Origin of the sequence: Janthinobacterium agaricidamnosum NBRC 102515 = DSM 9628, from assembly GCF_000723165.1 — a bacterium.
In the GTDB taxonomy this organism is placed as follows: domain Bacteria; phylum Pseudomonadota; class Gammaproteobacteria; order Burkholderiales; family Burkholderiaceae_D; genus Janthinobacterium; species Janthinobacterium agaricidamnosum.
Genome location: NZ_HG322949.1, coordinates 326543 through 424084 on the forward strand (window position 1 = coordinate 326543; position 97542 = coordinate 424084).

Here is a 97542-nt window from a genome sequence, read left to right on the forward strand (position 1 = left end):
TCCAGCAGGAGACAAGTGTCAGTACAAGTTATGCCTGATGACCATAGCAAGTTGGTCCCACCCCTTCCCATCCCGAACAGGACCGTGAAACAACTCTGCGCCGATGATAGTGCTGCAACCAGTGTGAAAGTAGGTTATTGTCAGGCTAGTTATAAAGAAGAACCCCCTTCCGGTGATCCGGTTGGGGGTTTTTTTACGTCTGCCGGTTTTGCGCTTGGCGTGACAAAAAAAGAGGAAGCAGGCTTGCGGCCTGCTTCCTCTTTTTTGTTTGAGCCTGGATCGATCAGAAGTGGTAAGCCGCTTTGACGTTCAGGAAGTTTACGCCGCTGTTCGGCTTTTTGTAGCCGCCGTTCGAGAAATGCTGGATCTTCATGCCCACTTCCCATTTGTTGTCGAACACGTAGCCGATGCCGATATGGTCGCCGAACTGGAAGTGGGTCGATAAACGGTAGCTGGCATTGTCATACAGCTTGGATAGCATGTGTACGCCGATGCCGCCTTCAGCATAGAAACCTTTTTTGTCGTCGCGTTCAAACCGGAAGACCGGGGTGAAACCGATATCGTACAGGTGCTGTTTTGCGCCTTCGACGTCTTGATAGCGGTTGGCGCGCCAGGCACCGGCGCTTGCATCCCAGTAGCCGCTCAGGTGCGTGCCGTTCGATTGGAACCAGCGCTGGCTCCAGTCTGAAGTTACGCCGGCGCGTACCATCTGGGTCTGGGTGCCGGTGGCGAATTCGCCGTAGACCGAATCGATCAGCTTGTCGTCGGCGGCGAAGGCCGCGTGGCTGGCCAGCAAGGTAGCGGCCAGCGCCAGGGATTTTAATGCTTGATTCTGGAAGGACATATATTCTTTCATCGTAAAATTAGCCATCGGTGTTGTGCGGCTGATTGTAGTGGAATTGCCAAATTCAGTACCTATTTTACAATTACTTAATATTAGGAAACAGGAACCACAGTGACATACTCTACAAAGATCGCTTTCCTCGGTACAGGTTTGATGGGCGAACCGATGGCAGGCCGTTTGCTGCAAGCTGGCTATTCTGTCACAGTTTGGAATCGCACGCTGAGCAAGGCTGAAGTGTTGTTATCTTTGGATGCAACGGTTGCACGATCCATTCCTGAGGCTGTATCCGATGCCGATATCGTGATCTCGATGCTGGAGGCCGGCCCGGTTGTCGGGCAGGTGATCGCCAGCGCCTTGCCGGCGCTGGCGCCCGATGCCCTATGGGTCGACATGAGTTCGACCAAGCAGGCTGAAGCGCAGCAATTCCATGCCCGGTTGACAGCGTGTGGCCGCGGTTTCATCGATGCGCCGGTGTCGGGCGGCGTCGGCGGTGCACAAGCGGGCAGCCTGGCGATCATGGCCGGCGGCAGCGCCGTGCATTACGCGCGCGTCGAAGCGATCTTGACGGCGATGGGACGGCCAACGCTGGTCGGTCCGGCCGGCAGCGGCCAGGTCGCCAAACTGTGCAATCAGTTGATTGTCGGTGCAACACTGAATATCGTCGCCGAAGCCTTGCTGCTGGCACAGGCGGCGGGCGCCGATCCAGCGGCCGTGCGCGGCGCGATACGCGGCGGTTTTGCCGACAGCCGGATACTCGAAGTCCATGGACAGCGCATGCTTGAGCGTAATTTTGTCGCCGGCGGCCAGGTTAAAAGCCAGCTCAAGGACATGCATAACATCCTGGCCGCCGCCGATGCCGCCGGTCTGCATTTGCCGGTGACGCAACTGGTCACCGAACGTTATGCGTCGATCGCCGAAAGGCATGCAACCGCCGATCATTCGGCCGCGCTGTTGGCGTTGGAAGCATTAAATCCGGGCCAGCGCCTGGGTGGCCGCCCGGATCAATTGTCGTAGCGAGTTACTGAGGCGCCAACGCGGTTTCCGCCAGCCGGACCCAGAAACTGGCGCCGATCGGCAGCAAGTTATCGTTGAAGTCGTAGCTGCCATTGTGCAACACGCACGGGCCGAGGCCATGGCCGCCATCGCGGTGAGCGCCGTCGCCATTGCCGATGAAAATGTAGCAGCCTGGCTTTTCTTGCAGGAAAAAGGCAAAGTCTTCAGCGCCCATCGTCGGTTCGACGTGGTCGTCGACATTTTCCGCGCCCACTACCGCTTTCATGACTTCCACCGCGAACGCGGTTTCCCTGGCATGATTGACCAGCGGCGGATAGTTGCGCTTGAACGCGAATTCGACTTCCGCATCGAAGGCGGCAGCCGTATGCTCTGCGATCGTCCGCATGCGTTGTTCGATCAAGTCCAGCACCGGACCGGTAAAGGTGCGCACCGTGCCGATCAGCGTCGCTTCATCAGGAATCACGTTGGTCGCGCTGCCGGAATGGATTTGGGTGATCGACAGCACCGCGGTATCGAGCGGGCTTTTGTTGCGCGTGATTACGGTTTGCCAGCTTTGCGCGATTTGCACCGCGACCATGACGGGGTCGATACTGTTGTGCGGCTGTGCCGCGTGGGCGCCCTTGCCTTTGATCACGACGTGGAATTCATTGCTGGACGCCATCATCGGCCCTTCGACCACGCTCATGGTGCCGGCTGCCGCGCCTGGCCAGTTATGCATGCCGTAAATCGCATCCATCGGGAATTGCGTAAACAAGCCATCTCGTATCATTTCGCGCGCGCCGGCGCCGCCTTCTTCGGCCGGCTGGAACACCAGGTAGACGGTGCCGTCGAAGTTGCGCTGGGTGGCCAGGTGATGCGCCGCGCCGAGCAGCATGGCGGTGTGGCCGTCGTGGCCGCAGGCGTGCATCTTGCCCGGATGGCGCGATGCATGCGCGAAAGTATTAATTTCCTGCATGGGCAGCGCATCCATGTCGGCGCGCAAGCCGATGGCGCGTGGCGAGCTGCCATTCTTGATGATGCCGACCACGCCGGTGCGGCCCAGGCCGCGTACCACCGGAATGCCCCATTCCGTCAGCTTGGCGGCCACCAGGTCGGAAGTACGCTGTTCCTCGTAACACAGTTCGGGATGCGCATGCAGGTCGCGGCGTATTTGCTGCAGCTCTGATTGAAACGCAATGATGGGATCAACTAGTTTCATCTGACTCTCCTGTATAGGCTAGCGCTGTTATCCGTTATGCCGCGCTGATCGTCAGGCATCTTCGATCGGAAAAATGCCCGCATAATCATGCATTGTAGCCGCTGTTCAGCTTGAAAATCCAGCACAGGGACCAGCGGCGCCAGATCCATCCCGTCAATGTGGAAATGGTTTACAGTATTATCTTCACTATACGCTTGATTGGATGACCCAGATGACCTCGACCGTAGTTCGCGCCACCTGCCCCCACGATTGCCCCGATACCTGCGCCTTGCTGGTGACGGTGGACAATGGTGTGGCCACCGAAGTCAAGGGTGATCCCGACCATCCGACTACCGCCGGCGTGCTGTGCACCAAGGTGGCACGCTATACCGAACGCACGTATCACGCCGAGCGCCTGCTGTATCCGCTGCGCCGCATCGGCAAGAAAGGCGAGGGCAAGTTCGAACGCATCAGCTGGGACGAGGCGCTCGACACCATCGCCGCGCGGCTCAAAGCAGTGGCGGCCAGGTCGCCGCAAGCGATTTTGCCGTACAGCTATTGCGGCACGATGGGACTGGTGCAGGGCGAATCGATGTCGTCGCGCTTTTTTAACCAGTTGGGCGCATCCTTGCTGGACCGCACCATTTGCGCGACGGCCGGCGCCACCGGCTACCGCTACACCATCGGCGCGTCGATCGGCACCGACCTGGAACAATTCCAGAATGCCAAATTGATCTTGATCTGGGGCGGCAATCCAATCGCCTCCAATCTGCATTTCTGGACCCGCGCGCAAGAAGCCAAGCGGCACGGCGCCAAGCTGATCGCCATCGATCCCTACCGCTCGCTGACGGCCGACAAATGCCACCAGCATATCGCCTTGCTGCCTGGCACCGATGCGGCGCTGGCCTTGGGCATGATGCATGTGCTGATCGCCGAAGACTGGATCGACCACGCGTATGTCGCCGATTACACGCTCGGTTTCGAGCAATTAAGCCAGCGCGCCGGCGAATGGCCGCCGCAGCGCGTGGCCGAAGTGTGCGGCATCACGGCGCAGGAGGTGGTCGGGCTGGCGCGGCTGTACGGTCAAACCGTCAAGGATGGCGAAGGCGCGGCGATCCGCGCCAATTACGGCCTGCAGCGGGTGCGCGGCGGTGGAATGTCGGTGCGCAACATCGCCTGCCTGCCGGCATTAGTCGGCGCGTGGCGCCATCCGGCTGGCGGCATCCAGCTGTCGACCAGCGGCTCGTTTCCCGTCAACCGGGCCGCGCTGCAACGCCCCGACTTGCTGAAAAATAAGCCGCGTACCATCAATATGAGCACCATCGGCGATGATTTGCTGCGCGAGTCGTCCAGCGCATTCGGGCCGAAGGTTGAGGCGGTGATTGTCTACAATTCCAATCCGCTGGCGGTGGCGCCGGACTCTTCGAAGGTCGAGCAGGGTTTTGCGCGCGAGGATTTATTTACCGTGGTGATGGAGCATTTCCAGACCGATACCGTCGATTACGCCGACATCGTGTTGCCGGCCACCACGCAGCTGGAACATGTCGATGCACACTTGGCGTATGGCCACTTGTACATGATGGCGAATAACGCGGCGGTAACGCCAATGGGCGAAGCCAAGCCGAATACCGAAGTGTTCCGTTTGCTGGCCGAGCGCATGGGTTTTGACGATCCGTGTTTCAAGGAAAGCGACGATGCGCTGGCGGCCCAGGCATTCGATGCCGGTCATCCGCGCGCCGTGCATTTCGACTGGGAATCATTGAAGCGCAGCGGCTGGCAAAAGCTGGCCATGCCGGATGCGCCATTCGCCCGCGGCGGTTTTGCAACGCCATCGGGCAAATGCGAGTTTTATTCGGCGGCGATGGCGGCCGATGGCCTCGATCCCTTGCCGGCTTATATACCCCCGTACGAATCGTCGGCCAGCAACCCGGTGTTGGCCGCCAAATATCCGCTGGCGATGATTTCTCCACCAGCCCGCAATTTCATGAATTCAACCTTCGTCAATGTCAAAAGCCTGCGTTCGGCCGAAGGCGAACCGCATTTGGACATGCACCCGGAAGACAGCGCCGCGCGCGGCATCGGGCCGGGCGACATGGTGCGCATCTTCAATGACCGGGGTTCTTTCGTGGCCAAGGCCAGGGTCACCGACAAGGCGCGGCGCGGCCTGGTGGTCGGCTTGTCGGTGTGGTGGAAAAAGCTGGCCAGCGACGGCAAGAACGCCAATCAGGTGACCAGCCAGCGCCTGACCGACATGGGCCGCGCGCCGACGTTCTACGACACGCTGGTGCAGGTCGAAAAGGCCACCTGACTATCATGGCGGCCACGATGCGAGCTGCTCCCCGGTTGGCGCGCGGCGTCGCGCTGACGCTGCTGACGATGTTGCTGGGCGGTTGCACGCAACTGAGTTATTACGCGCAAGCTGCCAAAGGGCAATATTCGCTGTGGTCCGACGCGCGTCCGATCGAAGAATGGCTGGGCGATCCGGCCACCGATGCGCGCCTCAAGGAACGGCTGGAAAAAGCCCGCCAGATCCGCGCCTTCGCGGTGCAGGAACTGGATTTGCCGGACAATGGCAGCTACAAGAACTATGCCGCGCTGAAACGGCCTTATGTGTTGTGGAATGTGGTGGCGACGCCGGAATTATCGCTGAAACCGTTGCAATGGTGTTTCCCGATCGCCGGCTGCGTCAGTTACCGTGGCTATTACAGCAAGGACGATGCCCAGGCTTATGCGCGGCAATTGCGTTCCCAACATTACGATGTGCAAATCGGCGGCGTGCCAGCGTATTCCACGCTGGGCTGGTTCAACGATCCGCTGTTATCGACCTTCATCCATTACAGCGACGCCGAACTGGCGCGCATGATTTTCCATGAACTGGCGCACCAGGTGGTATATATACCGGGCGACTCTTCGTTTAATGAATCGTTTGCGATGTCGGTCGAACAGGCTGGCGTGCAGCTGTGGCTGGAGCATTATGGCAGCGACCTGATGCGCCGTAATTATGAGCAATACATGGCCAGGCGCCAGGATTTCCTGGCGCTGCTGCTGAAATACCGGCATGCGCTGGAAGTCAATTACGACAGCGCAGCGCCGGTGCCGCGCAAGCTGGCGGAAAAGGCGCGCATCTTTACTGCTTTGAAAGATGAATACCTTGTTTTGAAGCAAAACTGGGGCGGTTATGCCGGTTATGACCGCTGGTTTGCTGAACCGCTGAGCAATGCACACCTGGTCTCGGTCGCCACCTACAATGATTTCTTGCCGGCCTTCAAAAAATTACTTGTCGAAAAAAAGACCTTTCGTGCTTTTTATGCTGCGGTGCACACAATGGCACAACGCGATCTGGCTGAGCGCCGTCGCGTCCTGGAGCAATTGAACCGCCCCTGACTGTAAAAGTTTCACTACAGTGATGACGCCAAGGAAAGTAAAACATCGTATTTTTTGTGCTGCTATGCAGCACAAAATGCCCCTGAAAAGCTTGTTCAAATACTAGCAAAAGCGCTTGCATCGAAGGGCGCTGCCCGATAGCATCACATTAGTAGCGTAATAGAGCGCTCGCTCGCCAGAAGCATTCGTTAGTCTGCCTGCCCCCGGAATTCGACGCCTGAGCCACTGCAAGTCGATACCCAATTGGCCGGTTGCATGTTTTCCGACCGGCATTTGTGCGCCGGATCCCATAACGATAATTCGAGACATGAGGCACAGGATGGAAAAAATTTGGCTGAAGTCGTATCCCCCCGGCGTTCCCACTGACATCGATCCCGATCAATATCGTTCCTTGGTGCATTTGCTGGAAGAATCCTTTCAAAAATATGCCGACCGTCCTGCCTATGTTTGCATGGGTAAATTCCTGAGCTACGCCGAACTCGACACTTATTCCAGGCAACTGGGGGCCTTCCTGCAAAGCCGCGGCTTGAAAAAGGACGCGCGGGTGGCGATCATGATGCCCAATGTGCTGCAATATCCGGTCGCCATCGCCGCCATCTTGCGCGCAGGCTATACGGTGGTGAATGTGAACCCGCTGTACACGGCGCGCGAACTGGAACACCAGTTGAACGATTCGGGCAGTTCGGCGATCATCATCCTGGAAAACTTTGCGACCACGCTGGAGCAAGTGTTACCTAACACGACGGTAAAACACATCATCGTCGCCAATATGGGGGAAATGCTGGGCGGCTTGAAAGGCGCGATCGTCAATCTCGTGGTGCGCAACATCAAGAAAATGGTGCCGCCGTTTTCTTTGCCGAACGCCATGCGTTTTAACAAGGCATTGTCGCTGGGTAGCGGCATGAAGTTGACGCCGGTCGAGCTGGCGCTGACCGACCCCGCGTTCCTGCAATACACCGGCGGCACCACCGGCGTCGCCAAGGGCGCCACGCTGACGCACCGCAATGTGATCGCCAACGTGCTGCAAAGCGAGGCGTGGGCGATGCCGGCGCTGGTCAGGGCGCCGGTGGTCGATGAATTGACGATCGTCTGTGCCTTGCCGCTGTACCATATCTTTGCGTTGACGGCGTGTGCAATGTGGGGCATGCGTGTCGGCGCCCTGAATATCCTGATCCCGAATCCGCGCGATATCGGCGGTTTTATCAAGGAATTGCGCAAATATAGGTTTAATATCCTGCCCGCGGTAAATACCTTGTATAACGCGCTACTGAATCACCCCAATTTTGCCAGCCTGGATTTTTCCGGCTTGAAAACCGCCAATGGCGGCGGCATGGCGGTGCAGCAAGCCGTCAATGACCGCTGGCTGGAAACTACCGGCGTGGCCATCATCGAGGGTTACGGCTTGTCCGAAACGTCGCCGGTGGCCACCTGCAACCGCTCCGACAGCAGCGAGTTTTCCGGCACCATCGGCTTGCCGCTGCCATCGACCGACATCGCCATCCTGGACGATCACGGCCAGCCGGTGGCGCTGGGGCAGGCGGGAGAAATCGCGATCCGCGGCCCGCAAGTGATGGCCGGTTACTGGAACCGGCCGGATGAAACCGCCAAGTCGATGACAGCCGACGGCTTCTTCAAGTCGGGCGACATCGGCATCATGAATCAGGACGGTTACGTGAAGATCGTCGACCGCAAGAAAGACATGATACTGGTGTCCGGTTTTAATGTGTATCCGAACGAACTGGAAGGGGTGATCGCAAGCCATCCCGGGGTGCTGGAATGCGCGTGCATCGGCGTGGCGGATGAACACTCCGGCGAAGCGGTCAAGGTGTTTGTGGTGCGCCGGGACCCGAACCTGAGCGCGGATGAACTGATGGCTTATTGCAAGGAGCAATTCACCGGCTATAAAAAGCCGAAACACATCGAGTTCCGCGAGGAGTTGCCGAAGTCTAATGTCGGCAAGATTTTGCGGCGCGTGCTGCGCGATGAAAAACAGGCGGCATGAAAGTAGCAAGAAACGATAGCGACAAGAACGTTGAGACAGGGGGCGTGCAGCGGCGCGTCCTCTTTAATAAATATAGAAAATAGATGAGGCAATAGATGGACAAGATTTGGTTAAAGTCATACCCCGACAACGTCCCTGCGGAAATCGATATTACCCAGTTCCGTTCGGTCACCCATTTGCTGGAAGAATCGTTCCACAAATATGCCGACAGCACAGCTTTTTCTTGCATGGATAAATCCATGACCTACCGTGAAGTGGATCAGTTGTCGCAACGGATGGCGGCCTGGCTGCAAAGCCGTGGTTTGCAACCGGGCGCGCGGGTCGCGATCATGTTGCCGAACGTATTGCAATATCCCGTCGCGATGGCGGCGATCTTGCGTGCCGGCTACACCGTGGTGAACGTCAATCCGCTCTACACGCCGCGCGAATTGCGCCATCAATTGATCGATTCGGGCGCCGAAATCATCATCGTGCTGGAAAACTTCGCCACCACCGTGGAGCAGGTGCTGGCCGACACCCAGATCAAGCAGGTGATTGTCGCCACGATGGGCGATTTGATGGGCGGCCTGAAAGGCATGATCGTCAATTTAGTGGTGCGCAAGATCAAGAAAATGGTGCCTGCGTATTCCTTGCCGGGCGCGATAGCATTCAATACCGTGCTGTCCGAAGGGGCGCGGCTGACGTTGAAACCGGTCACGCTGGGCCATGACGATATCGCCTTCCTGCAATACACCGGCGGCACCACCGGGATCGCCAAGGGCGCCGTGCTGCTGCACCGTAATGTGATCGCCAATGTGCTGCAAAACGAAGCGTGGCTGGACATGAAGCCACAAGCGGAACAGGTCGTCTTCGTGTCGGCCTTGCCGCTGTACCATATTTATTCGCTGACCGTCGGCGCTTTCATGGGCATGCGCATGGGCGGCTTGAATGTGCTGATCCCGAATCCGCGCGACATTCCCGGTTTCGTCAAGCAATTGGCTAAATTCAAGGTCACCGTATTCCCGGCGGTGAATACGCTGTACAACGCGCTGCTCAATAATGCCGATTTCGCCAAGCTCGATTTTTCCAGCTACAAGGTGTGCAACAGCGGCGGCATGGCGGTGCAGCAAGTGGTGGCGGACCGTTGGCTGAAGCTGACCGGCACGCCGATCATCGAAGGTTATGGTTTGTCGGAAACTTCGCCGGTGGCGACCGCCAACCGGGTCGACATCAAGGAATTCACCGGTACCATCGGTTTCCCGCTGCCATCGACCGAAGTGGTGATCCTGGACGACGATGGCCAGCCGGTACCGTTTGGCCAACCGGGCGAAATTGCCATCCGCGGCCCGCAAGTGATGGCCGGTTACTGGAACCGGCCGGATGAAACCGCCAAGTCGATGACGCCTGACGGTTTCTTCAAGACGGGCGACGTCGGCATCATGGATGAGCGCGGTTGTACCCGTATCGTCGACCGCAAGAAAGACATGATCATCGTGTCCGGCTTCAATGTGTATCCGAATGAAGTCGAGGGCGTGGTGGCGGCCCATCCGGGCGTGCTGGAAGTGGCGTGCATCGGCGTGCCGGACAAGAATGCCGGCGAAGCGGTGAAACTGTTCGTGGTGCGCAAGGACCCGAATTTGACGGCGGAACAGTTGCTCGATTTCTGCAAGCATGAATTGACGGCTTACAAGAAACCGAAATACATCGAGTTCCGCGATGAATTACCGAAGACCAACGTCGGCAAGATCTTGCGCCGCCAATTGCGCGATGAAAAGGCAGCGGCTTGATGCGAAGATAGCTCCGAAGGCAGCAACTGATGTTTGTGCACATCGAATATCGGGCCATGCCTCAGGATGTGTTCAAGATCTTCTGAGCAATACCGCGCTGAATGAACTGCAAGCTGGCATGGAGCCATCGCTCGCAGTTCTTCCACAGTCGTCTGTTTCAGTGCCGGGCACGGCAATGGCGTGGGTAATCCTTGTGAGTCCACGCCCATATGACACGGGTACCTGAAACCCGTCTGCCCACGCCGTAATCTCTGCTACCGGCCGTATCCTTGTTTTTCACGCTTCGCGCGCCCAGGATCAGCAGCGCCGGCTTGCTGCGCTTCCCCACGTTTCGCGGCAGCGGCAGGATTGCTTCAAACTTTACTCTTTTCCACGGCCTATCTGGAGCCTGTCCCGGTCGCGAATACATCGCCTGCCGAGCACCCTTGGGCAGCGTGGATCTTCGTGCTCCGTCGTCGCCTGGCTGGCCATGCGTCCTGCGCGCGCCTGGCCCACGCCAACGATGAGCAGCCAGCCGGCGACGCTTCCTAATGGATAGATTCTTGGCGACTGTCGCAAGCTTGCCATCCTACTTTCTTGACAATCGCTGATTGGAGTCATACTATCGGCGTATGTTCGATTGTCAATCTATAGTTCGATAATCGAACAATAAAATATAATAACAGGAGACAGTAATGAAACAAACTATGCGCGGTGTCATCGCGCTGCTGGCTGGGGCAGGTTCATGCGGGGCGATCGCACAAGGCAATGTGACCATGTACGGTCTGCTTGATACGGGATTGGCCTATGTCACCAACGTCAATCCGAACGGCGGTACGTTAGTGAAAATGCCTTCGCTGACGGGTTCCTTGCCGTCGCGTATCGGCGTGCGTGGCACGGAAGCTCTGGATGGCGGCCTGTCTGCGATGTTTACGCTGGAGGCTGGCTTGACCATGGACACCGGCGGCATGAGCCAGGGCAATCGTTTGTTCGGTCGCCAGGCCAGCGTTGGCCTCAAGGGCGACTTTGGCGCCGTCACCCTGGGGCGTCAGATCAATATGACGTATATCTCCAACCTGAAGTCGGACGTCATGGGGCCAAACCTGTTCTCCATCGGCAGTATTGACCCGTATCTGCCCAATGCGCGCAGCGACAATGCGATTGGCTACCTGGGCGACTTCAATGGCTGGATCGTTGGCGCCACCTATAGTACCGGCCGTGATGCTTCATCGGCTGGCGGCCCTGCAGCGACTGCCTGCGCCGGTGAAGTGGCCGGCAACTCCAGGGCATGCCGCCAGGTGACTGGTCTGTTGGGTTATGAAGTGCCGGCCTACGGCTTCAACGTCTCTTACGACATCATGTACGGTAATACCGGCGCCGCCAACGGCCTGACCGGCAGTAATAACAGCGACAAGCGCGTCACAGCCAATGGGTATTTCAAAGTCGGCAAAGGCAAGATCGGCGCCGGCATTATCGACCGCAGCACGCGCGCCGCCACCGGCCTGACCGAGTCAGACCTTTATTTTATTGGCCTGAACTATCCAGTCAACCGGTTCACCACGCTCGATACCCAGGTCGCGAAGAAGGATGTGAAAAACAGCGCTGACGACGCTACGCTGCTGGTGGCGCGCCTGACCTACCATCTGTCGAAACGCACTGCGCTCTATGGCGGCGTTGCGCGCATGAAGAATGCGGCGCAGTCGGCGGTGGCGCTGGATGCGGGCGGTACCGTCGGCACCGGCAAGAACCAGAATGGCGTCATGGCCGGCCTGCGCCACGCGTTTTAAGAACCTGTTTAATATTTTGGTGTCAAACGCTCCATGAGTTGAACTATGGAGCGGTAACGAAATGTCCAGAAAGATTTACCCGAGCGATATTAGCAGGGAACAATTTGAAGCGGTAAGAGGCATACTGGAAGGGGCAAGGCAGCATAAGCGGGTTCTAAGGCAGCAGTATCGAGAGTTCCTGCGCGCCGCGTTGCAGCACGGGCAGGAATTCCTTTTCCAGTTGCTCGATGCTGACGCGCGCTGCCTGCACGCCGACGTTGAGTGCCGCCAGTACGGCGCCTGAAGTGCCGCGTACTGGTACCGCGATCGAACGCAGACCCAGCTCCAGTTCCTCGTCGTTGATCGCATAACCGTCGCGCTGCACGTCAGCCAGAATGGTGCGCAGGCGCTTCTGGCTGACCACGGTCTTGTCGGTCATCGGACGCAGCTTGGTTTTCTGCAAGTAGGCGTCGAGTTCGAAGGGCGGCAGGTGCGCCAGCATCACGCGGCCCAGCGCAGTACAGTATGCGGGCAGACGGCTGCCGGTATTCAGGGCTACCGACATGACGCGCGAGGTCGCAGCGCGCGCCACGTACAGCACTTCGCCATCTTCCAGTACCGCCAGCGAGCTCGATTCATTGAGCGCGCGGCTGATGTTGTTCAGGTAGGGCTGGGCCGACACCGTCAGCGGCGTCGAGGACAGATAGGAATAGCCCAGGGTCAGGACTTTAGGCCGCAGCGAGAAGTTGTTCAGTTCCGCGCCCACGTAGCCGAGCTCGCGCAGCGTATGCAGACAACGGCGCACGGCGGCGCGCGGAATGCCGGTTTTTTGGCTGATGCCGGCAATGGTTTGCGGCTTGCGCGAATCGCTGAAAGCCTGCAGCACAGCGAGACCGCGCGCAAGCGAAGTCATAAAGCTGGGGTCGGTCAATGCATCGATCTGTTCGGCGATAGACTGTTCCCGGCCGTCGTCAATCTCTGCTGCTTCTGATGGTGTGTGAATGGCTGTAGACATAGCGTGATTTTAATACAGACAAAGAATCAATAGACGTTTTTCTGCTTGACCTTAGCTATCTCAAAGTCATACACTAGATGTGCGATAATCAATTAATAGTTCGATTATCGCACAATGTGTATTACTAAGGTTAACTATGATTGATAAAATTTTTGAATCGCTGGAGCGCGCCGTGGCGGATATCCACGACGGCGCCACGGTGATGATCGGCGGCTTCGGCAACGCCGGCATGCCGTCCGCCCTGATCGACGCCCTGATCGTCCAGGGAGCGCGTGACCTCACCATCGTCAACAACAATGCCGGCAACGGCGAGACCGGCCTGGCCGCGCTGCTGAAGGCCAAGCGCGTGCGCAAAATCATCTGCTCGTTCCCGCGCCAGGCCGATTCGCATCACTTCGATGCGCTGTACCGCGCCGGCGAAATCGAACTGGAACTGACCCCGCAGGGCAACCTGGCGGAACGCATCCGTGCCGCCGGCGCCGGCATTGGCGGCTTCTTCACGCCGACCGGCTACGGCACCCAACTGGCCGAAGGCAAGGAAACGCGCCTGATCAACGGCCGTCATTACGTGCTGGAGTCGCCGATACACGCTGACTTCGCGCTGATCAAGGCGTTGCGTGGCGACCGCTGGGGCAACCTGGTGTATCGCAAGACCGCGCGCAATTTCGGCCCCATCATGGCGATGGCCGCCAAGACCGCCATCGCGCAAGTACAGCAGGTGGTGGCATTGGGTGAACTGGATCCTGAAGTGATCGTCACCCCTGGCATCTTTGTCCAGCGCATAGTGAGGGAGGCAGCATGACGAACCGTTACACCCGCGACCAGATGGCCGCACGCGTGGCGCAGGATATCCAGGAGGGCGCATACGTCAACCTGGGCATCGGCCTGCCAACCAGGGTTGCCAACTATCTGCCGGCCGAGCGCGAAGTTTTCCTGCACAGCGAGAACGGTCTGCTGGGCATGGGCCCGGCACCAGCGCCGGGCGAAGAGGACGATGACCTGATCAACGCCGGCAAGCAGCCGGTGACGCTGCTGACCGGCGGGGCCTTCTTCCACCATGCCGACTCGTTCGCGATGATGCGCGGCGGCCACCTTGACATCTGCGTGCTGGGCGCGTTCCAGGTATCGGCCAACGGCGACCTGGCCAACTGGCACACCGGCGCGCCGGATGCGATTCCGGCGGTGGGCGGCGCGATGGACCTGGCGCTGGGCGCCAGGCAGGTGTTCGTGATGATGGAACAGCAGACCAAAACCGGCGCAAGCAAAATCGTTGAAGCGTGCAGCTATCCGCTGACTGCGATGGCTTGCGTGAGCCGCATCTATACCGACATGGCGGTGCTGGACGTGACCGCTGATGGCCTGGTTGTACGCGAAATGGCGCCTGGCCTGAGCTTTGACGAACTGCAGGCCGCGACTGCCGCGCCACTGACGAAAGGATAATCCATGACTGATGCATTTATCTGCGACGCCATCCGCACGCCGATTGGCCGCTATGGCGGTTCCCTGAAAGACGTGCGTGCCGATGACCTGGGCGCGATTCCGCTGCGCGCGTTGGTGGAGCGTAATCCGGGAGTGAAGTGGGATCAGGTGGATGACTTGATCTACGGCTGCGCCAACCAGGCCGGCGAAGATAACCGCAATGTGGCGCGCATGTCGCTGCTGCTGGCCGGTCTGCCGCAGGAATTGCCCGGCACCACCGTCAACCGTCTGTGCGGTTCCGGCATGGACGCGATCGGCATTGCCGCGCGCGCCATCCAGTCCGGCCAGGCCAGCCTGATGATTGCCGGCGGCGTCGAGTCGATGACCCGTGCGCCTTATGTCATGGGCAAGGCCGACAGCGCGTTCTCGCGTGGCGCCAGGATCGAAGACACCACCATGGGCTGGCGCTTCGTCAACCGGGCGCTGAAGGAAGCCTACGGCACCGAAACCATGCCGGAGACCGCTGAGAACGTCGCCGCCGATTACAAGATCAGCCGCGAAGACCAGGACAGGTTTGCACTGGCCAGCCAGAACAAGACTGCCGCCGCCATCGCGGCAGGCGTGTTCAGGCAGGAAATCGTGCCGGTGACGATTCATCAGAAAAAAGGCGATCCGCTCGTGTTCGCCCAGGATGAGCATCCACGCGCCACCACCCCGGAAGCGCTGGCCAAGCTGAAAGGCGTGGTCCGTGCCGATGGCTCGGTCACCGCGGGCAATGCCTCCGGCATCAACGACGGCGCCTGTGCGCTGCTGATCGCCAGCGCGCAAGCTGCCAAGGAAAATGGACTGCAACCGCTGGCGCGCATCGTCGGCATGGCCAGCGCCGGCGTGGCGCCGCGCGTGATGGGCATTGGCCCGGTGCCGGCGGTGCGGAAGTTGCTGCGCCAGACCGGCTTGACGCTGGAGCAGATGGATGTGATCGAGCTGAACGAAGCATTTGCCGCACAGGGCCTGGCCGTTCTGCGCGAGCTGGGTCTGCGTGACGACGATACGCGCGTCAACCCGAACGGCGGCGCGATTGCGCTGGGCCACCCGCTGGGCATGAGCGGCGCGCGGCTGGTGACGAGCGCGACTTATCAGCTGCATCGAACAGGTGGACGCTACGCATTGTGTACTATGTGTATCGGCGTCGGACAAGGCATAGCGCTGATCATCGAGAGGGTATAAATCCCGCGCGAGGTGATGCAACTGCTGGCCAGGCTGAAGCTGGCCGGACAGGCCAGCGACATCACCCGCGGCATGCCTTACGGCAAACATCATGTGATCATGCAGGCACATCTTGGTGATGAACCGGGCGGCCGGTACCGGCCGCATCGCTGCTGGATCCCAGGTTCCTCAGTGGCCGTTAGCGTTCGTAACCATCACCGGATCTGGTTTGTGACGGTCTGCCGCTTGTTTGATCAGCAGGGCCACCATGGAAACCAGCGCTGCCAGCGCAACCACGGTAAACACCTGGGCGAAGCCCACCTGGCGGCGAGAAAGTTCCGCGACCAGGAAGGAGCCGGCAATACCGCCGAAGCGGCCCAGACCCAGCATCCAGGCAACGCCGGTGGCCCGGCCGCGGGTAGGGTAGTAGGCCGCGGCCAGCGCTGGCAACGACGATTGCGCGGTGTTCATCAGGGCGCCGGCAACAAATACCACTAGCGTCAGCAAGCCGACATTGTCCGCCACCTGGCCGATTCCGTAAATCGCGACTGCCGTCAGTGCATAGCCGCTGGCAATCACGCGATTGGCGTTATAGCGGTCCATTAACCAGCCGAATAATACGGCGCCAACGCCGCCCAGCGGGAACAGGGCCGAAATCAGCGTCGCGGTCTTGGGCGTCAGGCCGGCATCCTTGAATAGCACCGGCATCCAGTTGACCAGAGCGTAGAAGATCATCAGACCCATGAAGTAGGCCAGCCACAGCATGCAAGTACCGACCAGGTAGCGCGGCTGGAACAGCATGGCGATACCGCTCTCGCCGTCAGCACTGTCGCTTTGACGGCCAGCTTCTTTCATGGTGAACGAGGTGGCCATGGCCGCGGTGGCGGAAATGCGGCTCAGCACCGCGCGAATGCGCCCGGCAGGATAGGCCTTGGCGACCATGTGGCGCACCGACTCCGGCAGCGTGAATAACATGACCAGCATGAGTACCAGCGGCGCAGCACCGCCGATTATCAGCACACTGCGCCAGCCCCAGATGGGGATCATCCATGCTACCAGGAACCCCCCCAGCGCAGCGCCCAGCGGGAAGCCGCAAAACATCGCGTTGGTCAGCGTTGCACGGCGTGCATCCGGGCTGAACTCGCTGGTCAGCGTGACTGCGTTCGGCATCGCCGCGCCCAGGCCCAGGCCGGTAATGAAGCGCAGTACAGTCAGTTCCTGCAGGCTGCTGGAAAATGCGGAGGCGCCGCAAGCGCTGCCAAAAATGAAGATCGACACCAGCAGGATGACGCGGCGGCCGTAACGGTCCGCCAGCGGGCCGGAGGTCAGGGCGCCGGCTGCCAGGCCAAACAGCGCCGCGCTCAGCACGGGAGCAAGATCAGGCTTTGCGATGCCCCAATCCTTCATCAGCGATGGTGCGATGAAGCCGATTGCCGCGGTATCGAAGCCATCCAGTAATACGATGAAAAAGCACAGCGCGAAAATCATCCACTGATAGCGGGAAAAGCGTTCGCGGTTAATAAAATCCAGGACGTCCAGAGCTTGCGTTTGCATGAGTGTCTCCCGAGTTAACTCTTTATTTTTTTTGGTAAATGCCGACGCCTACCCAGTACTGATTGGTGGCTTTGCGTACATAAGAGGATTTTTCCTCCAGCGCCTTTGTGACGGGATTGAGCCAGATGTAGTTGATCCAGGCGCTTTCGCCCGCCATGGCGCGATCACGCATTTCCTTGACGAAGAACTTGCCGTCGGCGTCCTTCAACTCGACCATGGCCCGGCCATTCAGCTTGGGGTTGGTCGCGTGGCAGATCATGCTGGCGCTGTCATTGTGTACAAAAACATAAAGATCGCCTTTGATATAGCCTGATTTGGCATCAGCAAAATCCTTGCAGGCATCTTCGATGCCTTTTTTCTGAATGTTCGCAACGGCTTTATCAACGAGCGCGATCGCATCGGATCTGTTGTTTTGTGCGTCCGATGGCGCCGCCACGGCGAGCGTGGCAGTTGCCAGCACGGGCAGAATGTAGCGTTTCATATTGTCTCTCGTTATTGTAGATTTGGATTCCGGTCGGAATCCGATTTTCAGCATAGTATAGATCTACAATGTACGATTAAGGGACATAAGTGCGATAATCGAACAATATTTTTTATTTCAGGATCATAAATATCCTCTTCATCGTGAGCCGGACACACGAGGGAAACAGCGTAGCGCAGGTGTGGTTTTACGCGAGATTGATCGAGCTGCCGGCAACTCGGGTGAGCTTCGGATAGGTGTTGTAAGGGCGCATCGGGCGCGTGCGCTGGTGGTTGGCCACTGTTGCGTCGGCCACGATAGGCGACACGGGCGCCAGCTTGTTTTCCTGCCAGTTTTTCAGCGTCTTCAGGCCGCTATGGCGCGCACTGAACGGACCGTCAGCGCGGCCAGACCGGCCAGCCGGCTCGACGTCTGCAGCAAGATGCAAGGTCCGCCCTCCATGCCGGGAGCGGCTCAGGAGAGCAGGGTTTCGATCGGTGGTACTTTGCGCGGCTTGCGGTTGGAATCGGTGGCGACATAGGTCAGCGTCGCTTCGGTCACTTTGACGATGCATGCCTGCAGGCGGTTACGCTCGGCATAGACTTCCACGTTGACGGTGATCGAAGTATTGCCGACCTTGACGATATCGGCGTAGAAGGTGAGCAGATCGCCGATGAAGACGGGGTTTTTGAAGACGAAGGAATTGACGGCGATGGTCGCGACGCGGCCGTTGGCGCGCCGCGTGGCCGGCAGCGAACCGGCGATATCGACCTGGGCCATGATCCAGCCGCCGAACACGTCGCCATAGACATTGGCGTCGGCCGGTCCCGGCATCATGCGCAATTCAGGCATTTTTCCTGTTGGAAGGCCGGCTGGCAGGCAGTTTTCGGACGGGATCGTGGGGGCGGTCATCGTGAATTCTCATGAAAGGCTACAATTGTCCAGATTGAACCATAAAAAGTCCCACTCTGCCATGCGCCGTCATCCAACTCCCCTCCCTCCGAATGCAGGCAACAGCGCCAAAGCGGCGCCGACGCGCAGCGATTTTGCCACCTTGAAAACCTTGCTGCCCTATTTATGGGTCTATAAATGGCGCGTGCTGGTAGCGCTGCTGTGTCTGGTCGGCGCCAAGCTGGCCAACGTCGGCGTGCCGCTGGTCCTGAAAAAACTGGTCGATGCGATGAGCATCACGGCCGCCCATCCGCAAGCGATGCTGGTATTGCCGCTGGGTATATTGGCGGCCTACGGTTTGCTGCGCGTGTCGACCACGATCTTTACCGAGCTGCGCGAATTCCTGTTCGCCCGCGTCACGCAGCGCGCCGTGCGCATCATTGCGCTGAAGGTGTTCCGCCATTTGCATGCGCTGTCGCTGCGTTTCCACCTGAACCGCCAGACCGGCGGCATGACGCGCGATATCGAGCGCGGCACGCGCGGCGTCGGTTCGCTGATTTCGTACACGCTGTTCAACATCCTGCCGACGCTGGTCGAGATCACGCTGGTGCTGGGCTACCTGGTGACCCATTACGATATCTGGTTCAGCGTGATCACCTTGGTCGCGCTGGTGCTGTACATCGGTTTTACCGTGTTCGTCACCGATTGGCGCACGCATTTCCGCCGTACCATGAACGACCTGGATTCGAAAGCCAATACCAAGGCCATCGATTCGCTGATCAACTATGAAACGGTGAAATACTTCGGCAATGAGGATTACGAGGCGCAGCGCTACGACGAAGGCTTGCAGCGGTTTGAAACGGCGGCCGTGAAATCGCAGACGTCTTTATCGCTGCTCAATACCGGCCAGTCCTTGATCATTGCCACTGCCGTCACGCTGATCCTGTGGCGCGCGACCCAGGGCGTGATCGACGGCAAGATGACGCTGGGCGACCTGGTGCTGGTGAACGCCTTCATGATCCAGCTGTATATTCCGCTCAATTTCCTCGGCGTGATTTACCGCGAAATCAAGCAAAGCCTGGCCGACATGGAACGGCTGTTTTCACTGCTCGATCAAAACCGCGAAATCGCCGATGCGCCGCAAGCGCTACCTCTGGTCACGCATGGCGCGCAACTGCAGTTTTCACATGTCGATTTCAGTTACGAGGCGAACCGGCAAATCCTGTTCGACGTCGATTTCACGATCGCCGCCGGCACCACCACGGCGGTGGTCGGCCATAGCGGTTCCGGCAAGTCGACCTTGTCGCGGCTGCTGTTCCGTTTTTACGAAGTCAACGGCGGCGCGATCACCATCGATGGCCAGGACTTGCGCAATATGACCCAGGATTCCTTGCGCGGCGCAATCGGCATCGTGCCGCAAGATACGGTGCTGTTCAACGACACCATCGAATACAACATCGCCTACGGCAAGACCGGCGCCAGCAAGGCCGATATCATTGCCGCGGCGAAGGCGGCGTCGATCCACGATTTTATCGAGAGCTTGCCGGACGGTTATGCCTCGATGGTTGGCGAACGGGGCTTGAAATTGTCGGGCGGCGAAAAACAGCGGGTGGCGATTGCCCGCACCCTGTTGAAAAATCCGGCCATCCTGATTTTCGACGAAGCGACGTCGGCGCTCGACTCGAAGGCCGAGCAGGCGATCCAGGCGCAACTGAAAGAGATCGCCAGGAACCGCACCACGCTGGTGATCGCGCACCGCTTGTCGACGGTGGCCGACGCCCAGCAAATCCTGGTGCTCGACCATGGCCGCATCGTCGAGCGCGGCACCCATCCATCCTTGTTGGCGGCCAACGGTTTATATGCGCAAATGTGGCAACGCCAGCAGGCACGCCAGGATGAAGACGAGGCCAGTGGCGACAAGCAGGAGGCGCTGGTATAAAACGTTTTCCTGGGCGGCGTGCAAAAAAAGCCACATTCAACGGTCGATTGCATATTTAGCCATGTTTATTTGGCGATATGGACGTGAATCGCTGATTCCAGAGCTAAAAATGCAATAAAATCCGGTTGAATTGGTGGCAGCCTCACCTCCGTCTCTTAACCGCGGCGTCATGACGCCGCTTGGTCCGCTCAGGAGAATCTATGAAATCAGGCAAAACTGTCGCTGCCTTGCTCGGCGCCGGTATCATCAGCAGCATGTCCTTCGTCGCCGGCCAGGCCCAGGCCCAGGAATTGACGGGTACCTTGGCAAAAATCAAGAAGACCGGTGTCATCACGCTCGGCGTACGCGATGGCTCCGTGCCATTTTCCTACCTCGACGACAAGCAGCAATACCAGGGTTATTCGATCGACTTGTGCATGAAGGCGGTCACCGCCGTGCAAAAGAGCCTCGGCCTGACCGAATTGAAAGTGGTGATGAGCCCGGTGACCTCGGCCAACCGCATCCCGCTGATGGCGAACGGCACCATCGACCTCGAATGCGGCTCGACCACCAATAACCTGGAGCGCCAGCAGCAAGTCGCGTTCGCGCCGACGATGTTTGTGATCGGCAACCGCATCCTGTCCAAAAAATCGTCGAACATCAAGAGCATCGCCGACCTGCGCGGCAAGACGCTGGTCGCCACCGCCGGCACGTCGACCGTCAAGCAGATGACGATCTTGAACAAGGAACAAAACCTGGGCTTGAATATCGCCATCGGCAAGGACCATCCGGAATCGTTCCTGATGCTGGAAACCGGCCGCGCGGTGGCCGAGGCGAATGACGATATCTTGCTGGCGTCGCAAGTGGCGAATGCGAAAAATCCGGGCGATTACGAAATCAGCAAGGATGCGCTGTCGGTCGAACCGTACGGCATCATGTTGCGCAAGAATGATCCTGCGTTCAAGAAAGTAGTCGACGATGCGCTGGTCCGTTTGTACAAATCCGACGAAATCCAGCGCATCTACGCCAAGTGGTTCACCTCGCCGATTCCACCGAAAAACATCAACCTGAACTTCCCGATGCCGCCGCAATTAAAAGCGGTGATCGCCAAGCCGACCGACTCCGGCGATCCGGCGGCTTACGCGGCCGTGCCGGAAGCGCAAAAGACGTCGGATAAAAAGAAAAAATAAGAACGTTGTGTGACAAGACGGGGGGCGTGGGCCTCCCTTTTTCATTGCACACGCTCACCATGGCCGCAGCGGAAGGATGAATATGAACTACCACTGGAATTGGCGCATTTACTGGGAAATGTCTCCCGATGGCGTCGGCACGTATATGGACACATTGTGGTCCGGCTTGACGTGGACGCTGGCCACGGCGGGTGTGGCGTGGATCATGGCGCTGGGCCTGGGCCTGGTGATCGGCACCCTGCGCACCTTGCCGAATAAATGGCTGGTGGCGCTGGCGAATGCCTACATCGAATTGTTTCGCAACATACCATTGCTGGTGCAAATGTTCTTGTGGTATTTCGTGATGCCGGAACTGTTGCCGCAAGCGGCGGGCGACTGGGTCAAGTCGCTGCCGAACGCACCGTTTGTCACCGCCGTCTTGTGCCTCGGCACGTTCACCTCGTCGCGGGTGGCGATCCAGGTGGCGACCGGCATCCAGTCCTTGCCGCGCGGCCAGAAACTGGCGGGCACCGCGCTGGGGCTGACTTTGCCGCAAACCTACCGTTACATTTTATTGCCGATGGCCACGCGGGTGATCTTGCCGCCGCTGAGCAGTGAATTTCTCAACATCATCAAGAACAGTTCGGTGGCGCTGACCATCGGCCTGATCGAATTGACCGCCAGCGCGCGCGCGATCCAGGAATTCTCGTTCCAGGTATTCGAAGCGTTTTCGGCGGCGACCATCATTTATATCGCCGTCAATTTGCTGGTGGTGCTGCTGATGTCCTTGATCGAGAAAAAAGTCGCGATTCCCGGTTTTGCCGTGGCCGGTTCCACAGCGGGAGGCCACTGATATGTTCGGCAATTTCGACTTCGATGTGATTGCCCGTTCCTGGGTGTACCTGTTCAAGACCGGCATGCTGTTCACGCTGGAATTGACGGCGCTGGCGATGGTCGGCGGCATCTTGCTGGGTACGGTGCTGGCGCTGATGCGGCTGTCTGGCATCCGTGTGCTGTCGCTGGCTGCCGGCGGCTACGTCAACCTGGTCCGCTCGATTCCGCTGGTGCTGGTGATCTTCTGGTTTTATTTCCTGGTGCCGTATATCGCGGCCTGGATCATCGGTTCGGATGAACCGGTCAAGGTCGGCGCATTTTCATCGGCGCTGATCACCTTCATCATGTTCGAGGCGGCGTATTACTGTGAAATCATGCGCGGCGGCATACAGTCGGTAGCGCGTGGCCAGGCCTGGGCCGGCCAGGCGCTGGGCATGAATTACTGGCAGACGATGGCGAACATCGTACTGCCGCAAGCGTTCCGTAATATGATTCCAGTCTTGCTGACACAAACCATCGTGCTGTTCCAGGATGTGTCGCTGGTGTATGTGCTGTCGATTCCAGACTTTGTCGGCGCAGCATCGAAAATTGCCCAGCGCGATGGCCGGCTGGTCGAAATGTATGTGTTTGTGGCCGTGGTGTATTTCGTCCTGTGCTTTGGCTTGTCGCTGGTGGTGCGGCGTTTGCAGCGCCGCGTCGCCATCATTCGTTAGGGAAGCACGGGCTTGTGCCGAATAAGAGAGAAAAAGATGAGCGAATTAGAGAAGAAGATGATCGAACTGAAGAACGTCAATAAATGGTATGGCGAGTTCCAGGTATTGACCGATTGCAGCACCAAGGTTGCCAAGGGCGACGTGATGGTGATTTGCGGTCCGTCCGGTTCCGGCAAGTCGACGCTGATCAAGACCGTCAACGGACTGGAGCCGATACAAAAGGGCGACATCCTGGTCGACGGCATCACCGTCAACGATCCGAAAACCAATTTGTCGAAGTTGCGCGCGCGCATAGGCATGGTGTTCCAGAACTTCGAACTGTTTCCGCACCTGACTATCCGTGAAAACCTGACCATCGCCCAGATCAAGGTATTGGGCCGCAGCGCCGACGAAGCCAATGCCAAGGGCTTGAAATACCTGGACCGGGTCGGTTTGCTGGCGCAACAAGATAAATTCCCCGGCCAACTATCGGGCGGCCAGCAACAGCGCGTGGCGATCGCGCGCGCCTTGTCGATGGACCCGATCGCGATGCTGTTCGACGAGCCGACGTCGGCGCTCGATCCCGAAATGATCAATGAAGTGCTGGACGTGATGGTGGGCCTGGCGCAGGAAGGCATGACGATGATGGTGGTGACCCATGAAATGGGATTCGCCAGGCGCGTGGCGAACCGCATCGTGTTCATGGACCAGGGCAAGATCATCGAGGATTGCAGCAAGGAAGAATTCTTTGAAACCACGCGCTCCGACCGGGCGCGCGATTTCCTGGCCAAGATCATCCACTAAGAGCCTATCCCAGTAGTGAGCGTCTTGTTCTGGCCGCGCATCGGGAGCGCGGACCAGGCGTGAGGAGGACGCGTGGCGGGCCACGCGACGACAATCAACGCAGTCCCCGCTACTGAGGAACGCCAGAAGAGGGCGTATTCATCTACTGGGATAGGCTCTAAGCTTGCCGGCCGGGCGCGCCATGCGCCCGGCTGCTTATCTCTTGCTTATCTCTTGCTTATTTCCCGGCCGTCTTTTCGTAACGGATATCGCCATCGACGATAGCGCCGGCCTGCCGCCATCCCAGCCTTTGATAAAAACCGTTGGCGCGGATCTCGCTCGCCGCATCGGTGACCAGCCAGATCAGCTCCTTGCGGGCGAACAGGAACGCTTCCGCTTCCTGCATCAATAGCCGGCCCAGGCCGCGTCCTTCGTATTGCGGCCGGACGAACATCGCGAACACCGTGCCTTCGTCGGCGTCGGCCATGGCAAATGCGGCGGCCGCGCCGTCCATTTCGGCGATCCAGATGCGCGCATCGCCGCCGTCTATGGCGTCAAGCAACGCTTCCGGGGTGATGCCCATTTCCGCCAATTGCTCGCGCGATAGATGGTTTTGCCGCACGCTGGTGCGGATCTCGAACACGGTATCGATATCGTGTCCGGTGGCGATTCTGACAGTAATCGTCATGCCTGTGCCTCCTTCTTGTTTTGATTTTCATAATTTTAACAAAAATGAAATTTCACCCCGATATTGGTCTGTTGGCCCGTTTTTTGCTGAGGCTTCGGAGTCTTGTTATTTTTAGCAATATTATCGATTTAAGCTTGAAAAAATATTGCGCAAGCGGTTGCGCAACCGCTTGCGCACGTAAAAACAATCTGCCATGATGGTAAAAAAACAGACAGCGCCCAGTTATTTTGTGGCAGCATCATAAAAGCAGCAGGAGACCGGCATGAACCGTATCGCAGACCTTTATCTACAACGCATCGAGGCATTGCTGGCCTCGGGTTCGCGCCGCTTGCTCGGCATCGTCGGGCCGCCTGGCGCCGGCAAATCGACGCTGGCGCAACAACTGGCCGAAGCGCTGGGCGACAAGGCTGTGGTGGTGCCGATGGATGGTTACCACCTGGCCAATGCCGAGTTGAACCGCTTGCAACGCCGTCACCGCAAAGGCGCCCAGGATACCTTCGACAGCGCCGGTTATGTGGCGCTGCTGCGCCGCCTGCGCGACAACACGCCTGGCGAAACCGTCTATGCCCCTGAATTCGACCGCAACCTGGAAGAGCCGGTCGCCGGCGCCATTGCGATCGATAGCAAGACGCCGCTGGTGATCACCGAAGGCAACTACCTGTTGCTGGAACAAGGCCCGTGGGTTCACGTCAAACCTTTGCTCGATGAAGTCTGGTACGTCGATATCGACAGTGCGCTGCGCCAGTCGCGGCTGGTCGAACGGCATGTGCGTTTCGGCCGCGCGCAAGGCGACGCGCTGAACTGGGTCGCCAATACCGATGAACCGAACGCGCGGCTGATCGAAGCGACCGCGCCGCGCGCCGACCTGGTTTTCCAGTGGTAATCGTTGCCCGCAACTGAATACGACCCACTTGTTTTGAGCCAAGAATTGGCCCGCACATCCGGCTTCATCTGGATCGTGCCGGATACCGTCTTTCCATATATTTCATTAGAAAGGACAAGAACCGGCAAGATGACAAGAGCAATCCAAGGCAGTACGGCAGCACCCTCAGGCAGCACCCTCACTTAGTGAATATAAAAAAACGGAGACCCCCATGAAATTCCAGACACTCATCGCAGCAAGCATCATGACCGGCCTGGCCGGCATGGCAGTGGCGGCCGACCAGCCTATCGTCGGCCTGATCACCAAGACGGAAACCAATCCTTTCTTCGTCAAGATGAAAGAGGGCGCGCAACAAGCCGCCAACGCCAACGGCGCCAAGCTGCTGACCGGCGCCGGCAAGGCCGACGGCGATAACGCCGGCCAGGTGACGGCGCTGGAAAACATGGTCGCGGCCGGCGCCAAGACCATCCTGATCACGCCGAGCGATTCGAAAGCAATTGTTCCTTCGCTGAAAAAAGCCATGGCCAAGGGCGTCATGGTGATCGCGCTGGATAGCCCGACCGAACCGACCGAAGCCGTCGATGCGCTGTTTGCGACCGATAACTTCAAGGCCGGCGTGCTGATCGGCCAATACGCCAAAGTCGCGATGGCCGGCAAGCCGATCAAGCTGGCGATGATGGACTTGTTCCCAGGTAACTCGGTCGGCTTGCTGCGCCACAACGGCTTCCTGTCCGGTTTCGGCGCGCCTGGCATCGACGCCAAGCGCACCACCCAGGCCAAGACCGCCGACGTGGTCTGCATGGCCGACAGTTATGGCGACCAGGCCAAGGCCCAGACCGCGATGGAAAACTGCATCCAGAAAAATCCGGACATCAACCTGGTGTACACCATCAACGAACCCGCCGCGGCCGGCGCGTATAAGGCATTGCAAGCGGCCGGCAAGGAAAAAGGCGTGATGATCGTGTCGATCGACGGCGGCTGCAACGGCATCCGCGACGTGCAGCGCGGCGTGATCGCCGCCACCTCCCAGCAATATCCGCTGAAGATGGCGGCGATGGGCGTCGGCGCCGGCATCGCCTATGCGAAGCAAGGCAAGAAAGTGTCCGGCTACTACGATACCGGCGTGACCCTGATCACCGGCACGCCGCTCAAAGGCATCGACAGCAAGGATATCAAGACCGGCATGGATGAGTGCTGGGGCAAGAAATCCTGATCAAGCGAAGCATTGCGCCGGGCCTTTACGATGTCGTCGGCCCGGCACGTTGAATTGATTCGCCGGCAAGGTCCGCGAACCTTGCCGAGTCTTTGTTGAAAGCACCATCATGAAACCCTATCTTGACCGTTTGCCGCCGCTCGCTTCGCTCGGGCCTTTTTTCGCGCTGCTGATCGCCTGCATTTTCTTTTCCTTCCAATCCGACCGCTTCATGAGCGGACAGAATTTTTCGCTGATCCTGCAACAAGTCATGGTGATCGGCATCCTGGCGATCGGCCAGACCCTGATCATCCTGATCGCCGGCATTGACTTGTCGTGCGGCATGGCGATGGCGCTGGGTTCGGTCATCGTCACCAAATTCGCCGTGGTGCACGGCGTCGATCCGGTCGTCGCGATGTTGTGCGCCATCGGCGTGTGCACGCTGATCGGCTATGTCAATGGCGCGCTGGTCACGCTGATCAAATTGCCGGCTTTCATCGTCACACTGGGCACGATGAATATCCTGTTTGCGATTACCCAGTTGTATTCCGAAGCCCAGACCGTGACCGATTTGCCGAACGTCATGGTGGCGTTGGGTAACACCTTCCAGATCGGCCAAACCAGCATCGCCTACGGCACCGTGCTGATGCTGCTGATGTATGCCGTGACCTGGTTGTTCTTGCGCGAAACGGCGCCGGGGCGCCACATCTATGCAGTCGGCAATAATCCGGAAGCGGCGCGCCTGACCGGCATCGCCACCAAACGCGTGATGATCACCGTCTATACCGTCGCCGGTTTGATCTATGGCATCGGCGCGCTGGTGTCGGTGGCCCGACTCGGCGTCGGCGACCCGCAATCGGGCGGAACCGACAACCTCGACAGCATCACTGCCGTAGTGCTGGGCGGCACCAGCCTGTTCGGCGGCCGCGGCAATATCGTCGGCACGCTGATCGGCGTGATGATCGTCGGCGTGTTCCGCAATGGCTTGACGCTGATGGGCGTGTCGTCCGTGTTCCAGATCCTGGTCACCGGCGTGCTGGTCATCCTGGCGGTCGCCGCCGATCAACTGACCCACAAGAAAGGTTGAGCCATGAACACTACTGTTAAACCAACGGCGCGCACCATTTTCGAAGCGCGCGGCCTGGTCAAGCGCTACGGCCAGGTGACGGCGCTGGACGGCGTCGACTTCGACTTGCGGGCCGGTGAAATCCTGGCGGTAATCGGCGATAACGGCGCCGGTAAATCGTCGCTGATCAAGGCGCTGTCCGGCGCGCTGGTGCCGGATGAAGGCACGCTGAAACTCGATGGCAAGGAAGTCCGTTTCCAGTCGCCGATCGATGCGCGCAAGCACGGTATCGAAACCGTGTATCAGGATTTGGCGGTGGCGCCGGCGATGACGATTGCCGAAAACCTGTTCATGGGCCGTGAAATCTTGCGTCCTGGCATACTCGGTAAATGGCTGCGCCTGATCGACAAGAAAGCCATGTTGTCGGAAGCGACCCGTCATATGCAGGATTTGAAGATCGGCATCCGCTCGATGAACCAGGCGGTGGAAACCTTGTCCGGCGGCCAGCGCCAGGGCGTCGCGGTGGCGCGCAGCACGGCGTTCGCGCGCCATGTGGTGATCCTCGATGAACCGACCGCGGCCTTGGGTGTGAAGGAGGGCAATATGGTGCTGGAATTGATACGCCGGGTGCGCGACAAGGGCTTGCCGGTGATACTCATCAGCCACAACATGCCGCACGTGTTCGAAATCGCCGACCGCATCCACATCCAGCGCCTGGGCCGCCGCGCCGCGGTGGTCAATCCGAAAACCATCAGCATGTCGGATACGGTGGCGATCATGACCGGCGCCAAGAATCCGCAAGACTTGCCGGCCGACGCCTTGGCGTAACGATAGGCTTAAAAGTATTGAAAGTTGCCTTAAATGGAAGAGGCCGCTTGACGTAAAATGCTGGTTTTACTGTGCTGGAGATGAATGTGGCAACGATGGGTGATGTGGCTAGGCGCGCGGGGGTATCGGTCACCACCGTCTCGCACGTACTGAACGGCACCCGCAAGGTGCAGCCGGAAACCGAAAAGGCCGTCAAGGCGGCCATGCAGGAAGCCGGCTACACCCCCAACATCCTGGCGCGGGCGTTGGCGCAATCGCGCACCAACACCATCGGCGTGGCGATTTCGGCGGTGTCGAACCATTACTTCAACGATATCGTGCGCGCCATCGAGAACGAGTCGGAGCGGCATGGTTTGATGATTTTCCTGTCCGACACGCGCGACGATGCCGAGCATGAATTGCGCATCGTCAAGGCGCTGCACCAGCGCCGCGTCGACGGCATCATCCTGGCGCCGGCCGCCGATCCGGAGCGCCGGGTGTTCCGCTACCTGGAAGAAAACAAATTGCCGGTGGTCTTGATCGACCGCCTGGTGCCGGAGAATTTCGACCAGGTCGGCGTCGAAAATGCCAAGCCGATGGCCGATATCGTGCGTCACCTGGCCAGCCATGGCCACCGGCGCATCGGTTTTATCGCCGGCAAACCAGGCTTGAGCACCAGCGACGAGCGCCAGGCCGGTTATCTGCAAGGCTTGCAGCAAGCCGGCTTGCCGTTCGACCCGGCCTTGGTGCTGTGCGGTCAATCGCAGATCGAACCGGCGCGCGCCTCGGTGCACCGCTTGCTGGCGCTGGAGCAGGCGCCGACCGCGATTATTTCCAGTAATAACTTGATGACCATCGGCGTGATGCGCGGTTTCCGCGACTTGCGCCTGGAAGTGCCGAAAGATATCGCGCTGGTCGGTTTCGACGATTTCGACTGGGCCGATTCCTTCAGCCCGCGCCTGACCGTGATGGACCAGCCCTGCGAAGCGATCGGCGCCATGGCGGTGCAATTGATGATGGCGCGCATCAACGACCCCGACAGCGCCCGCCAAACCGTGCGGCTGGCCCCGGAACTGCGGATACGCAATTCCTGCGGCTGCCATGACGGCGCTGAATAGGCAACTGAATAAGCGGCGGCCGGACTGGTAAAATGACGGCAGCTGTTATTTGCCATCATCCGTACCAGAAAGCCGCCATGTCCAATATTGTCACTCCACAAAGCCTGACCATCACCCGCCCAGACGACTGGCACCTGCATTTGCGCGACGGCGCCACCATGGCCAGCGTGTTGCCGCACAGCGCGCGCCAGTTCGGCCGCGCCATCGTGATGCCGAATCTGAAACCGCCGGTCACCACCACCGCCGATGCCGCCGCCTACCGCGAGCGTATCCTGGCGGCGATACCGGAAGGCGTCGATTTCGAGCCATTGATGACTTTGTACCTGACCAACAATACCGTGCCGGATGAAATCCGCCGCGCGCGCGACAGCGGTTTTGTGCATGCCGTCAAGTTGTACCCGGCCGGCGCGACCACCAATTCCGACGCCGGTGTGACCGACTTGAAGAATTGCTACAAGGTGCTGGAAGTGATGCAGGAAGTCGGCATGCCGTTCCTGGTGCATGGCGAAGTGACCGATCCCGACATCGACATCTTCGACCGCGAAGCCGTGTTCATCGAACGCGTGATGCGTCCATTGCGCAGCAGCTTCCCAGCATTAGGCGTGGTGTTCGAACACATCACCACCAAGGACGCCGCGCAATACGTGGCGGAAGCGGATGGCCCGATCGCCGCCACCATCACCGCCCACCATTTGCTGTACAACCGCAATGAAATCTTCAAGGGCGGCATCCGCCCGCATTATTACTGCCTGCCGATCCTGAAGCGCGAAGAACACCGTTTGGCGCTGATGACGGCCGCCGCCAGCGGCGACGAGCGTTTCTTCCTCGGCACCGATTCGGCGCCGCACGCGCAAGGCGCGAAAGAAATGGCTTGCGGCTGCGCCGGCTGCTACACCGCGCTGCACGCGATGGAAATGTATGCCGAAGCGTTCGAACGCGCCGGCGCGCTGGACAAACTGGAAGCGTTCGCCAGCTTCAACGGTCCGGCCTTCTACGGTTTGCCGCGCAATAGCGGCAGCGTCACGCTGCGCCGCGAATCATGGACCATGCCGGACTCGCTGCCGCTGGCCGACCTGAAAGTGATCCCGCTGAACGCCGGCGAGCAAATCAACTGGAAGCTGGTGTAAGCGGGCCATGCTGGACGTCATCGACTGGAACCAGCCCTGGTATGCGACGGTGCGGCCGGCGTTCGGCCGGCTCGACCTGCAACGGCACAGCCTGATCGAGGCGTTCAATGTGCAGGCGCGCAGCATGAAGCTGTGCAATCCGACCGGTTTGCCGCTGTCGTTCGTGCCGCAAAGTTCGCTGCCGGACGGTATCGCCTATGAAGAATTCATCGGCGCCACCGGCGGCGTGCCGACCCGCGACAACCTGCACGACTTTTTCAATACCCTGGTATGGCTGACCTTCCCGCGCATCAAGCGGCAATTGAACGCCTTGCAGGCGGCGCAGATCGCGCTGTCGGGCGTCGGCAAGTCGCGCGGTCCGGCGCGTGACGGGGCGACCATCTTCGATGAAAATTCCGCGCTGCTGATCGTCCGCGACAGCGCCGCCGGCCTGGTCCTGGTCGATGCGCTGCGCGAGCATGACTGGGGCAACGCCTTCATCGGCCAGCGCGCTACATTCGGCCGCGACGCCGAGCTGTGGCTGTTCGGCCACGCGCTGATGGAAAAGCTGGTCACGCCCTACAAGGCGATCACCGCGCATACCCGCGTGGTATTGGCCGGCGATGAATTTTTTAGCCTCGATTTCGACGCTCGCCGCGCCTGGATCGATGGACGTGTCTCGCAAGACCTGGCGGAACAGGGGTTGACGACCGTCGACTTCACGCCGCTGCAAGTGCTGGGCATACCCGGCTGGTGGCCCGGCCAGGATGAGGCTTTTTACAGTGACACCGGAGTGTTCCGCCCAAAGCGGAAAACGGCCGACAAATAAGAGTGGAGAGCATGGATAACGTCATACGCTGGGGCATACTGGGCACGGGAAAAATCGCGCACGCATTGGCGCAGGCATTGGCCGATGTGCCGGACGCCAGACTGGTGGCCGTCGCCTCGCGCAGCAGTGCCGGCGCCGAGCGCTTCGGCGCCGAATTCGGCGTCGCGCGCCGCCATGCATCCTACCAGGCGCTGGCCGACGATCCCGAAGTGGACGTGATCTACATCGCCACGCCGCACACGCTGCATGCCGAAAATACGCTGATGTGCCTGAACGCCGGCAAGCATGTGCTGTGCGAAAAAGCCTTTACGATGAACCGCCGCGAAGCGCAGCAGGTGGTGGCGCTGGCGCGTCAAAAAAACCTGTTCTTGATGGAAGCGATGTGGAGCCGTTTCCTGCCTGGCGCGCTGGAAGCGCGGCGCATCATCGCCAGCGGTGAAATCGGCGCCGTGCGGCAGTTGCAGGCCGACCTCGGTTTTGTCAGCACCTTCGGGCCGCAACACCGCTTGCTCAATCCCGGGCTGGGCGGCGGTGCGCTGCTCGACATCGGCATTTATCCATTGTCGATGGCGGCGTACTTCCTCGGCCCGGTCGTGCAAGTGCAGGCGCTGGGCGAATTGGGCGATACCGGCGTCGACGAGCACGCCGTGTTTTCGCTGCGCCACGCCAGCGGCGCCCTGTCGTCGTGCGCGTGCACCATCCGCGCCCAGACCCCGTCCGAATTGACGATCACCGGCACGCTGGGCCGTATCCGCATCCACAACCGTTTTTACCAGGCGCAGAGCCTCAGCGTGGATATCCCCGGCATCGCCACGCGCAGCATCGCCACGCCATATATCGGCAACGGCTATGCCCATGAAGTCATCGAAACGATGCGCTGCATCCGCGCCGGCCTGATCGAAAGCCCGCTGATGCCGCACGCCGAAAGCGTCGAATTGATGGGCGTGCTCGATACCATGCGCGGCCAGATTGGCCTGACTTACCAGGCTGACTTGATGTAACTACACCTTCAAAAACTCTTCCTTGCCGCCCAGCCAGCGCGCCAGGTGCGCTTCGACGACGGCGGTGCTGGCCGCCGATTTGTCGTGCAGTAGCTTGTGCGCCACGTCGCGCGCCTGTTCCACCAGCCATTGGTCGGTTTCCAGGTCGGCGAAGCGCAGCATCGCCTGGCCGGACTGGCGCGCGCCGAGGAATTCGCCGGGGCCGCGGATTTCCAGGTCGCGCCGGGCGATTTCAAAGCCGTCGGTGGTTTCGCGCATGGTCATCAGGCGTTGCCGCGCCACGCCGCCCAGCGGGCCCTGGTACAGCAGCAGGCAGGCGCTGGCCGCCGAGCCGCGGCCGACCCGGCCGCGCAACTGGTGCAGCTGCGACAGGCCGAAGCGCTCGGCGTGTTCGATCACCATCAGCGACGCGTTCGGCACGTCGACCCCGACCTCGATCACGGTGGTGGCGACCAGCACGTGGCTCTGGCCGGCGATGAAGGCGTCCATCACTTCCTGCTTTTCGGCCGGTTTCAAGCGCCCGTGCACCAGCCCGACGTGCAGCGCCGGCAGCGCTTCGGCCAGCATCATGTGGGTTTCGGTGGCGGTTTGCAGTTGCAGCGCTTCCGACTCTTCGATCAATGGGCAGACCCAGTACACTTGCCGGCCTTCCAGCGCGGCCGCATGGACCCGCGCGATGACTTCTTCGCGCCGGTTCTGGTCGATCGCGCGCGTGACGATCGGCGTGCGTCCCGGCGGCAATTCATCGATCACCGACACTTCCAGGTCGGCGTAATAGGTCATCGCCAGCGTGCGCGGGATCGGCGTGGCCGACATCATCAACTGGTGCGGCACGGCCGCCGCATCGCCCTTGTTGCGCAGCGTCAGGCGCTGGCCGACGCCGAAGCGGTGCTGTTCGTCGACGATCACCAGTTCCAGTCTGGAAAACTGCACGTTGTCCTGGATCAGCGCATGGGTGCCGATCACCAGTTGCGCCTGTCCCGATTCGATCAGGGCCAGCGCCGCCAGCTTTTCTTTCTTTTTCAGGCTGCCGGTCAGCCACGCGACGGTGACGCCGAGCGGCTCCATCCACGCGGCGATCTTGCGGAAGTGCTGTTCGGCCAGGATTTCGGTCGGCGCCATCAATGCTGCCTGGAAGCCGCTGTCGATCGCCTGGGTGGCGGCCAGCGCCGCGACCACCGTCTTGCCGCTGCCGACGTCGCCTTGCAGCAAGCGCTGCATCGGATACGGGTGCAGCAGGTCGGCGCGGATTTCGCCCAGCACGCGCGCTTGCGCGCCGGTCAGCTTGAACGGCAAGGCGGCCTGGAAGGCGTTCGACAGCGCACCGATCACCGGCAGCGAGGCGGCGCCCTTGGAGCGGCGCGCGAACTGGGCCCGCTTCAGCGACAGTTGCTGGGCCAGCAATTCGTCGAACTTCATCCGTATCCAGGCCGGATGGGAACGGTCGGCCAGCTGGTGTTCATCGATTTCCTGCGGCGGATAATGCAGCAGGCGCACGGCCGGCTCAAAATCCGCCAGTTGCATTTCCTGGCGCAAGGCGGGCGGCAAGGTGTCTTGCCAGTCGATCCGTTTCATCGCTTCGGCAATCGAGCGGCGCAAAATCGCTTGCGACAAGCCTTCGCCGGATGGATACACTGGCGTCAGTTCGGTCGGCAGCGGCGCGCCCTGGTTGACGACTTTGTAGCCAGGGTGCACCATTTCAGCGCCGAAGAAGCCGTGTTTCAATTCGCCGCGGGCCCGCACGCGGGTGCCCTCGGCCAATTGCTTGACCTGGCTGCCATAGAAATTCATGAAGCGAAGCAACAGGTCGCCGGTTTCGTCGGCAATCGTGACCAGCAGCTGGCGGCGCGGCTTGTAGCCGACTTCGCACTTGGTGACGAGGCCTTCGACTTGCCACGATTCGCCGCCGCGCAGGCAGGCGTCGCGGATGGTGCAGACCTTGGTTTCGTCTTCGTAGCGCATCGGCAGATGCAGCACCAGGTCCATGTCGGAGCGCAAGCCGAGCTTGGCCAGCTTGCTTTCGTTGCTGACGGCTTTCTTGGCGATTTTCGGCTTGCTTTCTGGCATAGCGGCTAAATTAAGGACGGTTAGCGTAAAATAGAGGGTTGGCCGTCAACTTTCATTGGCGTACCGCGATGGGCCAGTGCGGCTCGATATTGTAATACCTGTATAGGCGCACAGTATAGGGCTACCCGTGCAATTGCGCATTTCTAATCATTTTTGAAGTAAACGCATGTATTCGCTTTCCGATTTCGATTTCAATTTACCGCAAGAAAATATTGCGCAAATCCCTTTGCCGCAGCGCAGCGCGTCGCGCTTGCTGCATCTGGACGGCGACACGCTGGCCGACCGCAGTTTCGCCGACATCGTCGGGCTGCTGCAGGCCGGCGATTTGCTGGTCATGAACGATACCCGCGTCTTGAAGGCGCGGTTTTTTGGCGTCAAGGAAAGCGGCGGCAAGATCGAGGCGCTGGTTGAGCGCGTGCTCGACAACCGCACCGTGCTGGCCCAGGTGCGCGCGTCCAAATCGCCGCCGCCGGGTTGCCGCATCCGCCTGGCCGATGCGTTCGACGTCACCGTCGGCCAGCGCGCCGGCGAATTCTTTACGCTGCATTTCGACGCCGACGTGTTCGACCTGATCGAGGCGCACGGCCGCTTGCCGCTGCCGCCGTATATCGAGCACGATGCCGACGAGTTCGATGAAACCCGCTATCAAACCGTGTTCAACAAGGTGCCGGGCGCAGTGGCCGCGCCGACCGCGGGTTTGCATTTCGACCAGGCCTTACTCGATCAATTAAAAGCCAAGGGCGTCAATTTCGCCTATGTGACGCTGCATGTGGGCGCCGGCACCTTCCAGCCGGTGCGCACCGAAGTGCTGGCGGAACACAAGATGCATACCGAGTGGTACACCATGCCGCAAGAAACCGTCGACGCGGTGCGGACCGCCAAGGCCGCCGGGCGCGATGTGGTGGCGGTCGGCACCACCAGCTTGCGCGCGCTGGAGTCCGCTTCGCAAAGCGGCGAATTGCTGGCCGGCAGCGCCGATACGGCCTTGTTCATTACGCCGGGTTACCAATTCAAGACCGTGACGCGCTTGATCACCAATTTCCATTTGCCAAAATCGACCTTGCTGATGCTGGTGTCGGCTTTTGCCGGTTATCAGCCGATCCGCGACGCCTACGCCCACGCGATTGCCCGGAATTACCGCTTTTTCAGCTATGGCGATGCGATGCTGCTGACTACGCAATCGCGCGCCGCACCGCTTGGCAACCCAGAATCATGATACGAAAGATGAATAAGAATGCTGGATTTTAAATTACTGAAAACCGATACGAGCGGCTTGACCAAGGCTCGCCGCGGTACGTTGACGCTGAACCATGGCGTGGTGCAAACGCCGATTTTCATGCCGGTCGGTACTTACGGCTCGGTCAAGGCGATGTCGCCGCTGGAATTGAATGAAATTAACGCCCAAATCATCCTGGGCAATACCTTCCATTTGTGGCTGCGTCCAGGCAATACCGTGATGGAAAAATTCGGCGGCTTGCACGATTTCATGGGCTGGAACAAGCCAATTTTGACCGATTCCGGCGGTTTCCAGGTGTTTTCGCTGGGCGCGATGCGCAAGATCACCGAAGAGGGCGTGCATTTCAATTCGCCGATCAATGGCGACAAGCTGTTCCTGTCGCCGGAAGTGTCGATGCAGATCCAGCGCGTGCTGAACTCCGACATCGTCATGCAATTCGACGAATGCACGCCGTATGAAATCGACGGCCGTCCGGCCACCATCGAAGAAGCGGCCAAGTCGATGCGCATGTCGCTGCGCTGGGCGCAGCGCTCGAAAAACGAATTCCACGACGGCGGCAACCCGAATGCGCTGTTCGGCATCGTACAGGGCGGCATGTTCGAAGACTTGCGCGACGAATCGCTGGCGCGCCTGGAAGAAATCGATTTCCCCGGCATCGCCATCGGCGGCCTGTCGGTCGGAGAACCGAAGGAAGACATGATGCGCATGCTGGCCCACGTCGGCCCGCGCTTGCCGGCCAACAAGCCGCACTATCTGATGGGCGTCGGCACGCCGGAAGACCTGGTCGCGGGCGTGTCGAACGGCATCGACATGTTCGATTGCGTGATGCCTACCCGTAACGCCCGCAATGGCTGGCTGTTCACCCGTTTCGGCGACATCAAGATCAAGAACGCCAAGTACAAGGATGACAAGGCGCCGCTGGACGAGACGTGCGGCTGCTACGCCTGCCGCAATTTCTCGCGTGCTTATTTGCATCATTTGCACCGTTCCAAGGAAATCCTCGGCGCGCGCCTGAATACCATCCATAATCTGCACTATTACCTGGACTTGATGCGCCAGATGCGGGTAGCGCTGGATGAAGACCGTTTCCACGCCTTCACCCTGCAATTCCATGCGGAGCGCGCGCGCGGCGCGTAAAAGATATAAGCAGTGGACAAGTCATTGCAAAATGATTTATAAGCCCTATATGCGCGCTTGCGTCTATCGCCGCCGGCCAGTGCTAGAATACAGCGCTATTTTTAAACTGATTAGAATTATTGGAGTCACCGTGTCCCTCATTTCCAACGCTTACGCTCAAACCCCTACCGACGCGCTCGGCTTGGGCGGCAACCTGACCAGCTTCTTGCCGCTGGTACTGATGTTTGTCGTGATGTATTTCTTGATGATACGTCCACAGCAAAAACGCGCCAAAGAGCAAAAAGCGATGATGGACGCACTGGCCAAGGGCGATGAAGTCGTCACCGCCGGTGGCCTGCTGGGCACGGTTGCCAAAGTTAAAGACGCTTACGTCACGATCGAAGTGGCAAGCGGCACCGAAGTTGTGGTGCAAAAGAGCTCCGTCACGGTGTTGCTGCCAAAAGGCACCCTGAAAGCTCTGTAAGACCGTCCCTGCCGGCGCTGGTTTGCACAACAAACCGGCGCCGTTTGTCATGATGCCTCCGACGCTCAACACTGAACGCTGAAACAATATGAATCGCTATCCTGTCTGGAAATACATCCTCATCGCCGTCGCCTTATTGCTGGGCGCACTGTACACGGCGCCCAATTACTTCGGCGAATCGCCGGCGCTGCAAGTTACCAGCGGAAAATCGACCGTCAAAATGACGAGCGACATGGTGGCGCAAGTCGAACAGATATTGGTGAAAGAAAACATCAAGTCGGATGGCGTCGCGTTCGACGGCGTCGGCAGCAGCGCGTCGGTGCGCGTGCGCTTCAACGATCCCGACACCCAGTTCAAGGCCAAGCTGGTGCTGGAAAAGGATTTGAATCCCGATCATGACGACCCGACCTATCTGGTCTCGGTCAATTTGCAGCCGAATACCCCGAAATGGATGCAAAGCCTGCACGCGTTGCCGATGTACCTCGGCCTCGACTTGCGCGGCGGCGTGCATTTCCTGATGCAAGTGGACGTCAAGGCCGCGCTGACCAAGAAAATCCAGGGCATCCAGGCCAGCGCGCGCAGCAGCTTGCGCGACAAAAATATTCGCCATGCCGGTATTGAGCGTGTCGGCGACACGGTGGAAATCAAGTTCCGCGATGCGGCCACCCGCAGCCAGGCGAAAAACCTGCTGTCCGACCAGAGCGCCGACCTGGCCTTCGCCGATGCGGCCGATGGCGACGACTTGAAATTGATCGTCAGCCTGAAACCGGCGGCGCTGAAGAAAACCATCGACGATGGCGTGAAACAAAATATCTCGACCCTGTCCAAGCGCGTCAACGAGCTGGGCGTGGCCGAACCTATCATCCAGCAGCAAGGTCCTGACCGCATCGTCGTGGAGTTGCCTGGTGTGCAAGACGTGGCGCGCGCCAAGGCCATCATCGGCCGCACCGCGACGCTGGAAGTGCGCCTGGTCGATGAAACCGTGACCCCGGGCACTGAATTGTCGGCATCGATTCCCTTCAACTCGGAACTGTTCACCGTCGGTAAAAATGTACCGGTGGTGTTGTCGAAAGACGTGATCCTGACCGGCGACTATATTTCCAGCGCCACGTCGAGCTTCGACCAGAACCAGCAAGCCGCCGTATCGATCGACCTGAACGGCGACGGCGGCCGCAAGATGCGCGAAGCGACCCGCGAGCGGGTCGGCAAGCGGATGGCCATCGTGCTGTTCGAAAAAGGCAAGCCGGAAGTGCTGTCGGTGGCGACCATCCAGAGCGAACTGGGTTCGCGCTTCCAGATCACCGGCATGGGTTCGGCTGAAAACTCGATCGAACTGGCCTTGCTGCTGCGTTCCGGCGCGCTGTACGCACCGATGGACGTGATCGAAGAGCGCACCATCGGACCGCAACTGGGTGTCGAAAACATCAAGAAAGGTTTGCATTCGACGATGTACGGCTTTGCTGCGATCGCGATCTTCATGATCCTGTACTACATGATGTTCGGTTTCTTCAGTGTGCTGGCGCTGGCTTGCAACCTGTTGTTCCTGATCGCCTTGCTGTCGATGCTGCAAGCGACGCTGACCTTGCCGGGCATCGCGGCGATTGCGCTTGCGCTCGGTATGGCGATTGACGCCAACGTGCTGATCAATGAGCGGATCCGCGAGGAACTGCGTGGCGGCGCCTCGCCGCAAGCGGCCATCTCGGCCGGTTTCGAGCGCGCCTGGGCGACCATTCTCGACTCCAACGTGACCACCCTGATCGTCGGCCTGGCCTTGCTGGTGTTCGGTTCCGGCGCGGTGCGCGGTTTCGCGGTCGTGCATTGCCTGGGTATCCTGACGTCGATGTTCTCGGCCGTGTTCGTTTCGCGCGGCGTGGTCAACCTGTGGTACGGCCGCAAGAAAAAGCTGACCTCGGTTTCCATCGGCACCGTCTGGACGCCAGGCTTGTCCAAATAAGCGGCGCCTACCCAATAGCGACAGCACAGCGTCCGGCCAGGCCGGGCGCCTTACCAGAACTCAGAGGATTTCATGGAATTTTTCCGGATCAAAAAAGATATTCCCTTCATGCGCCATGCGTTGATTTTCAACGTCGTGTCGGCGCTGACTTTCGTGGCGGCGGTATTCTTCCTGCTGCACCGCGGCTTGCACCTGTCGGTCGAATTCAAGGGCGGCACCGTGATGGAGGTGAAATACCCCAAGGCGGCCAACCTGGAGGGCATCCGCCACACGCTGACCGCGATGGGCTACGATGAACCGAGCGTGACCAGCTTCGACACCGCGCGCGACGTGATGATACGCCTGCCGGTGGTCAAGACCGCCAGCGGCGCGAACAGCTCGCAACTGGCGTTCGATGCGCTGTGCAAAGCCGAGCAAGGCACCAGCAAGGAAATGGACACGATTACCGACAAGGGCGAGCACGTGGTCAAGACCGGCTGCGTGGATGCGACCGGGACCGAATCGGTGATGCTGCAAAAAGTCGAATTCGTCGGCCCGCAAGTGGGCGACGAGCTGGCGCAGAACGGTTTGAACGCGCTGATCATGGTGATCATCGGCGTGATGATTTACCTGGCCATCCGCTTCGAATGGAAATACGCGGTCGCGGCGATTTTCGCGAACTTGCATGACGTGGTCATCATTCTCGGCTTCTTCGCCTACTTCCAGTGGGAATTCTCGCTGACGGTGCTGGCGGCGATCCTGGCGGTGCTGGGCTACTCGGTCAACGAATCGGTGGTGATCTTCGACCGGATTCGCGAGAACTTCCGCAAGCAGCGCAAGGCGAGCGTTACCGAAGTGATCGACAGCGCGATCACCGGCACCATCTCGCGTACCATCATCACCCACGGCTGCACCCAGATGATGGTGTTGTCGATGCTGTTCCTGGGCGGCCCGACGCTGCACTATTTCGCCGTCGCGCTGACCATCGGTATCTGCTTCGGCATTTACTCGTCGGTGTTCGTGGCCGCGGCGATCGCCATGTGGCTGGGCGTGAAACGCGAAGACTTGATCAAGCCGATCAAGGAAAAAGACGAAACCGACGGCGCGGTGGTGTAAGTTTCGCTGCCGTTCGTGTGAGTGAAATGCCGCCCCGTGCAAGCCGGGCGGCATTTTTACTTTGTAAGTATTCACTATTTGCTGAGAGGTTGTCATGAGCCGTGCCGGCCGCCTGTTTTTATTGATGGATGCATTGCGCGGCAACCGCCGCCCGGTGACCGCGGCCTGTCTGGCGCGCCAGCTGGGCGTATCCGAGCGCACCATTTACCGCGACATCCAGACCTTGTCCGAACTGGGCGCGCCGGTCGAAGGCGAGGCCGGTATCGGTTATCTGCTGCGCACGGGTTTCTTCCTGCCGCCGCTGATGTTCGGCGCCGACGAGATCGAGGCGCTGGTGCTGGGCGCGCGCTGGGTGCGCCGCCAGGGCGACGCCGGGCTGGCGCAGGCGGCGTCGAACGCGCTGGCCAAGATCGCCGCCGCATCGCCCAAGGATTTGCGCGACAACATGGCCGAAACCAGCTTGTGGGTGCCGCTGTGCATGAGCGGCGAAGACAGCCACGATGTCTTCGTGCAGCCGACGCGCGAGGCGATACGCTACCAGCACAAGCTGCGCATCGCTTATCGCGATGAAAAGGGCGACAGTTCGGAGCGCATCGTGTGGCCGTTCGCGCTGGCTTTTTTCGATGGCAAGCGCTTGCTGGCGGCCTGGTGTGAAATGCGCGCCGCGATCCGCCATTTCCGGGTCGACCGCATCGCCGCCGCCGCATCGACCGGCGAGCGTTATCCGACCCGGCGCCACGACCTGCTCAAAGTCTGGCGCGCGGAGAATGGCATCCACGAAGACTCCTGACAGGAATTGACGCGGCAGCGCCGTACGATGGTGGCTTGATTCATTCACCGGAGTAAATAGCATGCGCCTGTTTCACAATCCTGTCTCTTCGAATGCACGCCGCGTCATGATGACCGCGATCCAGTTGAACCTGCCGCTCGACTTGACCGAAGTCGACCTGATGAGCGAGGACCAGCGGCGCCAGTTGCAGGAAATTAATCCCAACGGCATGGTGCCGGTGCTGCAGGACGGCGACTTCCTGCTGCCGGAATCCTGCGCCATCATGCAATACCTGACCGAGCAGACGCCGGGCCAGACGCTGTACCCGCAAGCGCCGCGTACGCGCGCCGAAATCAACCGTTGGATGTTCTGGGGCAACCAGCATTTCGCGCCGGCGATCAGTGTGCTGACCTGGGAAAAAATCTGGAAAGGCATGGTGGGTTTCGGCGCCGCCGACAGCAAGGAAGTGGCGCGCGGAGAACGCGACCTGGCGCAATTTGCGACCGTACTCGACAATCACCTGGCCGGCCGTGAGTGGGTGGTGGGCAACAGCTTGAGCCTGGCCGATTTTGCGCTGGCCGCGCCGCTGATGTACACCGTGGCGGCGAAATTGCCGGTGAGCGGCTATCCCAACCTGATGGCGTGGTACGGCCGGGTCCAGGCGCTGGATGCCTGGAAGCAGACCGATCCGGTGTATTAATTTCACCCTAATCTTTTTATTAATTTTATCCTTATGTTAGTTTGGTGACAGACGGATATATTGCCTGAAAGCTATTCTTGCCCAGTCCGTTTCAGGACATCCCCAGCTTTGGATTTCGGCCCGCCTCATGGCGGGCCTTTTTTATGCTGCCCCGGCCTGCTCTCGCCTAGCGCGACAGCTCGAAAAAATCCTTGCCCAGGCTGAGGCCATTGACGACGACTTCGACGTCATGGCGGCCCGGGTGATGGATGCGGGTGGTGAAATCGCGGATGCTCTGGGCCCGGCTCAGCGTGACCGCCTGGCCGGGCGGCAGCGTCACTTCCTTCAGCTTGAACACCTTGGCCGACACCGCGCCGGATTTCTTGACGTAGTGGACGATGTAATCGACCACCAGCCGTTGTTCTTCCGCGGCGGTCGATTGCAGCTGGAACGACAAGGTGACCTTGTCGCCCAGGCGGATCTGGCGCGGCTCCACCGCCAGTGCCGACAGCGCCACTTGCGGCGCGGCGCCGGCGCCGATGATGGACAGCGCGCGCTGCTCGCCTTGCTTGATCAGCGTGCGCAAGGCGTGCTTGACGATCCACCTGGTGTGCGGCTGTTCCAGCGGCCACTTGCCGATCTGCGCGAACAGCCAGTCCGGATGATCCTTGCTGATGTCGTTCAAATGGTTGGCGACCGATTTACGGACGTACAGGCTGCTGTCATTGTGCAGGTTGTCGAGGATGGACGCGACGGGCGACGGGTCCTTGACCAGCGCGTCGAGGCGGAACGACCAGGGCAGGCGCGGCCGGCAGCCTTCGCTGGCCAGGCGGCGCACCGCGTCGCTGTCGTCGCGCGACCAGCCTTCCATGATGGCCAGCGCGCGCGCCTGGTCGGCCAGCAGGAAGGCGCGTACCGCGAATTCGGAGGTGCCGAAACCGGTGAAGAATTTCAGCGCCGCCATCGACAGCTCGAAATGCTCCAGGCCGTACAGACTGACAAAGTCGGGCGGCACCATGCTGGTAAAACCGCCGCGGATGCGCGGTATCAGCCGCCGCAGCACGTCCAGCGCGGCCGGATAATCCTGGGGCAGGGTGGCCCGCAGGCTTTGCGACATGCGCCGTACCCGTTGCAGCAGCGATAGTTCAGCCAGGCCGGGCAACGCCAGTTGCAGGAAAAGTGGTGCATCGAATGCGGGATACACCGCCTGGACATCGACGGCGACTTGTTCGAAGCGGCTGTGATTGAGCGCGTCTTTTAATGCCGGGGCTGCGGTGCTGGTCATGATGGCCGTAATGGATGGAAACGGCTGTCATTGTAATTGCATCAGGGCAACGCTGTCTTATGTGGGTGAACGCACAGAGTACTTGCCCTTTGCCGCATATAGTGGGGTTGTCTCTTTCAGGACATCCCTAGCTTTGGACTTTGGCCCGCTACCCAGCGGGCTTTTTTTACGCCTCGGTCCGCCGGCAGCTTGCTGTGCCTGGAATATTGCCGGATCTATCGAATGGAACTTTATGGCGTCGCTTATTACTTATTCTCATGAGTAGCTGCAGCTATCATTATTTTTCATATAAGAATATGGCGCACGATTTGGCGCTGTTTCTCCGATTGTGAAAAAATTATTTAATTATTTAATTATTTAATTATTAATAAAAAGAAAAATGCCTACAACAAACGCTGGAAATCCGACTCCTATAAATTATGCAACGCACATGCCGCCGGCTTACACGCCCCAAGCTTCTGCCACACCTCAAACCCAGTCTCAAACCAAGCCTTCGGCCAAACCCAGAGGCACGGCGCCCCGTAGTTCGACGCTAGACAAGGCCTGGGCTGCATTGCAGGGAAATGCTGCCGCAGACACAAAGAAAGCAAGTACCTCCAAATTCCCAAGAGGTCCAGAAGGCAACTTGTTACCCAATGCTATTCACTCGTTAAAAACGACAAAGCACAGCGAGGTCGCCAATATGTCCCTGGTAAGCAGGGATAGTGTATTACGGCAACATGAGCAATCCCGGAAACAGAATGAGCCCCAGTATCCAGTGCCCTTGGTCAGCCGGGAGCAGGCAATGCAGGCCCAGAAAGATGCCCGGAAACAAAGCGAGCGGCAAAAAATGGATGCGCAGGCAAACGCTTTCAAAATACCCTTGGTAAGCTTGGATGAGGCAAAACGGCGTGAACAGGCGAAGCGGAATCAGTCGTTGCGCAGCCAGTTTGATTTTGATTGAGATTGCTTTGTAAAGTATCTTGATCGCGGCGTCGTTGCTGTGTGACGGCGTATGTCGCGGATGTTGCTGCTGATCTGTACTGTACGCTTCAAGATGTGCAATCGGAGCGGTGAGTTGAGCAAGTGCTTGTTGCTGGCTCAAGCAGTTGGCTCAAGCAGTTGGCTCAAGCAGTCTGACTCTTTCTCACCGTTTTTCATCCTGATTGTTTAATGCCAATCCGTGAAAAACTTTGTTACAGCATCAGCACCGCCAGCAGCGACTTCACTTCATCGCTCGCTTCGGTCAGGATATGGTTCAGCGTATCGTCGCCGATCTCGCAATCGATGCTGCGCGCGGCGCGGTTTTCGACGGCGATGCGCAATTCGTGCAGCGGCGAGGCCACCGGCGCCAGGTCGTTCGCCAGCAGCAGCGTGTCGCCCAGCGATTCCGGCGGCAGCGCGCGCAAGCCTTCCCACAGCGCGCCGATGGCGACCATGACCGGATCCGGCACGGCCAGCTTGTTCAGCACGCCGAGGCCGATTTGCTGTTCGCCGTGATCGACCCAGTCTTCCGGTTCGCCATCCAGGATGCCGGGGAATTCGGCGGCCCGCGACAGCATGTAGAAACCGCCGACTTCATGCATGATGCCGGCGAACAGCGCGGTTTCCGGATCGACCCTGGTGACGCGCCGCGCGATCACTTGCGACAGCGCGGCGACGTGGGCCGTGTGTTCCCACAGCTGGTCGGCCTTGGCCTTCAACAGCGGATCGGTGATGGCGCTGCCGAGCTGGCGCACGATCAGCGCCGCCACCAGCGATTGCAAGGTGCGCACGCCGACCCGCTGCACCGCCACGCGCACGCTGGTGATCTCATTGCCGGAACGGTTGTAGGCCGCTGAATTGGCGATCGCCACCGCACGCGCCGCCAGCAGCGGATTGGCTTGCACCAGCCTGGCCGCCGTATCGGTATGACAGTCCGGGTCGCTCAGGGTTTCCTGCAGCTTCAGCGACACCGCCACATTGCTGGGAAAGGTCAGTTCGCCCCGGCTGGCTTGGGCGGCAATGCTCTGGAAGGCGGCTAGTCTGTTCATTGAAAAAATTATACTCGCAATATTGCTTGATGGAACTTTTGTGAGACTTCGTTGAACAATATCATTAAACCAGGCCAGCCAGACGAAAAAACGGCCGGTACCGGGGAAAAATCGGTAGCGGCCGTTGTTGTTCGGTGGTGTAACAAGCCAGCGTTAGTCGGTTTCGCTGAAGATGGCGTCGCAGCCTTGGACGGTTTCGTCGCTGTCCTGCAACTCATCGACCAGGCCCAGGTCGAACAATTCCTCGACCGCGTTCATGAAACTGTTGTGTTTGGTCGCGCCTATCAGGCGGTAGATTTCGCCAGCCTCATTGCGCACGCCGATGATCAGTTTTTCCTGGCGCACCAGTTCCGGCGTGCTGGCGTTGAGCAGCAGGTTGCCGATGATGTGTTTGTCGAAGTGTGCCGGCTTTTTGCCGTCGAGCAGAGTCGTTTTCAATCTTTTTCCTTGGTTTTTGCTTGTTTGCTTATTTTTTATCGGTGCCCGGCGCATCCCGCTTGCAGGCCTTCTTGCAGCAGCCGCCAGCGTCGATGACATCTTTTAAATCAGACAGCGTTTGCTCCAGCTTGCTGAAATCGTCATCGCTGAATTGCGAAAACATCCGCTTGCCCTTGCTCGTCACGGCTGGAAATACTTCGCCAAACACCTGATCGCCTTCATCGGTCAGGCGGACGAAGTAAGAACGTTTGTCGCGCGTGCAGCGTTGACGGCTGATCAGCCCCTTTTGTTCCAGCCGCTCGACCACCCCGGTCAGGGTGCCCTTGGTAATCAGGGTTTTCTGGCCCAGTTCCTTGAATGTCATGCCGGGTGTATTGCCCAGCGTGGCAATGATGTCGAATTGCGCGTGCGTCAAGCCGAACTTTCGTACATACTCGCCCGCGAAGCGCTCGAAGCCTTGCATGCACTCCGCCAGCAGCCGGATACTTTTTAGATATCGTTCACCCATAGGACGTGATTATATCCCCAGCGCCCTTATTTTTCTGCCGCGCCCGCTGGTGCGCCGGGTAACATGGCGACTGTTGCCGTATGTGCATGATTGTATCGGCACGATCCCTCCAGCCCATTCCTGAGACCCTGAAATGAAACATCAGTTCCGCGGTATTGTTGCCCTGCTTGTCGTCACCTTGGTGTGGGGCACCACTTTCCCGACCATGAAAGGCTTGACCGCACACTTTTCGCCCGTCGTCATCATCATGCTGCGCTTCGGCGTGGCGGCGCTGGTGCTGCTGCCGTTCCTGTGGCGCGCCACCCGCGCCGATTGCCGCTCCGGCGCACTGCTGGGGCTGGTGTTGTTTATCAGCTACGTTTTTCAGGTCGAGGGCTTGGCGCTGACCAGTTCCAACCGCAACGCCTTCATCACCGGCCTGAATGTGCTGGTGGTGCCGCTGCTCGGTTACCTGGCCGGCCACAAGCCGGGCCGCCACATGGTGGTCGCGTTGCTGCTGGCCGTCGGCGGCCTGTTCGCGCTGTGCGCCGACGGCGACGCCAGCTGGGGCAATGGCGAAACGCTGGCCTTGCTGGGCGCGTTTTTCTGCGGCCTGTATGTGCGCATGATGGAGACCGCGACCCGCCAGGCCAGCCGGCTGATGACGCTGACCGTGATGCAGATCGCCACTGTGGCGGTGTGCGCCGCGCTGTGGCTGGTCCTGGGCGGCGCCGGCTTCGGCGAATCCGGCGTTGGCGCAGCCGCGGTGCGCGAACATGCCGACAAATTCATCTACCTGGGCGTGGTCTGCACGGCGGCCATCATTTCACTGCAAACCTGGGGCCAGCGCCACAGCAGCGCCAACGAGGCGGCGGTGATTTACGCCTTCGAACCGGGCGCGGCGGCGTTTTTCGCCTATTTCTGGCTGGGCGAGGTGATGACCTGGCAAGGCTGGCTCGGCGCGGCACTGCTGATCTCCGGTATGATAATGAGCCAATGGAATGCGTCGCGTCCGGCCGGCGCGCTGGTGCCGGAGTGATGCGCGCTTTCTTTTCCGACCCCTCATGTTGATAACCAGACAGATGCCCGTGCGCGCTTTCGATGTCATTCGCTAATCTCTCCCGCATCGGGCTGGACAAGCCCTTGCGTTTCTTGCTGATCAATGCGGGAACTGCCGATACGGCCGACTCGATCAGCTGGGCCGGGCTGGTGCAGCCGCTGCGCCTGTGCGCCCGCGAGCTGGGGCCGGAGGTGCTGCGGCTGGAAGTGCGCACCCCGGAACAGCTGGTGGCCGAAACGCCCGGCCACTGGCATGTGGCGCTGCTGGTGGCCGATGAAACCCAGGCCGCCCTGCGTCCGGAACTGTGCCGCGCGGTGATCGAACGCTGCCGCGCCGCGCCGTTCTGGGGCGGCGTCGGCGCCGGCGTGCTGTGGCTGGCCAGCGCCGGCGTGATGGACGGCGTGCGCATCGCGCTGCCGTGGGCGCTGTACGCCGATGCCGAAGCGCGGGCCGAGCGCGCCATCCTGACGCCGCATCTGTTCGACATCGATGGCCAGCACCTGACTTGCTGCGGCGGCGCCGCCAGCATCGACTTCGCGCTGACGCTGATCGAGACCATCTTCGGCGCCGACGTGCAAGCCCATGTCAAGGAAGCGCTGTGCGTCGACCGGGTGCGCGGCAAGGAAGAGCGGCAGCGGGTCGCGTTGCAGGCGCGTTTCGGCGCGCTGCAGCCGAAACTGTCGGAAGCGGTGACGCTGATGGAAGCGAATATCGAGGAACCGCTGTCGACCGACGACATCGCCAACCTGGTCGGCCTGTCGCGGCGCCAGCTGGAGCGGCTGTTCAAGCAATACCTGGGCAGTTTGCCATCGCGCTATTACCTGGAATTGCGCCTGCAGCGGGCGCGCCAGTTGCTGCTCGATACCCACTATTCGATCGTGCAAGTGGGCCTGATGTGCGGCTTTTCATCGGGCTCGCATTTTTCGACCGCCTTCGGCGCGCTGTTCGGCAATACGCCGCGCGAAGAGCGCCAGCGCAAGCTGCTGCCATCGAATTAAGCTTTTGGCAGCTTTTTAGGCAGCGCATGCCGGTGAAAAATGAAAAACCTTGTCGCAGATTCAAAAGAGTTTTAGCATCCCCCTTTTTATAATGCAGTACACGCGCAGCCGCCATGGCTGCGATGGTCCTGTACCCTAACATTGATGGGAATGCCATGAACGCCAAGCTTGATTCGACTGTCGCCACTCGTCCAGTCACCAGAGACACTTTCGATGCCGTACTGGTTCCAACCTACGCGCCAGCCGCGATGGTGCCGGTGCGCGCCGCCGGACTGGATCTCTGGGACCAGAACGGCAAGCATTACCTCGATTTCACGGCCGGCATCGCGGTCACCGCACTGGGCCATTGCGCGCCGGTGGTGGTCGACGCGCTGACCAGGCAGATCAACACCCTGTGGCACCTGGGTAACGGCTACACCAACGAACCGGTGCTGCGCCTGGCGCTGGCGCTGACCGAAGCGACCTTCGCCGACCGCGCGTTCTTCTGCAATTCCGGCGCCGAAGCGAATGAAGCGGCGCTGAAACTGGCCCGCAAATACGCCCACGCCAAGTTTGGTCCGCACAAGTCGCGCATCATTTCCTGCTTCAGCTCCTTCCACGGCCGCACCCTGTTTACCGTGTCGGTCGGCGGCCAGGCCAAGTACACCGAAGGTTTCGAACCGCTGCCGCAAGAAATCAACCACATCGCCTACAACGACATCGAAGCGGCGCGCGCCGCCATCGGCGATGACGTGTGCGCGGTGATTGTCGAGCCGATCCAAGGCGAAGGCGGCGTAGTGCCAGGCAATCCGGAATTCCTGAAAGAGCTGCGCGCGCTGTGCGACAAGACCGGCGCCCTGCTGATTTTCGACGAAGTCCAGTCCGGCATGGGCCGCACCGGCGCACTGTTCGCCTACATGGGCTACGGCGTCACGCCGGACATCCTGACCGCCGCCAAGGCGCTCGGCAACGGCTACCCGATCGGCGCCATGCTGACCACCGACGCGCTGGCGCAAACGCTGGCGGTCGGCACCCACGGCACCACCTACGGCGGCAATCCGCTGGCGGCCACGGTCGGCCTGGCCGTGCTGGAAACCATCAACACGCCAACCTTCCTGGCGCGCGTCAAGGCAGCCAGCGTGGCGCTGATCGGCGTGCTGCAAGGCTTGATCACCGACTACCCGCAAGTGTTTTCTACCGTGCGCGGCAGCGGCTTGCTGCTCGGCCTGGTGGTCAGCGACGCCTACAAGGGGCGCGCCAAGGACATCCAGAAAGCCGCCGAAGCGCAAGGCTTGATGGTGCTGATCGCCGGCATGGACGTGGTGCGCCTGGCGCCTGCGCTGGTGGTGTCCGATGAACAGATCTTTGACGCGGGCCGCCTGCTGCGCGCCGCCGTCGACAGCCTGCTCAAGGCCGGCTAAGGCACTGTTGTTTTAGTACCGCCGGCCCGCTGCTTGCGCCACGCGCTTGCGCCGCGGGCCGGTTCTGGTTTTTACCAGCTTCATCCGCACCCAAAGGAGTTCACATGTATGTTGTCCGTCCGGTAGAACTTGCGGATATCGCTGCCCTGGAAACACTGGCGGCGCTGACCATGCCGGGTGTCCATACCTTGCCGAAGACGCGCGAGAAAATCGCCGCCTCGGTCGAGCGCTCCATCGCGTCGTTCGCGGCGCAGGTCGATATCCCGAGCGAAGAATCCTATCTGTTCGTGCTTGAATCGCTGCTGGATCGCAGCATCGCCGGCACCGCCGCGATCTTTGCGTCGGCCGGTTCGAATGGCACCTATTTTTCCTTCCGCAACGACGTCATCCAGCAAGTGTCGCGCGACTTGAACATCAGCCACAGCGTGCATGCGCTGACGCTGTGCTCCGAGCTGACCGGCTATTCCCAGCTGTCCGGTTTTTATGTGCGCAACATGGAACAGGCCGGTCTCGAAGCGGCGCTGCTGTCGCGCGCGCGGCTGCTGTTCGCGGTGCTGGCGCCGCAGCGTTTCGGCGACCGCTTTTTCGTGCCGCTGGCCGGCATCACCGATCACGACGGCCAGTCGCCGTTCTGGGATGCGCTGGGCCGCAAATTCTTCCAGATGGATTTCCTGGACGCCGAAAAAGTCATCGGCGGCGCGCGCAACCGCACCCTGATCGTCGAGCTGATGCCGCACTACCCGGTCTATGTGCCGCTGCTGCCGGGCGACGCCCAGGCCGCGATGGGCCAGATCCACCCGAGCGGCGAATTGCCGTTCAACTTGCTGACCGAGGAAGGCTTCGAGGCGGACGATTACATCGATATCTTCGACGGCGGCCCGATCCTGCAGGCACACAAGAATTCGCTGCGCACCTTTACCGGTTCGATGACCCGCAAGGTCATCGCCGGCGTGACGCCGAGCCGCACCGGCCTGAAGGTCAATTACGCGATCGCGGCCGGATTGCCGCAAAACTTCCGCGCCGTGACGTTTGCCTGCGACCCGCTGGAAGCGGCCGACAGCATCGGCTTGCCGGCCGAGCTGCTGGAAGCGCTGGCCGTGACCGACGGCGACAGCGTGATCTGCGTCAGAATCTGACAGTACGTAAAAAAGTAAGCACAAAATAAAGTGAGGCTCCTATGTTAGTGGTACGCGCAATCAATGCCTCCGACCTGGACGCCCTGTACGACCTGGCCAGCCAGGTCGGCACCGGCATGACCACGCTCAAGCCGGACATGAAAATGCTCGGCGACCGGCTGGCCATCGCCTGCGCCTCGTTCGCCGAAACCATCCCGGTGCCGCAGCGCGACTACATGTTCGTGATGGAAGACACCGACAGCGGTCGGCTGGCCGGCGTCTGCGCGATCAAGGGCGCGGTCGGGCTGGAAGAGCCGTTCTACAATTACCGCATCGGCACGCTGGTGCATTCCAGCCGCGAGCTGGACGTCTTCACACGCATGGAAACGCTGTACCTGTCGAACGACCTGACCGGCAGCACCGAACTGTGTTCGCTGTTCCTGCACCCGGATTACCGCAGCGGCACCAACGGCAAGCTGCTGTCGAAGAGCCGCTTCCTGTTCATCGCCCAGTTCCCGCAGCTGTTCACCGAAAAACTGATCGCCGAAATGCGCGGCTATCAGGCGCCGGACGGCAGTTCGCCGTTTTACGAAGGCCTGGGCCGGCACTTCTTCAAGATGGATTTCCACCATGTCGACGACTTGACCAGCCTCGGCAAGAAATCGTTCATCGCCGAGCTGATGCCGCGCCAGCCGATGTATGTCGCCTACCTGCCGGACGATGCGCAGGAAGTGATCGGCAAGGTCCACCTGAGCACCGCGCCGGCGCGCCGGCTGCTGGAGCAGGAAGGCTTGCACTTCGAGGGCTACGTCGACATTTTCGATGCCGGCCCGGTGCTGCAGGCGCGCGTGTCCGAATTGCGCGCGATGCGCGACAGCATGCTGGTCAGCGTCGATGCGGCGGCCGGCGAAGAAACGCCGTGCGGCGATATCTACGACAGCCTGGAAGCGGAACCGTACCTGGTGTCGAACACCGATTTACAGGACTTCCGCATGATCGTGTCGAACGCCAACCCGGTGGCCGGCAAGATCGCGTTGTCCGACGAGGAATTACAACTGCTGCGATGCCGCAGCGGCGACGCCGTGCGCACGCTGTCGCTTAACTTGAGGAAGAATCCACATGCCTGATTTGTCCAACGCTAACCTTTCCAACTTCATCAATGGCGCATGGCTGGCCGGCGGCGGTGCCGAGCTGGTCACCATCGATCCCGCCAGCGGCCGCCAGACCTGGGCCAGCAATCAAGCCACCGCGGCCGACGTCGAACAGGCGTGCCAGGCCGCCCGCGCGGCGTTCGGGAGCTGGGCCGACACGCCGCTGGAACAGCGCATCGCCATCTGCGTGCGCTTCCGCGACTTGCTGAAGCAGGACGCCGAAGAGCTGGCGCTGCTGATCTCGGAAGAAGTCGGCAAGCCGCTGTGGGAATCGCGCACCGAAGTGGCGACGATGGCCAGCAAGATCGACATCTCGGTGCAGTCGCATGGCGCGCGCACCGGCGTCACGCACAGCAAGATCGCCGACGGCGACGCGGTGCTGCGGCACCGTCCGCACGGCGTGTTCGGCGTGTTCGGTCCTTACAATTTTCCCGGCCACCTGCCGAACGGCCACATCGTGCCGGCGCTGATCGCCGGTAACACGGTGGTCTTCAAGCCCAGCGAATACGCGCCGCGCACGGCTATCAAGACGGTCCAATTGTGGCAGCGGGCAGGCTTGCCGGCCGGCGTCGTCAATCTGGTCAACGGCGGCCGCGATACCGGCGTCGCGCTGGGACAGAATGCCTTGCTGGACGGCGTGCTGTTCACCGGCAGCTGCCAGACCGGCGTCAGCCTGCATCGCCAGTTCGGCGGCCAGCCCGGCAAGATGCTGGCGCTGGAAATGGGCGGCAACAACGCGCTGGTGGTGTGGGATATCAAGGATATCGACGCGGCCGTGCACCACGCGATCTTTTCGGCGTTTGTCTCGGCCGGCCAGCGCTGCACCTGCGCGCGCCGGCTGGTGGTGCAGGATAACGCGGCCGGCGCCGCCTTCATCCAGCGCCTGATCGACGTGGCCGCCAGGCTGGGCCTGGGCGCGTCGGACGCCGAACCGCAGCCGTTCATGGGGCCGGTGGTATCGGCCGCCGTCGCCGCAAGGCTGGTAGAAGCGCAGGCGGCCATGGTGGCCAAGGGCGGCACCACCTTGCTGCAAATGCGCCAGTTGACGCCGCAAGCGGGGTTTGTCACGGCCGGCATCGTCGACGTCACCGATGCGCAAGGCATCCCCGATGAAGAATGGTTCGGGCCGCTGCTGCAAGTGATACGCGTCGCCGATTTCGACACGGCGTTGAGCGTGGCGAACAACACCGCCTTCGGCCTGGCCGCCGCGCTGCTGTCGGACGACCCGGCCTTGTGGCAAAAATTCCAGGCGCGCGCGCGCGCCGGCATCATCAACTGGAACCGTCCGACCACCGGCGCGGCCAGCAGCGCGCCGTTCGGCGGCGTCGGCCAGTCCGGCAACCACCGTCCGAGCGCCTATTATGCGGCCGACTATTGCGCCTATCCGGTCGCGTCGATCGAAAACAGCGTGCTGGAAATGCCGGCCAAGCTGTCGCCGGGTTTGAATTTTTAAGGAAACGCTCATGCAAACACCTTCGATGACGGCGCGCGAATTCAACTTCGACGGCCTGGTCGGCCCATCGCATAATTACGCCGGCCTGTCGTTCGGCAACGTGGCCTCGTTCAGCAACGTCAAGAGCGCGTCGAACCCGAAGCAGGCGGCCTTGCAGGGCCTGGCGAAAATGCGCGCGCTGGCCGCGCGCGGTTTTGCCCAGGCGCTGCTGCCGCCGCAAGACCGGCCGAATTTCCGTTTGCTGCGCAGCCTGGGTTTTTCCGGCAGCGACGCCGACGTGCTGGCCAGCGCCTACCGCGAATCGCCGGTGATCCTGGCGTGCGCCTATTCGGCGTCGCCGATGTGGACCGCCAACGCCGCCACGGTCAGCCCGTCGGCCGATACCGCGGACGGCAAGGTGCATTTCACCGCCGCCAACCTGAACAACAAGCTGCACCGCGCGTTCGAGCATGGCCAGTCGGTGCGCAGCCTGCGCGCGATCTTCGGCGATGAACGTTATTTCGCGGTCCACGACGCGCTGCCGTCGACGCCGGCGTTCGGCGACGAGGGCGCGGCCAACCACACCCGCTTGTGCGCCGCACATGGCGCGGCGGCGGTCGAGATGTTCGTCTACGGCCGGGTCGAATTCGATCCGTCGGCGCCGTCGCCGAAACGCTACCCGGCGCGCCAGACGCTGGAAGCGTCGCAGGCGGTGGCGCGGCTGCATGGCTTGCACCCGAAGCGCACCGTCTACCTGCAGCAAAACCCGGACGTGATCGACCAGGGCGTATTTCATAACGACGTGATCGCGGTCGGCAACGGCAATGTGCTGTTTTATCACGAGCAGGCATTTGCCGAAGAGGGCGAAAGCCTGTCCGTATTGCGGCGCAGCCTGGCGGCCAGCGGCGCCCAATTGCACGCCTTGCGGGTCGAGACCGGCCAGGTGCCGATCGCCGACGCGGTCAGCAGCTATCTGTTCAACAGCCAGTTGCTGTCCAAGCCGGACGGCAAGATGGCGTTGGTGATTCCGCAGGAATGCCAGGAAAACCGCGCCGTCGCGCGCTATCTCGACGGCTTGGTGGCCAGCGGCGGCCCGGTCGACGAATTGATCCATTTCGACCTGCGCCAGAGCATGCGCAATGGCGGCGGCCCGGCCTGTCTGCGGCTGCGCGTGGCGCTGACCGATGCCGAGGCGGGCGCGATGCACCAGGGCGTGCTGATGACCGAAGCGCTGTACCAGCGGCTGGTGGCCTGGGTCGAAAAACATTACCGCGACCGGCTGGAGCCGGGCGACCTGGCCGATCCGGCGCTGGCGCTGGAAGTGCACGCGGCGCTTGAAGAATTGACGATCATCCTCAACATGACTGGATTGTACGAATTTTAGTCCCCGATCAAACAACTTCCGGCAATCTCGCCGGAGGTGAAGGAATTGCACGGGAAACCCTCGTGCCGCAAGCATCGACGCCGAGCCGCCACAAGCCAACACGGCGCGATGAACAATTCACATTACCGCAATGGAGATGCAAGATGAAACACATGCCACAAGATTTGCGTACCCAGACCCTGGACCTGGTCCATGCCGGCAAACCGGCCACCGACAGCAGCCAGGTCGCGGCGCTGATCAGCGCCTGGCTAGGTTCGCTGGATGAGGAAGACCTGGCCGACATCGCGCCCGACAGCCTGGCGCCGGTGCTGTGGGAGGGGTTTGCGCAAGCCGCCGGACGCAGCGGCGCGGGGTGCCAGATCGCGGCCCTGCGCTACGCCGATGGCCGTGGTGGCGTTGCGACCGCCTTGCTGATCCAGAACGACGACATGCCTTACCTGGTCGACTCCATCGTCATGGCGCTGCGCAAGCGGCAGGTGGCGGTCAGCGGCGTGATGAACGCGGTGCTGCCGGTCAGCCGGACCGCCGATGGCGCGCTGGCCGCCGTCGGCCAGCCGGGCGACCCGCTGGAATCGTATGTCTTGTGCCTGTTGTCGGAAGAATTGCCGGCCGCCGAGCTGGCCGCGCTGGTCGGCGCGCTGCAAATGGTGGCGCGCGACGCTGCCGTGGTGCGGCGCGACGCCGGCGCCATGGCTGACCAATTGGCCTCGGCCGCGGCGGGCGCCTCGGCGTTGGGCGACGAAGGCAGGGAAGTCGCGGCCTTCCTCGACTGGGCCCGCAGCGAAGGTTTTGAATTGTTCGGCTACGCCTATTACCGCGTCAAGCCGGGCGAACGCGAACTGGAACGCGACGTGCCGAGCCGCCTCGGGGTGCTGCAGGATGCAACGCATCCGATTTACGCGACCTGCCTGGCCAGCATTCCCGGCGACTTCGACACGCTGTCGAAACGCGCTTCCTCGCTGTCGATCGTCAAGGCCGACGTGGCCGGCACCCTGCACCGCGATTCGCAGCTCGATTTCATCGGCGTGCGCAGCACCGACGCCACTGGCGCGATCCTCGGCGAGCATTGCTTCCTCGGCTTGTTCACCCGCGCCGCCAATACCAGCCCGCTGGCCAGCCTGCCGTTCGCGCGCGGCCGCGTGGCCGAAGTGCTGCGCCTTGCCGGCGTGCGCCAGCAAGGTTTCCGCGCCGAGAAATTTCGCGAAATCCTCGAATCGCTGCCGCGCACCGAAGCGCTGGAAGCCGATCCCGACTGGCTGGCGCAAGTGTGCGGTGCGGTGGTGTCGCTGTACAAGCAGCCGCGCACCAAGGTGTTCGCCCGGCGCGACGTGTATGCGCGCCACCTGAACGTGCTGGTGTATCTGCCGCGCGAGCGCTACAGCGCCAGCGTCGCGGCGGCACTGGCGCAGGCGCTGAAGTCCAGCTCCGGCGCGACCCACGTCAGTTCGCAAACGCTGGTGGCCGACGGCCCGCTGGCGCGCCTGTACCTGATCGCGCACGCGGCGCGTTATCCGCTCGACCTGGAAAGCGATATCCAGCAACCGCTGCTGGGCGTGCTGGACGGCTGGCATACCGCGTACGCGGTGCTGGCCGACGCGGTGTTCGACGTGACTATGCGCGGCAGCCTGCGCAAGCTCGGCGCCAGCCTGCCGGCCGACTATGTCGCCGCGACGGCGCCGCTGGTGGCCTTCCACGACCTGGGCACGATCTTGCGCAACACCGATCCATCGAAGGTCGACGTGCGGGTCGAAGTGGCCAGCGATGCGGCCACCATCCGCCTGTATTCGGTGGACCGGGTGCCGTCGCTGTCGACCATTTTGCCGGCGCTGCATAACGCCGGCGTGGCGATCGACCGCGAGCAGGCGTATTCGATCGCCTATGAAGGCAAGCGCCATTTCGTCACCACGCTGTCGGTCGACGCGGCCAGCACGGCAAAATTGGGCCAGCCGAAAGTGGTGCCGGTGGCGCAGGAATTGTTTGCCGCGCTGTTCAACGACGAAGCCGAAGACGGCCGCCTGAACGGCCTGGTGATCGAAGGCGGCCTGAGCACCCGCGAAGTGCAGCTGGTGCGCGCCTACATGAGTTACTGGCGCCAGACCGGCAGCCGTTTTTCGGTGCGCTACATCGCCGAGAGCCTGCGCAAGCAGCCGGCCCTGGTGAAAACGCTGGTCGACGCCTTCCTGCAGCGCTTCGATCCGGCCTTGTCCGGCGAACAGCACGGCGCCGCGCTGGAAGCGCTGCGCGCGGTGAAGGCCAACCTGGCGGCCGTGAACCATGCGGACACCGAGGAAATCCTCGGCGCGCTGAGCGACCTGATGCTGGCGACGCTGCGCACCAACTACTTCCAGAATCAGCAAAAAGGCGACAAGATCATCTTCAAGTTCGACACCGGCAATTTGACGTTGGTGCCGGAACCGCGCCCATACCGCGAAATCTTCGTCTTCTCGCGCCGCTTTGAAGGCGTGCATTTGCGCGGCGGCCCGGTGGCGCGCGGCGGCTTGCGCTGGTCCGACCGGATGGAGGATTACCGCACCGAAGTGCTGGGCCTGGTCAAGGCGCAGATGGTCAAAAACGCGGTGATCGTGCCGGCCGGCGCCAAGGGCGGTTTTGTCTGCAAGATGATGCCGAAGGACGCGGTGCGCGAAACCATCGCGGCCGAAGGCGAAGCCGTTTATCGTTTGTTCATTTCCAGCCTGCTCGAAGTGACCGATAACCGTTCGCTCGGTAATATCGTGCCGCCAGTCGACACCGTCTGCTACGACGACGCCGACCCGTACCTGGTGGTGGCGGCCGACAAGGGCACCGCGACCTTCTCCGACATCGCCAACGGCATCGCCGTGCAGCGCGGTTTCTGGCTCGGCGACGCGTTCGCATCGGGCGGTTCCAACGGTTACGACCACAAGAAACTGGGCATCACCGCCAAGGGCGCGTTCGAAGCCGTCAAGCGCCACTTCTATGAAATGGACCACGACCTGGCCACCACCCCGATCACCGTGGTCGGCGTGGGCGACATGTCGGGCGACGTGTTCGGCAATGGCGTGCTGCTGTCGCGCCAGCTGAAAGTGCTGGCGGCGTTCGACCACCGCCATATCTTCCTCGACCCGGCGCCGGATGTCGCGGTCTCGTTCGACGAGCGGGCACGCCTGTTCGCGTTGCCGCGTTCGTCGTGGGACGACTACAACAAGGATTTGATCTCGGCCGGCGGCGGGGTGTATCCGCGTTCGCTGCGCAGTATCGAATTGTCGCCGCAAATCCGTGCCGCGCTCGACATCGCCGACACCGCGCTGGCGCCGGAAGAGCTGATGCACCGCATCCTGCAGGCGCCGGTCGACCTGTTCTATAACGGCGGCATCGGCACCTACATCAAGGCGTCGGGCGAGACCCACGCGCAAGTGAAGGACCGCGCCAACGATACTATCCGCGTCGACGGCAGCCAGTTGCGCTGCAAGGTGGTGGCCGAGGGCGGCAACCTGGGCGCGACCCAGTCCGGCCGCATCGAATTCGCGCTGGCGGGCGGCCGCATCTTCACCGATGCGATCGACAATTCTGCCGGCGTGGATTGCTCCGACCATGAAGTCAACGTCAAGATCTGGCTCGACGTCGAAGTCAACGCCGGCAAGCTCAGCGAAGAAGAGCGCAACCGCGAACTGTATGCGATGACCGACGACGTGGAACGCCTGGTATTGCGCGACAATACCCAGCAAACCCGTTTGCTGGTGCGCGAATTGCAGGCGCAGACGGACGGCGCGGCGCAGGATGGCTACGCGGCGCTGATCGCCAGCCTGGAAGAGGAAGGCGCCCTGTCGCGCGAGCTGGAGCAATTGCCGAGCGTGGCCGAACTGGCGCGCCGCAAGCTCGACAACCGCTGCTTGACGACGCCGGAACTGGCGGTGGTGATCGCCAACGTCAAGAACCGCTACAAGCGCATCCTGTCGACGCTGCCCCTGACCGCCCAAGGCTGGGCCGAGCCGGTGTTGAAACCGTATTTCCCGTCGCTGCTGGTGGCGACCCGCAGCGCGCTGGACCACCCGCTGGCCAACGCCATCCTGGCCACCGTGCTGGCCAATGAAGCGGTCAACCGCTGCGGTCCGTTGATGATCCGCGACCTGGCGGCCGAATACAAGACCGGCGAAGCGGACGTGATCCTGGCGTGGGGCCAGGCCTGGTCGGCGCTGAACCTGGCGCCGGTGTTCGACGCCTTGGACGCCGATGCGCTGGCGGTGCCGCGCGCGGTGTCGGTCAAGGTCGATGGGCAGACCCGCGCGCTGCATAAAACCATGACCGGCGGCGTGCTGGCGATTCCGCTGGAGCAGCGCAACGGCGGCGCGCTCGATGAGCTGACGCGCCTGTTCGGCGCCGCGTCGAAACGCGACTTGCTGCAATCGGTCGCCGGCAAATCCGAAGCGGCGCTGACGCCGGGCCTGAAGCCGGCCTTCGTGCTGGCCTGGGATGCGGTCGATGCGCTGGAAGTGGTGGCCGGCTTCCTGTTCCCGGCGCTGTCGGTGGCGCGTCCGGCCGGCATGGACTTGCCGGCCTTCCTGCAAGTCGGCCTCGCGCTGCGCGGCCAGGCCGGCATCGATACGCTGGAACGCGGCCTGAAGCTGGCCGCCACCGGCAAGTCGCAGGAACAGTTGCGCAGCTATGCGCAGCACGCCTTGCGCCGCACCCAGCAGCGCTTGTTGACGCAGGTGCTGGAACGCGCATCGCAGGGGCAAGGCGCGGCCGGCGACGCGGTGGCCTCGGTGATCGGCTCGCTCGGCTTGTCGGCTTATCACGCGGCGACCGAACTGGAACAGGCGATGCTCGATGTCTGGTCCTTGTCCGAAGCGGCCAACGGCGCCGTGGCGGCATAAGATCATGAGCGGCCTCGAATCATCCCAGGGCGCAGCCGGGCCGGTCGTGTCGGCAGCGGTCAAGGCGTTGGCGGAAGCGGATTTCAGCGCCATCGCGCAGTTGTTCAGCGATGCCGGTTTCAGCGTGGCCTTGCCGGCGTCCGGCATGGTGCAGATAAAGTCCCGCCGCGCCGATCCGTCGCGGACCAGCGTGCTGCTGTCGGTCGGCGTGCATGGCGATGAAACCGGACCGATCGAAGTGCTGGCGCATTTGCTCGATGCGCTGTCGCGCGACGCCGGCGCGCTGGCGGTGGACTTGATGGTCTGCGTCGGCAACCTGGACGCGATCCGGGCCGGCAAACGGTTTATCGACGCCGACCTGAACCGCATGTTCCGGCCGCTGCGCGGCGCGCTGGCCGGCACCGCCGAAGCGGCCCGCGCCGACGCTATGATCGCCGCCACGGCGGCGTTCTTCAACGCTGCGGGACCGCTGCGCTGGCACCTGGACTTGCATACCGCGATCCGGCCGTCGGTGTATCCGACCTTCGCCATCGTGCCGGAATTGATCGCCGACGACGCCAGGCGCAAGCTGATCGCCTGGCTGGGGCAGGCGGCGATCGGCGCCATCGTCATGAATCCGCAATCGGCCGGCACCTACAGCTATTATTCGGCCGAGCATTTCGGCGCCGCCGCCAGCACGGTGGAGCTGGGCCGGGTCGGCACGCTGGGGCAGAACGACTTGCGCCTGTTCGACGATGTGTCGCGCGCGCTGGACGGCTTGCTGCGCGGCGCCGCGCCGCAGCCGGCCCGGGTGGCATCGCATATCTTCAAGGTGGCCCAGGAAATCATCAAGCTGAGCGATGAGTTCCGCATGGCTTTTGATCGCAACACGCAAAACTTCACGTCGCTGCCGGAACACGCGGTGATCGCCACCGATGGCGATACCGTCTACACCGTCAAGCATGGCGAGGAACTGGTGGTGTTTCCGAACCCGGATGTCCGGGTCGGCTTGCGCGCCGGCTTGATGGTGGTGCGGGCCGCCGCTGATTGATGCGCTGAGTCCGGATCTGCATGGAGGGCCGGAACGCAAGGTGGCGTCCGGCCCTTTTTTTATCTGCGTCATAAATAATTCTTTTTATTAAAATTATCCGTTTAGCAATTTTTTGAACTAGAATAGCTGTAGCCCTCCTTCCAATAAACTGTCTCTGTGGACATTTCCATGCTGAAAAAATTTCTGGCAGCTTTGTTGTGCCTTTCCGTTAACGCGTCGATGGCCCATGCCGCCAACGACACGCGGCCTGCCGCACAGCAAATGACCGCCGAGCAATTCATCGCCGCATTGGACTTTCAGAAAGGCAAAATCACCTTGCCGGGTGGCTTGGCGACGCTGGATTTACCGGCCAATTTCCGCTACCTGTCGCCATCCGATACCGAGCGCGTGCTGGTCGATGCCTGGGGCAATCCGCCGAACGCGCCAACGCTGGGCATGGTCGTGCCGGCCGCGATCAGCCCGCTGGAAGCGGATGGCTGGGGCGTCATCGTCACCTATGAAAAAGGCGGCCACGTCAAGGACGACGACGCCGACAGCATCCAGTACGACGCATTGCTGAAGGATATGCAGCAAGCGGTGCTGGACAATAATAGCGAACGCAAAAAGCAAGGTTATCCGGGCATGCGGCTGGTCGGCTGGGCGGAGCCGCCGGGCTATGCCAAGAGCACGCATAAACTGTATTGGGCCAAGGAACTGGGCATTGACGGCATGGACGGCCATTCGCTGAATTACAACGTGCGGGTGCTGGGCCGCGAAGGCGTGCTGAACCTGAATGCGGTGGCTGGCATGAACCAGATCGTGGCCATCAAGACTGAAATGAAACAAGTGACGGCGTTTACCGAATTCACCGACGGCCATCGCTACGCCGATTTCGACGGCAGCACCGATAAAGTGGCGGAATACGGCCTCGCGGCGCTGGTGGCGGGCGGCGTGGCGAGCAAGCTGGGCCTGTTCGGAAAATTGCTGGCGCTGCTGCTGGCGTTCAAGAAAATCATCTTCATCGGACTGGCGGCTGCGGCGGCAGGGATCTTCAGGTTCTTTGGCCGCAAGAGCAAGGTGAATCTGGATAAATAGGCGGTTACCTTCGACATCAAGGCGCCGCATCGGCAGGAATGCGCCTGCTGGGTTAGACTGACCATCTGTGGCCGTTTAACTGATAGGAGTGTCCATGTCCCTTTCCCTCTACCAGGCATCGATCCCCGTGTATTTGCGCGGGCTGGGTGTGTTGTCGACGCTGCTGGAAAAAGCCGAGGCCCATGCGGAGCAAGGCGGCATCGTGCCGGAAGTATTGCTGGGTGCGCAGCTGGCGCCGGATATGCTGGATTTGACGGCGCAAGTGCAACGCGCCAGCGATACGTCGAAGTTGTCGGGACAGCGCCTGAGCGGCGTCGCGGCGCCGAAGTTCGACGATAACGAGGTCAGTTTCGACCAGTTGCAGCAACGGATCGCCAATACCGCCAGTTATCTGCGCGGTCTGGATCCGGCACACTTCGATGGCGCCGCATCGCGTACCATCACGCTGCCCTTGGGAGGCAGCGAAAAACAATTCAATGGAGAAGACTATTTGCTGACGTTTGCCTTGCCGAACTTCTTTTTTCACTTGGCGATGGCGCACGGCATCTTGCGCAATCATGGCGTGCAGATCGGCAAACTCGATTACCTGGGGCCGTTCGACGCCTGACAGGGTGGCAGGGGTACAGCCAAGCGCCGCGACTGTCCGGCGCGGCGCTTGATCGGCTCTTCAACTCTTCATCTTAACGCTGCGGTTGCTGCACCTGGTTTTGCACCGCATTGCCCAGCATGCCGCCGCCGATCACGCCGGCCACTGTCGCCAGCGTCTTGCCGCGTCCGCCACCCACTTGATTGCCCAGCAAGCCGCCAATGACCGCACCGGCGCCGATGCCGACGTAGTTCGGCTGCGCTGCCGCCTGCGGCGCCGGCGCTGGCTGGTATTGGCGGTCGTCGCGCGGACGGTAGTCGTCCTGGTAAGCGACCTGGGTGGCATGGTGCACGCGCGGCCGGTGCTGCACTGGCGCCGGGGCTGGCGCTGGCGCGACGGCGGCAACCATCGGCGCCGGGGCGACCGCTGCGGCCAGCGGCGTTGCGGCGGCCACGGCCGGAACCGGCGGCACTTCGCTCGGCTGGACCGAGCCGCGCGAATTCGGCAACAGGCCGGCGATGGCGGCCGCGCCGACCAGCCCCAGGATGGTGACGGATACCGCCGCTGCGGCCATTAATGGGTGAATGCGGTTCGAAGTGGTGGTGCTGGTCATTTAAGTTCTCCTTGGTTATTTGTGTGCTGTTACTGTATTGATGTGGTGCATGTGGCTAGATTAGCGGCGCACTGTTGGGCAGGATAGCCAGCACGCTGTATCAAAAGTAAGCAGATGTAAGCGCCGGCCTGGCCGCCGGTGCGCATCGGGCGTGGCGCATGCGCTGCGCCGAAACTGCGTAAAATAGATGGTTCGCCTGTCGCCGGAGATCCAGCATGAGCCAGTTATTCACGCCCTACACATTGGGGCCGCTGCACGTCAAAAACCGCATCGCCATCGCGCCGATGTGCCAGTATTCCGCCGCCGCCGGCGACGCCACCGACTGGCACATGATCCACCTGGGCCACCTGGCCTTGTCCGGCGCCGGTCTGCTGATGACGGAAGCGACGGCGGTGTCGGCCGAGGGCCGCATCTCGGCGCTGGACCTGGGCTTGTGGTCGGACAGTAACCAGGCCGCGCTGGCCAGGGTGGTGCGGGCGATCCGCGCCCACGCGGCAATCCCGCTGGTGGTGCAACTGGGGCATGCCGGGCGCAAGGCGTCCAGCCGCGCGCCATGGCAGGGCGGCGCTTGCGTCCATGTCGAAGAGGGCGGCTGGCAGACGGTGGCGCCGTCGGCGCTGCCGCACGCGCCTGGCGAAACGGTGCCGCTGGCGCTCGATGCCGATGGCTTGCGGCGCGTCAAAGAACAATTCGCCGCCGCCGCCAAACGGGTCCATGCGCTGGGTATCGAGGGCATCGAACTGCATGCGGCGCACGGCTATTTGCTGCACCAGTTCCTGTCGCCGATCGCCAACCAGCGCGATGACGCATATGGCGGCACGCTGGAAAACCGCATGCGCTTTCCGCTCGAGGTGTTCGAGGCGGTGCGCCGGGCCGTGCCGCCGGAAGTCGCGCTCGGCGTGCGCATTTCCGCCACCGACTGGGTCGATGGCGGCTGGGATATCGAGCAAAGCGTGGTCTTTGCGCAGGCGCTGAAACGGGCCGGCGCCCACTTTATCCACGTGTCGAGCGGCGGTATTTCGCCGTTGCAGCAAATTCCATTGCGTCCCGGTTACCAGGTGGAATTCGCGGCGCGCATCAAGCGCGAAACCGGCTTGCCGACCATCAGCGTCGGCTTGATCACCGAGCCGGAACATGCCGAAGCGATTATTGCCGATGGCCAGTCGGACATGGTGGCGCTGGCGCGGGCGATGCTGTTCGATCCGCGCTGGCCGTGGCATGCGGCCGCCAAGCTGGGTGGGCAAGTGGATGCGCCGCCGCAGTACTGGCGTTCGCAGCCGCACGAATTCAAGCATCTGTTCGGCGACATCACGCCGGGACAGCGCTAGCGCGACACAGCATGGCGCCGTCATGCTGTGTTAAAATTTTTCCCTGATATCAAATCAGCAAAAGGAAGTTTCGACATGCGCCATTAATGCTGCCGTGCTGTGCACGGCCTTGAACGCCCCGCTCACACCGGGTCATCCCAAGCCTTGCCCAAGGAGCTGTATGTCTGCGCGTATGTCTACTTTATTGCAACTCGACCGTATTTCCTGCATCTTGCCGGACGGTCGCACCTTGTTTCACGATCTCCAGCATAGTTTCAAGCCCCGGCGGATAGGCCTGGTCGGCGCCAATGGCACGGGTAAAACCTTGCTGGGACGCTTGCTGGCCGGACTGGACCGGCCAGCCTCCGGCGCGGTGCGGCGCGCCGGTTCCGTGTATTACGTGGCCCAGCACTTGGACCCGTTACGCTTCCCGAGCGTCGCCGCGCTGGCCGGCGTGGACGCCGTGCTGGCAGCTTTGGCACGCATCGCCGCCGGCAGTGTCGACGCAGCCGCAGCCGATTATGCGCTGATGGCCGACGACTGGGACGCGCCGGCGCGTCTGATGGGGTCGCTGGCCGGTATCGGCCTCGGCCACCTGGCGCCCGATACGGCGAGCGGACAGTTGAGCGGCGGCGAACGCCAGCGCATCGCCTTGATGGGGGCGTGGCTGTCGCATGCCGACTGGCTGATCCTCGATGAGCCGAGCAATCACCTCGATGCCAGCCAGCGGCAGCAACTGTGCGGACAGATCCGGCGCTGGCCGCATGGCTTGATCTTGATCAGCCATGACCGGGGGCTGCTGGAACATGTCGATGAAATCGTCGAATTGTCGGCCCACGGCTTGACTGCCTATGGCGGCAACTACCATGTTTATCAACAGCAGCGCAGCGCGGAACAAGCCGCTTTCCAGGCGACCTTGCACGCCGAAAAAGCCGGCGCCAGGCGTCAGCGGCGCGAGCAAGATGCTCAACTGGAACGTCAAATGCGCCGCAAGGCCGGCGGCGACCGTGGCGCGCGCGACGCCAACCTGAGCAAGCTGATGCTCGGTTTGCGCAAGGATCAAAGCGAAAACACGCTCGGCAAGTTGCGTCAGCACGCCGAACAGGCGCGCGAGCACAGCCGGCAACGGGTGGCCGACGCCCGCCAGCGCTGTGCGCCGGAATGGGAACGCTTGCTGCTGGCGCCAGGCGGCATGGTGCCGAACGGCAAAATGGTGCTGGAATTGCGCGAGCTGGTCTTACCGTATGGCCAATATGAACCGTTGAACCTGACCATCAAAGGGCCGTTGCGGCTGGCGGTCGGCGGCGACAATGGCAGCGGCAAGTCGACCTTGCTGCGCATTATCGCCGGGCAATTGCAAGCGCGCAGCGGCGAAGTGATCCGCCATGGCCATCTCGCGTGGCTGGACCAGCATGCCGGCTTGTTGCAGGCTGGTCAAAGTGCGCTGCAGCGCGTGCAACAGCGTAATGCGCTGTTGTCGGAAGGCGAGATCCGCACCCGGCTGGTCCTGCTCGGCATCGATGCGGCGCGGGTCAACATGCCCAGCGGACAGTTGAGCGGCGGCGAACGCCTGAAGGTGGCGCTGGCCGCCGAACTGTATGCCGAGCGGCCGCCGCAATTACTGCTGCTCGACGAACCCGACAATCACCTCGACCTGGCCAGCCTGGCCGCGCTGGAACAGATGTTGTCGCAGTATCAGGGCGCGCTGATGGTGGTATCGCACGATGCCGCTTTTTTGAGCAAGTTAAACCTCGATACGACCAGCTTGAAACTGCAAAAAAACACAGTTATGCCACCATTATTTACTAAATATTAGCGACTATACGTGAACAAAAACTGTATTATTGGCAATATTATGCTGATATGGCAATGTTGTGCGCTGTGCGAACGGCGCCGCACCGACAATTATAAAAACAGGAGAAGATTGAATGAAAGTAACTGAGCAGGGCTTGCAGCGTGGCCTCGGAGAGCGCCAGATCCGCCTGATGGCGCTTGGCGCCGCGATTGGCGTCGGCTTGTTCCTGGGTTCCGGCAATGCGATCAAGATGGCCGGCCCGGGCATCATGCTGTCTTACATCATCGGCGGCGCGGTGATTTTCATGATCATGCGCGCGCTCGGCGAAATGGCGGTGCACAATCCGGTGGCCGGTTCGTTCAGCCGCTACGCGCAAGATTACCTGGGGCCGCTGTCGGGCTACCTGACCGGCTGGAATTACTGGTTCTTGTGGCTGGTTACTTGTATCGCCGAAATCACCGCCGTGGCAATCTATATGGGCGTGTGGTTCCCGGACGTGCCGCGCTGGATCTGGGCGCTGGGCGCGGTGGCCGCGATGGGCTCGGTCAACTTGCTGGCCGTCAAAGCCTACGGCGAATTCGAATTCTGGTTTGCGCTGATCAAGGTGGTCACCATCGTGCTGATGATCATCGGCGGCGCCGGCATGATTGTGTTTGGCCTCGGCAACGACGGGGTGGCGATCGGGATTGCCAATTTATGGAGCCATGGCGGCTTTTTCCCGAATGGCGCGCAAGGCGTGCTGATGTCGCTGCAAATGGTGATGTTCGCCTACCTCGGGGTCGAAATGATCGGCTTGACGGCCGGCGAGGCGGCCAACCCGAAAAAATCGATTCCGGACGCGATCAATTCAGTGTTTTGGCGCATCCTGATTTTTTATGTCGGCGCGCTGTTCGTGATCCTGTCGATTTATCCGTGGGACCAGATCGGCACTCAGGGCAGCCCGTTCGTCATGACGTTCGAGCGGCTCGGCATCAAGACGGCGGCCGGCATCATCAACTTCGTGGTGCTGACGGCAGCCTTGTCGTCGTGCAATGGCGGCATTTTCAGCACCGGCCGCATGCTGTACAACCTGGCGCTGCAGGGCCAGGCGCCGCAGCCGTTCGCGGCAACGTCGTCGAATGGCGTGCCGCACCGCGCCATCATGGTGTCGGTGCTGGCCTTGCTGGCCGGCGTGTTGCTCAATTACCTGGTGCCGGAAAAAGTGTTTGTCTGGGTCACGTCGATCTCGACCTTCGGCGCGGTCTGGACCTGGGGCGTGATCCTGGTCACGCAGATGCGCTTCCGCAAGACCTTGACGGCCGCCCAAGTCAAGGCACTGGCTTTCCGCATGCCGTTCGCGCCCTACGGTTCGTGGATTTCGCTGGCTTTCCTGGTGCTGGTCATCGGGCTGATGGCGTATTTCCCGGATACCCGGGTGGCGCTGGTCATCGGGCCGGCCTGGCTGGTATTGCTGACGGTGCTGTATTACGTGCTGGGACTGGCGCCAGGCAAGCGTCATCCGCGCCATGATGCGGAAGTGCCGCTCGGTTATGAAGCGGGCGGACCGTTGCCGAAACCGATGCTGCCCAAAAAATAAGCGCTGCAACGTGAAACTGTGGCGGGTAAATGACGCCCATCCACAGTTTTTTTCATCTTGCGCTTACCATATTCCATCTTGTTCGGACACTTGCCGCTGCATGCGGCGTTGTTTTCCTGCATAAAACATCTGTTTGGCTATGCGGATGAAAGCCCTATAATCGCTTAGTTTTTGAAAATGGCGCCTCTTGCGCATCCGGCCTGGCCGCGATGCGGACCAGGCGTCATTTTTGTAGCGCTTTGCGCACCATCACACCATTAAAGGATGCCTGTGAACCAAACCCTGGTCCAGAAATTAACCCGCACCAAGCCGATCGATACCACGGTCGTCCATGGCGAGGGCCTCAGCAGCAGTGGATTGAGCCGTTCGATCGGTTTGTTTTCCCTGACCATGATCGGGGTCGGTTCCACCATCGGCACCGGGATTTTTTTTACCATGGTCGAGGCGGTGCCCAAGGCCGGGCCGTCGGTGATCCTGTCGTTCCTGATCGCGGCCGTGACCGCCGGGCTGACGGCGCTATGCTACGCCGAGTTGTCATTTCGCATACCCGCGTCCGGATCGTCGTATTCCTTCGCTTACGCCACCGTCGGCGAATTCCTCGCCTTCGTCATGGCGGCCTGCCTGTTGCTCGAATATGGCTTGGCGGCCAGCGCCACGGCGATCGGCTGGTCGTCCTACCTGAATAATTTCCTCGGCAATGCGATCGGCTGGCAAATCCCCGCGATGCTGCGCTCGCCGATGATCGTTTCCGGGGCCAATGGCGTGGAATTCCACGCCGGCCACATCAACTTGCCGCCGGTCTTGCTGGTGATTATGTGCGGTTTCCTGCTGATACGCGGCACCAAGGAATCGGCCACCATCAATGCGGTGATGGTGCTGATCAAGCTGGCGATCCTGATATTTTTCCTGGTGATCGCCTTTTCCGGCTTTCATACAGAAAACTTTTTCCCATTTTTCAATGCCGACAATAGCAAGGGTTTTGCCGGCATGACCGGCGTGACGGCCGCCGCCGGCACGGTGTTTTTCTCGTTTATCGGGCTCGACACGGTGGCCACCGCCGGCGACGAAGTCAAGGATCCGAACCGCAACGTGCCGCGCGGCATCCTTGGCGCGCTGGCCATCGTCACCGTGTTTTATTTGCTGGTCGCGTTCGCCGCGCTGGGCGCCCAACCGGCCCATATGTTCGAAGGCCAGGAAGCCGGCCTGTCGGTGATCTTGCAAAACGTCACGGGGCAAACGTGGCCGGCGCTGATCCTGTCTGCCGGCGCGGTGATTTCCGTGTTCAGCGTGACGCTGGTGACGATCTATGGCCAGACCCGCATCCTGTTTGCCATCAGCCGCGACGGCTTGATCCCGAAATCGTTCCAGACCGTCAACCCGCGCACGCTGGCGCCGGTCAGCAACACCCTGATTGTGTGTCTGGTGGTGGGACTGGTTGCCGGTTCGGTCGATGCGACGTTCCTGTGGGATATGGTCAGCATGGGCACCTTGACCGCCTTCATCGTCGTGTCGCTGGCGGTGCCGGTATTGCGCCGCAAGGAAAACGGCAATGGCATCAAGGGTTTCCGGGTGCCGTTCGGTCCTTACCTGGTGCCGGGCTTGAGCGTGTTTGCGTGCCTGTACATCATGCGCGATTTGTCGAGCACAACCTTCCATGTATTCACTGCGTGGATGGCGGTGACGGTGCTGATTTATTTCGGCTACAGCATCCGCAATTCACGCTTGAACAAGAAGGCCGGCTGACCCGGCCGCCGAGTTGCTGAAGATAGCCCGCAGCCGCTGCGGGCTTTTTTTTATCGCTGGTTTTATCTATTGATGCTGCGTAATAAATATGAATTCTCCGTATGGCAAGGCGGATCGCTTATTGCTGATTGGAAATTTCTATGAGACCATCAAGGATTGATTTTTAAGCAAGAACATCCGTAACGACATGCATGCCCAGACCTTGATTTCGTCGCCCAGCGCAGCAACCCTGCTGGAAATCATCCGTATCCAGACCGAAATCGCCAAGGCTGGCCTGGATCTGGCCGATGTGATGGCGCTGGTGGCGCGGCGCGCGCAATTCTTGACCGGCGCGGCCGGCGCCGTGGTCGAATTGGCCGAGGGCGAGCAAATGGTGTACCGGGCCGCTTGCGGGATTGCCGAACCTCAACTCGGTTTGCGCTTGCAGCAGCGCGGCAGCCTGTCCGGCTTATGCGTGGAGCAGGGCAAGATCTTGCATTGCACTGATTCCGAAACCGATCCCCGGGTCGACCGCGAAGCGTGCCGCAAGGTCGGTTTGCGGTCGATGATACTGGTGCCGCTGCATCACCTGGATGTGACGGTCGGCGCGCTGAAAGTGCTGTCGCCGTTGCCGTGCGCCTTCAACGATGGCGATATCGAAGTGCTGGGCCTGATGTCGGAATTGATCGCCGCCGCGATGTTCCACGCGGCAAAATTTGAAACCAATGAATTGTATTTTCGCGCCACCCACGATGCGCTGACCGGCATCGCCAACCGGGCGCTGTTTTTCGACCGGCTGCGCCAGTCGCTGGCGCATGCCGAGCGCCACTCGGAGCGGGTCGGCATTTTATTCCTCGACATGGACGACTTAAAACCGATCAACGACCGCTACGGCCACCGTGCCGGCGACGCGGCGATCAAGGAATTGGCGCAGCGCATCGCCGGCGAATGCCGCGAAACCGATACCGTGGCGCGCGTCGGCGGCGATGAATTCGGCGTGATCCTGTCGCATGTCGCCAGCCGCAGCGGCGTCGAGTCGAAGCGCGACCGGCTGGCTGAATGCATCGACTTTCCGCTGCAATTCGAGCAGCACCAACTGAGTTTGCGCGCCAGCATAGGCTTGGCGGTGTTTCCCGACGATGGACGCAAGATCGATTTCCTGGTCGACAAGGCCGACCGCGCCATGTATGAAGTCAAGCGCCGCCGCAAGAGCATCGGCTGTTAGCGTATTTCTTAAGCTGCCTGCGGCGCGACGATATGCACGATCGCCTCGCTATGCACCACGATCTTGTCGGCATCGGCTTGTAACAACCGGATACGGCGCTGCACCAGCGGCCAGCCTGACCAGCTTGCCGGGTCTGGCCCGGTGATTGTGTCAGGCAAGGAACGGCTGGCCGGTGCAGCGTTATCCTGGTGCGCCAGCGCCAGCGATAAAGTTTGGCATACTTGGCGGTGGCTGTGTTCCAGTATGGCATTCACCGCCGCCACCGGCAATTGCGCCGCATGGCGGCTGAGGATTGAGCGCAGCGCGGCGACATGGGCCACCAGCAAATAGTTTTGCACGATGAACAGGTTGATGTCTTCCACCGCGCGCTGTTTGCCGGCCGGTTCGTCGAGCATGCGCACCAGCGCCGAGCTGAGCGCCGCCAGGCTGTCCATCAGCCGCTTGCGTTCGATGCGGTAGGCCATATCGTTGGCGCACTTGCCTTGCAATAATGCGAAACTGGCTGCCATATAGGTCAGGTTGGCCGCCAGCACTTGTCGTATCAGCCGCTGCAAGCTTTGGTATTCCCAACTGGCCAGCACGAAGCTGAACACGGTGGCCACCGCCGCGCCGATGAAGGTGTCGATCAGGCGTTCGCCGATCAGGTTGGTATTGTCGGGCGCCACCAGGTGCATTTGCAGCAGGATCAGCATGCTGACGGCGATCGCCGTGTAGCGGTAGCGCAGGTGGATGAAGGTCGGCGTGGCGACGATGGCGAGGAACAGGATCGCGACGATGGCGATGGTGCTGTGCACCAGGTACAGCACCAGCGCGGTCAGCACGCAGCCGATGATGGTGCCGATGATGCGGTCGCCACGGCGCTGTTTGGTCATGCTGAAGGTGGGCCGCAGGATGATGACGATGGTCAGCACGATCCAGTAACTGTGCGCCATATACGGCAATTGGTGGCCGATCAGCAAGCCGACGGAAATCGCCATCGCCACCCGCAGCGCGAAGCGGAATACCGGCGAGTCGAGGCGCAGGTTCGACAGCAGCATCTGGATTTCATATTTTTGCTGCGATAAAAAGGGCGCCAGGTCGGCGCCGCTCCAGAACGGCATGTCGTGCTGGATGGTTTGCGACGCCAGGTGCAGCTCGCCTGTCATCCTGATCAGGGCGCGGATCTTGTTGCGCTGGGCGCGCAGCGTAGCCAGCGCTTCCTGCACCGGCTCGCCGGCCGCGACACGCCGTTGCAACTCCTCGATTTCCGCTTCGATGGCTTGCCACTCGGTGTCGTAGTCGATTTGCGCATAGGAGGCGCGCTTGCGCGTCATCGCATACGCCACCGCCTCGATGTCGCGCGCCGCCTTGAACGCCAGCTTGCGCAGCGCCACCAGCACGTCCGAATCGGCCAGGTGCGTGCGCAACTGGGCGTAATCGGTATGGGTCGACAAAATCAGTTCATACAGGTCGAGCATGCAGACGTGGACTTGCGCGACGATCGCATCCTTGCTGTTGTCGTGGCTGCGCAAGATCAAGTCGCGCGACGCTTGTTGCCGGTCGGCCAGCACGCTTTGATGGCGCACCAGCTTGTTGAATTGTTCGGTCAGGTTGTAGCGGGTGTCGTAGAAATCGGCCTTGATATCGATGTAGGCGGCCAGTTCGAACAGCGCCTCGGCCAGCACTTGCTGCTTGATGCGGTGGCGCAAGAACCAGGCGATGGCCATCGCATACACCAGGTAAGCGAGACCGCCGGCCATGAACAGGGCCGCGTGATGGAACGATTGCGCCGGCGTCATGTCATGCTCCATCGACATGGTCATGATGAACAGTGCGGCCAGTTGCAAGGGCATCGACTTCTTGCCGTAGACCACCATCATGCTGGCCAGAAAACTGATCAGCACCAGCACCGTCAAGAGCAGCCAGTGCACCTGGCTGCACAAGCTGATCAGCAGCGTGACTGCGCTGCACAGCAAGACCGCGGCCAGCATTTCATTCAATTTGTGACGCAGCGGACTGGGCATGTCCATCAGCATGGTGCACAGCGCGCCGATGCCGACCGTCATCGCGGTAGCGCTGTCGCTGACCGCCAGCGTCAGGAAAGTCAGGCCGACCAGGCCGATCGCGACCCGAAGCCCGAGGTAGAAATAATGGCTGTAGATAAAGGTGCGTGGATTGAGCGCGTAATGCATGATGGTGCCTTTGCTGTCACCGCAAAAATAGAAACGCTGCACTAAGATTCTATCCCGGTAGTGAGCGTCGTCTGCTGGCAGCGCATCGGCAGCGCGGACCAGGCGTGAGGAGGACGCGTGACGGGCCACGCGACGACGATCAACCCAGTCCCCGCTACTGAGGAGCGCCAGAAGAGGGCGTATTCATCTACTGAGATAGGCTCTAAACTTCAGTGCAGCGCTTGTCATACCGGCAGGCGAGTATTTAAATAATCGACAAGACCGGATAGCGCCGCCATTCCGGCTCGGCGTAACGCTGGCAATTCTCAAAGATGAAATCAAGCACGGCTTCCTGATTGCTGAGCAATTCAGGATGGGCGATTTTCCATTGCCCGAACTTGGCGGCCAGGGCCGGCTCGTCGCGCAGCAATGCGGACGCCATGTCTTCGAACACGTAATCGGAAAACGCTTCTTTCTTTTCCAGCACGCTGTTGAAGAAACCCCAGCGGAAGAAACTGTCGTGGCCTTGCGGTTCCAGGGTTTCCACCGCGTAGCGGGCATTATCCTGGTTCAGCGAAATATAATAATCGCCGACTTGCAATTGCGCCTGGATGCTGCGCTGTTCCAGTCGTACCTCGTCATGGAACATATGGCCTTCGTAGGCATGCGCCCGCGAGCCGGCCGACAGGATATGGTAGTACCTGGCGTCGACCGTAGCAGAGGTTTCGATGCGCGTCATTTCGACGCCGTTCCATTGCAGCCGTTCAATGACTTCGCGCCACGCTTGCGGCACCACGTACGCTTTTGGCGCGGCGATCACCACGTCGGCCGTGAAGTGGTTGTAATAGGCGATGTCGCGCTCCCACGGCTGGCTGCGGTCGTAGGACAGGCGCTGGTAATCGCCGATGATGCTGGGCGTGTATTTGGCCGCGTAACCGCTGAAGCGGAAGGTCGACGGTTTACTTTCATCCATTTTCCAGCTGACCGGCCAATGCGTACGCTGTGCGCCTTCGGCCTTGGCGGCGGTCCGCAATTGCTGAATGCGCGCGCCGTGTTGCACCGTGAACGCCATGGTGACGTCGAGCAAGGCGCGCATCGAGTCGTAGCGGTCGGCGAAGGGTTTTAGCATATGGGTTTCCGGCATGAAGCCGATCACATGATGCAGAGCGGCAAAGCCGGTCGAAAAGCGCGGCACTTCGAGGAATTCGGCGATGCCGTGGTCCGGGCTATCCTTGACCGGATTGACATACGGGCAAGTCGGCCAGCCAGCGTTTTTCATTTCCGCAAAGATGTGCGGCAACATGGTGTCTTGCAAGAATGGTCCCAAGCCGCTGCCGAGCTTGTCGGTCTGGGTGTGGATCAGGGTCATCGTGTACGGGTAGTCGGCGCCGTTCGAGGTGTGGGTATCGACCATCACGTCCGGATCCCAGCTGGCCAGCAGGCGGTTGAACACTTGCGCGTTCAGGCTGTCGCACTTGATGAAGTCGCGGTTCAGGTCCAGGTGGCGGCTATTGCCGCGGAAACCGAATTGTTCCGGGCCATCCTGGTTCACGCGCGAGGTGTCGGCGCGGTTCAAGCTGCCGTCGACGTTGTAGAGCGGAATGAACAGCAGCACCATATCACCCAGCGCGGCCAGGCGGGCCGGCTCGAAGCACAGGTCGCGCACCATTGCCATGCAGGAATCGACGCCTTCCGGTTCGCCCGGATGGATGCCGTTATTGTTGAAAAACACGGTACGGCCGGCCCGCTTGATTTGCTCGCGGTCGAATACGCCATCGGCGCTGACCACGCCGGCATGGATAGGCACGCCGGAATCGGACAGGCCGATTTGCTCGAAGTGCAATATCTGCGGAAAGCGCGAGGCCAGTTCTTTATAAAATTGGATGCATGCCAGCCAGGTCGTGGTCTGGTTTTTATTGCCGAGTTCGTAGGGTGTGCGCATATCTGCCTGCATGGCGATGAGATTCCGGGAAAGCGTGAAAAGCGCACTGGATAAGTACGCCGTCGAGCGCTCATTGTAGCATCCGGACCCGGCATTTGATGTGTTGCAGATGGCGCCAGACGGGCATGTGTTATTACTGGATGGTCGATCGGTTTTCACGGGGGAAACATGCTGAAAATATCGAATGCACGGTGGCTGACCGGACTTTGTTTGGCGTCGCTGCTAAATATTGCGCTAGGGCAAAACAGTGCTCCCCGTTACACCTTGCGATTGCCGGCCGAACCGGCGCCGGCGCTTCCCCTGATACCTTTTTCCGGCACGCTACAGTTTTCCGGCAGCGCCACCGCCGTTATCCAGTACCAGGGGGTGACCATCGTCAGCGAACCCGATGGCGCGCTGTCGCCGCCGGCGGATCTGGTGCTGCTGTCGCAATTGCCGAAGGAACGTCTGGCCGGGGTGCTATTGCTGAAGCGCGATACGCCGATTGTCAGCACGGTCAAGGTGGCGCAGCAATTACGTGAACTGGGTTTCCAGAAACTGTTTCCGCTGAAAACCTGGGATGCGATTCATGTCAGCAAGGGGGCCGCCCGGTTGCGGCTGACGGCGATGCCCGGACGCGCCGCGCCTGGCGGACCCGATAGCATCAGCAGCATGCTCGACTTTGGCACGCAACAAACCGGAACTTACCGGATCTTCATTATCGGCGATGCTGCCGAGCATGGCGATATCGAGCAAATCCCGCAGCGCTTTCCCGGCGCCGACCTGGCCTTGCTGCATCTCAACGGCGCCCGCTTGCTGGGCGTCGTGACGAGTGCCGGCCAGTTACGCATCAGCTATTTGGATCCGGGCCAGCGATACGAATTTTCAACGGGCGGAAACTTGCTTCCCGCCAAGGGGACGATCAGGCGCAAGCCATCGGCGCGCCCGGCCAGATAGCGCCAGGGCGGGGCGGCAATCGGGCTGGCCGTTCAAGCAAACAGATGCTTTCCGAAAAACGTCAGCGTCCGGTCCCACGCTTGCCGGGCCCACACGGGATCGTATTGACTGGTCGGCATGCGGCCGTTGCCGACCGCTTCTTCGTTGGCAAAGGCATGCGGCGCCAGGTAGCGATGAAAATCGAGCGCGACACCAGCGTTGTCCAGCATGGTCTCGAGCTCTGCCACCGTTTCCAATTTAAAATGCTGGTCCTGGGTCGCCCAATGCCCTTGCAGCGGGACCTTGATTTGTTGCGGATCGATGTATTCCAGCGGCGGGAAGCCATAGAACGTCACTGCCGCGTCAAGTTCCGGGTTGCAAACGGCGCTCATGATCACCAATGCGCCTCCCATGCAAAAGCCCATGCTGCCGACCTTCGACGCCCGCGACTGCAGGTACTGGATCGCTCCACGCACATCCTGCGACGCCGCATCGGCAAAATCGAGTCCGTTCATCAGGTGGCTTGCTTCCTCTTGCTCCACGGTAGACTTGCCCCTGTAAAGGTCCGGGACCAGCGCCAGGTAGCCGGCGCTCGCCAGCCGGTCGGCGACCGCCCGAATTTGCCCGTTAAGGCCCCACCATTCCTGGAGCACGACGATCCCCGGTGCGTTCCCGGTATTTTTTTCAGGTTCTGCGAGATAGCCTTGCAGCTCTTGCCCATCGGGGCGCCTGATTGTGACGGTCTTTCCCATGTGTGACTCCTTGCTTGTCGGCGAATGTGCTTGGAGCCAGTGTAGGGGCGTGTCATGATGGCTGCAATGACGTAGGTGCAAGGATTTAGGACATCGATGGAGGTGGTTTTGGATATTGGAATTGTTGTATATGACGGCTTCCAGGCATTGGGCTTAGCGCTGGGCACCGTTTTCGAATATGCGAACCTGTTGTCCGGCAAGCCCGTTTATCACGTGACGCTGGTGTCGGAGCAGGGCGGGCCGGTACGGTCGTCGCAGGGATTCGAGGTCCATACCGCCGCATTCCCTGAACGGCAGTTCGACACCTTGATCGTGCTCGGGAATAACGATTGCATCGGACCGTCCACAGGGTTGCAAGCCTTTTTGCAACAGGCTCCGGATCACAGCCGGCGCGTTGCCGCGGTCTGCACCGGCGCATTTGTGCTCGCCGCCGCAGGATTGCTGGATGGCCGGCGCGCAACGACGCACTGGGACTACACGCGGCGGCTCGGTAAGGCGTATCCGAAAATCACGCTTGACGACGATCGCATTTTTGTCATCGATGGACAGATCTGGACCTCGGCCGGCATGAGCGCGGGGCTGGACCTGGCCTTGGCCTTGGTCGAGCAGGACCTGGGGCCGGAAATCAGCAAGACCATCGCGCGCAAGCTGGTGATCTATCACCGGCGTACCGGCGGACAATCGCAGTTTTCCGCGCTGCTGGATATCGGCGCGAAGTCGGATCGCGTGCAGACCGCGCTGACCTTTGCCAGGGAGAATTTGAAGAGCGCGCTGTCGGTCGACGTCCTCGCGGCGGTTGCGCGGCTCAGTCCGCGCCAATTCAGCCGGGTGTTTCGAGAGGAAACGGGAAGTTCGCCCGCCAGCGCAGTCGAACGGCTGCGGGTCGAAGCGGCCCGCGTGCTGATGGAAACGAGCAGCCATTCGATCGATATCATTGCCAGGGAGACTGGCTTTGGCAACCGCGAACGGATGCGGCAAGCGTTCTTGCGCGCCTGCGGACAGCCTCCCCAGGTGATCAAGCGCTTGTCGAAAGAAGCATGAACGGCCGGTGCCGCACGCATAAAAAAAGCCACCCCGAAAGGTGGCTTCAAGTTACAACTGCCTGGAGACCAGGCTTATTACTTGTTGTTATCCAACAATATTATTCGACGCCCATTTCTTTCAACAGCTTGTCGGCGTGGTCGACATGTTTCATGTTCCACAGGATGTAGCGCAAGTCGACCTGGATCGAGCGGGTGTTGGCCTTGTTGTAGTCCCAGTCGGAAATGATCGAATCGAGCGTGCCGTCGAATGCCAGGCCGATGAATTCGCCTTTGGCGTTCAGCGCTGCCGAACCGGAATTGCCCCCGGTAATATCCAAGGTTGCCAGGTAATCGACCGGTACGGTTTTCAGTTTCGGATCGACGTATTTGCCAAAGTCCTTGGCCTTGATCGCCGCCAGTTGTCCAGCAGGGGCATTGAACTCGCCGCTGCCGGTTGCTTTTGCCACGACGCCATTGACGGTGGTGAACGCGGTCCAGGCGGTGCCGTCGACGCCATGGTCGCGGCTGGCAATGCGGCCGAAGGTCACGCGCAGCGTGCTGTTGGCGTCAGGGTAGACGGCCTGGCCCTTGCTCTTCAGGTAGGCGATTTTCGCCTTCATGTAGCTGGCGTAGGTTTGCTGGATCTTGCCGGACAGTTCTTCATCTTCCGCTTCGTTTTTCAGGCTGTCCGGATACATCGCGACGGCGGCCTTGATGAAGCTGTCGTTGCTGGCCTGGAATTCAGCCGGCGTGCGTTTCAGCCATGCGCTGCGTTCCGCCTTGTCGCCCAGCTTGCTGCCGGCGTACAGCGCGTCCAGCGCGGCGGCCAGTTCGGCCTGGCTCATGCCATCCTTGATGCCGATCGCGGCATCGAAGCTGGCGCGGCGTTGTCCCGCCGGTTCAGCGGCGTACTTGGCCAGGCTGTTCAAGACCAGCGCCTTGTCGACTTTCTGGTCGTAGGTGCGTTCGACCGAATTGACGCCCGATTCGATGCGCGGCACATCGCGCAACTGGTAACCCGATTTACGCTGTGCATCGGCCTTGGCGTTTTCATTGGCGAGGCGATACAGGGTGCGCGCGGTGTTCAGCAAACGCGGTTGCGAGTAGCTCAGGAAAAAATCGCGCTTGATATCGGCATCGCGCTCGGCGATCAGTTTTTCAACTTGTTCGATATCGTTGGCGTATTCGGCCTTGCGCGCAGGATCGGCGTTGACCCATGCTTTCAGCTCTTCCTGTTCCTTGGTCTTGCGGGCCAGGAAATCGCTGCCGGCGTAGGAATCGACCATGCCCTGGCGGTTCTTGTAGTAATTGTTCACGCTGGCGACCTGGCCCGCGTATTTCAGTGCGACATCCTTGTCATCCTTGGTTTCGCGGGCGATGATGGCCAGCGTTTCGCCGGACGCCTTGACGAAGGCAGGGTAGTTCCAGCCGAACGTAAACGCCACTTCCGATGGCAGGCGGTGGCGGTTGGTGCGGCCTGGATAGCCCAGCGCCATGACGAAGTCGCCTTCCTTGACGCCTTCCTTGGCCAGTTTCAGCACGTGTTTCGGCACGTAAGGAACGTTGTCCTTGCTATAGTCGGCGGCCTTGCCGTCCTTGCTGACGTAGGCGCGGTAAAAACCGTAGTCGCCGGTGTGGCGCGGCCACATCCAGTTGTCGGTGTCGCCACCGAATTTACCGACGCCGAGCGCCGGCGCGTGCACCAGGCGCACGTCGCGAATTTCCAGTTGCTTGATCAGGTAAAACTCCAGGCCGCCGTAATAGGCCGACACGGTGCAGCGGTGGCCGCTGTCTTTTTCGCACTCGGCAACCAGCTTTTTCTGATTGTTTTCGATCGCGGCGATGCGTTGCTTGCCGGTCAGCTTGGCGACATCAGGGGTGATGATCTTGTCGCTGACGTTGGTCACTGCGGTGGTCACGAAAATGCGGCTGCCTGGAGCGGCCGGCAATTCTTCGGCAAAAGTTTTCGCCAGGAAACCATTGGCCAGGTAATCATGTTCCTTGGTCGAATTGACCGCCACGCTGTTGTACACGCAGTGATGGTTGGTGGCGACCAGGCCTTGCGGCGACACGAAGGAAGCCGAGCAATTGCCCAGGCTGACGATCGCGCCCATCGGGAATTCGGTCAGTTTGGTCAGGGTTTTCGGGTCCAGCTTCAAGCCGGCGGCTTTCAGTTCTTTCGCTACTTGTGGTAGCTGCTGCGGCATCCACATACCTTCGTCGGCGTGCGCGAAGTTGCTCAGGATGGCGAGCGTGATCAGTGTTTTTTTCATGCGAGTTCTTGTCGTTGGCAAAAAAAGTGAGGAAGTCTTACATTGTGGTTGCCCAGATATATTCATTGGGCGACCTAGAGTATCCTCACCGCTACCGTAATAGTCAACTACAAACTTTATCTATGAAGCATCGAAACAAAACACTGTGGCATTTAAGGCCGACGTAGCACGGCTGACGGGAATGTGCTAGCACACAGACATCTTGTTTGCTGTAAAAACAATTCCGGCCGACCCTGAAAGGCGCCGGCCGGAATGGCTTGCAACGGTAATCTGATCGAACTGAAAATGCCGGACCGCTGGTTTAGCGGGACGGCTATCGCGCCTTGCCGCGGCGGATGAAATTGACGATGGCCAGCAAGATCAGCGCGCCGAGGAAGGAAACGAACAGTGACGCCAGGCTGAAGTCGTCGCTATTGATGGTGCCTGTGCCAAATAGCGGGGCCAGTAGCCAGCCGCCAAGGAAGGCGCCGATCACGCCGACGACGATATTGAGGAAAATGCCTTGCTGGGCATCGGTTTTCATGACGATGCTGGCCAGCCAGCCGATGATGCCGCCGATAACGATCCAGATGATGAAATTCATAATATTCCTCCGCGCTATAGATGAATGGTTGCCGCCAGCCCGGTGCCTGGCGGTGTGGCAAGCAAAATGGAACCGGGAATAGGTAAGGACTCACACGCGTCGAACAGCCGATGACGGTTTGATACTGCCCCCGCACGATTGAAAAGTCCAGCGGCTTTTTTGCAGGCAAAAAAAAGCCCCTTGCCGGTGTGAACCGGACCAGGGGCTGTGCGCAGCAGGTTTTGTCAGGCTTTATCCCGGTAGATGAATACGCCTTCTTCTGGCGCTCCTGAGGCGCTGCCAGCAGAAGACGCTCACTACTGGGATAGGCTCTTAATCGGCCTTGATGGCTTCCACCTGAATCGCCAACCTGACTTCCGGCGCGAACGACGGCCCGCCGTAGCTGAGGCCGAAATCGGTGCGCTTGAATTCGGCCGACGCATCGGCGCCGCACACTTCGCGTTTCAGGCGTGGATCCAGCGCGCACTTGAATTGCTTGATCGTCAGGGCCACCGGCTTGGTCACGCCCAGCAAGGTCAGCTCGCCTTCGACCGACACCGGCTTGTCGCCGTCGAACTTGAACGATTTGCTTTTGTACGTCGCGGTCGGGAATTTCTCGACGTTGAACATGATCGGCTTTTTGGCTTCGCTGTTCATCGCTGGCAGGCCGAAATCGATCGAGGTGGTGTCGATGACGATGTCCAGCGAGCCGGTCTTGGCGGCGCGGTCCAGCGTCACGGTGCCGCTGGTCTTGTTGAACTTGCCGCGCCAGAACGACAGGCCGTGGTGATCGGCTTCGAAGCTTGGATAGGTGTGCAGCGGGTCGATATTGTAGGTATCGGCGGCGAAAGCGGAACCTGCGGAGGCGGCCAGCAAAGCGATGATCAGATGCTTGAATTTCATGGTTTTCCTTATCGAGAAAGACTGCGCTGTCGGGTGTTACTGTGCAGATGAACGATCAAGGCGCCGCGGTCACGTGGAACTTGATGGTGACATCGTCGGCCACGATGGAGGTGTCCTTCCATTCGCCTTCGCCGATGTTGAAGGCCAGGCGCTTGATCGGCAGCACGCCGTCAAAGACTTGCTTGCCGCCTTCGGTCTTGACGGTCAGCGGGAAGGCCACGTCGACGGTCTTGCCCTTGATGGTCAGCTTGCCGGTGACGTTCAGCTTGCCGGCGCCGGCCGCCTTGATGCTGGTCGAGGCGAAACTGGCTTTCGGGAATTGCGCGGAATTGAACCATTCTTTCTTGGTCACTTCCTTGTTGTATTCCGGGTCGCCCATGTCGAGGCTGGCGGTTTCGATGTCGACCGTCGCTTTCGACGCATCCGGCGTCGCGGCGTTGTAGTCGATCACGATATTGAACTTCTTGAACGGCGATTCGACCGGCACATTCATTTGCTTGAAGGTGGCCGAGACGCTGCTTTTGGCGGGGTCGGTTTTCAGCAGGGTGGCGGCGCTGGCGACCAGCGACAGGCCGAGCAGGGAAGCGAGAACGATGCGGTGTGTAATTTTCATGAAACAACTCCTGAGGTAATAGTGGTCATGCTATTTGTCGAGAACGAAAGAACGATCGCCGGCGGGGAATCGATGGGGTAATGACTGAATCACGGCAGCATGCGCTGGAGTACGCCGTCGCGATCGATGAATTGGTGTTTCAACGCGGCCAGCACGTGCGCGGCAACCGCGGCGGCCATGGTCATGTTCAACAGGTAGTGGATTTCCCTGAGCAGGGGTTTCAACTCCGGATTCGGCGCCATGAATACCGGCAGCTGGAACAGGCCCAGGTACACCACCGGTATGCCGGCCGCCAGCGTAAACAGGTAGCCGGAAACCGGCACGCCGAAAATCAGCAGGTACAGCACGATGTGCATGCCGTCGGCCGCCTTCTTTTGCCAGACCGGCATATTGAGCGGATGCGGAGGCGGCACGTTGAAGCGACGCCACAGCACGCGCAGGCAGGCGAGGCCGAGGACGGTCACGCCCAGCCATTTATGCCATGAAAAGTATTTCAGTTTGCTGGGACTGAAACCGGGGATGCCGGTCATCACCAGGCCCAGTGTGAAGGCGGCAATGATCAGCAAGGCGATTAGCCAGTGCAATAACATTGCGGTTTTGGTATAGCGTTGCATGTGGCTGCTTTCTGGTAAATAGTACGTATTAGGACTAATACTACCAAAGAAAAACAAAATATGCTGGGTGGAACTAATTTTATTCCCGCCGCTGGCGGCGACCTGTTGCTTGTTGCTGCACTCCACTAAAATACGCGAAAACAACTTAAAATAATAGTATCACTACGCTATATGAAACTAATTTTATTCCGGGCCAGCCGCAACGACCGGCCCGGATGACATGATCTTGTCCTTAAGACAGGCTTAAAGCATCAAATTGCGCGTGCCAATTGCGCCGCAATGCCGATGTAATTGGCTGGCGTCATGGCCAACAGCAAGTCCTTGGCTTCTTGCGGAATCGCCAGGCCGTTGACGAATTCCTGCAGCGCCTCGCGCGAAATGCCTTTGCCGCGGGTTAATTCCTTCAGTTGCTCGTACGGATTTTCGATGCCGTAGCGGCGCATCACGGTTTGTACCGGCTCGGCCAATACTTCCCAGGTCGCGTCGAGGTCTTGCGCCAGCCGCGCCGGATTCACTTCCAGCTTGTTCAAGCCGCGCAGGCAACTGTCGTAGGCCAGCAACGTATAACCGAGGCCGACGCCGATATTGCGCAGCACGGTCGAATCGGTCAGGTCGCGCTGCAGACGCGATACCGGCAATTTTTCGGACAGGTGTTTCAGCACGGCGTTGGCCAGGCCCAGGTTGCCTTCCGAGTTTTCAAAGTCGATCGGGTTGACCTTGTGCGGCATGGTCGACGAACCGATTTCGCCGGCCTTGGTTTTTTGCTTGAAGTAACCGAGCGACACATAGCTCCAGATATCGCGGTTCAAGTCCAGCAAGATGGTGTTGGCGCGGGCGAACGCGTCGAACAGCTCGGCCATGTAGTCGTGCGGTTCGATCTGGATGGTGTACGGATTGAACACCAGGCCGAGGCGCTGTTCGATGACGGCCTTGGAAAACGCCGGCCAGTCGAAGTCGGGGTAGGCCGACAGGTGCGCGTTGTAGTTGCCGACCGCGCCATTCATCTTGCCGAGGATTTCCACTTGTCCGATGCGCTGGACCGCACGCTGCAAGCGTGCCACGACGTTGGCGAATTCCTTGCCCAGGGTGGTCGGGCTGGCCGCCTGGCCGTGGGTGCGCGCCAGCAGCGATACGTCGGCGTTGTCGTGGGCGATCTGGGTCAGCTTGGCCAGCAGCCCTTGCAGCGTCGGCAGCATCACCTTGTCGCGCGCGGCTTTCAGCATCATGCCGTGCGAGGTGTTGTTGATGTCTTCCGAAGTGCAGGCGAAATGGATGAATTCCGAGGCCGCGACCAGTTCCGGCACGTCTTGCACTTGTTCCTTGAGCCAGTATTCGACCGCCTTGACGTCATGGTTGGTGACCGCTTCGATGGCCTTGATGCGCGCCGCGTCGGCTTCGCTGAAATCGGCCGCCATCTTGTCGAGCAAGGCATTCGCGCTGGCCGAGAACGGCTTGATTTCGGCAAAGCCGGCTTGCGACAATGCTTGCAACCAGGAAATTTCCACTTTCACGCGGTGGTGCATGAAACCCGCTTCGGACAGGATCGGGCGCAGGGAATCGGTCTTGGCGGCGTAACGGCCATCCAGCGGGGAGAGGGCCGACAGCGTGGAGTACGGAGTAGTAGAAGTCATGGGAGCGGACGCAAGTTAAAGAAATGGTTGGTCTGGCGGCTGGCGCCGCCGTGCTGGCGCCGCCGTGCCGGCGCGCGGGCCTGGAGCGCGGCGCGGCCAGCGTCAAAGCGGGATTTTACCACCGCTGGGCGGTGCAAACCCGTAACTGTTGTATAGGCAGTGCAAGGCTGGCCGAGTGACTTGCGATGTTATACTGGCATCCAGCCCTTTATTAGAAGTGACCATGAAACTGATCGGTTCCCTTGCCAGCCCGTATGTCCGCAAAGTCCGCATCGTGCTGGCGGAAAAAAAGCTCGATTACGTGTTTGAACTTGAAAACGTCTGGGCGCCCGACACCAGGATACAGCTCTGCAATCCGCTCGCCAAAGTGCCCTGCCTGGTGATGGAAGACGGCAGCGCGCTGCACGATTCGCGCGTCATCGTCGAATACCTGGACACGCTGACGCCGGTCTGCAAATTGCTGCCGGGCGCGAATGGCCGCGAACGGACCGACGTCAAGTGCTGGGAAGCGCTGGCCGACGGCATCCTCGACGCCGGCGTGCTGGCGCGGCTGGAACGCACGCTGCGTGCGCCGGAACAGCAAAGCCCCGAGTGGATCGCGCGCCAGCTGGCCAAGGTGAGACACGGCCTGGCGGAACTGGAACGCAAGCTGGGCGACAGCGCATTTTGCGCCGGCAAGAAGTATACGCTGGCCGACGTGGCGGTCGGCTGCGCGCTGGGCTGGCTCAGCTTCCGCTTTCCCGAAATCGACTGGCGCGCGCAGCATCCGGCGCTGGGCCGGCTGTTCGACAAATTGTCGGAACGTCCCTCGTTCAAGGACACCGTTCCGCAGTAAGCGGCAGATTGTTCACCAGCGGTCCGCACACCATGCATAAAAATAACGATCCGAAGGCGCAGCAGCGCCTGCAAATGGCCGACATCGCGCGCCTGGCCGGCGTGTCGACGTCAACCGTCTCGCGCGCGCTGAGCGGCAGTCCGCTGGTCAACCAGGAAACCCGCGCGCGCGTGATGGAGTTGGCGCGCTCGCTGAATTACTCGATCAATATCGGCGCGCAAAACCTGCGCCTGAAGCAAAACCGCACGGTCGGCGTGGTGGTGCCGTATGACGCGGCGACGCGCCAGCATTTGTCGGACCCGTTTTTCCTCGGCATGCTGGGCAGCCTGGCCGATGCGCTGACCGAGCAGGGTTTCGACATGCTGATTTCGCGGGTCGACGCCGAAACGCTGGACGCGGCCGCGCAATCGTTCGACAGCGGCCGCGTGATCGGCATCATCCTGATCGGCCAGTGGCGCCATCACGACCAGTTGAACCAGCTGGCGGCGCGCCAGGTACCGATCGTGGTGTGGGGCGCGCACATGCCGCAGCAGCTGTATTGCACCGTCGGCGGCGACAACGTGGCCGGCGGCCGGCTGGCGGCGGAACACTTGCTGGGACAGGGACGCCGGCGGATCGCCTTTTTCGGCGACATCAACCTGCCCGAAGTGGCGCAGCGCCACCAGGGGTATGCCGAGGCGCTGGGCATGCGCGGCATCGATTGCGAAGAGCAGCTGTATGTGCCGGGCTCCTTCCTGCCGCAGGGCGGCGCGCTGGCGGTGCAGGAGCTGATGCGGCGCGGCACGGCGTTCGACGCGATCTTCGCCTGCAGCGACTTGCTGGCGATGAGCGCCATCAGCGCCCTGCGCCAGCATGGCTGGTCTGTGCCGGAACAGGTGGCGGTGGTCGGCTACGACGATATCGAGCTGGCCGCGTATTTCCATCCGCCGCTGACCACCGTGCGCCAGCCGATCCGCGCCGCCGGCCGGGCGCTGGTGTCGTCGCTGCTGGCGCTGGTCGACGGCACGCCGATGGCGTCGAACCAGTTGCCGACCGAATTGATGGTGCGCGCCTCCAGCAGCTGTTAATTATTGCAACTGATGAATTGCAACCGATTGCAATAATCTTCAATTTTCTGTGATTTTTCATGTTGCAATGCAGCATGAAAATCTTGGCGTTTCGATTAATGAAGCGTATTTCTCCTGCATGAAACTTTAGGTTTTTGCGTAAAAACAACGCAAATTGCATGTTGCGGCGCTTATATGCAATCGATTGCAATAAATTTTCATTCGATGAATAATGGCGCACTTGCCCAGCATGTGCGCCCGCTGCGCATCAGACTGGATTCATGACAGCGGCCGCCACGACGCGGCCACGCACAATAACGGAGACGATGATGGATACACGTATTGCCAAACTTGGCTGCATGGCCGCGGCCGTCGCGGTCGCGATGCTGCAACTGGGCGCCGCCCACGCCCAGCAAGCCCCTGACGCTGCCGGCGCCAATGCGGCGCCGGCCGATGGCCTGAACCTGGAACGCATCGTCGTTACCGGCAGTACCGGCGGCGCGTCGAAAATGAAGTCGAGTAATTCGGTCAGCACCATGGAGCTGGACACCATCCTGAATAACGCGCCGACCAGCGCGTCGGAGGTATTGCGTTCGGTGCCGGGTTTGCGCGCCGAATCGTCGGGCGGCGAGGGCAACGCCAACATCACCGTGCGCGGCTTGCCGATTTCGGCCGGCGGTTCGCGCTACGTGCAAATCCAGGAAGACGGCTTGCCGGTGCTGCAATTCGGCGACTTCAACTTCACCACCCCGGACAGTTTCGTCAAGATCGACGGCACGCTGGACCACCTGGAAGTGGTGCGCGGCGGCGCCGCGTCGACGCTGGCGACCAACTCGCCGGGCGGCATCATCAATTTCATCGGCAAAAACGGCAAGGACAAGGGCGGCAGCATCGGCATCAGCCACGGCCTCGGCTACGATGAAACGCGGGTCGATTTCGATTACGGCGCGCCGATTTCCGAGCGTACCCGTTTCTTCATCGGCGGCTCTTACCGCAACGGCGAAGGCATCCGCCACACCGGCGTCAACAGCGAAGACGGCGGCCAGATCCGCGGCAACCTGACGCATGAATTCGACAACGGTTTTGTGCGCGTCTCGTTCAAGCACCTGGACGACAAATCGCCGACCGCGCTGCCGGTGCCGGTGCAGGTGAACAATGGCCAGATTTCCGAAATCCCGGGCATCGATCCGCGCAAAGTCAGTTTTTATTCGAAGAACTGGGTGCCGGACGTGGTGCTCGGCAAGAACAACCAGCCGATCTCGACCAACGTCAACGACGGCCTGCACGTGCGCAGCGACTCGATCGGGCTGGAGTCGTCGTTCAAGCTCGACGACGGCTGGAAACTGAGCGAAAACTTCCGCACTTCGCAAAACTCCGGCCGCTTCATCGGCGTGTTCGCCGGCGATAACGGCAAGAATGGCAACTACGTGTTCGCCAGCGGCCCGAATACCGGCAAGGCCTACAATGGCCGCGCCTTTTCGGCGGTGGTGTTCAATACCTCGATCGACGACGCCAGCAATACGCTGAGCGACACCAAGGTGGCCAAGACGTTCGAGGTCGGCGGCGGCAAGCTGACCACCACCGCCGGCCTGTACCTGTCGAACCAGAAGCTGGCGCTGACCTGGAACTTCAACCAGTACCTGCTGCAGGCGAGCGGCGACAGCCCGGCGCTGCTGAAAACCGCCAGCGCCACGCCGGGCCTGGTCGGACCGGCCTTCGGCGGCTGCTGCTCGCGCGCCATCGACGTCGATTACAAGACCACCTCGCCGTACCTGAACCTGGGCTGGGAAAGCGGCGCGCTGAATATCGACGGCAGCGTGCGGCAAGACCACCAGCGCGCCAGCGGCAGCGCCAACATCGCCACCGCGAATGCGTCCGGCGCGCTGCAATACCAGGCGGCGACGGCGCAGAATGTCGACTATTCGCTGAACCACACTTCGTATTCGGTGGGCGGCAACTACCAGCTGCAAAAAAACCTGGCGCTGTTCGCGCGGGTCAGCGAAGGCGTCGCGTTCAACGCCGACCGCATCCTGTTCGGCACGCCGCTGGACGGCAGCGCGCCGGTCAATATCAACACCGTCAAGCAGATCGAAGGCGGCGTGAAATGGCGCCAGGGTCCGCTGAGCGCCTTCGTCACGCTGTTCCAGGCCAAGACCAGGGAAAGCAATTTCGAAGCGACGACCCAGATCAGCACCGCCAACGACTACGACGCCAAGGGCGTGGAACTGGAAACGGCGTACAGCGCCGGCGGCTTCCGCATCACCGGCGGCCTGACTTATACCCACGCGCGCATCACCGGCACCGCGCCGGGCGACGAAGCGGTGATCGGCAACAGCCCGCGGCGCCAGGCGCCGGTGGTGTACCAGCTGGCGCCGACCTATGAGTGGGGCGACGCCACCTTCGGCGCCACCTACATCGGCACCGGCAAGTCGTGGGGCGACGATGCGCACACCATCGTGCTGCCGGCCTACCAGGTATTGAACGCGTTCATCAATTACCAGATCACGCCGCAAACCCAGATCTCGCTGAGCGCCAACAACCTGCTCGACAAGATCGGTTATACCGAAGTGGAAGGCGACGGCCATGCCGCCCGCTCGATCACCGGCCGTTCCGCCAAGGTCAGCCTTAAATATACGTTTTAAACCGGATTGGATTTTATGATGTCTGAGAAAACCCCGCTGGAGTGTCTGCTGGCGGCGATGCCCGTTCACTTGCAGACCGAGGCGGCGCGCCGCTACACGCGGCAGGAGCCGGTGCTGTTCGAGCGCCTTGGGCGCTTGTACGGCGGCCGCGCCGATTTCCTGCCATGGTTTTGCGACCTGATGGAAAGCGTGGGCCGGCTGCATGCGGCCCGTCCGGCGGCGCTGCTGCGGCTCGACGCCGAACGGCTGGCCCGGCCGGACTGGTTTTCCAGCCAGTGGATGCTGGGCTACAGCGCCTATGTGCAGCGTTTCGGCGGCAGCCTGAACGGCGTGGCGCAGCGGATTCCGCATTTGCGCGAACTGGGCGTCACCTACCTGCATTTGCTGCCGTTCCTGCGCCCGCGCGCCGGCGAAAGCGACGGCGGTTTTGCGGTCGCCAGTTTCGATGAAGTCGATCCCGAACTGGGCAGCAACGCGGACCTGGAATCGCTGACGGCGCAATTGCGCGACGCCGGCATCAGCCTGTGTTCCGACCTGATCCTGAACCATGTCGCCGACGACCATGCATGGGCGCTGGGCGCCAAGAATGGCGATCCGCTGCTGCGCGAATTCTTCCATACCTTCCCGGACCGCGCGATGCCGGACCGTTACGAAGCGACGCTGGGCCAGATTTTCCCGCAGGCGGCGCCCGGCAATTTCACTTTCGATGCGTCGTTGCAGCGCTGGGTCTGGACCACTTTTTATCCATACCAGTGGGATCTGAACTACGCCAACCCGGCGGTGTTTAGTGCGATGATGTCGGCCATGCTGGGCCTGGCCAACCGCGGCGTGGAAGTGTTCCGCCTCGATTCCACGGCCTTCCTGTGGAAGCGCGAAGGTACCGACAGCATGAACCAGCCGGAAGCGCACATGCTGCTGCAGGCGATGCGCGCGATCGTCGAGATCGCCGCGCCGGGCGTGCTGATGAAGGCGGAAGCCATCGTGCCGACGCCGAAGTTGCCGGCTTATTTCGGCAGTGACGCCGCGCCGGAATGCCATATCGCTTATCACAGCAGCCTGATGGCGGCCGGCTGGGGCGCGCTGGCGGAACAGGATACCGGTTTGCTGCGCGAAGTGGTCAAGGCCACGCCGCCGCTGCCGCCGGCGGCGTGCTGGCTCAGCTATGTGCGCTGCCACGACGACATCGGCTGGAACGTGCTGCTGAACGAAGCCGGCGCCGACGGCCCGGCGCGGCTGGCGCGCATCGCCGCGTTTTTCGCCGGCGCCAACGGCAGTTTCGCGCGCGGCGCGGCATTCCAGAGCAGCAGCGCCGACAAGGCGCACGGCAGCAACGGCATGGCGGCTTCGCTGACCGGGCTGGAAAGCGCGGCCGACGCCGGGGAGCGCGACCTGGCGCTGCGCCGTTTGCTGCTGCTGCATGGCCTGGCGCTCAGTTTCGGCGCCTTGCCGATGCTGTACATGGGCGATGAACTGGGCATGACCAACGATTATTCGTACAGCCGCCGGGCCGACCGGGCGATGGATAGCCGCTGGCTGCAACGGCCGCTGTTCGACGACACCCTGCTGGCCTGGCGCTACGACCGCAGCAGCGTGGTTGGACGGCTGTTTTCCGGCTTGCGCCAGCTGATCGAATTGCGCCGCCGCCACGAGGCGCTGGCCGCCGACGCGCCGCGCCAGTTGCTGGCGTCGGGCGACGCGGCGGTGCTGGCGCTGATGCGCGGACCGCGCTTCCTCAACCTGAGCAATTTCGGCGCCCGCAGCGTCGCGTGCGACTTGCCGCAAGGCGGCTGGCGCGACGGCTTGAGCGGCGTGGAACTGAGCGGCAAGGTGTTTTTGCAGCCATGGGCTATGCTGTGGCTTGAGCGTACCACTTAATCCGGGAACCATATGAGCGCCAAGGGACACACCAGGACGCTGCACAAACCGCATCTGTCGTTCTGGCAGATCGTCAACATGAACATCGGATTCTTCGGCATCCAGTTCAGCTTCGGGCTGCAGCAAAGCAGCATGAGCCCGATCTACAACTACCTCGGCGCCGACGCGGCCAGCCTGCCGTACCTGTGGCTGGCCGGGCCGATGACCGGCTTGCTGGTGCAGCCTGTCATCGGCGCGATGAGCGACCGTACCGTCACGCGCTGGGGCCGGCGCACGCCGTACTTTCTGATCGGCGCGATCCTGTGCAGCATCGGCCTGCTGCTGATGCCGTTCAGCCCGACGCTGTGGATGGCCGCCAGCCTGCTGTGGATACTCGACGCCGCCAACAACGTGACGATGGAGCCGTACCGCGCCTTTGTCAGCGACAAGCTGGATAAAAAACAGCACTCGATCGGCTTCCTGACCCAGAGCGCGTTCACCGGCCTGGGGCAGACGCTGGCCTACCTGACGCCGTCGCTGCTGGTGCTGTTCGGCATGAACAAGGACGCCGTCAATGGCAGCCACATCCCGCACATCGTCATCGTCGCCTTCATGATCGGCGCGTTCTTTTCGATCGCCTCGGTGCTGTGGACCCTGAAGACCACGCCGGAACATCCGCTGTCGCCGGACCAGCTGCAAGAGATCAGCGCGCGGCCGCCGGGCTGGCGCCACATGCTGGGCGATATCGTGCTGGCGGTGCGCGAAATGCCGCCGACGATGAAGCAACTGGCGGTGGTCAAGCTGTTCCAGTGGTATGCCATGTTTTGCTATTGGCAGTACATCACGCTGTCGCTGTCGACCACCATGTTCCACACCACCGATCCGGCCTCGCAGGGCTTCCGCGACGCCGGCTTGTTGAATGGCCAGGTCGGCGCCTTCTATAACTTCATCGCCTTCATCGCGGCGTTCGCGCTGGTGCCGTGCACGCGCCGCTTCGGGCCGAAGGTCATGCACAGCGTATGCCTGACGGCGGCCGGCATCGGCATGCTGTGCCTGCCGCTGATCCACAGCGAGGCGCTGCTGCTGGTGCCGATGGTCGGCATCGGCATGGCGTGGGCCAGCATCATGGGCAATCCCTACATCATGCTGGCCGGCAGCATCCCGCCGCAGCGCACCGGAGTGTACATGGGGATCTTCAATATGTTCATCGTGATCCCGATGATCATCCAGATCTTCACCTTGCCGCTGTATTACCGCAGCTGGCTGGGCGGCAATCCGGAAAACGTGATCCGGCTGGCGGGGGCATTGCTGCTGTGCGCGGCCGTGGCCGTGTTGTTCGTCAAGCTCAAATCTGCAGCCAGGCAGGCTTGAACATTTGCAGGCATAAAAAAACCGGCGTAAAGCCGGTTTTTTTGTATGTGAGCCTTGACGCCGCGGGGATTATTCCTCGACAGCCATCTGGCTTTGCAGGTAGTTCTGGATGCCGATCTTGGCGATCAGGTCGATCTGCGTTTCGAGCCAGTCGATATGCTCTTCCGTGTCTTCCAGGATCATCAGGAACAGGTCGCGCGAGACATAGTCGCCGGCTTTTTCGCAGGTGGCGATGCCTTCCTTGACGGTCACGTGCGCGGCGCGTTCCAGTTTCAAGTCGCATTCCAGGATTTCCGGGGTGTTTTCACCGATCAGCAATTTGTGCAGCGCTTGCAGGTTAGGCAGGCCGTCCAGCATCAGGATGCGGTCGATCAGTTTGTCGGCGTGTTTCATTTCGCCGATCGATTCTTCGTATTCCTTCTTGCCCAGCTTTTCCAGGCCCCAGTGTTTGTACATGCGTGCATGCAGGAAGTACTGGTTGATGGCCGACAGTTCGTTGGTGAGCTGCGCGTTGAGCAAGCGGATGACTTCTTTATCGCCCTTCATGGAGGACTCCTTAAATTTGGTGGTCGATGTGGATGCGGTGTCGGCCCATTCCGGGTGGCGGTTGCTGCCTGATGGTCTGTCGAACGTCATCCTTGTATGCCCGCATGATAACGCAAAATACCCGCGTTTTCGCGCCTGGATCGTCATTTTTCCGTATATTTGACGCTTTTTTCGTGAGAATAAATCCCATTCGCAGGCCGAATGCCATATTTTCCCGTTTTTAATTTGTTGATGAAAATGACAACCATTTTCATTCGTGTTGCGGGCCGTTTTTGAGGCCCGGCTTTTGGCGATCTTTTTGGCGGATTTTGACTGTTCGGGCTCGGTCTTGAGGCGCCGCGATGCGATAATCGGGGTGCGGTTTTTTTCTGAAAAAAGGATGGAAGATGATGTTGCATATCCCCGGCGTGCTGACGCCCGAACAAGTCGCCGGCTTTCGCCAGCGCCTGGCGCACAGCGACTGGATCGACGGCCGCGCCAGCGTCGGTGCGCAGGGCGCGCAAGTCAAGCGCAACCGGCAATTGCCGGAAGGTTCGCCGCTGGCGCTGGAGCTGGGCGAGATCGTCAGCCGCGCGCTGAGCGCCCATCCGCTGTTCTTTTCGGCGGTGCTGCCGCTGCGCATCTTACCGCCGTTTTTCAACAGTTACGCCGGCGGCGAGCATTACGGCCTGCATATCGACGGCGCGATCCGCACGCCGCTGGGTGGCGGGCAAGCGATGCGCGCCGACGTGTCGTCGACGCTGTTCCTCAGCGAGCCGGAAGAGTATCAAGGCGGCGAACTGGTGGTGGTCGATTCCTACGGCACGCATGAAGTAAAACTGCCGGCCGGCGACGCCATCGTTTATCCGTCATCGAGCGTGCACCGGGTGATGCCGGTCACCGCCGGCGAGCGTGTCAGTTCCTTCCTGTGGACCCAGAGCATGGTGCGCGACGACTGGAAACGGGCCATGCTGTTCGAGCTGGACCAGAATATCCAGCAATTGCGGGCAGAGCGGGGAGAACGTGGCGACAGCGAAGCGCTGGTCGGACTGGCAGGCCATTATCACAATCTGCTGCGCATGTGGGCCGAGATTTAAAGCGGGATATCAGCACGAAAAAGCGAGCGGCCAAAAAAAGAGTCTGCCGGCCCGGGGATGTAGGCTGGCAGACTTAAACAAGCAAAAACAATCACCGGCACAAGGTGCTGGTTGGCTGGCGTCTGCTAGCGAGGAAGGTACAAGCGGGGCGGCGGCGCCCCGCGGTCAGGACAAACTGGCTCAGCTCAGCTGGAAATTCAGCGGTACGATGACGAACACCGACACTGCCTTGCCATTTTCGATCAGCGGCTTGAACAGCGCGCGCAGCGCGGCCTGGCGGCCCGCTTCATCGAGGTTGGACGAGCCGGATGATTTCTGTATCATGACTTGTTCGGGCAAGCCTTTTTCGCTGATCAGGATGCGCAACACGACGATCCCGGTTTCGCCGAGGCGGCGCGAAATATTCGGGTAGACCGGTTGCGGCGCCTTGATGTATTCGACGCTGGACACGGTACGCGGCGTCGCCGGCGCCGGTTTTTGCGGCGGCGCCGGCGGTGCGGCTACGGCCGCTGCCGGCGCCGATTCGGCTGGCGCTTGCGGCGGGGTGATGGTCGGTTCGGCCGGCGCAATGGCCAGCAACGGCAGCGGCGGAATGATGGCTGGCGGTTGCGGCGCGACGATGTCTACGGTTTTCGGCAACGATGGCGGGGTCTCTTTGGGCGGCGCCGGCGGCGTGACGAAACTGATGTTGATCACTTCCGGCATCGCGGCATGGACGGCCTTGCTCAGCAAGCCGCTCTGGAACAGGTACAAGGCCACCACGTGCAATGCAATGATGCCGGCCAGCGGCGCCATTTGTCCGCGCTTGGCTTTCAGCGTGGCAAACTGCGGCTGTGCCAGTCCCATATCGGACCGGGGCATCATCGTCATCGAGTTCATGGTGATCCTTAGGTGGTCAGTACGGCCCGTTGCAGCACCACTTCGCGCATGCCGTCGGTCTGGGCGAGATGTTCTTTCAAGACTTCCTTGGCGCAACTGTGGCATTTGCCGCAGCACGTGGCGACACCCAGGTCGCGGCGCAGCTCGGCCATCGTGCTGAGGCCCAGATCAACGGCTTGACGGATTTCACGATCAGATATGTTGTTGCAGACACATACAATCATCGATACACCTTCTGGCGAGAACTTCAGGAAGATTGACTACGTATTCGTTAATGCGCAAGTCTGTCCGATTTCACAAACTTGCTACTGTTTTAATGAGAATCATTATCATTACGTTTTCTATTCTCTCGCAAAGCCGATCATTTTGCAAGCGATTTGATCAAACACGCGGCGCAGCCGGGTTTTCGGCCGGCTGCAGCAGGGCTGGCCGAGGGCGCGCAGTGCAAGGATGGCGGGGTTTCGGTATGCTGTCGGCCTTGCCGCCGAGTTCGTCTTAACGCCGTCTTAAGGCTGTCGAAATAAAAGTCATTCGCATTCCGATTATAATGTGCGGGTGGTTTTCGCTCGCTTGCGATGGATTTTTTGCCTTTGTCTGTATTACACAACATTGCATAAATAAGCTGTAGAGCAAGCTGTAGAACAGGCCGTGGTAATGCAGCGCGGCATGGTCTTTCACTTGATGGTTAACAGAATTTAGAATTTTGGAATGTGTTCATGAGTCTTGCGCCTGCCACTACCACCCTCGATGCACTGGCCGTCGGCCAGTACGGGACGGTGCTGCATATCACGCCCTGCGAGCCAGGCCAGCTGGATGACGGCGTCGATTTGCCGCGGCGCCTGATGGAACTCGGTTTCGTACCGGGTGAACGGATCCGCATGCTCAAGCGCGGCATTCCCGGCGGCGATCCGCTGGCCATCAGGGTCGGCAATTCCACTTTCGCATTGCGCCGTTTCGAAGCGGCACTGATCACCATCCAACCGGAATAAACATGGGCGCTGTAGAAAAACCGGTGCAGCCTGTGGCGCAGGCGCCGCAAATTGCATTGCTGGGAAATCCGAACTGCGGCAAGACCGCCTTGTTCAACCGCCTCACCGGTTCGCGCCAGAAAGTGGCGAACTACGCCGGCGTCACCATCGAGCGCAAGGAAGGCCATTTCACGTCGCCGCAAGGGCGCGCCATCCGCGTGCTCGATTTGCCGGGCGCGTACAGCCTGTCCGCCACCACGCCGGATGAAGCGATCACGCGCGACGTGGTCGGCGGCTTGCGGCGCGGCGATCCGCGGCCGGACGCGATCGTCTGCGTGGTCGACGCCACCAACCTGCGCCTGAACCTGCGCCTGGTGCTGGAAGTGCAGCGCCTCGGCTTGCCGATGATACTGGCGCTGAACATGGTCGACGTGGCGCGCAGGCGCGGCCTGGTGATCGACAGCGAAAAACTGGCCGCCGAACTGGGCATGCCGGTGGTGGAAACCGTGGCGGTGCAGCACGATGGCGAAAAAGCGCTGCTGAACGCGCTCGACAAGATGATGCCGTTGACGAAGGTCGAGGCGCAGCCGCTGGCGGCCATCGACGCGGTCTCGGTCGAGCAAACCCAGCGCGAAGTGCGGCGCATCCTGGCCGCCGTCAGCAACGACGTGCGCGACACCGGCAACCTGACCGAGAAAATCGACAATATCGTATTGCACCCGGTGCTCGGGCCGATCATCCTGGCGATCATCATGTTCCTGATTTTCCAGGCCGTGTTCACCTGGGCGACCACGCCGATGGACATGATCACCGCCGGCATCGACAGTCTCGGCAAGACGCTGACCGCAACCATGCCCGACGGCCACCTGAAAAGCCTGCTGGTCGAAGGCATCCTGGGCGGCGCCGGCAGCGTGCTGGTGTTCCTGCCGCAAATCCTGATCCTGTTCTTTTTCATCCTGAGCCTGGAGGATTGCGGCTACCTGCCGCGCGCGGCCTTCCTGCTGGACCGCCTGATGGGCGGGGTCGGCCTGTCCGGCCGCGCCTTCATTCCGCTGCTGTCGAGCTTTGCCTGCGCGATTCCCGGCGTGATGGCGGCGCGCACCATCCAGAATCCGCGCGACCGCCTGGTGACCATCATGATCGCGCCGCTGATGACGTGTTCGGCGCGCTTGCCGGTGTATGCGCTGATCATCGCCGCCTTCATTCCCGAGCGTGAAGTCGCCGGTTTCATGAGCTTGCAAGGCCTGGTGCTGTTTGCGCTGTACTTCGCCGGCATCGTCTCGGCGATGCTGGTGGCCTGGATCATGAAACGCGGCATGGGCTCCAAGCGCATGCAGCCGCTGATGCTGGAATTGCCGGCCTACCACTGGCCGCACCTGCGCAACCTGGCGCTCAGCCTGTGGGAACGCGCCAAGATCTTCCTGACCCGGGTCGGCACCATCATCCTGACGCTGATGATCTTGCTGTGGTTCCTCAGCACCTTCCCGGGCGCACCGGACGGCGCCACCCATCCGCCGATTTACTACAGCATGGCCGGCATCCTGGGCCGCGGCCTGGAAGTGATCTTCGCGCCGATCGGCTTCAACTGGCAAATCTGCATCGCGCTGGTGCCGGGCATGGCGGCGCGCGAGGTCGCGGTCGGCGCGCTGGGCACCGTGTACGCGCTGTCGCAAACCGGCGATGCGCTGGCCACCACCCTGAGCCCGCTGATCGCCCAGTCCTGGTCGCTGGCGACCGCGCTGTCGCTGCTGGCCTGGTATGTCTTCGCGCCGCAGTGCCTGTCGACGCTGAGCGTGGTCAAGCGCGAAACCGGCGGCTGGCGTTATCCGCTGATGATGGCCGGCTACATGTTCGCGCTGGCCTACGGCGCCTCGTTCATCACCTATCACATCGCTGTCCTGCTGGGAGCCTGATATGTTGCAAAGCTTGATTGTGGCACTGATCGTCGCGGCCGCGCTGCTGCACTTCTCGACCCGGTACTTGCCGGCCGGCCTGCGCAAGCGCATCGTGGCCGGGCTGGTGCGCTGCGGCGCGAACGATGAAATGATGTCCCGGCTGTTCAAGATCGCGCCGGGCTGCGGCAGCGGTTGCGGTTCCTGCGGCTCATGCGATACCGAGCCGCCGAAGCCGGGTGCCGGCGGCGATGGCGGCCCGAGCAAGCGCGTCATCACCTTGCACGTGCAGCGCTAAATCGGCGTTGGGCTGAATTGCCTGAAAGTCTTTTCTTTGATGTAATATTGCATCATTCCGACAAGGAGGATGCGATGGTGATCTTGCTGACTTTCATGTTTTTGTTTGCCATAGCGTGCTGGGTGCTGGCCGGCCAGCGGGGGCGCAACGGCGGACTGTGGTTTGTGATCGGCCTGTTGCTCGGACCGTTCGCGCTGATTGCGCTTTCGGTGCTGCCGCCCGGGACACGGTCTTCTTAAGGATCAATCGTC

Annotated in this window: 85 protein-coding genes and 1 rRNA gene; 59 read left to right on the plus strand and 27 right to left on the minus strand. The window is 60.9% G+C overall.

Features of this window, described 5'->3' with window-relative positions; genetic code table 11:
• The first annotated feature begins 33 nt into the window (after nt 1-33).
• Nucleotides 34-146 (plus strand): 5S ribosomal RNA (gene rrf / locus GJA_RS01265).
• A 137-nt stretch (nt 147-283) separates the two neighbouring features.
• On the opposite strand, the gene GJA_RS01270 is transcribed toward rrf, so the two are convergent.
• Complete coding sequence (locus GJA_RS01270; protein ID WP_038498291.1) at nt 284-844, minus strand: acyloxyacyl hydrolase; 561 nt, start codon at nt 842-844, stop codon at nt 284-286.
• A 111-nt stretch (nt 845-955) separates the two neighbouring features.
• Between GJA_RS01270 and GJA_RS01275 the strand changes: the two genes are divergently transcribed.
• Nucleotides 956-1858, plus strand: a complete 903-nt coding sequence (locus GJA_RS01275) for an NAD(P)-dependent oxidoreductase (protein WP_277914386.1) — start codon at nt 956-958, stop codon at nt 1856-1858.
• Between the two features lie 4 nt (nt 1859-1862).
• On the opposite strand, the gene GJA_RS01280 is transcribed toward GJA_RS01275, so the two are convergent.
• Nucleotides 1863-3056 (minus strand): M20 aminoacylase family protein, encoded by a 1194-nt coding sequence (locus GJA_RS01280; RefSeq protein ID WP_038487878.1) that lies wholly within the window; start codon nt 3054-3056, stop codon nt 1863-1865.
• A 211-nt stretch (nt 3057-3267) separates the two neighbouring features.
• Here GJA_RS01280 and GJA_RS01285 point away from each other — a divergent pair, with 211 nt between their 5' ends.
• The 5 genes from GJA_RS01285 to GJA_RS01305 all read left to right on the plus strand — a co-directional run bounded on the left by GJA_RS01285 (nt 3268) and on the right by GJA_RS01305 (nt 11953).
• A complete protein-coding gene (locus tag GJA_RS01285; RefSeq protein WP_038498297.1) occupies nt 3268-5343 on the plus strand; it encodes a molybdopterin-containing oxidoreductase family protein in 2076 nt (691 codons plus the stop codon).
• 17 nt (nt 5344-5360) lie between these two features.
• Nucleotides 5361-6419, plus strand: coding sequence for an aminopeptidase (locus GJA_RS01290; RefSeq protein ID WP_051780119.1), 1059 nt, complete (start codon nt 5361-5363; stop codon nt 6417-6419).
• A 319-nt stretch (nt 6420-6738) separates the two neighbouring features.
• Entirely contained in the window at nt 6739-8421 is a 1683-nt protein-coding gene (locus GJA_RS01295) for a long-chain-fatty-acid--CoA ligase (RefSeq protein WP_038487882.1), read from the plus strand.
• A 95-nt stretch (nt 8422-8516) separates the two neighbouring features.
• Complete coding sequence (locus GJA_RS01300) at nt 8517-10187, plus strand: long-chain-fatty-acid--CoA ligase (RefSeq protein WP_038487885.1); 1671 nt, start codon at nt 8517-8519, stop codon at nt 10185-10187.
• A gap of 674 nt (nt 10188-10861) precedes the next feature.
• Nucleotides 10862-11953 (plus strand): porin, encoded by a 1092-nt coding sequence (locus tag GJA_RS01305; RefSeq protein ID WP_038487888.1) that lies wholly within the window; start codon nt 10862-10864, stop codon nt 11951-11953.
• 154 nt (nt 11954-12107) lie between these two features.
• On the opposite strand, the gene GJA_RS01310 is transcribed toward GJA_RS01305, so the two are convergent.
• Nucleotides 12108-12947 carry an IclR family transcriptional regulator domain-containing protein gene (locus tag GJA_RS01310; protein WP_038487891.1) on the minus strand — a complete coding sequence of 280 codons (840 nt, stop codon included), beginning with the start codon at nt 12945-12947 and terminating at the stop codon, nt 12108-12110.
• Nucleotides 12948-13083: 136 nt separating this feature from the next.
• Between GJA_RS01310 and GJA_RS01315 the strand changes: the two genes are divergently transcribed.
• From GJA_RS01315 to pcaF, 3 genes are read left to right on the plus strand one after another with little or no spacing between them, the layout of a single operon-like run.
• Nucleotides 13084-13749, plus strand: a complete 666-nt coding sequence (locus tag GJA_RS01315) for a 3-oxoacid CoA-transferase subunit A (protein ID WP_038487894.1) — start codon at nt 13084-13086, stop codon at nt 13747-13749.
• Nucleotides 13746-14387 carry a CoA transferase subunit B gene (locus GJA_RS01320; protein WP_038487896.1) on the plus strand — a complete coding sequence of 214 codons (642 nt, stop codon included), beginning with the start codon at nt 13746-13748 and terminating at the stop codon, nt 14385-14387. Before GJA_RS01315 ends, GJA_RS01320 begins: the two co-directional genes overlap by 4 nt.
• Before the next feature lie 3 nt (nt 14388-14390).
• The gene (gene pcaF / locus GJA_RS01325) at nt 14391-15593 is read left to right on the plus strand and encodes a 3-oxoadipyl-CoA thiolase (RefSeq protein ID WP_038487900.1); all 1203 of its coding nucleotides are present in this window, start codon (nt 14391-14393) and stop codon (nt 15591-15593) included.
• Between the two features lie 168 nt (nt 15594-15761).
• On the opposite strand, the gene GJA_RS01330 is transcribed toward pcaF, so the two are convergent.
• The 4 genes from GJA_RS01330 to GJA_RS01345 form a co-directional block, all read right to left on the minus strand.
• Nucleotides 15762-17126: an MFS transporter gene (locus tag GJA_RS01330; RefSeq protein WP_038487903.1), complete on the minus strand. Its 1365-nt coding sequence runs from the start codon at nt 17124-17126 to the stop codon at nt 15762-15764.
• 22 nt (nt 17127-17148) lie between these two features.
• A complete protein-coding gene (locus tag GJA_RS01335; protein WP_038487906.1) occupies nt 17149-17607 on the minus strand; it encodes a cache domain-containing protein in 459 nt (152 codons plus the stop codon).
• Nucleotides 17608-17794: 187 nt separating this feature from the next.
• Nucleotides 17795-18034, minus strand: coding sequence for a hypothetical protein (locus tag GJA_RS01340; RefSeq protein WP_038487909.1), 240 nt, complete (start codon nt 18032-18034; stop codon nt 17795-17797).
• Between the two features lie 26 nt (nt 18035-18060).
• The gene (locus GJA_RS01345) at nt 18061-18423 is read right to left on the minus strand and encodes an acyl-CoA thioesterase (protein ID WP_422567924.1); all 363 of its coding nucleotides are present in this window, start codon (nt 18421-18423) and stop codon (nt 18061-18063) included.
• A gap of 136 nt (nt 18424-18559) precedes the next feature.
• Here GJA_RS01345 and GJA_RS01350 point away from each other — a divergent pair, with 136 nt between their 5' ends.
• The 5 genes from GJA_RS01350 to GJA_RS01370 all read left to right on the plus strand — a co-directional run bounded on the left by GJA_RS01350 (nt 18560) and on the right by GJA_RS01370 (nt 23894).
• Nucleotides 18560-20416: an ABCB family ABC transporter ATP-binding protein/permease gene (locus GJA_RS01350; protein WP_038487916.1), complete on the plus strand. Its 1857-nt coding sequence runs from the start codon at nt 18560-18562 to the stop codon at nt 20414-20416.
• Between the two features lie 254 nt (nt 20417-20670).
• On the plus strand, nt 20671-21585 hold the full coding sequence (locus GJA_RS01355) for an amino acid ABC transporter substrate-binding protein (protein ID WP_051781350.1): 915 nt from the start codon (nt 20671-20673) through the stop codon (nt 21583-21585).
• Nucleotides 21586-21667: 82 nt separating this feature from the next.
• On the plus strand, nt 21668-22417 hold the full coding sequence (locus GJA_RS01360) for an amino acid ABC transporter permease (RefSeq protein WP_038498306.1): 750 nt from the start codon (nt 21668-21670) through the stop codon (nt 22415-22417).
• Between the two features lies 1 nt (nt 22418).
• A complete protein-coding gene (locus tag GJA_RS01365; RefSeq protein ID WP_038487919.1) occupies nt 22419-23111 on the plus strand; it encodes an amino acid ABC transporter permease in 693 nt (230 codons plus the stop codon).
• A 57-nt stretch (nt 23112-23168) separates the two neighbouring features.
• The gene (locus tag GJA_RS01370; protein WP_038498309.1) at nt 23169-23894 is read left to right on the plus strand and encodes an amino acid ABC transporter ATP-binding protein; all 726 of its coding nucleotides are present in this window, start codon (nt 23169-23171) and stop codon (nt 23892-23894) included.
• A gap of 217 nt (nt 23895-24111) precedes the next feature.
• Here GJA_RS01370 and GJA_RS01375 read toward each other — a convergent pair whose 3' ends face one another.
• A complete protein-coding gene (locus GJA_RS01375) occupies nt 24112-24561 on the minus strand; it encodes a GNAT family N-acetyltransferase (RefSeq protein WP_038487922.1) in 450 nt (149 codons plus the stop codon).
• Nucleotides 24562-24823: 262 nt separating this feature from the next.
• Between GJA_RS01375 and GJA_RS01380 the strand changes: the two genes are divergently transcribed.
• From GJA_RS01380 to GJA_RS01415, 8 genes are all read left to right on the plus strand, one after another.
• Nucleotides 24824-25444: a nucleoside/nucleotide kinase family protein gene (locus GJA_RS01380; protein WP_051780122.1), complete on the plus strand. Its 621-nt coding sequence runs from the start codon at nt 24824-24826 to the stop codon at nt 25442-25444.
• A 211-nt stretch (nt 25445-25655) separates the two neighbouring features.
• Nucleotides 25656-26657, plus strand: a complete 1002-nt coding sequence (locus tag GJA_RS01385; protein WP_038487925.1) for a sugar ABC transporter substrate-binding protein — start codon at nt 25656-25658, stop codon at nt 26655-26657.
• A gap of 109 nt (nt 26658-26766) precedes the next feature.
• Nucleotides 26767-27723 (plus strand): ABC transporter permease, encoded by a 957-nt coding sequence (locus GJA_RS01390; RefSeq protein ID WP_038487928.1) that lies wholly within the window; start codon nt 26767-26769, stop codon nt 27721-27723.
• A 3-nt stretch (nt 27724-27726) separates the two neighbouring features.
• Complete coding sequence (locus GJA_RS01395) at nt 27727-28530, plus strand: ATP-binding cassette domain-containing protein (RefSeq protein WP_038487931.1); 804 nt, start codon at nt 27727-27729, stop codon at nt 28528-28530.
• A gap of 95 nt (nt 28531-28625) precedes the next feature.
• Complete coding sequence (locus GJA_RS01400; protein ID WP_038498315.1) at nt 28626-29627, plus strand: LacI family DNA-binding transcriptional regulator; 1002 nt, start codon at nt 28626-28628, stop codon at nt 29625-29627.
• 77 nt (nt 29628-29704) lie between these two features.
• Nucleotides 29705-30754, plus strand: coding sequence for a dihydroorotase (pyrC, locus tag GJA_RS01405; protein ID WP_038487934.1), 1050 nt, complete (start codon nt 29705-29707; stop codon nt 30752-30754).
• A gap of 7 nt (nt 30755-30761) precedes the next feature.
• On the plus strand, nt 30762-31562 hold the full coding sequence (locus GJA_RS01410) for a DUF3025 domain-containing protein (protein WP_038487937.1): 801 nt from the start codon (nt 30762-30764) through the stop codon (nt 31560-31562).
• 11 nt (nt 31563-31573) lie between these two features.
• Nucleotides 31574-32563, plus strand: a complete 990-nt coding sequence (locus GJA_RS01415; protein ID WP_038487940.1) for a Gfo/Idh/MocA family protein — start codon at nt 31574-31576, stop codon at nt 32561-32563.
• On the opposite strand, the gene recG is transcribed toward GJA_RS01415, so the two are convergent.
• Nucleotides 32564-34630, minus strand: coding sequence for an ATP-dependent DNA helicase RecG (gene recG / locus GJA_RS01420; protein ID WP_038487943.1), 2067 nt, complete (start codon nt 34628-34630; stop codon nt 32564-32566).
• Between the two features lie 166 nt (nt 34631-34796).
• Between recG and queA the strand changes: the two genes are divergently transcribed.
• The 7 genes from queA (at nt 34797) to GJA_RS01455 (ending at nt 41985) form a co-directional block, all read left to right on the plus strand.
• A complete protein-coding gene (queA, locus tag GJA_RS01425) occupies nt 34797-35846 on the plus strand; it encodes a tRNA preQ1(34) S-adenosylmethionine ribosyltransferase-isomerase QueA (RefSeq protein WP_038487946.1) in 1050 nt (349 codons plus the stop codon).
• Between the two features lie 18 nt (nt 35847-35864).
• On the plus strand, nt 35865-37004 hold the full coding sequence (gene tgt, locus GJA_RS01430; protein ID WP_038487949.1) for a tRNA guanosine(34) transglycosylase Tgt: 1140 nt from the start codon (nt 35865-35867) through the stop codon (nt 37002-37004).
• Nucleotides 37005-37134: 130 nt separating this feature from the next.
• Complete coding sequence (gene yajC / locus GJA_RS01435; protein ID WP_038487951.1) at nt 37135-37467, plus strand: preprotein translocase subunit YajC; 333 nt, start codon at nt 37135-37137, stop codon at nt 37465-37467.
• Nucleotides 37468-37555: 88 nt separating this feature from the next.
• A complete protein-coding gene (gene secD / locus GJA_RS01440) occupies nt 37556-39421 on the plus strand; it encodes a protein translocase subunit SecD (RefSeq protein ID WP_038487954.1) in 1866 nt (621 codons plus the stop codon).
• Nucleotides 39422-39493: 72 nt separating this feature from the next.
• Complete coding sequence (gene secF, locus GJA_RS01445) at nt 39494-40516, plus strand: protein translocase subunit SecF (RefSeq protein WP_038487957.1); 1023 nt, start codon at nt 39494-39496, stop codon at nt 40514-40516.
• Nucleotides 40517-40610: 94 nt separating this feature from the next.
• Entirely contained in the window at nt 40611-41306 is a 696-nt protein-coding gene (locus GJA_RS01450; protein ID WP_038487960.1) for a helix-turn-helix transcriptional regulator, read from the plus strand.
• 61 nt (nt 41307-41367) lie between these two features.
• The gene (locus tag GJA_RS01455; protein ID WP_038487964.1) at nt 41368-41985 is read left to right on the plus strand and encodes a glutathione S-transferase family protein; all 618 of its coding nucleotides are present in this window, start codon (nt 41368-41370) and stop codon (nt 41983-41985) included.
• A gap of 166 nt (nt 41986-42151) precedes the next feature.
• On the opposite strand, the gene GJA_RS01460 is transcribed toward GJA_RS01455, so the two are convergent.
• The 5 genes from GJA_RS01460 to GJA_RS01480 form a co-directional block, all read right to left on the minus strand.
• Nucleotides 42152-43249, minus strand: coding sequence for a DNA alkylation repair protein (locus GJA_RS01460; RefSeq protein WP_144241402.1), 1098 nt, complete (start codon nt 43247-43249; stop codon nt 42152-42154).
• A gap of 709 nt (nt 43250-43958) precedes the next feature.
• A complete protein-coding gene (locus tag GJA_RS01465; protein ID WP_038487970.1) occupies nt 43959-44333 on the minus strand; it encodes a hypothetical protein in 375 nt (124 codons plus the stop codon).
• A gap of 91 nt (nt 44334-44424) precedes the next feature.
• Nucleotides 44425-45261 (minus strand): HDOD domain-containing protein, encoded by an 837-nt coding sequence (locus tag GJA_RS01470; RefSeq protein ID WP_038487973.1) that lies wholly within the window; start codon nt 45259-45261, stop codon nt 44425-44427.
• A 153-nt stretch (nt 45262-45414) separates the two neighbouring features.
• A complete protein-coding gene (locus GJA_RS01475) occupies nt 45415-45699 on the minus strand; it encodes a hypothetical protein (protein ID WP_038487976.1) in 285 nt (94 codons plus the stop codon).
• A 28-nt stretch (nt 45700-45727) separates the two neighbouring features.
• Nucleotides 45728-46162, minus strand: coding sequence for a MarR family winged helix-turn-helix transcriptional regulator (locus GJA_RS01480; protein ID WP_081905201.1), 435 nt, complete (start codon nt 46160-46162; stop codon nt 45728-45730).
• Between the two features lie 178 nt (nt 46163-46340).
• Between GJA_RS01480 and GJA_RS01485 the strand changes: the two genes are divergently transcribed.
• The 11 genes from GJA_RS01485 (at nt 46341) to GJA_RS01535 (ending at nt 62290) form a co-directional block, all read left to right on the plus strand.
• Complete coding sequence (locus tag GJA_RS01485; RefSeq protein ID WP_038487979.1) at nt 46341-47225, plus strand: DMT family transporter; 885 nt, start codon at nt 46341-46343, stop codon at nt 47223-47225.
• Between the two features lie 62 nt (nt 47226-47287).
• Nucleotides 47288-48244, plus strand: a complete 957-nt coding sequence (locus GJA_RS01490; protein WP_038487982.1) for a GlxA family transcriptional regulator — start codon at nt 47288-47290, stop codon at nt 48242-48244.
• Between the two features lie 155 nt (nt 48245-48399).
• Nucleotides 48400-49644 (plus strand): acetylornithine/succinylornithine family transaminase, encoded by a 1245-nt coding sequence (gene astC / locus GJA_RS01495; protein WP_038487985.1) that lies wholly within the window; start codon nt 48400-48402, stop codon nt 49642-49644.
• Nucleotides 49645-49748: 104 nt separating this feature from the next.
• The gene (locus tag GJA_RS01500) at nt 49749-50780 is read left to right on the plus strand and encodes an arginine N-succinyltransferase (protein ID WP_038487988.1); all 1032 of its coding nucleotides are present in this window, start codon (nt 49749-49751) and stop codon (nt 50778-50780) included.
• A gap of 41 nt (nt 50781-50821) precedes the next feature.
• The gene (gene astA, locus GJA_RS01505; protein ID WP_038487991.1) at nt 50822-51886 is read left to right on the plus strand and encodes an arginine N-succinyltransferase; all 1065 of its coding nucleotides are present in this window, start codon (nt 50822-50824) and stop codon (nt 51884-51886) included.
• On the plus strand, nt 51879-53363 hold the full coding sequence (gene astD / locus GJA_RS01510) for a succinylglutamate-semialdehyde dehydrogenase (RefSeq protein WP_038487994.1): 1485 nt from the start codon (nt 51879-51881) through the stop codon (nt 53361-53363). The genes astA and astD overlap by 8 nt, the downstream gene beginning before the upstream one ends.
• Before the next feature lie 25 nt (nt 53364-53388).
• A complete protein-coding gene (gene astB / locus GJA_RS01515; RefSeq protein ID WP_038487997.1) occupies nt 53389-54726 on the plus strand; it encodes an N-succinylarginine dihydrolase in 1338 nt (445 codons plus the stop codon).
• A gap of 143 nt (nt 54727-54869) precedes the next feature.
• Nucleotides 54870-59579 carry an NAD-glutamate dehydrogenase domain-containing protein gene (locus tag GJA_RS01520; protein ID WP_038488000.1) on the plus strand — a complete coding sequence of 1570 codons (4710 nt, stop codon included), beginning with the start codon at nt 54870-54872 and terminating at the stop codon, nt 59577-59579.
• Between the two features lie 4 nt (nt 59580-59583).
• Nucleotides 59584-60609 (plus strand): succinylglutamate desuccinylase, encoded by a 1026-nt coding sequence (locus tag GJA_RS01525; RefSeq protein ID WP_051780129.1) that lies wholly within the window; start codon nt 59584-59586, stop codon nt 60607-60609.
• A 168-nt stretch (nt 60610-60777) separates the two neighbouring features.
• On the plus strand, nt 60778-61683 hold the full coding sequence (locus GJA_RS01530; RefSeq protein WP_038488003.1) for a DUF2167 domain-containing protein: 906 nt from the start codon (nt 60778-60780) through the stop codon (nt 61681-61683).
• A gap of 94 nt (nt 61684-61777) precedes the next feature.
• Nucleotides 61778-62290, plus strand: coding sequence for a DUF1993 domain-containing protein (locus GJA_RS01535; RefSeq protein WP_038488006.1), 513 nt, complete (start codon nt 61778-61780; stop codon nt 62288-62290).
• Between the two features lie 73 nt (nt 62291-62363).
• On the opposite strand, the gene GJA_RS01540 is transcribed toward GJA_RS01535, so the two are convergent.
• Nucleotides 62364-62882, minus strand: a complete 519-nt coding sequence (locus GJA_RS01540) for a glycine zipper 2TM domain-containing protein (RefSeq protein WP_038488010.1) — start codon at nt 62880-62882, stop codon at nt 62364-62366.
• A 215-nt stretch (nt 62883-63097) separates the two neighbouring features.
• Between GJA_RS01540 and GJA_RS01545 the strand changes: the two genes are divergently transcribed.
• From GJA_RS01545 to GJA_RS01565, 5 genes are all read left to right on the plus strand, one after another.
• Nucleotides 63098-64210: an NADH:flavin oxidoreductase/NADH oxidase gene (locus GJA_RS01545; protein ID WP_038488013.1), complete on the plus strand. Its 1113-nt coding sequence runs from the start codon at nt 63098-63100 to the stop codon at nt 64208-64210.
• A gap of 160 nt (nt 64211-64370) precedes the next feature.
• Nucleotides 64371-66005, plus strand: coding sequence for an ATP-binding cassette domain-containing protein (locus GJA_RS01550; protein WP_242404419.1), 1635 nt, complete (start codon nt 64371-64373; stop codon nt 66003-66005).
• A gap of 112 nt (nt 66006-66117) precedes the next feature.
• Nucleotides 66118-67560, plus strand: coding sequence for an amino acid permease (locus tag GJA_RS01555; RefSeq protein WP_038488019.1), 1443 nt, complete (start codon nt 66118-66120; stop codon nt 67558-67560).
• A gap of 270 nt (nt 67561-67830) precedes the next feature.
• Nucleotides 67831-69303 carry an APC family permease gene (locus GJA_RS01560; protein WP_081905202.1) on the plus strand — a complete coding sequence of 491 codons (1473 nt, stop codon included), beginning with the start codon at nt 67831-67833 and terminating at the stop codon, nt 69301-69303.
• Between the two features lie 187 nt (nt 69304-69490).
• A complete protein-coding gene (locus GJA_RS01565) occupies nt 69491-70507 on the plus strand; it encodes a sensor domain-containing diguanylate cyclase (RefSeq protein WP_038488026.1) in 1017 nt (338 codons plus the stop codon).
• A gap of 8 nt (nt 70508-70515) precedes the next feature.
• Here the strand turns inward: GJA_RS01565 and GJA_RS01570 are convergent, their stop codons facing one another.
• Together GJA_RS01570 and GJA_RS01575 are read right to left on the minus strand one after the other, a co-directional pair.
• Nucleotides 70516-72678, minus strand: a complete 2163-nt coding sequence (locus GJA_RS01570) for an FUSC family protein (RefSeq protein WP_038498324.1) — start codon at nt 72676-72678, stop codon at nt 70516-70518.
• A gap of 244 nt (nt 72679-72922) precedes the next feature.
• Complete coding sequence (locus GJA_RS01575) at nt 72923-74599, minus strand: M14 family zinc carboxypeptidase (protein ID WP_422567896.1); 1677 nt, start codon at nt 74597-74599, stop codon at nt 72923-72925.
• Between the two features lie 210 nt (nt 74600-74809).
• Between GJA_RS01575 and GJA_RS01580 the strand changes: the two genes are divergently transcribed.
• On the plus strand, nt 74810-75535 hold the full coding sequence (locus GJA_RS01580) for an MBL fold metallo-hydrolase (RefSeq protein WP_144241403.1): 726 nt from the start codon (nt 74810-74812) through the stop codon (nt 75533-75535).
• A gap of 32 nt (nt 75536-75567) precedes the next feature.
• On the opposite strand, the gene GJA_RS01585 is transcribed toward GJA_RS01580, so the two are convergent.
• The gene (locus GJA_RS01585) at nt 75568-76266 is read right to left on the minus strand and encodes a dienelactone hydrolase family protein (protein ID WP_038488032.1); all 699 of its coding nucleotides are present in this window, start codon (nt 76264-76266) and stop codon (nt 75568-75570) included.
• A 96-nt stretch (nt 76267-76362) separates the two neighbouring features.
• On the opposite strand from GJA_RS01585, the gene GJA_RS01590 reads away from it, so the two are divergent.
• Complete coding sequence (locus GJA_RS01590; RefSeq protein WP_038488036.1) at nt 76363-77307, plus strand: GlxA family transcriptional regulator; 945 nt, start codon at nt 76363-76365, stop codon at nt 77305-77307.
• Nucleotides 77308-77407: 100 nt separating this feature from the next.
• Here GJA_RS01590 and GJA_RS01595 read toward each other — a convergent pair whose 3' ends face one another.
• The 6 genes from GJA_RS01595 to purB all read right to left on the minus strand — a co-directional run bounded on the left by GJA_RS01595 (nt 77408) and on the right by purB (nt 83884).
• Complete coding sequence (locus GJA_RS01595; RefSeq protein ID WP_038488039.1) at nt 77408-79561, minus strand: S46 family peptidase; 2154 nt, start codon at nt 79559-79561, stop codon at nt 77408-77410.
• A gap of 313 nt (nt 79562-79874) precedes the next feature.
• Nucleotides 79875-80144, minus strand: a complete 270-nt coding sequence (locus GJA_RS01600; protein WP_038488042.1) for a GlsB/YeaQ/YmgE family stress response membrane protein — start codon at nt 80142-80144, stop codon at nt 79875-79877.
• Nucleotides 80145-80456: 312 nt separating this feature from the next.
• A complete protein-coding gene (locus GJA_RS01605) occupies nt 80457-81026 on the minus strand; it encodes a YceI family protein (RefSeq protein ID WP_038488045.1) in 570 nt (189 codons plus the stop codon).
• 55 nt (nt 81027-81081) lie between these two features.
• Nucleotides 81082-81639, minus strand: a complete 558-nt coding sequence (locus GJA_RS01610) for a YceI family protein (RefSeq protein ID WP_051780134.1) — start codon at nt 81637-81639, stop codon at nt 81082-81084.
• Between the two features lie 89 nt (nt 81640-81728).
• Complete coding sequence (locus tag GJA_RS01615) at nt 81729-82253, minus strand: cytochrome b (RefSeq protein WP_038488048.1); 525 nt, start codon at nt 82251-82253, stop codon at nt 81729-81731.
• Nucleotides 82254-82504: 251 nt separating this feature from the next.
• The gene (gene purB / locus GJA_RS01620; protein WP_038488050.1) at nt 82505-83884 is read right to left on the minus strand and encodes an adenylosuccinate lyase; all 1380 of its coding nucleotides are present in this window, start codon (nt 83882-83884) and stop codon (nt 82505-82507) included.
• Nucleotides 83885-83907: 23 nt separating this feature from the next.
• On the opposite strand from purB, the gene GJA_RS27685 reads away from it, so the two are divergent.
• The 6 genes from GJA_RS27685 to GJA_RS01645 all read left to right on the plus strand — a co-directional run bounded on the left by GJA_RS27685 (nt 83908) and on the right by GJA_RS01645 (nt 91632).
• Complete coding sequence (locus GJA_RS27685) at nt 83908-84063, plus strand: hypothetical protein (protein ID WP_156484108.1); 156 nt, start codon at nt 83908-83910, stop codon at nt 84061-84063.
• A gap of 44 nt (nt 84064-84107) precedes the next feature.
• On the plus strand, nt 84108-84719 hold the full coding sequence (locus tag GJA_RS01625) for a glutathione S-transferase C-terminal domain-containing protein (protein WP_038488053.1): 612 nt from the start codon (nt 84108-84110) through the stop codon (nt 84717-84719).
• A 32-nt stretch (nt 84720-84751) separates the two neighbouring features.
• A complete protein-coding gene (locus GJA_RS01630) occupies nt 84752-85786 on the plus strand; it encodes a LacI family DNA-binding transcriptional regulator (protein WP_038498333.1) in 1035 nt (344 codons plus the stop codon).
• A 308-nt stretch (nt 85787-86094) separates the two neighbouring features.
• Nucleotides 86095-88407: a TonB-dependent receptor gene (locus tag GJA_RS01635; RefSeq protein ID WP_038488056.1), complete on the plus strand. Its 2313-nt coding sequence runs from the start codon at nt 86095-86097 to the stop codon at nt 88405-88407.
• Nucleotides 88408-88425: 18 nt separating this feature from the next.
• Nucleotides 88426-90282: an alpha-amylase family protein gene (locus GJA_RS01640; protein ID WP_038498336.1), complete on the plus strand. Its 1857-nt coding sequence runs from the start codon at nt 88426-88428 to the stop codon at nt 90280-90282.
• 12 nt (nt 90283-90294) lie between these two features.
• On the plus strand, nt 90295-91632 hold the full coding sequence (locus GJA_RS01645; RefSeq protein ID WP_038488059.1) for an MFS transporter: 1338 nt from the start codon (nt 90295-90297) through the stop codon (nt 91630-91632).
• Nucleotides 91633-91701: 69 nt separating this feature from the next.
• On the opposite strand, the gene bfr is transcribed toward GJA_RS01645, so the two are convergent.
• Nucleotides 91702-92178: a bacterioferritin gene (gene bfr / locus GJA_RS01650; protein WP_038488062.1), complete on the minus strand. Its 477-nt coding sequence runs from the start codon at nt 92176-92178 to the stop codon at nt 91702-91704.
• 386 nt (nt 92179-92564) lie between these two features.
• Here bfr and GJA_RS01655 point away from each other — a divergent pair, with 386 nt between their 5' ends.
• Nucleotides 92565-93254: a Fe2+-dependent dioxygenase gene (locus tag GJA_RS01655; RefSeq protein ID WP_038488065.1), complete on the plus strand. Its 690-nt coding sequence runs from the start codon at nt 92565-92567 to the stop codon at nt 93252-93254.
• A gap of 180 nt (nt 93255-93434) precedes the next feature.
• Here the strand turns inward: GJA_RS01655 and GJA_RS01660 are convergent, their stop codons facing one another.
• Nucleotides 93435-94133: an energy transducer TonB gene (locus GJA_RS01660; protein WP_051780136.1), complete on the minus strand. Its 699-nt coding sequence runs from the start codon at nt 94131-94133 to the stop codon at nt 93435-93437.
• Nucleotides 94134-94141: 8 nt separating this feature from the next.
• Entirely contained in the window at nt 94142-94357 is a 216-nt protein-coding gene (locus tag GJA_RS01665; RefSeq protein WP_038488071.1) for a (2Fe-2S)-binding protein, read from the minus strand.
• Between the two features lie 492 nt (nt 94358-94849).
• Here GJA_RS01665 and GJA_RS01670 point away from each other — a divergent pair, with 492 nt between their 5' ends.
• The 4 genes from GJA_RS01670 (at nt 94850) to GJA_RS27690 (ending at nt 97530) form a co-directional block, all read left to right on the plus strand.
• Complete coding sequence (locus GJA_RS01670) at nt 94850-95122, plus strand: FeoA family protein (protein ID WP_038488074.1); 273 nt, start codon at nt 94850-94852, stop codon at nt 95120-95122.
• 2 nt (nt 95123-95124) lie between these two features.
• On the plus strand, nt 95125-97014 hold the full coding sequence (gene feoB, locus GJA_RS01675; protein WP_038488078.1) for a ferrous iron transporter B: 1890 nt from the start codon (nt 95125-95127) through the stop codon (nt 97012-97014).
• 1 nt (nt 97015) lies between these two features.
• The gene (locus GJA_RS01680) at nt 97016-97291 is read left to right on the plus strand and encodes a DUF6587 family protein (protein ID WP_038488081.1); all 276 of its coding nucleotides are present in this window, start codon (nt 97016-97018) and stop codon (nt 97289-97291) included.
• Between the two features lie 74 nt (nt 97292-97365).
• Nucleotides 97366-97530, plus strand: a complete 165-nt coding sequence (locus GJA_RS27690) for a hypothetical protein (protein ID WP_156484107.1) — start codon at nt 97366-97368, stop codon at nt 97528-97530.
• Nucleotides 97531-97542: the final 12 nt, after the last annotated feature.

Excerpts from the sequence above, each read along its gene's own strand:
- GJA_RS27690 (WP_156484107.1), top strand. The coding sequence starts at position 97,366 with ATGGTGATCTTGCTGACTTTCATGTTTTTGTTTGCCATAGCGTGCTGG.
- GJA_RS01520 (WP_038488000.1), top strand. The coding sequence starts at position 54,870 with ATGAAACACATGCCACAAGATTTGCGTACCCAGACCCTGGACCTGGTC.
- GJA_RS01315 (WP_038487894.1), top strand. The coding sequence starts at position 13,084 with ATGATTGATAAAATTTTTGAATCGCTGGAGCGCGCCGTGGCGGATATC.
- GJA_RS01355 (WP_051781350.1), top strand. The coding sequence starts at position 20,671 with ATGTCCTTCGTCGCCGGCCAGGCCCAGGCCCAGGAATTGACGGGTACC.
- GJA_RS01550 (WP_242404419.1), top strand. The coding sequence starts at position 64,371 with ATGTCTGCGCGTATGTCTACTTTATTGCAACTCGACCGTATTTCCTGC.
- secF (WP_038487957.1), top strand. The coding sequence starts at position 39,494 with ATGGAATTTTTCCGGATCAAAAAAGATATTCCCTTCATGCGCCATGCG.
- queA (WP_038487946.1), top strand. The coding sequence starts at position 34,797 with ATGTATTCGCTTTCCGATTTCGATTTCAATTTACCGCAAGAAAATATT.
- GJA_RS01370 (WP_038498309.1), top strand. The coding sequence starts at position 23,169 with ATGATCGAACTGAAGAACGTCAATAAATGGTATGGCGAGTTCCAGGTA.
- GJA_RS01635 (WP_038488056.1), top strand. The coding sequence starts at position 86,095 with ATGGATACACGTATTGCCAAACTTGGCTGCATGGCCGCGGCCGTCGCG.
- GJA_RS01270 (WP_038498291.1), bottom strand. The coding sequence starts at position 844 with ATGTCCTTCCAGAATCAAGCATTAAAATCCCTGGCGCTGGCCGCTACC.
- GJA_RS01400 (WP_038498315.1), top strand. The coding sequence starts at position 28,626 with ATGGGTGATGTGGCTAGGCGCGCGGGGGTATCGGTCACCACCGTCTCG.
- GJA_RS01485 (WP_038487979.1), top strand. The coding sequence starts at position 46,341 with ATGAAACATCAGTTCCGCGGTATTGTTGCCCTGCTTGTCGTCACCTTG.
- GJA_RS01600 (WP_038488042.1), bottom strand. The coding sequence starts at position 80,144 with ATGAATTTCATCATCTGGATCGTTATCGGCGGCATCATCGGCTGGCTG.
- GJA_RS01605 (WP_038488045.1), bottom strand. The coding sequence starts at position 81,026 with ATGAAATTCAAGCATCTGATCATCGCTTTGCTGGCCGCCTCCGCAGGT.
- GJA_RS01470 (WP_038487973.1), bottom strand. The coding sequence starts at position 45,261 with ATGAACAGACTAGCCGCCTTCCAGAGCATTGCCGCCCAAGCCAGCCGG.
- GJA_RS01570 (WP_038498324.1), bottom strand. The coding sequence starts at position 72,678 with ATGCATTACGCGCTCAATCCACGCACCTTTATCTACAGCCATTATTTC.
- GJA_RS01300 (WP_038487885.1), top strand. The coding sequence starts at position 8,517 with ATGGACAAGATTTGGTTAAAGTCATACCCCGACAACGTCCCTGCGGAA.
- GJA_RS01360 (WP_038498306.1), top strand. The coding sequence starts at position 21,668 with ATGAACTACCACTGGAATTGGCGCATTTACTGGGAAATGTCTCCCGAT.
- GJA_RS01585 (WP_038488032.1), bottom strand. The coding sequence starts at position 76,266 with ATGGGAAAGACCGTCACAATCAGGCGCCCCGATGGGCAAGAGCTGCAA.
- GJA_RS01410 (WP_038487937.1), top strand. The coding sequence starts at position 30,762 with ATGCTGGACGTCATCGACTGGAACCAGCCCTGGTATGCGACGGTGCGG.
- GJA_RS01565 (WP_038488026.1), top strand. The coding sequence starts at position 69,491 with ATGCATGCCCAGACCTTGATTTCGTCGCCCAGCGCAGCAACCCTGCTG.
- GJA_RS01630 (WP_038498333.1), top strand. The coding sequence starts at position 84,752 with ATGCATAAAAATAACGATCCGAAGGCGCAGCAGCGCCTGCAAATGGCC.
- GJA_RS01375 (WP_038487922.1), bottom strand. The coding sequence starts at position 24,561 with ATGACGATTACTGTCAGAATCGCCACCGGACACGATATCGATACCGTG.
- pyrC (WP_038487934.1), top strand. The coding sequence starts at position 29,705 with ATGTCCAATATTGTCACTCCACAAAGCCTGACCATCACCCGCCCAGAC.
- GJA_RS01655 (WP_038488065.1), top strand. The coding sequence starts at position 92,565 with ATGATGTTGCATATCCCCGGCGTGCTGACGCCCGAACAAGTCGCCGGC.
- tgt (WP_038487949.1), top strand. The coding sequence starts at position 35,865 with ATGCTGGATTTTAAATTACTGAAAACCGATACGAGCGGCTTGACCAAG.
- GJA_RS01625 (WP_038488053.1), top strand. The coding sequence starts at position 84,108 with ATGAAACTGATCGGTTCCCTTGCCAGCCCGTATGTCCGCAAAGTCCGC.
- GJA_RS01290 (WP_051780119.1), top strand. The coding sequence starts at position 5,361 with ATGCGAGCTGCTCCCCGGTTGGCGCGCGGCGTCGCGCTGACGCTGCTG.
- recG (WP_038487943.1), bottom strand. The coding sequence starts at position 34,630 with ATGCCAGAAAGCAAGCCGAAAATCGCCAAGAAAGCCGTCAGCAACGAA.
- GJA_RS27685 (WP_156484108.1), top strand. The coding sequence starts at position 83,908 with ATGGTTGGTCTGGCGGCTGGCGCCGCCGTGCTGGCGCCGCCGTGCCGG.
- GJA_RS01575 (WP_422567896.1), bottom strand. The coding sequence starts at position 74,599 with ATGCGCACACCCTACGAACTCGGCAATAAAAACCAGACCACGACCTGG.
- GJA_RS01525 (WP_051780129.1), top strand. The coding sequence starts at position 59,584 with ATGAGCGGCCTCGAATCATCCCAGGGCGCAGCCGGGCCGGTCGTGTCG.
- astB (WP_038487997.1), top strand. The coding sequence starts at position 53,389 with ATGACGGCGCGCGAATTCAACTTCGACGGCCTGGTCGGCCCATCGCAT.
- GJA_RS01365 (WP_038487919.1), top strand. The coding sequence starts at position 22,419 with ATGTTCGGCAATTTCGACTTCGATGTGATTGCCCGTTCCTGGGTGTAC.
- GJA_RS01490 (WP_038487982.1), top strand. The coding sequence starts at position 47,288 with ATGTCATTCGCTAATCTCTCCCGCATCGGGCTGGACAAGCCCTTGCGT.
- GJA_RS01660 (WP_051780136.1), bottom strand. The coding sequence starts at position 94,133 with ATGAACTCGATGACGATGATGCCCCGGTCCGATATGGGACTGGCACAG.
- GJA_RS01535 (WP_038488006.1), top strand. The coding sequence starts at position 61,778 with ATGTCCCTTTCCCTCTACCAGGCATCGATCCCCGTGTATTTGCGCGGG.
- feoB (WP_038488078.1), top strand. The coding sequence starts at position 95,125 with ATGGGCGCTGTAGAAAAACCGGTGCAGCCTGTGGCGCAGGCGCCGCAA.
- GJA_RS01545 (WP_038488013.1), top strand. The coding sequence starts at position 63,098 with ATGAGCCAGTTATTCACGCCCTACACATTGGGGCCGCTGCACGTCAAA.
- GJA_RS01665 (WP_038488071.1), bottom strand. The coding sequence starts at position 94,357 with ATGATTGTATGTGTCTGCAACAACATATCTGATCGTGAAATCCGTCAA.
- GJA_RS01295 (WP_038487882.1), top strand. The coding sequence starts at position 6,739 with ATGGAAAAAATTTGGCTGAAGTCGTATCCCCCCGGCGTTCCCACTGAC.
- GJA_RS01640 (WP_038498336.1), top strand. The coding sequence starts at position 88,426 with ATGTCTGAGAAAACCCCGCTGGAGTGTCTGCTGGCGGCGATGCCCGTT.
- GJA_RS01380 (WP_051780122.1), top strand. The coding sequence starts at position 24,824 with ATGAACCGTATCGCAGACCTTTATCTACAACGCATCGAGGCATTGCTG.
- GJA_RS01595 (WP_038488039.1), bottom strand. The coding sequence starts at position 79,561 with ATGAAAAAAACACTGATCACGCTCGCCATCCTGAGCAACTTCGCGCAC.
- GJA_RS01455 (WP_038487964.1), top strand. The coding sequence starts at position 41,368 with ATGCGCCTGTTTCACAATCCTGTCTCTTCGAATGCACGCCGCGTCATG.
- GJA_RS01330 (WP_038487903.1), bottom strand. The coding sequence starts at position 17,126 with ATGCAAACGCAAGCTCTGGACGTCCTGGATTTTATTAACCGCGAACGC.
- astA (WP_038487991.1), top strand. The coding sequence starts at position 50,822 with ATGTTAGTGGTACGCGCAATCAATGCCTCCGACCTGGACGCCCTGTAC.
- GJA_RS01615 (WP_038488048.1), bottom strand. The coding sequence starts at position 82,253 with ATGCAACGCTATACCAAAACCGCAATGTTATTGCACTGGCTAATCGCC.
- GJA_RS01310 (WP_038487891.1), bottom strand. The coding sequence starts at position 12,947 with ATGTCTACAGCCATTCACACACCATCAGAAGCAGCAGAGATTGACGAC.
- GJA_RS01345 (WP_422567924.1), bottom strand. The coding sequence starts at position 18,423 with ATGATGCCGGGACCGGCCGACGCCAATGTCTATGGCGACGTGTTCGGC.
- astD (WP_038487994.1), top strand. The coding sequence starts at position 51,879 with ATGCCTGATTTGTCCAACGCTAACCTTTCCAACTTCATCAATGGCGCA.
- GJA_RS01390 (WP_038487928.1), top strand. The coding sequence starts at position 26,767 with ATGAAACCCTATCTTGACCGTTTGCCGCCGCTCGCTTCGCTCGGGCCT.
- secD (WP_038487954.1), top strand. The coding sequence starts at position 37,556 with ATGAATCGCTATCCTGTCTGGAAATACATCCTCATCGCCGTCGCCTTA.
- GJA_RS01610 (WP_051780134.1), bottom strand. The coding sequence starts at position 81,639 with ATGAAAATTACACACCGCATCGTTCTCGCTTCCCTGCTCGGCCTGTCG.
- GJA_RS01450 (WP_038487960.1), top strand. The coding sequence starts at position 40,611 with ATGAGCCGTGCCGGCCGCCTGTTTTTATTGATGGATGCATTGCGCGGC.
- GJA_RS01590 (WP_038488036.1), top strand. The coding sequence starts at position 76,363 with ATGGAGGTGGTTTTGGATATTGGAATTGTTGTATATGACGGCTTCCAG.
- GJA_RS01480 (WP_081905201.1), bottom strand. The coding sequence starts at position 46,162 with ATGCAAGGCTTCGAGCGCTTCGCGGGCGAGTATGTACGAAAGTTCGGC.
- pcaF (WP_038487900.1), top strand. The coding sequence starts at position 14,391 with ATGACTGATGCATTTATCTGCGACGCCATCCGCACGCCGATTGGCCGC.
- GJA_RS01385 (WP_038487925.1), top strand. The coding sequence starts at position 25,656 with ATGAAATTCCAGACACTCATCGCAGCAAGCATCATGACCGGCCTGGCC.
- GJA_RS01500 (WP_038487988.1), top strand. The coding sequence starts at position 49,749 with ATGTATGTTGTCCGTCCGGTAGAACTTGCGGATATCGCTGCCCTGGAA.
- astC (WP_038487985.1), top strand. The coding sequence starts at position 48,400 with ATGAACGCCAAGCTTGATTCGACTGTCGCCACTCGTCCAGTCACCAGA.
- GJA_RS01280 (WP_038487878.1), bottom strand. The coding sequence starts at position 3,056 with ATGAAACTAGTTGATCCCATCATTGCGTTTCAATCAGAGCTGCAGCAA.
- GJA_RS01460 (WP_144241402.1), bottom strand. The coding sequence starts at position 43,249 with ATGACCAGCACCGCAGCCCCGGCATTAAAAGACGCGCTCAATCACAGC.
- GJA_RS01645 (WP_038488059.1), top strand. The coding sequence starts at position 90,295 with ATGAGCGCCAAGGGACACACCAGGACGCTGCACAAACCGCATCTGTCG.
- GJA_RS01305 (WP_038487888.1), top strand. The coding sequence starts at position 10,862 with ATGAAACAAACTATGCGCGGTGTCATCGCGCTGCTGGCTGGGGCAGGT.
- GJA_RS01540 (WP_038488010.1), bottom strand. The coding sequence starts at position 62,882 with ATGACCAGCACCACCACTTCGAACCGCATTCACCCATTAATGGCCGCA.
- GJA_RS01680 (WP_038488081.1), top strand. The coding sequence starts at position 97,016 with ATGTTGCAAAGCTTGATTGTGGCACTGATCGTCGCGGCCGCGCTGCTG.
- GJA_RS01350 (WP_038487916.1), top strand. The coding sequence starts at position 18,560 with ATGCGCCGTCATCCAACTCCCCTCCCTCCGAATGCAGGCAACAGCGCC.
- GJA_RS01395 (WP_038487931.1), top strand. The coding sequence starts at position 27,727 with ATGAACACTACTGTTAAACCAACGGCGCGCACCATTTTCGAAGCGCGC.
- GJA_RS01530 (WP_038488003.1), top strand. The coding sequence starts at position 60,778 with ATGCTGAAAAAATTTCTGGCAGCTTTGTTGTGCCTTTCCGTTAACGCG.
- GJA_RS01415 (WP_038487940.1), top strand. The coding sequence starts at position 31,574 with ATGGATAACGTCATACGCTGGGGCATACTGGGCACGGGAAAAATCGCG.
- GJA_RS01320 (WP_038487896.1), top strand. The coding sequence starts at position 13,746 with ATGACGAACCGTTACACCCGCGACCAGATGGCCGCACGCGTGGCGCAG.
- bfr (WP_038488062.1), bottom strand. The coding sequence starts at position 92,178 with ATGAAGGGCGATAAAGAAGTCATCCGCTTGCTCAACGCGCAGCTCACC.
- GJA_RS01670 (WP_038488074.1), top strand. The coding sequence starts at position 94,850 with ATGAGTCTTGCGCCTGCCACTACCACCCTCGATGCACTGGCCGTCGGC.
- GJA_RS01285 (WP_038498297.1), top strand. The coding sequence starts at position 3,268 with ATGACCTCGACCGTAGTTCGCGCCACCTGCCCCCACGATTGCCCCGAT.
- GJA_RS01335 (WP_038487906.1), bottom strand. The coding sequence starts at position 17,607 with ATGAAACGCTACATTCTGCCCGTGCTGGCAACTGCCACGCTCGCCGTG.
- purB (WP_038488050.1), bottom strand. The coding sequence starts at position 83,884 with ATGACTTCTACTACTCCGTACTCCACGCTGTCGGCCCTCTCCCCGCTG.
- GJA_RS01555 (WP_038488019.1), top strand. The coding sequence starts at position 66,118 with ATGAAAGTAACTGAGCAGGGCTTGCAGCGTGGCCTCGGAGAGCGCCAG.